Below are 105,150 nucleotides of genomic sequence, written 5' to 3'. Positions count from 1 at the left end.
CGTGCTCGGCCAACAGCTCCAGGGTGGTGGTGATGACCGGCACCGCGCCGTTGTACTCGCGCCAGCCGTCCCCGTCGGCATCGTCTCCTCGGATGACCCACCAGCCACCGCCCCAGGCGTCGCGGCCCAGGTCCGCCACCGCCTGCTGACGGTTGGCCAGGGCGAGGGGCCCGGCGTCGGTGACGACCAGGGCGACGGGCGGGTGGCCCGGCCGGGTGTGGCCGGGCCAGGTCCGGCGCCACCAGTGGACCGTCCCGGTCGGTCGGGTCCTCGGTGGCCAGCGCCGGGTCGATGCTCTTCACCTTCGTGCGGAACAGCTCGCGGTAGGCGGTGAACTTCGCGGCCACCCGCTCCGGCGACATGGTGGAGCGGTCGACCTCGACCATCAGCACCGGCGCGCGGTCGGGGTCGTCCTTGCCCGGTCTGGGCGGCGGCCTGCGCCAGGTGGCCGAGGAGGTGGGCGGTGAGGACCAGGTGCCGGCGCCGGAACGGCTCCACTTCGCCTGGGCGCTCGGTCTCCTGGTCCTGGACGAAGCGGAGCACCGGCGGGCCGGGACGGGTGCGGCCGTCGTCTGCTGCGCGGGGACGTCGGCGACAGTGGGGGCGGCCGCGGGACGCCACAGGGCTTCGACGGGCGAAGCGGCACCGATGGGTACGAGCGGGGCCATCCCACTGCCCTCAGGCGTCGAGAACATCCGCCCCAGGCCGGACGCCCGGATATAGCATCGTGATCATGGACTTCCTGACCGGCACCACCACCGACCAGGCACCGGCCAATCCGAATGCCACCGACGACATACTGGCCAGCCAGCCAATCGGCTACTGGAGCGGTCAGGCTCACGCCGTCGTTACCAGGCATCTGCGTGACGCCATGGCAGGGATCGACGTCACGCAGCCGCAGTACTGGGTGCTCAACAGCGTCAAGTACCAGCCTGCGGCGCCGAGCCGCGACGAGATAGCCGCCCAGCTGCTGCCCCTCGCGGATGGGCAACACGAGATCCCCCGCGTCGTCGCCCAGCTGCTCCACCGTGGCTGGCTACGGACCGACGCCACAGACCACCTGTACCTCACCGATGCAGGAGAAGCGGCCAGGACACGGCTGCGTGAACTGGTAACCGATCTTCGTGCCGTGGTCCACGACGGCATCAGCGACGACGACTACGCGGCCACGCTCAAGGTGCTGCGCAGGATGATCTCCAACATCGAGGCCGCCGGAAAGCCATAGGGCGTTGGGGAAAAGCATCCCCCGGCAACCAGGAGGTGGTGTTACGACAGCTCCGCGAGGAAGCCGACCAGCGCGCCGCCCTACCCCACCGATCGAACCCCAGCACGTCCAACACGGGCGCAGCCCGGCGTTCGCCTCCCGGCGGCCTCCCGCTTCTCTTCAGCCTCCCGTTCCAGCCGTTCCTTTCGGTCCTGGCGGCAGGACCAGCAGCGGCCGCTGCGGCGGCGGGTCCACTGGCCGTGGAGCCCGTACTCGTAGGTGCTCTCCTGCGTGGGGACCTGGCTGCAGTCGGTGCATGCCAGGGTCTGCATCAGCGCGCGGTGGGCCTGCTTGGCCTTCTTCTCCCGGCGGCCTGGCGGGTGTCGTAGGCAGCCCGGCTGTTCGGGTCCTCCAGCGCCAGCGCCTCGATGAGGGAGCACCGGGGTGGCCGGTGCTGCCGGTGCCCGGAAGTGGATGCCGACGTTGCCGTGGTCGCCACGGGTGACGCCCCATACGGTCAGGTCCTGGGGATCGGTGGCCAGGCCGGTCTCTTCCAGCAGTTCCTGGGCGGCGTGCCGGCGAAGGGCTGCCAGGTCGAGCGTCTTGCCCGCTGTGGGGGCTCCGCCGATCTGCCGGGCAGCGCCCGCTGTCGCGGGTGGGCGGTGGAGGCCGAGCTCCGCCCGACGATCAGGTCGCCGTCCTCGATGCCTTGCAGGACGGTGACGAACACGGACGCCGGCAGCCAGGCGCAGGTCCGGGCGCTGCGCAGCGCGCGGTAGTGGTAGGTGACGTGGGCCCACTGCAGCAGCAGCTCGGTGCTGCTGCAGTGGGCTCGACGGCGTTGCAGGCCGCTGCGGGGTCGTCGAACAGGGCTGGCTGGCGGGCCGGCGACTCCTCTCAGGGCCGACTCCAGGGCCTTCTGCACCGTCAGGAAGCCGACCCCGTACTTGCGCTGCAGGGCACGCTGAGACAGGCCGGCGCGCGAGTCACGGCGGATCGCCGCGTACAGATCGACCTTGGACTTCGGCAGCACCCGGACCCCCTCGTCGTGACGAGCACAGCCATGGTCCCGAAGCAAGCACCCGAGTGCTCTCAAAACTCGGCGACATCACTCTCCCGTGGCACGGGGTGCTCTCGCCGCCGAGCGACAGGTGCTCTCACTGCTCAGGCACGAGTTCTGTGGTTGGTGACCGTGGGTAACGAGATTCATAATACGGAGGCTTGATCAGTAGGGTGTCCCGGATTGAAGTTGCGCCGACGTGCGGACAAAGCGGACGAAGGCGCTCTGGCTGAGCCTCTTGGAAGGACTCCTGATGCATCCGAGCGTCGCCAGGCTGGCTGAGCTGATGCCACCACACGCCGGAGCCGGTGATGCGATCGATTGGGATGAGGCCCGCCGGAAGTGGGGGACTGACTTCCCCGCGGACTACCGCGACTTCGTCTCTGTCTACGGTGGTGGCTCGATCGACAACGGCTTCTTCGTAGGGCTGCCGCTCCTGGTTGCCCCGGGGGTCCGACGCCCACTGACGTTCGAGGAGTTGAACGAGGACGGATACGGCCTGCTGGATCTGGAGCCGGATGAGGACCCGGACCTGCGGGGACGGATCTCCTGGGCGATGGACTGCGGTGCCAACCATGCATTCTGGGACACCTCGGATCCGGACCCGGACAGCTGGACCGTCCTTGTGCTCGCACGCGAAGGCGACTGGGTGGCCCACGCGTGCGGGATGGTCGAGTTCCTCGTCGGCCTCATGACCGGAGAAATCACGAGCATGGGCGGATTCTCCCCCGAGCAGGCGCTCTTCTTGAACTGGCGGGAGGAGCGGCTCCTCAAGGAGGCGGGGATCGATCCCTGGCCTCACACCTGAGAGTCGAAGGCGGTGCTCAGTCGGCCAGCAGGACCCGCTTGCGCAGAAGGTCGAAGCCCGCACGACCGTACATTTGGCGTTTGATCATCTTGATGCGGTTGACGTGCCCTTCGACCGCGCCGGAGCTCCAGGGCAGCGTCAGGCCGGCGATCACGGCGTCACGTCCCCGGGTCTTGACGGCATGGCAGTTGGGGCAGAGCACCACCATGTTGACCGGATGGTCCAGGCCTCCGTCTTTCAGGCCGTCGACGTGGTCGACCTCGACGATGGGCTGCTCGTTGCGGCCAATCACATGGAAGCCGGGATGGCCGCATCCGGGATGCTCGCAGCGGCCCCCGGCGCGCTCCCGGAACACGGCCGAGCGCACCACCTCGGTCTTCAGCGCCGCACTGGTGGCGGGACGGGCGCTCTGTGCCGCCTCCTCCGCCTCGACGCGCTGCCGGTAGGTCGGCGGCGGTGCCGGTCGGCCCCACTCACCGAGGCGCTCCGCGGTCCGTGCCGCTGTGTCAGCCCGGTCCGGTTGGTCCGCAACCGGCGCGGTGTACCAGTCCGGTGCCGTGACACCGCTGATCCGCTCCAGGTCGAAGCCGTGCTCCGTCAGGCGGAACCGAGCCCGGTCGACTTCCTCGTCGGTGAACAACTCCCTGAACCAGGGCAGGCACACCGCAAATTCGACGCTGGAATCGAGCTTCTTCTTCTCCCACAGCTTGGCAAATCCGTCGGATGTGTCCTTGACCGAGGCCAGAAGCTGCTTCGCGGTGATCACCCCGCCGGAGATCACGATCATCTTCAGGAAGGCGGTCGGGTTTACCCCGCCTTCTGCAACGCTGGTACGCCGGCCCGGAGGTACGCCTCGAACCTCTTGCCGAGCTCGCCGTACCCATTGTCACGAACCATGGTGAATGCCTCCCCCCGGCCCGCGAACTCCGCGCGCCTCCGCCGATCCTAGGCCCCGACACCGAGGCGCCGGGGCCGGGGCCGGTCCCACGAGTTCCGCGATCAGATGGGCAGCGGCAAGTCGAAGCCGGGTCGCTCCGGGTCCAGATGGCCGCCGCAACCGCAGGCCGTGTCGTGGGTATGCGGAGCCGGGGCGGTGTCGAGGCGGGTCGACGGGTAGGTCGGCTCGGCGTCGTGCGGCTGCGGCCCGCTCGACTTCCTCCCCGCCCCCGAGTTGCCGGTCGAGGGCGGGGTACCGTCCCGCCGCCGAGCTCGCCTACACCGCCGGCACCGGCCAGGAACGCCACCGGCCGCGAGCGTTCGTGGAACGCCACCGGTCCCGGTGTCGGCGCCGAGGAGGCCGCGGCGCAGCTGGCGGCGTGCGCCCGGGTGTGGGATCAGGCGGGCCCGGACGGCGGGAGTCGGGCGTGGGAGCGGCGCTGACGGTCCTTCCCGTGGCTACTGGTGGTCCTGGTCGGCACGCCGGCCGCCGGGGTCCGCTCGGCGGCGGCGGACCTGCGCCTCGCCTCCGAGGAGAACCCGGCCACCGCCGAGATGCTGGCCGCCGTCCCGGCCGGCGCCGCCCGGCTGGCTGGCTGCCCGCCCGCCTCGGCGCGGGCAACACCCCGGAGCAGCTCGTTCTGCCGCCCGGACCGCTTCGCGACATCCAGCGCCGTCACCCCGGTCTGCGCGAGATCGCCGAGCGCCACCCCTCCGTCGGCGAGGTGCGTGGACTCGGCGTGTTCTGGGCGGTCGAGCTGGTCCGTGACCGTGGGACGCGCGAGATGCTGGTGCCCTACGCGGCGAGCGGAGCGCAGACCCGGCCGGTGGACGAGGTGGTCGCCGCCTGCAAGGAGCGCGGCATGTGGCCGGTCTACAACTTCAACCGCATCCACGTCGTGCCGCCGTGCACCATCACCGACGAGGAGGCCCGTCAGGGCCTGGAGATCCTGGACGAGGCGCTCAACGCCGCAGACCGGCACGTGAACGGACGGCCCCTGTCGACCGCCTGCCCCGCTACACCAGCTGAGAGGTACCCCATGAGAGCAGTCGTCGTACTCACGGTGACCGAGTGCCCTGACCCGGTTCCCGGCCCCGGCGAACTGGTGGTCCGGGTGGCGGCCGCAGGCGTCAACTACAAGGATGTGTACGAGCGCGAGGGCCGCAGCCCGCTGGCCGCCCCGCTGGTGCCCGGCAGCGAGGGAGCCGGGACGGTCCTCTCCGTCGGTCCGGGCGCCGACACTTTCGCACCCGGCGACCGCGTCGCCTGGTGGTCGGCGCCCGGCAGCTACGCCGAGCAGGCCGTCGTCCCGGTCCGGGCGGCGGTCCGGCTACCGGCGGACATCACGGAGCAGGCCGCAGCCGCCGTCCTGCCCCAGGGCCTGACCGCCCAGTACCTCACCACCTCCAGCTACCCGGTCATCGCCGGGGAGGCGGCGCTGGTGCCGACCGCCGCCGGAGGGCTGGGACAGCAGCTCGTCCGGGTGCTGCCCCGGCGCGGCGTCCACGTCGTCGGCACGGTCTCCACCGAGACCAAGGCCCGGATCGCCCGCGCTGCGGGCGCCCGGGACGTGCTGGTGCTGCCACCCGGCTCCGGGAACCGGCCGGCCGAGCTCGCCGCCCGGATTCGCGAACTCACCGGCGGCCGGGGCGTTGAGGTGGTGTTCGACGGCGTCGGCAAGGACACCTTCGAGCTGGGGCTGGCGTCCTTGCGCCGGCGCGGCACCTTCGTCCTGGTTGGGGCCGCCTCCGGCCCGGTCCCGCCGTTCGACCCCCAGCGGCTGGCGGCCGCCGGCTCGCTGTTCCTGACCCGGCCGACCCTGGTCGACCACGCCACCGCCCCCGAGGAGCTCGCCACCCGCGCCGCCGAGGTCTTCGCCTGGCTACGCGACGGCACCCTCACCGCCACCCACACCACCCACTACCCCCTCGCTCAGGCCGCCCAGGCCCAAACCGATCTCCAAGGCCGCCGGACCACCGGCAAACTCCTGCTCATCCCCTGAGCCCGCCGCTCCACCCGACTTTCGCGGGAGTGTCAGCTTCTTGGCTCATACAAGATGGGTGCAGATCTTCTGAGGGCGGCGTACGTTGCTGGCCTGCAGCAACGTACGCTGCTACGCCAGTGGAGCGGGTGGCGGGTCGGCTGGTCAGGCGACGTCGGCTGGGCTGGAGAGCAGATCGCCGGTTGCGGTACGCCGGTAGACGACCCGTCGGCCGACCCTCGTCCCGGCTATCAGGTCGGCCTCGCGCAGCACAGCAAGGTGGCCTCCGACGGTGCCGAGCGAGAGGCCGAGCTGGGCGGCGAGTTCGCTACTGGTCGCTGGGCGTTCGAGTTCGGTGAGGATCGCCGCCCGGCCGGTCCCGATCAGGCGGCCGAGGGCATGTTCGGGGCTCGGGTGTGCCGTCGTGGCGGAGCCGCGCGCCGGGTAGACCAGCGCGATCCGTCCGGGCGTCGCGTCGCAGAGCCAGGTGCCGCTCGACGCGCTGACCGGCACGAAGAGCATGCCCTCGTCGGCGACCACATGGTCGGGCCCGGGGCGGTTGCTGAAACGGATCGCGTCGGCGCCGACCCAGCCGCTGCCCCGGCTCATCTGCTCCAGGGCCCGGGGCCAGCCGTAGGCGGCGAGCAGGCCCGCCCGGTAGGTGACATCGCGTTCCAGCAGTGCCCGGCGGCGCGGCCAGTCCGGGAGCACGCAGTTCCTCCAGACGTACCGGAACAGGTCGGCCGTCCTGGCCGCCCAGCCGTGACCGGTCAGCCAGTTCAAGTCGTGCTGCTTCCAGCTGTGCGCGACGGCCGCCTCCAGCTCGGCGCGCGCCTCGGTGTCGGAGATCCGGGTGACCTCGGCCAGCTCGGTGGCTAGCACGGTCCGCATGCCGCCCGACGGCGCAATGACGACGAATCCGGGCAGCCACTTGGTCGAGCCGAGCAGCCTGACCAGGCCCTTGGCGAAGGGGTCTGCGTCCAACAGGGCGTCGAACGCACCAAGATGACGAGTGTGCCAGGGGTGCAGCCACGGGTCGGTGCAGGGTCTGCCCAGCAGGATCGTCGACGCCAGGGTCTCGGCGAGCGGCGAGAGCGCGAAGCGCGACCGCGACAGGGCCATCGAGCTGAGCCGCAGCAGTGTCATCTTTCGCCTCCTGGCGAAACGATACCGTCCGCTCCCCGGCCACCGGAGACTCTGGCCGGTGCTCACACCTCTCCTTCGACAGACGCACTTCCGCTGGTTCTTCGCCGGGCGGCTGGTGTCCCTGCTCGGCAGTTCGATGGCGCCGGTCGCGCTGGCCTTCGCCGTCCTGGATTCCGCCCCCGGCTCCGGCGATCTCGGGGTGATCCTCGCCGCCCGGATGCTGCCCCTGCTCGTGTTCCTCCTGCTGGGCGGGGCCACCGCCGACCGCCTCCCGCGCCGGACGGTGCTGGTGGCCGCCAACCTCGGCTCGGCACTCACCCAGGGTGGTGTTGCGGTACTGCTGCTGACGGACCGGTACTCGCTGCTTCCGGTGGCCGCGCTGGAACTCCTGAGCGGCGTGGTCGCCGCGTTCACCACCCCCGCCCTGCGGGGCGTCGTGCCCCAACTCGTCGACCGGACACTGCTCCAGCAGGCCAATGCAGCTCTTGGCTCGGCGAACAGCGCCACGAAGGTCCTCGGACCGAGCCTCTCCGGGGTACTGGTGGTGGCCGTCGGCGGCGGCACGGCGATCGCCTTCGACGCCCTGACGTACCTGCTCGCGGCCGGATGCCTCGCCCGGCTCCCCCTCATCTCAGCCGCGCCCAAGCGCCAGAGCAGCACCGTGCTCAGAGACATCCGTGACGGCTGGACGGAGTTCCGCCGCCTGCCGTGGGTATGGACGGTGACCGGCGCCTTCTGCCTCATGAACCTGGTGCAGACCGGCACCTGGCAGATCCTCGGGCCCACCCTCACCCGGCAGCTCAGCAGCGAGGCGGTCTGGGGGTTCGTGCTCAGCGCCCGTGGGGCAGGCCTGCTGCTGATGAGCGTGCTGATGTACCGGCTGGCGGTCCGGCACCTGCTGCGGCTGGGCCAGCTGGCGAGCGCGCTCGGTGCGCTGCCCCTGCTGGCGCTCGGCGCGCGCCTGCACGCCCCCTGGCTGACCGGTGCCGCGTTCGTCGCAGGGCTGGGTTCCGCCGTCTCCGGAATCAGCTGGGAGACCTCGCTGCAGGAACACGTCCCCGCTCACGCGCTCTCCCGCGTCTCGTCCTACGACGACCTGCTCTCCTACCTCGCGATACCGATCGGCCAGCTCAGCGTCGGCCCGCTCACCCAGACCTTCGGCGGCTTCCGGGTGACTGCGACCGCGGGCATCCTCTACGCCGCGGCGGCCTTGGCTCCGCTCGCCTCCACCGCCGTCCGCCGACTGCCGCACGCACGAGCCGAGGTCAGCTGAGGCCGGTCTCCAGGGCGTCCAGGGCCAGCCACCGGCCGCCCCGCACACGCCATCCAGGCAAGGCCAATATGTACATCGAACTTCAGGCGCAGATCTGAGGGTGCCTCGTTGGGGTGATTCGCGGGCTTCTGCGGTGGGACCGAAATGGTGGGCTTCTAGCGTCGTGGGCGTGGAGCCCGCCGTGGGTGCGGGTGCCGAGCCGGGGGTGGGTGGTGTGGTGCCGTCGTTGATCGAGGCGCTGGAGGCCAGGGAGGCTGAAGTGCGTGGCCGGGCCGATCGGCTGCGCGAGCAGATCGCCGGGCTTTCCGAGGAGTTGTCCCGGCTGGAGGTGCAGCTGTCGCGGCTGCGGGTCACGCGGGGGACCGTGGATGAAGTCCTGGCCGACGGGCCGTCCTCGTCGCCCGGTGGCCAGGTGGCCGGGGACGGGGACGGGGACGGGGACGGGGACGGCTCTGGCGGGGTGGCGGCGGCGTTGCTAGTGGCCGAGGCGGAGCTGGATGTGACGGCGATGTCGCCGGAGTACCAGGCGGTCATCGGCCTGTTCGCGACCACGGGGGCGGCGATGCGCTGCAAGGAGGTGCGCGCAGTTGGGGGTCGGGTCCGAGGCGCGTCATGTGGAAGGGATGCGTGCGAAGTTGAAGCGTCTGGTCGAGCGCGGGATCCTGGCCGAGACCGCGCCGGGGCTGTTCAAGGTGGACGGGCGGAGGCAGGGATGGTGAGCGCGGCGCACGACGCTCCTCGCCCACCGCGGCACCACTGATCGTGGCGCGGTTCACCAAAAGCCAGTGCCAGCCGTGTCCCGACCGTCCCCGGTGCACGAGCTCCAGCGGCGCGCGGAACGTGGGCTTCCCCCCGCGAGAGCTCCGTGACCTGCAAGTCCGTGTCCGCACTGAGCAGCAGACGCCGGAGTGGAAGGCCCGCTACGCGGTCCGCTCCGGCGTGGAGGGCACAATCAACGAGTTCGCCCACGGCCACGGCATGCGCCGCTGCCGCTACCGCGGACAGCCAAAAGCGCACGTACAGCACGTACTCACGGCCATCGCCGTGAACACCGAACGGCTCAGCGGCCGGCCAGCCACGCAGCGGGCCCCTTCGCCGAGACCGCCAACCGCCTTCCAGGCCCTTCTGGACCAGCAGGGAATCCCCCGGTCGAAGTCCTGGCGCACCCTAAGCAGTTGACCATATCGATCAAGATCACCGACAGCACGACGGCACCCGACGATTTCCAGGCAACCTCACAAGGACAGTCAAGAAGATCAACAATCACGCAACGTGAGCTTCCACAGAAATCGTGCCAGAGCCCGATCTCGATTTCATCGCTTCCGCGCGGCAGGACATGCCCTGCCTGGTCGCTGAGGTGAGGCGACTGCGCGCCCTGCTGCGAGGGGACAGTGACCGGCGGCATGCCGCTTGCGTGGCGCTCCGCGAGCTTGGGCGAAGCCCGGACTACCGTGACCGGGCGGATGCCGGTCGCGGCCTGGCGGCTTTCGCCGACATGCAGGAGGCCCTCGGGCCACTGCTGGAGCTCGTGCCCGACCCGGGCGGCACTTTCGTCACCCGGGTGACTGCGGAAGCCGTGCTTCGGCGAATGGACAGGATCGGGCTGACGGCAATCGCCTCCGCGATGGCAGTCGCCAACTCGAATCACAGCGATTGGATCCACGCCGCGACCGTCGACGTGTTCAGCATCTTCTCCGAAGACCGGGACAAAGCGATGCAGTTGTGCGCGGAGATGCTGCGGGACGCTGATGACCGCGTTGCCCTGGGGGCCCGTCAGCTGCACGACATCCTGGCCGAGATCGACCCCGTTCTTCGCCCCGCGTAGCTCCGCAGTCCAGGACAGGCTTCAGGAAGGCGCTCCAGAGCTGGGGTGAACCGGTGGCACTATGGACATGATGTTGCGGAACGCCTGGTCGGAGACGTCCGGCGTGGGCGGCATCACATCACTGAGTATCAGCACGTCGGAGCCGTCCTCTCCGCGCAGGTCCGGATGCAGGCCGTTGCTGAAGAAGGTGATGCCCTCGCGGTGGTGCTGCATCTCCAGGACGCTGCGAACGCCGTCGAATTCGACAATCACGCTCGTGCCTGCCGGAACCGTGTGCTCAGTTGCCCAGGGCTCGAAGCAGAGCCAGACGTCCTGCTCATCGGCTCGGATCGTCAAGCGTGAGATGGAGCCGGTGCCCGGGACGGGCACCTTCGGATCGTCACTCATCGTTCCTCCTGGAAACCAAGATCCTCATGGGCCTATTGGTCAGCGACGGTAGTGGACGCCCACTGGGCCGCGCGAGCTCACTCTGCCGGTGAAGGGGGCCGGCGTCTGGGCATGGCCCTGACCTTGGCGGCGTCCGCGTGTCGACGTACGGCCTTAGACCGACCGGCAGTAGGCGTCACTTGAGGCGGCGGGTGGTGGGGCGGGTGCCCCAGCGGTACAACGTGGTCGCGCGGCGGATGAGCATGCGGAGCGTGACGAGCGCTGCGGCGAGGTGGAGGCAGAAGTCCACCGCCTTGCCCCTCTTCTCGGTAGCCGTTCGCCCCGCCGGCGTCCGCAGTGATCAGTAGCCGGGTCGCACGGCGCAGAGTGGCCACCGCGAACGCGGCGGTGTCCCTGTCGCAGCATACCGACACCCAGCCGGTGTCCGCGGCCAGGTCGTAGATCCCGTACGGCACCGCCTTCTGCGCGTCCTTCTCGGGGAAGTCGTGCGCGCGCACCCGCACCGGCTCTCCGGCGCAGTGCCACTCGCGCCCGCCGACCGAGTAGTCGCCGAGGACCTCCTTCTTCTTGGTATCCACGCTGATCACCGGCTGTTCGGCCGCGATGAACTCCTTGACCTGCGAGTTGATGTAGCTGAACTGGGCATCGCGGTCCGGATGCCTGGCGCCCCCGGTCGTGCGCGAGGTGCCCTGCAGGGACAAGCCCTCGGCCTTCAGCAGCGCGGCCACCGTGTCCGGGCCGACCCGGTGGCCTTGACGGGTCAGCTCCGCGGCCAGGTTCCGGGTGGACTTCACGGTCCAGCGCAACGGCGACTGCGGATCCCCGCGCTGATCCGGCTCGACCAGTGCCAACAGCGCCGCTACCAGGCCCGGGTCACTGTCGCGAAGCGGCTTGCGCCCGCCCCCTGCCGCCCGGAACCGGTCGGCAGGCTCCAGCCCCGACGCCAGCTCCCGGGCGCCGCGCGCCACAGTAGGCTCCGCGACCCCGCCAGGCGAGCCACCCGGCGGACACCCCCGTAGCCGAGCACCCGGGCCGGTGCCCCCAGGGCCAGGCGCCGTTGCCGCTCATCCAGCTGCGGCAGCAGTTGGGCGAGCACCTTGCCGAGCACCGTCGCCGTCTCATCCGTCACGCCCTGATCATAGGGACCAACAGGCCACCCAGATAACAGAGTTATTAATCGTCAGCCCCCTGACACGAGGCCGACGCGGTGATCAACCATCTCCGCGCCGAATTCGGGGTCGAGCCCGTATGTCGGGAGCTGGACCTGTCGGTCTCCGCCTACTACGCCCGCCGCAGCCGTCCAGCCTAAGCCCGCTCAGTGCACGATCCGGATCTGCTGGAACACATTCACTACATACCCCGATCGGGCCCGAACCGCCTCGTAGCACGGCCACCAAGAGAGCTCGGGAGGTCTTCGATCACAAGTGGCCCAGGATTAAAGGCGGTGCTATTAGGCCCCATGACATCCTCGCCCACCAAATAGCGGAACAACCATTCGGCGAATCCCATCCTATAGTCATAGAACTCGCAGTCCGATCCAACGAATACGGTGATCCCAAATCCGTCAATCGCCTCATATGAATTCAAGAATACAAGCTCCCCGCGACTGCTACTAGCGATCGGAATTAGCCCCCCTGGGCAGCCAAAGCGCAACCGCTCAGCAAGGCTTTGATCGTCGAGCACGCCATGCCAGTCCTCGGCAGCATAAGTCGCAACCGTCTCATTAATCCACTTCTCGAGGCTCCACACGTCCGAATCGGGATGATCGAACGATGGGTAGCCATTAACACGAACTGGCGCATATGCCTCTACGAACCGCTTGTAGTCGTTCGGGAGATCACCCCCAGGGTGCTCTCAATGGAGCCCCACCTCACCCCTTGGCCGAAATTCTGAGGAGGCTCCCCCATCATCGCAAAGACGCTTTCCAAGTATTCCATCAATTTACCACATTTCTCACGGATTGAGATTCATCTTTGGACAACTTGGCGACCCGGAGACGGTGCCACCTGTCGGCGTCTGCGTGATTTCGCCACCTGGTGGCCGACCTGGTCGTAGGTAGCCGTGGTGATGTGGCCCTGCGGGTCCTGGGTGGACGTCCGCTCGCCGAAGGTGTCGTAGCCAGTGCTCACGATTGGTCGCATCGACAAGAGGGCGGTCTTTCGCACTGTCGTGTCGTAACTCTCGGCGCTCAACAGCGGCCCCGTCCTGACAGTCGGACGTCCGAGCGCGTCGTACGACTGAGTCGAGGTGAACGGTGACTTGTCCGCCACTCCAGTGGCGTTGCCGTTCGGGCTGATGCTCGCCACGGGCAGCCCCTGCTGGTCATAAGTCGTTGTGGTCACGGAGTCTGCGGGCTGGCTCGTCACCGTAGTCCGGATGACATCGCCTGCAGCGTCGTAGTTGTAGTCAGTCTGGGCGCTGGCAGTGCCACCCGTGCGGATGACGCTCAGGACGTCACCGGCGGCGTCGAATGAGGTGTTGGTGCTGGTCCGGTTCAGGCCGCCGGGGTCGAGGGTGGTTGAGACGGGGCGGCTGGCTGCATCGTAAGTGTTGGCAACGGTGGTCTGGCCGCCGCCGGTGACGCGCTGGGTCAGGTGGCCTGCGGGATCGTAGGTGTTGGTCTGGAGGACGAGGTTGCGGGTGGTGCCGTCAGGGTTGTGGAAGCCGTCGAGGTCAAGCTCGGCAGCGGTGTTGTCATCGTTGTAGTACGTGTGGGTGGTGCGGCCCATCGCGTCGGTGTCGGTAGCCAGGCGGCCGGCAGGGTCGTAGGCGCGCGAGTCGAGGACGACCCTCCGTGCGCTGACTGGATTGGTGGGGCTGCCGGTGTAGTTGGTCAGGACTGTTTCTAGCAGATGGCCGGTCGCGGAGTAGCTGTAGGCGTAGGTAGTGCCCGCCGGGTCGGTCATGGCGGTGATTGAACCGTTCCGGGTTCGGTAACCAAACCCGGAGCGGTTCACCCTTCATCAAGTCACCCCCACCGGACCCCGGACGCGATCACCCTCAAATCAACCCGGTGGATTCGGGCTGAGATCTCCGCCGAGCTGCACATTAGCCTGGCCACCACCAAGACCCATGTGGCACGGCTGCTCGCCAAGCTCGACGCGCGCGACCGGGTGCAGCTCGCCATTGCCGCCCATGAGGCGAAGATCGTCCCGCAGTCCGACTGAGGACCGGACAGGGACGTGTCGGGGATCGTCCTCACGGCGGCGCGGTAGCTCATGGCCGAGGACGTGGCGGGCGGGCCAGGCCGGTCTGGTAGGCGAGCACGACGAGTTGCGCGCGGTCGCGTGCGCCGAGCTTGGTCATGGCGTGGTTGACGTGCGTCTTGACGGTGAGCGGGCTGAGCGTCAGCTGGCGGGCGATCTCCGTGTTCGACATCCCGTCGGCTACCAGGGCGGTCACTTCGCGCTCCCGGTCGGTAAGCGAAGCGAGCAACGGTGACGCGCGCACCGGCTCGCTGTCGTGCAACCTGAGGAACCTCGTGATCAGGCCCCGGGTGGCGGACGGCGACAGCAGCGCGTCGCCGCGCGCCACCGTGCGGATCGCGTCGATCAGGACCTCTGGGCGCGCCCCCTTGCCAAGGAATCCGCTGGCACCCGACCGAAGCGCCTCGAAGACGTAGTCGTCGACCTCAAACGTGGTCAGGATCAGCACTCGCACCCCGGCGAGGCTGTCGTCGGCGGCGATCCGCCGGGTCGCGGCCAGCCCGTCGAGGCCCGGCATCCGGATGTCCATCAGGACGACGTCGGCGCGCGTCTCGCGGGCGACCCGGACGGCATCGTGACCGGTGGCCGCCTCGCCCACCACCGTCAGCAGCGGCGCGCGGTCGATCATGAGCCGCAGGCCCTCGCGGACGAGGTCCTGGTCGTCGGCGAGGACCACGCGGGTCGGCTCTGTCGTCGTGGACCCCGGCGAGGGGGGTGTGGTCCTGGTGCTCATGAGCCCTCGATCCGGGCCGCTCGCAGGGGAAGCTCGGCGAAGACACGGTAGCCGCCCTCGGGTCGCGGGCCCGCTGACAGCGCTCCGCCCAGGGCGGCCACCCGCTCTCGCATACCTACGATGCCGTGCCCTCCAGGCGAACGGTCTCCAGGCGTGTGCCCACCACTACGAGCGACCAGCTCTCCATCGTCCTCGACCGCCAGACTGAGTACCCCGGGCGTGTACGTGAGCCGCACCACGGCGGTGGCGCAGCCGGCGTGCTTGCGGGTGTTGGTCAGCGATTCCTGGATGACCCGGTAGGCGGTCAGTTCCACCGCCTCGGGCGCCGGCCTGGCCTGGCCGGTCACCTCCCGAGTGACCCGCAGGCCCGCGTCGGCGAACGAGCGGATCAGCTCTTCGAGCTGGTCAAGGCCGGGAACTGGCTCCGCTGGCTCGGTCGGCTCGGCCGCGCCGGGCTCGCGCAGCAGTCCGACGGTCAGGCGCAGCTCGTCCAGGGCTTCCGCACTTGCCCGCTGGATGTGGGCGAGCGACTCCCTGGCCAGGATGAGGTCCTCGTCGTCGAGCGTGCAGGCCAGCGCGCCGGCTTGCACGCTGATCAGGGCGACATGGTGCCCGACGGCGTCGTGCAGGTCCCGTGCGATCTTCAGCCGTTCTTCGGCGACCCGGCGATTCGCCTCCTCCTCCCTGGTCTGTTCGGCGCGCCTGGCGCGCTTCTCGACCTCGGCGACGTAGCCGCGGTGGCTGCGGGACGCGCTGCCGCTGGTCACCGCCAGGGCTGCCCACAGCAGGATCACGAAGCCGGTGATGCCGGGATGGGTGATGAGTGAGGCGCAGAGCAGCGCCGCCTTGACAGTGACGCCCACCGCGAGTGTCCGGCCAGGCCCGGCACCGAGCGCGACCGAGTACAGCACGTAGAAGACCGCCGGCAAGGTCAGCGGGTAGGCCATCCCGTCGGCCATGAGTACCACCGACCCGATGACGGCGACCGCCACCGTGCCGACGGGGAACCGTCGGAACGCCACCAGGGCCGAGTAGACCACTGCGGACACCAGCCAGCTCAGCGGCCGGTGGGAGCTCAGCGCGTGCCGGATGTCGGCGGGGATCGTCACCACCGCGAACAGCACCACCGTCGTTACCGCCGAAAGGAGTTGTAACTCCTGACGGCCAATCAGTCTGTTCCAGGCACTCCCCCACATAGCTGGACTGTAGGCAACGGCCGCCGCCGCGGGCAAGCGAACTACTGCCGACGCAGTAGGCGGAACCGTGAACTACGACCGATGGCGCGGTCGCGATCAGGGCAACCGCCGCGGCGAGCCGACGACCCGGCGATTCGCAGCCCCGACGATGAGGAGCCGAACCACAAGGAACGGAGGATCATGTCGGGTCTTGCACGCTGGTGCTACCAGCACCGCTCTGTTGTCATCAGTGCCTGGATATGTCTGCTCATCGCCCTGACGGTGATGTCGCAGGCGGTGAGGACGACGTACGACAACTCGCTCACGCTTGCGGGAACCGGGTCGGGCAGCGCCCAGGCACTGCTGCTGAAGTCGGCGCCGGCCCAGGCGGGCGACCGCGGTCAGATCGTCTGGCAGGTGAGCCACGGCAGCGCCACCGATCCAGCCATCGAGCAGCGGATGTCGGCGATGCTCAGACAGGTGTCGCAGCTGCCCGAGGTGGCCTCGGTCGCCGGCCCCTACGCGCCGGGCGGCCGGGTCCAGGTGAGCTCGGACGGGCGCACCGCTTTTGCCACCGTGAACTTCACCAAGGCGGCAGACGACCTGGACCACGCCGACATCAATCGGGTGATCACCGCGGCGACGGCCGCCCGCGAGCCGGGCCTCGCGGTCGAGCTCGGCGGCAAGGCGATCTCGACCGCCGAGCAGACGCCGGCGTCGAACGCGTCGCTGATCGGCATCGCCGCTGCCGCCGTCATCCTGCTCGTCGCATTCGGATCGCTGCTCGCGATGGTACTGCCGATCGTGACTGCGGTGGCCGGGGTGGCCGGCGGCATGCTGCTCATGGCCCCGCTCAGCCACCTGATGTCCGTGAACGGCATCGCGCAGATCCTCGGCGCGCTGATCGGCCTCGGCGTCGGCGTCGACTACGCCCTGTTCATCGTGACCCGGCACCGCCGCGGCCTGCAGTCCGGGCTGGACCCGGAGCAGTCCACCGTGCAGGCGCTCAACACCTCCGGCCGCGCGGTCCTGTTCGCCGGCGGCACGGTGTGCATCGCCCTGCTCGGCCTGCTCACCATCAACCTACGGTTCATCGACGGGCTGGCCGTACCGGCGGCGCTCACCGTGGTGTGCACCGTGGTCGCGGCCGTCACACTGCTGCCCGCACTGTTCGGGGTGTTCGGCTCGCGCGTGCTGAGCCGCAAGCAGCGCCGTCGGGTGCAGGCCAGCGAGCTGGGCCAGCAGAAGTACGACAACGGCTTGTGGGCGCGCTGGTCGCGCACCGTGCCGCGCTTCGCCGCCGTGTTCGTCGCCCTGGGGCTCGCGGTCACGGTCGTGGTGTCCGCTCCGGTGCTACACCTGCGGCTCGGCTTTGCCGACGCGTCCAACGACCCCACGTCAACCCACACTTATAAGTCCTATGCAATGCTCGCCGAGGGGTTCGGGCCGGGCTTCAACGGCCCGCTGGTCCTGGTCGCCCAGACGCAGTCCCCGGCCGACCGTGCCGCGCTCGGCCAGCTCAACCAGGCACTCGGCGCGGTGCCCGGGGTGGCCGCCGTACAGATCGCACCCGCGCAGACCGGGTCGGGTGCCGGGCCGGAGATCGAGGTGACCCAGGTCTTCCCGGCCACGGCGCCGCAGGCGCCGGCCACCTCCGCCCTGATCAACCAGCTGCGCAACACCGTCGTGCCGCACTACACCAACGGCACCACGCTGCAGGTCTACGTGGGTGGCCTGACGGCCACGTTCGACGACTTCGCCGCGACGACGAGCGACAAGCTGCCCTGGCTGCTCATCACCATCGTGGGTTCCAGCTTCCTGCTGCTCCTGCTCGCCTTCCGCAGTCTGCTCATCCCCGCGATCACGGCGGTGCTGAACCTGCTGGCGGCGGCGGCCTCGTTCGGGGTTCTCACCGCGTTCTTCCAGTGGGGCTGGGGAACCAGGGCGTTCGGTCTCGGCGCGCCCAGCCCGGTTGAGGGCTACCTGCCCGAACTGGTGCTGGCGGTTCTGTTCGGCCTGTCGATGGACTACCAGGTGTTCCTGGTCAGCAGGATGGCCGAGGAATGGTCGCGCACCCGTGACAACACCCGGTCGGTGCTCGCCGGGGTGACCGACACCGCGCGGGTGATCACCGCCGCGGCCGTGATCATGATTGCCGTGTTCACCGCATTCGTGTTCATGGGCCAGCGCAGCATCGCCGAGTTCGGAGTCGGGTTGGCCTCCGCCGTGGCACTGGACGCCTTCATCCTGCGGACGGTGCTCGTACCGGCCGTGATGTACCTGTGCGGCCGGGCGAACTGGTGGCTGCCCCGCTGGCTGGACCGCCGCCTGCCGCACCTGACCATCGAGCCCCCCGCGCAGGAGCAGTCCGCCCGCGCTCCCGAACCCGCCATCGTCTGATCCGATTCACCGAAGGAGTACCTCATGTCCGAAGACCTGAATCAGACCCCTCCGGCGGCACGTCAGTGGTCGCCGCGGTACGGCGTCGACGCGCCAGCCTTCCCGGCGGTGCTCGGCGCCGCAGGCGTGGCATGCTGCCTGGCCGCCGCCCGGCGACGGCCAGGCAGCATCGCGGTGGCGGCTGCCGGGGCGGTACTGCTGGCCAACGCCGGCGTGTACCTGCACACCACACTGCGCGGCAAGTTGCGGATCTGGGAACGAGAGCTGGATCGCGCCGGCCTGCAGGGCGACGAGCAGCTCCTGGACCTGGGCTGCGGCCGTGGCGCGGTGCTGATCGCGGCGGCCCGACGGCTGCCGAGGGGACGCGCCGTCGGCGCGGACCTGTGGACAAGGGATCAGAGCGGCAACAGTTCCGAAGTCACGCTCGCCAACGCCGCCGCGGCCGGGGTCGCCGACCGCGTGGAGGTACACACGGCCGACCTGACCGCACTACCCTTCCCGGACGGCTCGTTCGACATCGTGACGAGCGCGATGGCGATCCACAACATCCGATCGCTTGAGCGGCGTTACCGCGCGCTGGACGAGGCCGTGCGAGTCCTGCGCCCGGGAGGACAGCTGCTCATCGCCGACCCCTGGCCCATGGCCAGGAAGTATGCCGACCACCTCGGCCAGGGCACACTGCGCCCACTCGGCCCCGAGTACTGGTACGGCGGCCCGTGGCTCGGCGTCACGCTGCTGCATGCCGTCAAGGAGGGCTGACCAGCCGGCGCGGCGACCGTCGCGCCGGCCCGCCTGAAGGCACGACCAAGACGCCCTCTGCCGATCACGAACGGGCGGCCGAGTGCCGCTGTCGGATCTGCTTTCTGGGCATGCGCGAGTTCCGAGATCACTGGTTTCGGAGCGGAGGCTGACCAAGGATGATGACCGTGGCCGAGTGGGTGAAGCGTTGGGCTGAGGCTCTGGAGCCGGTGGCGGACCGTGTCACCGCGATGGGGGAGTTCCTGCGTGCGGAGGCTGCTGCCGGGCGGACGTACTGTCGCTGCTCGTAGGCGAGGGGACTGAGCTGGCCGTTGGCCGAGTGCCTGCGCCAGGTGTTGTACCTGTTCAGCCAGCGGAAGACGGCTGTGCGGCAGGTACGGGCGCCGGGCCAGCGGCGTGCGCCCTTGAGGAGCTCGCGTTTCAGTGAGGCGTGGAAGCTCTCGCAGGCGGCGTTGCCGGCGCTCGTTCCGACGGCTCCCATAGACTGGGTCACGCCCAACTCCGCGCACAGCTCAGCGAATTGGCTGCTCCCGTATTGCGCCCCGTGATCGGAGTGGAACACCGCTCCCTGCAGGGTGCCGCGGGTGGCGGCCGCCATCTTCAGGGCATCAGCGACCAGGGACGTGCGCATGTGGCCTGCGATCGACCAGCCGACGACGCGCCTGCTGAAGCAGTCCAGGACGGTTGCCAAGTAGAGGAACTGCCCGTCTCCGACCGGGAGATACGTGATGTCGCCCATGTACTTCAGGTTCGGTGCCGGCGCGCTGAAGTCGCGCCCGAACAGGTCCGGCACCGGCGCGGCCGACGGCTCGGGCACGGTGGTGCGGACCTTCCTGCGCAGGTGCGTGCCGACGATGCCGAACTTGCGCATCACCCGCGCGATCCGCTTCTCGTTCACGGCCGGGCCGTCCTCCCGCAGCTCAGCGGTGATGCGCGGGGCTCCGTAGGCACCGTCGGAGTCGGCGTGGACCCGCTGGATCCGCGCGGCCAGCACCGCGTCGGCCTCCTCCCGCACCGCCCAGGCCGCGGCGCCCGTGCGCCACTTGTAGAAGCTGGAACGCTGGACACCCAGCACCTGGCAGAGCCGCTTGACCTCGAAGGCCTCCCGGTGGTCCTCAACGAACTGGAAGCGGCTCATCACCAGTTCGCCTCCGAGGCGAAATACTTCGTCGCCTTCCGCAGGATGTCCCGCTCGACCGACAGTGTCTCCCGGTCCTTGCGCAGACCCGTGTTCTCCACGCGCAGGGCCGCATTCTCCGCCTCCAGGCGGGCGATGCGCTCCTCGGGCGTCGCCGACACCGCAGCCGCCCCAGAGCCGGCCGCAGCGGGGAGGACGCCGTCCGGCCCCGGCGCGGCTCCAGCGGCCCGCACCCACTGCCGCAGCGACACGGCATGCATCCCCAGATCCCGTGCGACCTGCGCATACGTCAACGACGGATCGGAGCAGTACAGCGCTACCGCGTCAGCCCGGAACTCCGCCGAGTAGTACTCGTGCACCATCGGTGCCATCTCTTCCTCTGAACCCACGAGATCCAGCGTCCGCGATGTCCACCAACCGGGGGGAATGCCCCTACTCGAAGCGCACGGTGAACCGCTTCTGCATCACGGACTTCTCGTCCGCGCGCACGACCCGGTCCAGCAGGGCCGAGACCCTAGCGCCGGCGGTCGAGCCCCTTTGATGGCGACGCGAGATCCTGGGTCCATGAACGAGGAGAACGCGGAGAAGCACGACACGGATCAGCCCGTTGCGCCGAAGCCCGCTTCTGACCACGGGTCGTCACAGATGCCCGGACACGGGCCTTGCCCCGGTCAGTCAGCCGCGTCGGCCTGGCCGCGCGCGAGGAGTGCGAGTCGGCCCGCCAGCTGGCGCAGCAGTCCGGCGGCGAGGGAGAGCGACTCGCGTTGCTGCGGCTGGTCCTCGCCGAGGCCGGGTCCGTAGTGGTAGGCGAGGACTGCCGCGGCGGTGGCCGCCGCGTCGCGGGCTGCGGCCAGGCTTTCGCTGTCCGGGTGCTCCTCGTCGGGGCCGGCCGCCCGGGTCAGGTCGTCGAGCAGCATCGCGGTGCGCACCGTCAGCAGCAGGCGCTGCGGGTCGGTCTCGGATCCGGGCGGCATCGCGGCGGTGACGACTTCCTCGCGCACCGGGCCGTAGGCCGTACGGAGCGCTTCCACGTCGGCGCCGGCTTCATAGGCGTCGATCTCGGCGCCGACCAGGTGGGCCTCGGCCGCGCCCAGCAGGGCGGTGGCCAGCATCACCGCCCGCACCTCATCGTCGGCCACCGCGTCGGGCTGCCAAGCGATGTCCAATGCGTTCAGTGCGGCGAGCAGCTGGTCGGCGTGCTCGCGGGCCTCCTCGGCCATCGAGCCCTTTCTTCCCCGGTGCTGGGCGCACCGCCTCACTCGGGCACCGTACGTTGCCGCCGAGGTCGGAGCCCCGTGGAGCCGGTACGCACCTGGCGCGCGGCCGCGCCGGCGGTGTGGAGGACGGGGTGAACGGCACTATGCAAACGGTCGGGTACCCGGCACCTGATCCGGTCTGGGCCGACGATCCGTCGCTGGGCAGCGGAGTCAAGGTGAGCGTCGCAGGAGTCCTGGAGCTGGGCCGCTCACTGTGCTGATCCCGGATCAGGTGTAGTTGCGCAGGGCCTCGCCGATGGTCAGCACACGGGCGCCGGAGGCGTCATGAAGTCCTGGCGGCGGTCGAACTTCTCGCACAGCATGACCAGCGTCGGCAGACACGGCCTGTTCCTGCGCACAGTCACCTCGCTGCCTTGGATTGGAAACCGGAGACGGGGGATGTCTGCTGATGCCGACCGGTCGAATCCAGCACCCCGGGTATGAACTGGCGGCTACGGTAGGCGCCTTAGCCGCTGCGCAGGCGGCAGGGAGGGAGTGCCCGCCATGGGGTTGTTGGACAACGCGCAGGCGAAGAAGGCCCAAAAGGAGACGAACGCACGGCTGGACGCCCTGATCGCGGAACAGCGGCGCACCAACGAGCTTCTCCTCCACCTCATCCACCTTCAGGGCCAGCGCCAGGCTGCACCTCAGGACGCCGCGCCGGCGCGCACAACATGGGACTCTCAGCAGCCGTAGTTCAGGGCGCGACGTGCCCTCATGTCTCCGGTGGTGGTTGACTCGCTGACCACGGCGGTCAGTTGTAGGTGCGCAGGGCCTCGCCGATGGTCAGCACACGGGCGCCGGAGGCGGCGACCTTGGCGGCGATGCCGGTGAGGTCGCTGACCTTGATCTGGCCGGTGCTCGTGAGCCTCGTGGCGTCGGGGACGACGTTGTGGAAGGTAAGGATCAACCAGGTCGCCTCCGCGACGGCCCGGTCGATGTCGCCGGTGCCGGCCGTAGTGAGCAGGGTGGGCGCGTAGCCGCCGCTGAACGTGCTGACGGCGGACACCGCGCGCAGCTGGTAGGGGTCGGCCGGCGGCCAGGTTTCTTTCGTCTTGCTGTGGGTGGTCCGCGCCCAGTCGTAGTAGTCATCGAAGACCTGGCCGGTCGGCTGGCCGTCGCTGGTGAGCCCGTACTGGCCGAGCGGGTAGGCGAAGCCGGACGCGCCCGGAAGCCGCTCGCGTGGCTCCATCCGACCATGGTCGTCAGGTCGGCGCGCAGCTGGGCGTCGCTCATGCCAGTGTCGGTGAGGGAGTGGTCGGCGTCCGTCCCGGCGTGCCCGCCGACGTCCCAGCCGCAAGCATCCTGGAGTGTGAAGCACGGACGGGACGTCACCGGCTGACGCGGCCTCACGTCAGCGGATGCACGGGACAATGTCAGCGTTCCGACCGGACGACGCCGCCCTACCCGCAGCGCTTCCCCCCAACAGCCACTGACCGTAAAACCGCACCCCGCTGACACCAACACCGCACATCACAGCTCCAGAAACGCATCATGGGAGGCCGCGCCGGCGTCGGTAGAGACGTGCGGTGACCCAACGTGTCTCTCAGCCGCCCCTGCTGGCCCAAGATCAGCTCTGCGGTCTGCGGGATTCACTTCGCGGGCGGAGTGGGGTCGGCCGCGTCGGAACGTACCCGGGCGACGCCGTCGACCGCGCCCCCGCGTACCTGCCAGCCGCCCGTGCGCAGTTCGAGGCGGAGCGGGCGGCTGCGGGAGTCCAGGGTGAGGTCGACGGTTCCGATGGTGCTGCCGTCCGGACTGTATGTCTTGGACACGTACCGCTGGCCCGCCGGACCGGGCGCGCAGCTGAAGCACTCCTCGCCGAGCGGGAGGTGGCGTGTGTGTCGTGGAGCGAGTACCGGCCGTTGGGCATGCCCAGAGGCCTACGCAACCTTTTGCGCGGCACTCGGCATTAGGGATACGGGCAGCGCAATCCGGCGGTGCCCGCGACAGGGAGGGAGGGGGCCCTGATGGTGCGGATTGTGGCGAGTTCACGCGACGCCGACTTCACCGAGTATGCGGCGTCCCGGGCCGGGTGGCTGCGCAAGGTCGCGTATCTACTCTGCGGCGACGGGCATCGGGCGGACGACCTGGTGCAGGAGAGCATCACCAAGCTCTATGTGAACTGGTCCCGGGCGGGGCGGGTGGAGAACCGGGACGGCTATGCCCGGATGGTGCTGGTCAACACGTTCCTGGCGGAGCAGCGGACCTCCTGGTGGCGGCGGACGCGTACAGGGGGCACGGCGCCGGATCAGGCGTCGGCGGGGACGGACGTGGACGTCTCGCTCGACCTACGGCAGGCCTTGGCCGCGTTGCCGCCACGGCAACGGGCGGCGGTGGTGCTGCGTTACTACTGCGACCTCTCGGTCGAGCAGACCGCCGACCTCATGGGGTGCTCTGCCGGAAATGTGAAGAGTCAGAGCTCGCGGGGGCTGGACGCACTGCGGCGTTCGTTCGTGCAGCAATCGGTTGAGGGGAGCAGGGCATGAACGAGGAGACGAAACTGGCCGCGGAGCTCTCGGTGTTGGCCGAGGAGTCCGCCTCGTCGAGCGGTGTGGACGTCCATGAGGCGCTGCGGCGCGGCCGGGGCCGGCTGCTGCGGCGTCGGGTGGCGCTGCTGACCGCGGCGACGGCGGTGGTGGCCTCCTCGGTCGCACTGGCCGCGGTGCTGCCTGGCAGCGGCAAGGCAGCGGGACCTGCCGCGCAGCCGACCGTGACGGTGTCCCCGTCGCCGAGCGGGGTGAGTACGTGGAACCCGATCCCGCCTCCGGCCGGGCCCGCCGCCGCGCCGTCCGACAGCAGGACGCCCGCCCCGTTGACCGGCATGGATCCGCTGATCTCTGACGGCCGGTTCGGCTGGCTGCCGGACTCGATCAAAACGATCAGCTACTCGCTCGAGTCCAACGGCGGGTGGGCGAACGCGCAGGGCGATCCGGGGAAGCTCGGGAGTCCCTCCTTCCATCTCAAGGTCTACCCGGTGGGGGTGACGCCCGAGCTGCCGAACCTCCCGGACGGAAAGCCCAACCTCCCGGGCTTCACGCCGGGGAACCACGCGATCCGCGTCGATGCCCCACCGGTCAACGGGCGGGAGGCGTACTGGATCACCGCGAGCGACCCCAACATGGCGAAGGCCATGAACCTCCTGCGCTGGAAGACTGCGGAAGGCCGGTGGGCGGAGCTCGACTCCGGCTATCTCTCCGGTGAGGACAGTCAGCGGCTGCCGCTGCAGGTGGCGGCCGGCGTGACCACGGGCCACTGGCAGGTGCCGCTACCGCTGCGGATCAGCGACCTGCCGACGAGCTTCACGGTGAACTCGGTGTCGCTGGAGCAGTCGCGCGACGGCAACGACTTCAGGCTGGACCTGAGCATCGGGGCAGCGGCCGACGAGTTCATCGGTGTCACGGTCGGGCCGGACGTCCCGGAAGCCGAGCAGAGCGGGCCGAGCGGAGGGCCGATCAGGCAGCAGCCGACGGCGTGCAAGTCCGAGCACGGTGTGAAGGTGTGCATCAAGGTCTGGCGGAACCCGGAGCACGCTCTCGACCCGGTCGGCGGCGCGCAGGGCCTGCTGAACAGGATCACTCTCCTCGGCACGGACCAGACCAAGTGGAGTACTGCCGTGCTCGGCTGACGGCCAGTCACAGACGCGTACTCCCGGTGCACACGGGGGCAACGGGCGTACGCCTGTGCTTACCGGATCAGTAGTGGTACTGCTCCGACTGTACGGGCACTCCCGTGGAGATGGCTGAGGAGACGTACCGGCTGCTGGAGACACCGGGCGGCTTGGCCGCGCCGCCGGGTGATACGAGCGCCGCTTGGACTGCTGGGTGTCCTGGGAGGGGTGGGCCGCCCGGTGTACGGCGTCACGCCGGCTGACCGCAGCCACGGAGGCCAGCCAGGAGTACTGGCCAGTGCTGCGGGCCGACCGGTTCCGCCGCATCCGCGAGCACGATCCCGAGTTCGCCGAGCAGTTGGAGCAGACGCTCGGCGACAAGCAGTAGCGCCGAAGGGAGAAGTCTGGGAAACGTTTCGAAACTCTTCCCGGACTTGCCTTACGTCCCTGAATCCTTAACTCGCATGCTGACATGCACAGATGCCACCTGGACCCCAGATAGACGCGGGCGGCGGTGAACTCGGCGCGCAGCCGCTCGACGGTGGCGGCCTCAGTGTGGGCGGTGGTGGTCACCCTGTGCAGGGTGGCGTCCCGGGCCGGCCGGGCGTAATCCGCCTCCCCCGTACAGGTTAAGAGTCGGATCTGGCCTGGTCAGGCGGCCGTGCGCAGGCTGGTGTCGCAGGAACGGCAGGCCCACGGGCGCCATCGCTGCGGCCAGCGCTCGCCGGGGGCGGTGGGCTGCCAGTGGGTGGGGAGCATCCGTGCGGTGGCGGTGCCGCGGAGGGTGGTGTCGGCCGGGTCGCCGGGAGTGTCCGGGTCGGAGGCGGCGGCGTGGGCCAGGTGCACGCCGGCGGGCTCGGGGTCCTCGCCGGACACCTGGTAGAGGCGGGCGTCGGCGGGCTCGGTGAGCTCCAGCAGGATCACCATCGGCATGGTCACCACCGTGGACCCGGCCGGCCTGGCCCGCACCCCGAGGGCGGGCCGGGTGCGGGCGGCGGCGGGACCGGCTGGGGCCAGTGGGTCAGCGGTCGACGGGCCAGCTGGGGGCGGCGGCGCCCTGGTGCTGGCGCAGGACCGCGTCCAGGGCCAGGTCGGTGTCGGGGAAGCGCTTCGGCCGGGAGTGGGTGTCGATCAGACACCTGGCGGCGGCGCCGCGCTGGTAGAGCACCGCGATCGGGCCGCCGAGGCCCCAACGGCCCGTCGGGCCGGGGCGCGGTCCAACCGACGGGCTCGCCGTCCAGGCGCAGTTGGAGGACGCCTTCGGCGTCGGGAGCGAGCCAGCGGTCCTGCGCCTCGCCGCCGAGGAGAACCCGGCCACCGCCGAGATGGTCGCCGCCGTCCCGGCCGGCGCCGCCCGGATCGAGGACCTGGTCCAGCGCGGCCCGGCCGCACCGATCTGGCACCCGCTCAGCACCCGGGGTGGGCGGGCGTGCGGTTGGACGGAGCTGTAGATGGGAGGGCCGGGGCGGTCTCCCCTCCCCTCTCCCCGGCCGGTGGCGCAACGAAGCGGCGCTACCGGCCGGCGCAACGCGCCCGCTGCAACACGGCCCGGCCGCCGTTCGGGAGAGGCGAAGGCCAAGGCCAGGGGTGCAAGAGACTGCCACTGTGGCTGTGAAACGATCAAGGCATGTTGGGTACACCGCTGACCGAGGACCAGCTGGACGACTGCTGCTCGCAGCTGCCATGCGATTTCTGTGACGAGCTCACGGACCACGAGGACACGATCGACGTCGAGATCGTCCGAAGCGGCGCGCGGACGCTCTACCTCAGCTACTGCTCCGAGGAGCACCTCAGGGAGCACCTGTCCCAGCCGCTGCCGGCGCCGGAGCCACTTCCGGAGCGGTGGCCCGAGTCGGTCGAGCAAGCGGAGGGCGGGCTCGGCTGTGTGTATGCGACGATGGCGCTCGCCGGTGCATGTCTGCTGCTGGCCGTGCTGTCGGCGATCGGGGTACCGCTCTGGGGATAGGGGCGGATCGGTCATCGGAGCCGCAGGAGTCCGGCCCGCGTCCGCATCATCCGCACCCGCGCGGTGCAGGCTCCACGGACTCACCCGGCCAGCAATCATCCGACCGGGATCGTTTCCATATGCGGACACTCTCGTTGCGCTGCCGGGCACGCGTACACGCGTCCCTCTCGTACGCGGCAGGAATCGGGTGGCGTGGTGGCGGGTATCGGACGTCGGCAGGTACTGGCATGGGCAGGCGCGGGGGCGATGGCGTCCGGCCGTCCGGGCATCGCCAGCCGGTGCTGGTGACGTTGCTCTCCGCCCAGTCCAGGACGTCGAACTCGGCCCGGGCGATGGCCGCCGCAGCAGCCCCGGGGCTGTGGCCGGCAGCCACCAGGAGCTGGGTCAGCAGGGTGTAGCCGGCGCCGCGCATCCGGGTCCTCCTTCGCGAAGTCGGGCGGGGCGGCCCGGCACGCGGGCCACCCCGTGGGGGTGGTGCTACTGGTCGGCGTGGCAGTGGTGGTCGGCCTCGACGTAGTCGCCGTCGGCGAAGTCGGTCTCCAGGGACCAGCCGCAGGTGGCGCACTCGGCGCGGCCCTCCCACGCGATCTCGGCTTCGCCTTGGTCGCAGTCGTGGTCGGCGTCCACGATGGTGCCGTCCTCGAACAGCGCGTCGCCGCCGTCGCCGCCGTCGCCGCCGTCGCGGCAGGTGTGGCAGACGTACTGCGCGTACCAGGACACCTTCGGCCGCCGGGAGGTGGTCACTCGTCTCCTTCCGGGGAACGGGCCGTCCCGGCCTGGGCGGGCCGGGACGGCAGGCGTCGGGCTGGGGCGGATCAGCCAGTGACGGTCTCGGCGCGGGGGTGGAGCGCGTCCAGGAGCGCGGTCTGCTGGCCGGTCAGCTTCCCGTCGGTGCGGGCCCCCGCCTGCTTGCGCAGCCAGGTGCCGGGCCGGAACGCCGGGTCCGCGTCGCCGCCGGTGCGGTTGGCCGGGCCGTCCAGGGTTCCGCCGGCGGCAAGGTAGGCGAGCAGGCGTCGGTACGACCTGTTCCAGGTCGGCTCCAGACGCCACAGCTCGTCCAGACCGTCGAGCTTCGCCACCTGGTCGGGGTCAAGGTTGTCGGCCTTGCGCTGGCGGCGCATCCACGCGCCGACCGCGTAGTCGTCCAGCTTCGCGGTCGCCGGGATCGCCAGGAGATCAGCTCCGCGTGCTCCGCCTTGTCGGTGGGGTCGAGATGACCGTGCTCGATGTGGAACCTGGCGGCGACGGCGTGCATCCGCTACCACTCAACCGCACGCGGGTTGAACGCGCGCAGCTTCACGGTCTGGAGGATCCGCGCCGCGTGGTGCTTCGCGTTGATCCGCAGCCACTCGATCGGCGACTCGACCGAGGCCGGCTGCTGCTCGCCTTCCCCGGCCTCGCTGCTCTCGCTCTCGGGGGCCGCCGTGGTCGCGGTGGTGTGCGCGGTGCCCTGGGACCGCTTGCCGCGCAGCTCGGTGATCCGGCCGACCCGGGCGTCGTGCGCGGCCAGGGCGCGCAGGACCCGCCAGATCGTGCGGAACGAGCTGGCCTCGATCTCGGCGTCGGCCTCAGCCTTCACCGCCTCGCCGGCGTCGTGAACCTCGGCCGGGTCGGCGGCCGCCGTGTCGTCGCCGATCTCCGGCGTCGGCAGGTAGACCGGGATGATGACCCAGGACACCTTGCCCTGCCGGTAGGACTGGCGCAACGCCCGGCCCACCGCCTGGACGATGTCGATGACGCTCGACTTCGGGTCCGCGAAGCACACCGAATCCACAGTTCTGACGTCGATTCCTTCGGACAGGAGCCGAGCGTTGCAGAGGATGCCGCACTCCTCGCCGTCCTCGCCGGTGTGGGCCTTGAACTCGGCGAACGCGGCGCGGCGGTCCTTGAGCCGGTCGGTGCCGGCCACCGCCTTCGCCCAGATCCGCTCCGGACGATCCGCGTCGGGCAGCAGCTCGGCGGCCTGAGGCAGGGTGCTCGCGAACTCCCGCGCCGCCGACACCCGGGAGTGGAAGGTGATCACCTGTCGCAGGCCGAGGTCGGCGACCGCGCGCAGCACCGCGATCTGCAGGGCCAGGCGCAGCAGTTCCTCATTGGAGCGCTGCGAGCGCAGGTCCGCGATCGCGGGCAGGTTGAGCAGCTCGCGCAGGTCCTCGTCCGTCACCACCGGCACCAGGACGCGGTGGTCCGCAAGGTAGCCGTGTTCGATCCCTTGTCCGAGCAACCAGGTGAAAACGGTTTCGCCGTAGATTCGAGTGTCCGTCATGGAGCAGAGGGCGGGCAGCGCCTGGCCGTCGGCGTCGGCAGGTCGGCCAGGCCGTCCTTCGCCCGCCGGTCATCGGCGATCCGCGGGGTCGCGGTGAAGTACAGCCGGCGCTTCGCCGGGACCTTGGCGTCGTCGTGGATCGCGGCCCACGCCTTCCCTTCGGCACCTGCCGTACGGTGGGCCTCGTCGATGATCACGACGTCCCACGGGGCCAGGCTCCAGCCCTGGTGGGCCTCGACGATCCGCTCCAGCGAGGCGTAGGTGGCGTACACGGTCACCGGCTGGTGGTCGGGGGCGCCGTTGACCAGATCGGTCAGCACGGCCGGGGCGGTCGTCACGGCCGCGTCGATCCGCCCGCCCGCCTCCGCGCTCTCCAGCGCCTCATCCCGAGAACACGCCGCCACCGTCAGGCCCCGGCGCCCGCCCTTCAGCGACCAGGCTTCGGCGGTCTGCTCCAGCAGCTCGATCGTCGGCACCAGCACCAGCACCCGGCCCCGAGCTGCCAGGCGCCGAGCGCAGCCGGCCGCGATGAGGGTCTTGCCGGAGCCGGTCGCCGCGACGACGGTGGCGCGGCCGCCATCCTTCACCTCGCGCACCGCGGCCGCAACGGCGTCCTTCTGGAACCAGTGCAGCGGCAGCGGGTTCACCGTGGCGGTGCCGGACGGCTGCGCCGGGAGCGGCGGTACGGTCTGGGCACGCAGAGCGGTCGGCACGTCCTGCCCGGCGGCTACGGCTGTTGTGGTCTCCACGTGGCGGTTCTCCTTCAGGTATCGGACAGTGCCGGAGACCTGCTGTGCGGGATGGCCGGCGCCGGGGCGGAAATGGGCGCCCGCTGTGGGACGCCCACTCGTCCGGCTACTCGGGGGTGTTGGCGTCGCTGGCCGGCAGGTCGTGAACCTCGGTTTCGTCCGTCCAGTTGTAGACCCACTGCTTGCGGACCGTGACCCGGCTGGCCCACGGAAACAGGCCCTCGGCCATGCCGATGACTCGGCCCGCGATGGTGTCGAGTGCCGCATGGATCTTGGCACCGTGGATGTTCTTCTTCAGGCCTTGCGGCACCTCGAACTCGAAGCTGACGCGAAGAGCACGGGGTGTGCCAGTGGGCTCCGCCATGGGTGATCCCCTTTCAGGTCGTCGTTTTCCTCAGAGTAGCCAACTCTCGCTGAAATATCCCCAACTTCACGAACGTTGCTCTGTCCGCTACTCGGGCACCCAGCCGCGGACTTCCAGGTAGGCGATGTCGGCGTCCTCGACCGCGCGGCCGGTCTCCACCGGCCGGTGGCGCACCCTCCGGCCAGCAGCAGCGTCAGGAGTTGGGCGGTGACCTGGACGTCGGGCATTGCCCGGTGCCGGTCCGGGGGCTTGGGGATGCCGTAGTGGCTGAGCAGGTTGTCCAGCCGGTAGGAGCCGAGTCCGGGCAGGATCGCCTTAGCCAGGCGGATCGTGTCGAGCAGCGGTGTGCTGGCCAGGACGGGGCAGTGCGCTGTCTGGCGGGCGATCAGACCGGCTTCGGTGGAGGCGTGGTGGGCCACCAGCCGGTACGGCGGCCGGGTGAGGTGGGCGTCGAGTCGGGCCATCACCTCGGCGGCAGGGGGTACGGTGGCGAGCGCGGCGGCGGTGAGGCCGGTCTGTGCGGTGTCCATCGTGGTGACGGGGACGTCGGCGGGCGGGCGCATCAACGACTCGAACCGGCCTTCCTCCAGCAGCCGGCCGCCGTCGGGGCCCAGGGCCAGGGCCGCGACCTCGATCGGCTCGGCGGGGCGCCCGGCGGGGGTGAGACCCTCGAAGTCGATCACGATGAGGGTCAGGGCGAAGCGCGGGTCCTTCGTCAGCTCTTCCACGCGGCGGTCTCCTGCCGGATCGTCAGCGTCCACGGCTGGAGTGCCTGTTCGGTGTCGCGTGCGGTATACGGGACGGCCAGCAGGATGTCCATCGTATCGCGGGCTCGGGGAAGATCGCCGTCCGCGTTGCCGGCGCCGGCCCGGTGCAGGTGCGCCGCGGTGAGGCGGTGGCTGCCGACACTGCTGGGGATGCAGAGCTGGGCTAGGCCGGTGGAGAACGCACGTGGCTCGAGCAGGGCAGGCGCCACAACGCGCTGTAGTGGTCGGGGAGTTCGTCTGTGCCGTGTCGACGGCTCCAGACCGGGGTGCCGTCGACCGCGTGGTAATGGTCGTTGCCGGTGTGCAGGGCGTGGGTCAGCAGCACGGTGCACCCCTGGCGCGTCAGGGCGGCCTCGATGACTGGGACAAGAGCGCGGTCGGCGTCCAGGGCGCCGTCTTCGAAGCCGAGGCACTCCACCTTGATGCCGGTACCTCCCTAAGGGCTGTCCCGCTACTCCCGGCGGCCGATACGTGTCGGTGCGGCCTGAGACACTCTGGTCCGTGCTGATCAAGGGATACGACTACGGGACGCCGGTCGCGGGTGAGCGGCTGCTTGAGCGCGCCGGGCTCTGGTCCAATCACCTGCTGGCCGTGTGCCGGTTCACCTCGGGTGAGACCCGGCCAGCACCCGAGTGGTTCGGCGATGACGGCGCCGACACGGACGCCCTGGCCGAAGTCCTCCTGGACGACCAGGCCTGGCCGGCGTTCCGCATCCCGTTCCGAGGCGGTCACAGCGCCGTCGTCGTCTACCGGAACCTCATCGGTGACTTCGGGATCGACTACCTGCTGACCCAAGCGAACTGGCCTCGGACAGAGGATCTGTCCAGCTTCGACGGCGACTGGTACGGCCCGGGCCTCTCCTGGCGCGACATCGTGAACATCGCCGAGACGCCGGACCTAACCGCACCCGGCGTGCACGACACCGCGGCCCGCCTCCTGCTCCTGCTGCCGCTGCTCGCCGACGACGAGCTGCCGCCGCAAGCGCCAGCCCGGGTCGACGCCGCCCTCACGGCCATCGGAGCGCCCGAGGACTCTGCCCAGGACACGGCGGACCATCTCCTTCGGAGCAGACGGCCTGCAGCCAGGCGTCGTGGCGGCGCAGACTCCCCTCTGAGCGGCGGCAGCCACCGGCATACTGAGCCGGACTCGGATGAATCGGCGGTGTTGTGGGCACTCAACCTCACTCGATCCCAGAACGATGCCCTCGCCGACGCCCTGGGAAGTACGCTTCTGCCGGTGCCAGCGTCGTGAGTGCCGCGAGCCGGCTCCCGGGGCAGTGATCACGACTGGGATGATCTCGCCATGGCTGGTGTGATCACGGCGTCGGAGCCGTCCTGGATAGCCCCGTTCACCGGGATGAGCCCGCGTGACTTCCGGAAACTGCTGACGGTGCTGCGCCGGGAGGGCGCCGACACAGTACGTCCGGGCCGGCCCCTATGGGATTGTCCAGAGGTATATGAACATGCGTGGATGGAACGGGAGCGGGACGATGAAATGATCTACCGCGCACTCGAATACCAGCTGACCTGCAGCAAGTGCGGTCATGACGTGACGGGCTCGCGGGGCCAGCAGATCGTGTACGAGAAGTTCGGCTGGTTCGACGAATGGCAGTGTGAGAACTGCGGTCTGGTCAGTGACGACTACGGCGACGGGCCCGGGCCAGAGGACGTCAGGCAAGGACTGCTGGCGACGTTCGGAGGATTCCGGGCCCGGCTCGTGGAAGGCCGGGACGGGACCGTCGCGGCGGCCCGCCACCTGCGGGAGATCCTCGACTACAGCCCGGCCGAGGCGATCGGCAGGCTGAAGGCGGCGGAGGCCGGGGAACCCCTCGGAACCGCCGTCGAAGTCGAGGGCCTCGTGCAGGCACTTCGCCGGGACGGATACGCCTACGAGACGGTCGCCGCCGGATCGGAGGACTGAGTAACCGGATCCGCCGCGCGGCGGGGAGCACACCGCTCCCCGCCGCGCGGCGCATGTGCTTGTGGCGCTCCGGTCACACGCACCAGCCGTCCCGTGGTGACGGTCTGTCACGGCATGGAAAAGGTGCCCCGTGAACTGCGATGATCCGGCTTGTCGACTTGGATCTTGAGCAGGTGGGGGCACCTTTCACGTGCACGACAACGAGTGGAGCCGGGGCTTGGCCATGTCGGCAGACGGGCGAGGCCAGGTCGGACATGTCGGCAGGGTGCACCTGCGGCTGTTGGCGGAGCCGGACTGGACCCCCGTCGAACGCGTTGCCCACCACGCCCGGGTTCGACATAATTCGGCAGCCTGGAGTGGCGAATCCGGGGTCTGACCTGGGCGGACATGCTTGTAACCGCCTGGAGGGCGTTTCTCTAGGCGGTCACGTTTCTGCTGGTCAGCGGGTTGCGGGCTGAAGCGCGACGACCTGCTTGGGGACGGGGATCTGCAGCTTCGCGAGCAGGTCTCGCTGGGGCTTCGTCAGGGCGGTGACCTGCTGGAAGGTTCCGGCAGGGCCGGCGAAGGTGCCCAGGTGGAGGCGGTCGAGCTCGCGTCGGATGTGCGGCCAGGTGTCGCCGGTGGTGGTCTCGGTGATCCGGATCAACAGGAGTGCGAGCCAGCACAGGATGACGTGGGCTCGGATGCGTTCTTCGAGGCGGTGGTAGACGGGCCGCAGGTCGATGATCTGCTTCATGTCGCGCCAGCCGCGCTCGACTTCCAGCAGCTGCTTGTAGCCGAGCGCGATGTCCTCGGCGGTCAGGTGGGGGTCCGAGCAGCGCAGGAGGTACTTCCCGTCGAGGTTCTCCTCGGCCTTGGTCTTCGCCTGGTCGATGCGGAGCTTGCCGGCCGGGGTGGCACGCAGGTAGCGGTTCAGGCCGGGCTTGTCGGCGATCCTCCCGCGCAGTTCACCCCGCTTGAAGTCGCTGAGCTTGTCGGTGCCGGCGATCAAGTCGCCTAGTTGGGCGACGAGTTGTTCACGCATGTGCCGGTCACGCTCGGCCGCTTCGGGGTTGTGGCAGATCACGAACCGGTCGGTGTCGGATATCCGCACTTCCTTGACGCGCATGTTCTCGCCGACGTCCTGGTAGCGGCCCTGCCGGGACAGCGCGGCCTGCACCTCGGGGCTCCCGGAACGGAGCTTCTCGCCGATGATGTAGGCGTGGTCGCCCTTGCGCAGGTAGCGGCGGTTCTCGGCCGAGGAGAAGCCGCGGTCGGCCACCCACACGATCTTGGAGAGGGTCCAGTCCCGCATCTCGTCCTTGACCTGCCGGATCAGTGCCTGGTCGGAGGCGTTGCCCGGCCAGCACCAGCAGCGCACGGGGATGCCGTCCCTGGTGACGGCCATGCCGATCACGATCTGCGGCAGGTCGTCGCGGGAGTCCTTCGACTTGCCGTAGGTGCGGAACCCGACCGGCTTCGCGTCGTCGTCTGCCTGGCCGTCGCCCTCCAGCCTGCGGCCGGTGTTGTCGCGGGCGACCGGTTCGTCAGGCTCCTCGAGCTCGAAGTAGGTGCTGGTGGTGTCGAAGAACAGCAGGTCCACCTCCAGGTTCAGCAGGTTCGCGACCTCGTCGAACACCTGCTTCTCCAGGTCGTCCTTCACCTCGTGCAGCCAGTCCATCGCCCGGTAGCAGGCCTGTTCGCCGGCCTCAGCCAGGCCGTCGATGTGCACGTCGTTCGTGACCCACTCCGCCGCCGCGAGCTTGGAGGACGGGGCCAGCGCGCGGTTGGCGACCAGGGCGAACAGCACCCGCTCGGTCGCGGTCATGTCCCGGCGCCGGCCCCGCTTGGGCTGCCCGACCCGGGCCACAATCTGGTCGATCCTCAGTCGGCGCCACAGGTGGTCGAGCACGTAGGCGCCGCCGAACGGCACCGAGGAGATGAACTCCAGGTCCGACGCGGCAGTCGCGGCCAGGGCGTCCCCCGGTTCCAGCAGCCTCGATAGAGACGCGACCAGGCGCTTGACCGCGTCGCGGTCCAGGTCGTCCTCGCGGCCGAAGGTGAACAGCACCTTCGGCACCGCCCGCCCCTTCGCCGGATCCCACTCGTTGTGGGCGAGGTGCAGGTACCGGACCGTCCCGGACTTGTTCTCTCGCTTCGTCGTCTTCACGTACACGACTCCAGACGATAGGTCGAAGCCACAGGCCAGCGCAGGCGAATCATAAAAATCGCGTCTCTAGGCACTCTTGGGCTTCAGGGCCCACCGCAGCCCGATGACCTGCGTGTTCAACCCGGCAGGACCTCTAGAAACCACGAATTACGTCGAACCCGGGTACTATGACGACCTGCGCGGCGTGACCTGGCTCCACGCCGAACCTCGCTTCGACAACCCGGTGTGGATCGCCTTCTCCGTCCGGACACCCCCGGACACCGACCCCGACCCCGCTGGCCGGCTCACCCACCACTTCACCGCGCTGCGGCTGGCGGATCGCTACATGGCCCACGCTGCCGTGGAGCTTCGCGGTCAGGAGACGCTTCTGCGGACTCTGCGTACAACCGCCGGCCCACAGCAGCTCCGCGACCACCTCAGCCAGCAAGCCGACACCCGCGCCTCCGCCAACCCCAACTCCTGGCAAAGCGCCATGTACCGGTCGCTCGCCGACAGCGATCGATTCTGCGAACAGGCCATCTGAACGATCGGGAAGCCAGCCAGCCGGAGGACGTGGAAACGGACCCCGCCGCGGCCGCCGCCCGAGCATAGCGACGGCCTGCGGGCCGCGCCGCCGACGCTGCCAGGGACAGCTGCTCACCGCGCCATGGACCCGGCCTGCGCACCCTCGAGGAGCACCGGGCTCAGACCGCGAAGGCCGCCGCCCGGGGTCGTGCCGCGCACCCGGCGACACCAGATGGCCGACGGGAACATCTGCGTGGGTGCTCGGGGCCGGCGGGGTGATGTACGCCGCGCCGCAGGTGGTCTGGCACTGCGTCACGGTGCACGGGTACTCTCCCGATCCACCACCTGCGAGTCGCGGAAGAGGGCGTAAAGGGCCAAGTACGGCGGCTCGCCGGTTCGCTGTGGCACGGGAAGTCTGACTCTGTTCATGAACGTCAGCAGATGTTCAGCAGTTTCGACAGCAGCATGTCCTGGAGTTGTTCGAATCAGTGCGGGCTGCGGGTGCAGCCGAAGTCAGCAGCGGCGAGCCGATGGCACGCAGTCGCCAGTCAGAGTGCACTCTGCCGGCGCCCCGTGAGTCCGGCCAGTACTGGACTCGGTCGCGCCCTAGTACTGCAACGGTGCTTGCCGTGACGGTTGTCGGGTTCGCTCGTTGGGCTGTTCATGGGTGGGGACATATCCGAGGTCGATGCTCGCCGCTGGTCGGATGGGCTTGCCGGGTTGCATGAGCGGTTTGCGCACCGGTTCGCGCGGAGCGAGTCGCGGGAGTCGGCGTTGGCCTACATGCGAGGCCTGTTGGCTCCGCTGGAGCGCAAGAACGGCTGGACGGTGGCAGAGGAGGCCGGGCATGGCGGCCCGGATCGGATCCAACGGCTGCTGAACCGTATCGACTGGGACCCGGACGCGGTGCTCGACGACGTGCGTGAGTACGTGGTCGAGCACCTGGCCGACCCGGGCGGTGTGCTGATCGTGGACGACACCGGGTTCCTGAAGAAGGGCGTGCGGTCCGCCGGGGTCCAAAGGCAGTACTCCGGCACCGCGGGCCGCACCGAGAACTGCCAGGTCGGAGTGTTCCTCGCGTACTCGAGCGGGCGGGGCCGGACCCTGATCGACCGGGCGCTCTACCTACCGAAGTCCTGGACCGACGACCGCGAGCGCTGCCGAACCGCCGGGATCGACGACGGCGTCGAGTTCGCCACCGAAGTTCAGCTTGCGAGGGCGATGGTCCGCCGGGCGATCGACGACCGGATCCCGTTCCGCTGGGTGACCGCGGACGCGGGATACGGTTACAGCAAGGGCTGGCGCTACGAGCTCGAGCAGGCCGACGTGTTCCACGTCGTGGCCACCACCCGGCACGACACCGTCGTCACCCGGCAGGCCATGGACCACCGCCTCCACGACCTGGTCGCCGATCTACCCCGGCAGAAGTGGAAGCGCCGGTCCTGCGGCGAGGGCGCCCATGGTCTGCGGATCTACGACTGGGCCCGCGTCGAGGTCCGACCGTGGCACCGGCCCGACCGCAGGCACTGGGTTCTGGCCCGCCGGAGCGCCGCCGACCCGACGAAGGTCGCCTACTACATCGCCTACGCGCCCGCCGACGCCACGCTCAACGAGTTGATCGCCGTCGCCGGCGCCCGCTGGGCGGTCGAGGAGTGCTTCCAGAGTGCGAAGGGTCAGTGCGGTCTGGACGACTACCAGGTCCGCCGTCATTCGGGCTGGTACCGGCACATCACTCTCGCCATGGCCGCCCATGCCTACCTCACCCTCGTGCGGGGCCAGCACCTTGAAAAGGGGCCGGACCTGCTCGAACGTCAGACCTGATCCCGCTGACCGTCCCCGAGATCCGCCGACTGATCACCGGCCTCACGCGGCCTGTCCGCCGAAGCATCGACCACGTCCTGCACTGGTCCCGATGGCGCCGCAGACGCCAGCACCAGGCCCGGACCAGCCACTACAAGCGACGAGGCCACAGCCCAAGAGCTGAAGCCTCGTCAGGACAAGCACCGTTGCAGTACTAGTACTGCAACGGTGCTTGCCGTGACGGTTGTCGGGTTCGCTCGTTGGGCTGTTCATGGGTGGGGACATATCCGAGGTCGATGCTCGCCGCTGGTCGGATGGGCTTGCCGGGTTGCATGAGCGGTTTGCGCACCGGTTCGCGCGGAGCGAGTCGCGGGAGTCGGCGTTGGCCTACATGCGAGGCCTGTTGGCTCCGCTGGAGCGCAAGAACGGCTGGACGGTGGCAGAGGAGGCCGGGCATGGCGGCCCGGATCGGATCCAACGGCTGCTGAACCGTATCGACTGGGACCCGGACGCGGTGCTCGACGACGTGCGTGAGTACGTGGTCGAGCACCTGGCCGACCCGGGCGGTGTGCTGATCGTGGACGACACCGGGTTCCTGAAGAAGGGCGTGCGGTCCGCCGGGGTCCAAAGGCAGTACTCCGGCACCGCGGGCCGCACCGAGAACTGCCAGGTCGGAGTGTTCCTCGCGTACTCGAGCGGGCGGGGCCGGACCTTGATCGACCGGGCGCTCTACCTACCGAAGTCCTGGACCGACGACCGCGAGCGCTGCCGAACCGCCGGGATCGACGACGGCGTCGAGTTCGCCACCGAAGTTCAGCTTGCGAGGGCGATGGTCCGCCGGGCGATCGACGACCGGATCCCGTTCCGCTGGGTGACCGCGGACGCGGGATACGGTTACAGCAAGGGCTGGCGCTACGAGCTCGAGCAGGCCGACGTGTTCCACGTCGTGGCCACCACCCGGCACGACACCGTCGTCACCCGGCAGGCCATGGACCACCGCCTCCACGACCTGGTCGCCGATCTACCCCGGCAGAAGTGGAAGCGCCGGTCCTGCGGCGAGGGCGCCCATGGTCTGCGGATCTACGACTGGGCCCGCGTCGAGGTCCGACCGTGGCACCGGCCCGACCGCAGGCACTGGGTTCTGGCCCGCCGGAGCGCCGCCGACCCGACGAAGGTCGCCTACTACATCGCCTACGCGCCCGCCGACGCCACGCTCAACGAGTTGATCGCCGTCGCCGGCGCCCGCTGGGCGGTCGAGGAGTGCTTCCAGAGTGCGAAGGGTCAGTGCGGTCTGGACGACTACCAGGTCCGCCGTCATTCGGGCTGGTACCGGCACATCACTCTCGCCATGGCCGCCCATGCCTACCTCACCGTCATGCGGGCCCAGCACCTTGAAAAGGGGCCGGACCTGCTCGAACGTCAGACCTGATCCCGCTGACCGTCCCCGAGATCCGCCGACTGATCACCGGCCTCACGCGGCCTGTCCGCCGAAGCATCGACCACGTCCTGCACTGGTCCCGATGGCGCCGCAGACGCCAGCACCAGGCCCGGACCAGCCACTACAAGCGACGAGGCCACAGCCCAAGAGCTGAAGCCTCGTCAGGACAAGCACCGTTGCAGTACTAGAGCCTGTTCCAGGTTCGGATCATGTTGGGGGTCGGAGGCTGCGGAGCCAGATCACGGCGCCGCGTAGGTGGAGTCCGGCGAGGTAGCTGGTGGGGGTCTTGTCGTAGCGAGTGGCCAGGCCCCGCCACTCCTTGATCTTGTTGATGCAGCGTTCGACGGTGTTGCGGTCTTTGTACAGGTCCGGATCGTGGCCGACCGGGCGGCCTCCGCGTGAGCCCTTCTTCTTGCGGTGGGCGGCCTGGTCGACCTCCTCCGGGATGACACTGCGGATGCGGCGTCTGCGCAGGTAGGCGCGGTTCGCGCGGGAGGAGTACGCCTTGTCGCCGGCGACCGCGTCGGGCCGGGTGCGCGGTCGGCCGACCGGTCCGCGCACCCTGACGCCCTCCAGCACCTGGATGAAGCGGGGACTGTCGGCGGCCTGTCCCGGGGTGACGACGAAGGACAAGGGCCGGCACCGGCGTTCGGCCGCGAGGTGGGTCTTGGTGGTCAGTCCGCCGCGGGAACGGCCCAGTTCGGCCGCGCGGAGCCGGGCCTTGCGCCGCCGCCTCACCCGTCGGCGTTCCTCGCGCGCCGCCTGCTCCTCGCCCTCGGCCGCCGGGGCTATCGGGGCGCTTTGCCCCTTTTGAGGAGCCCCTTTTCCTCGGCGACGGCCTTCTCCAGCTCGTCCAGCAGCTCGGGATCGACGGCCATCCCGGCCGCGTGGTGGTGAGCGCGCGAGACGGTGGAGTCCACGCTGACCAGGCTCAGATCGACCTGCCCGCGGGCCGCGGCCTCGGCGATCATGCCGTCCATCAACGTCCGGAAGGTCCCGGCCACCGCCCAACGCTGGAACGCGCCGTAGACGGTCGACCAGGAACCGTACTCCTCGGGTATGTCACGCCAGGGACACCCGGCCCTGAACCGCCACATCGCACCGTTGAACTGCCGTCGCAGGTCAGGGACCGGACCACGCTCGCCCACCGGCAAGAACGGCTCGACCAACTCCCACTCGGCATCCGAGACATCACCACGCGCCACCCTCGACAACTACCAGCCCCAGGCCATCCCGCACCGGAGAACCGAGAAACCGGTGATCCGAACCTGAAACAGGCCCAAGGAGTCACGCCGCGGGGGCCGGTAGCTACCTGCTGGTCCGCCGCGTCGAGGTGCCGCTCGTCTTGTCGAGCGGCACCTGCCACCCGACTACTTACCGCCCACTTCCCGCACGGCGAAGGCGATGAAGGCCACGCACGCACCCAACGACCTGGTGTCGACCACACGGCCTGCGGGAGACTGCCCCCAGCCGCCGAAACTCACGAAGAACGCCTCGCGCTCCACTCCGGACGTCGGGTTGGTCACCATGCCCCAGTCGTCGCCCCTGCTGTGGTAGGCGCCCGAGACGCGCACGTCGATCCCGGTGGCGACGGCTGCCGGGATGATGTCGTCGCGCAGGGCGGCGAAAAGCTTCGGGGGCACGGTGTAGCCCATCCCGTCCGCCGAGTGCGGGACCACTAGGACGCCGGGCTGGGGTCCGTCCAGGCGCTCCCGCTCCAGCCCGTCCTGGAAGATCCCGTCGACGAAGACGACGGTCGCGTCCGGGCGCAGCTTTCCGAGGATCTGCGGAAAGGTTCGGCTGAAGTACCCGTCGGGGCGGTTCTGCTCGCCGTCCGAGAACACAAGGGCGACCGGGGTCGCCGCGTTGTCGATGCGGGCCGCCGCGTACAGGGCGATGACGGCGCCGAGGCGGTCGTCGATGGCCTTCGCCGACAGCAGGTGATCGCTGACGCCGATCTGCTGGGTGTAGACGGCGCGATCACCGAGCCGGATGTCGCCCGCGTACGCGCAGCTCAGCCCGCCGGACGAGGTCTGCAACGGTGCGGAGCCCAGAGCGCGCACCTCGCCGTCCCGGATTCCCAGGAAGCTCACACGGAGGGGCTCGGCGTCACCGTCGTGTGCGGCGACGTCGAAGCGGTGGCAGGCGGACAGGGTGACCACCGAGTCGTGCACACCCGTCACGCTGAACGACGCCTCGTCCAGGTGCGCTGAGAGGACGAACCCAGCCGCCGGGAGATCTCCGACGACGATGTTCCCTGCCTCGATGACCGGAGCCGGCAGGCCGAGCCGCGCACAGGTCCGCGCGACGGTGTCCAGGAGCACACTCGGGGCGAACTGCTGTGGCACATCGTGCTTCAGGAACTCCAGCAGGGTCTCCAGCATGCCGGCCTCGGTCGTGCTCTCCACCTCGGTCATGCGTTCCATGTGGCGGGATCCTGTTCTGGTTTGTTGTCCGGTCCGACGAGGCACTCGGCGAGGAAGGCGAGGCGATCGGTGATCCACGGGATGAGCTGGTCATGCGGGATCACTCCGTGCCCTGCCCCGCTCTGTTCGCGTAGCAGGACGGGTGCCCGGTCCGGCGTGCCCGTGGTCGCTTCCTGCAGGGCCGCGCACAGCTTGCGGGCGTGAGCGGGGGGCACGCGTCGATCTGCCGTCCCGGCCATCAGCAGGAACGCCGGATAGCGAACTCCGGGGCTGACCTGGTGATAGGGCGAGTAGGAGTGGAGTGCCGTGAAGTCGAGCTGTCGCGTGGGATCGCCGTATTCCGTCTCCCAGGCGCGGCCGTCACCCAGGTCCCGGTAGCGCAGCATGTCCGTCACCGGGTGGACCGGGACGCAGGCACGGAACAGGTCGGGTCGGCGTACGGCTGCCGCCGCAGCCAGCAGCCCGCCGTTGGAGGCCCCGAACAGCGCGAGCTGGTCCCGGGTGGTGCGCCTCGAGGCGATCAGGTGCTCGGCGGCGGCGATGACGTCCTCGACGGAGCGGGGCTTGTTGGTGCCGCGCCCGGCAGCGTGCCAGGACGCACCGTTCTCGCCGCCGCCCCGGACGTGGGCGATGGCGTGGGCTCCCCCGGCGAGCAGCCAGGCGGTCGTCTCCGGCCTGAACGTCCGCTCGGCGGAGATGCCGAAGCCACCGTAGACACTGAGGATGGTGGGCAGCGGTCCCTTCGGACTCTCGCTGGTCCTGATGACGCTGACGCAGATCTCGGTGCCATCGGCTGAGATGCAGGTGGTCCGTTCGGCGACGACGAGGCTCGCCAGTCCCGTCATGTCGGAGCTGAACCACACGTGGCGGGTGAGTCCGGTCGGGTCGGCGGCGTCGATCTCCAGGATCGTGGGGGGCTGGGCCGGTTCGGCGTAGGCCACCCACAGGCGTCCGCCCCCGGCCTCGGCCGCGCCGGTCATGGCGGAGACCGAGCCGTTGCCCGGCAGCGGGACGATCCGCTCGGCGCCGGATCGCGTGCACACAAGGCTGACTTCGGCGGCTCCGTTGCGCGAACGGCAGACGGCTACCACGCCGTCCAGCGGGACGAAGCTGCGTACGGTCGCCGTGTCGTCCCCCGGGCACAGCTCGCGCCAGGCCGCGGGGGCGGGATCGGCGGGATCGAGGGCACAGATCCGGCCTCGGGCGGACCCGAGCTGGGTGAGGACGAACGCCTCGTTGCCCGGACCGAAGCGCACCGCGCTGGCCACCTGGCCCGGCGGCACCAGGACACGGAAGGCCGCGGCCGGCTGCCCGTCCGCACCGAGCGGCGCGATCAGCAGGGCGTTGCGGACGTCGGCTCCGTAGCGGACCGCGAGCAGCAGCCGCGTCCCGTCCGGGGAGATGGCGGGCACGGCGAAGACCGGCCGGTCAGCGCTCTCCGGTCGCCAGACGGCAGCATGACGACCCGTCTGGAAGTCCAGGAAGTGCAGGCCCTGCGCCTGGTCGTCCGCGCCCGCCCGCGGGTAGTAGAGCCCGGTCGGCGGCTGGTCGGCGCGGCCGCCCCAGGCGATCGAGGGGGCGCGCAGGTCGTCGGCGACGACCGCGACGACCTGCCGCGTGCGGACGTCCAGGATGCGCAGACTCCCGTGGTCCTGCCCCTCGTCGCAGACCTGGAACGCCAGGAGTGAGCCGTCCGGCGAGGGGATCCAGCCCGTCAGGCGGGCCGTCCGGTTGACGCCCCAGTCGGCAGGGTCGACGAGGCTCGTCACCGCGCCGGCGTCCTGCACGTACAGCAGCTCCGGGCCTGTGCCGGTCTCCCGGGCGGTGTAGAAGAGCCGTTCACCGCGCACGGTGGGCACGCTGCGGTGACCCAGGTCGTACAGCCGAGTGAGCACGGACTCGAACTCCGCGCGGCCGCGCGCCTTGTCAAGCCAGTCGCGTGAGAGGCCCTGCTGGGCCGCGAGCCAGGACTGCGTGGCGGCGCTGTCCTCCTCCAGCGGACGGTAGGCGTCGGGCACCTCGGTTCCGTGCCAGGTGTCGACCTGGTCCGTGCGCGGCGCCGAAGGGTACGGCGGCGGGTTGTGCGGCGGCGTGGTCAAGAGATCTCCAGGGAGCCGTGCGCCTTAGCGCTGCGTTCGAAGACCCGGATCAGCACTGCGGCTATCACCAAGTAGCCTGCAGCCAGCAGGAGTTGACCCGCCAGCAGCAGACCGCCACCGGCCTGGCCGTCGAGGCTACGGCGGGCCGCCTCGATGCTCAGCGTCATCGGCATCAGCGTGGCCAGCGCCTGCAGGGGCGCGGGGAACTCGCTCACCGGGACGTTGGCACCGCTGAGCAGCAGGCAGAGCGAGAGCACCAGACCGGCCACGAAGTTGACGTCACGCGCCCGCAGGCCGACGGCTCCGATCAGCAGTCCGAACGCGGTGGCCGAGGCGCAGGCGCAGAGCAACGCGGCGATCAGCAGCGGAAGGCGGCCCGGCTCGATCTCCGACCCGGCGACCAGCCAGCCGACCAGCAGCGTGGTCACGCCGGTGCACAGCCCGATGCAGAAGGCAGGCACCGCCCGGCTGGCGAAGAGCAGCAGCCGGTTCACCGGTGAGGCCAGGACCACCACCAGGGTGTTGTTGCGCCGTTCGACGGCCACCGAGACGGCCATGGTGAACAGCCCGCCTACCGAACAGCTGTAGAGCGAGTTGCCCACCACGTAGAACGCCGCGCTGCGGGTCCCCGCGTAGTGGCCGAGCTGGAGGTAGAAGAGCAGCTCGACCACCGGCTGGACGAGCACCATCGGGATGAACACGGCGGGGGTCAGGACCCGGAAGCCGCCGCGGTAGGCCAGCCATCCGCTGACGAGGAAGAAGCGCAGACGATTCATGCCAGGGCCAGCTTTGCTTTCCCGCGGGCCCGGTTCACCAGCGCGTTGAGAAGGACGACCGCCAGGGCGACGTAGCACACGGACAGGGCCGCGCACATGAGCAGCGGCCCGGACACCGAGCCACCGCCGAGCGCCGCGGCCCGGATGGCCCGGATCCCCCACATGGGCGCCAGCACGTACGACAGCGGTCGCAGCACCTGCGGCAGCGCGGACACCGGGACCAGCACGCCGCTGAGCAGGGCGATCGGGAACTCGACCGCATTGGAGAGCGCGGTGGCCGCTGGGTAGAGCACGAAGGCCGCGGAGACCAGCAGGCCGAGCAGCCCCAGGGTCAGGACGGTGACCAGCACGGAGACCGCGAAGAGGGCGGGGTTGCTGATGCTCATCGGCACTCCGAAGAACAGGACACCCCAACCGAAGGTCGCCAGCAGGGAATAGAGGCCCATGCAGGCCGATGCGACGGTGACCGGCAGCAGCACCAGGATCAGCGGTGTCGGGGAGGCGACCAGCCCCTCCAGCGTGCCCATCCAGCGGTGCCGGGTGATCGCGGCCCCGGAGCCGAACAGGGTGGCCGCCCACATGCCCAGCAGGCCGGCGCCCAGCGCGACGGAGACCGGCGCCTGCCTGCCCGGCACGTCGTGGAACATCAGCAGCGCGATGGTCGCGAAGACGACGGGCTGGACGACGGCCGTCAGCAGGTAGAGCCGGCCGGACGACAACTCCTTGAGGTGCAGCCACCAGGCCCGCACGACGAACCGGGTGGCCGCCCTGGGCCCGATCACGGCGCACCGACTTCGGGTGTCCGGGACACCAGGCGCACATAGGCGTCCTCCAGCGTCGCCCCGCTCACCGCGATGCGTCCCACGGCCAGACCGGCGAGCTGTTCGAGCGCCGCGGCGGTGACGTCGCGGTCCTTCTCCGCCTGGATGTAGACGGTCTGGCTGCCCTGCTGCTCGACGAGGGTGACCACGTCCACCCCGGGCAGGGCCCGGATCGCGGTGAGGTGGGTCTCCTCGGCGCCGTAGACCTCGATCGCCGTGGTCGTGCGCCCGTCCATGACCGAACTCAGGTCCTGGGCGGTGCCCTCGTAGATCTTCCGGCCGTGGTTGATCACCGCGATGCGGTCGCAGAGCGCTTCGGCTTCCTGCATGTAGTGCGTCGTCAGCAGGACGGTGCGGCCGCCGTCGGTGAGGCCCCGCACCAGCTGGCGCAGGTCGCGGCCGGCGACCGGGTCCAGCCCGTTGCTGGGCTCGTCCATGATGACGAGCTTCGGGGCGTGCAGGAGTCCGCGGGCGATGTGCAGCCGCTGGCGCATGCCCCGGGAGAAGGACTCGACCCGGTCGCCGGCGCGGTCGGTGAGGCGCACCAGCTCCAGCAACTCGGGGATGCGCCGGCGCTGGAGGCGATGGTCGAGGCCGTAGAGGTCGGCGAAGTAGCGCAGGTTGTCCTGGGCCGACAGGCGCTCGTAGAGTCCGCGGTCTCCGCCGAGGATGACGCCGATCTCACGGCTGACCCGTTGCCGGTCCGCCACCACGTCCAGGCCGGAGATCCGGACGCTGCCGGACGTCGGGAGCAGGACCGTCATGAGGATCTTGATCGTGGTGGTCTTGCCCGCGCCGTTGGGTCCGAGCAGTCCGAAGAGCTCTCCGCGCTCGACCGACAGCGACAGGCCGTCGACCGCTCGCCGGGGCTTGCCCCGTCCGGCGCGGAACTCCCGTACCAGGTCGGCGATCTCAACGACGGACATGGGCGCCGTCCTCCGGGAGCAGGACGTTCGATTCCAGCAGTCGGGTGTAGTAGGCATCGATGTCCGGCTCGCCCACCCCGAGGAGTGCGCCCGCCAGAGCAACGGCCTCGGCCCGCGGACGGCCGTGTGCCACTCCCCACAGGAGGGCGCCCTGCGGGCTGACCCGGACGGCCCGGCTGTCGGAGCGGTTCAACATCACCGGACCGGTGGTCAGGGTCGGCGCCACCTGCGGATTGCGGCGCGCCAGCGCCGGGTCGGCGTCTAGCACGATGTCGTAGCGGTGGCCGGTCATCGCCTGCACCAGGAAGTCCTGGGCCAGCCAGAACGTCAGGTCGACGCCGGTGGCCGGGTCGTGCAGGGCTGCCCGCACTTGCTCCCCGAGCTCGGTCCCGATCGTGCGGTCCCAGCGGGTCCAGACCCACTTGGGCCCGAGGTAGGCGTCCCCGCGGGAGGCGAGCAGGGCCTCGGTGGCGGAGAGCAGCGCCTTGCGTGCGCTGAACTGGGCGGAGGAGAGGTCGCCGACCTGGACGGCGCCGTAGCCGTCCTCGACCGCGTTCGCGCTCAGTACGGCCAGGCGCGCGATGACGAGCTTGGCGATGTCGGGTTCTGCCGCGTGGACTCGGGCGAGCAGCCGGGCCAGCGTCCCGTCGTCGGCGACGATCTCGCCGAGCGCGAACCGGATCAGCTGGTCGAGCGTGTGGTACTGCGCGAACCGGAGTTGGGAGGTGTCCGCCGCGGTGACCGAGAAGCGATCGCAGCGGGCCACCAGATCGGCGAGCTGCGCCGGGTCCACGAACTCGACGTCGACCCTGAGTTCACCGACGAATATCTGCTCCGTGGGCACCGGGTCGGCCGTGACCACGAACAGGTCGACATCGGAGGCCGGCGTACCGAGCCCGGCCAACGGAGCGCCACCCAGGAACGCGGGGGCATCCGGCCAGCGGCTCAGGACCTCGGCAGCGGCGGACCGGGCCTTGGCCAGCTGCGCGGGGTCCCGCGGGGGAAAATGCGTCGGCATACTATCGCTTTCGTTCTCTCACGAATGCAGGCAGATGGGCAGTGCGGGGCAGCTCAGAGCTGCCCCGCACTGCGCGAACCGGCGAGCTGTCACTTCTCACCGCCCGGCGGACCGGGGACGGCTCGAAGGATCAGCAGGCGGATTCTCAGATCTCGTTCGCGCCGGAACCCGACTCGAGAACGATCAGCTCGTCACCCATGGTAATCACCTCGCTTTCCTCTCTTGGAATATCGGCCGACCGGTAGTCGGCCGAAGCCTGTGGCGGGGTGGGCGGGGAAAGCCTCAGCGGCCTGGGGCCCGCTCGTCTTCCCGCTGCGCCAGCGCTTCCCTGACCAGTTCGACCTGGCGGTGCGTCGGCAGTTCGGCGTTAACCCGGAGAACTCCGGGGAACCGGTCGAGAAGTTCGTCGTACGCCCGCGCCGTGCGCTTGAGTACGGATTCCTCCTCGCGGAGGTTCGATGATTTTCCGCGAGCCCGGATCCGTGCTGCGGCGATCTCCGGTGGAACATCAAGATAGATCATGAACGTCGGGGAGTCCATGACCTTCTCGAATGCCTTGATGAGCGCCAGCTCCGACTCGCCGGCGCCGAAGGACCGGCCGGTGGCCGCCCAGTCCAGGACGAACCGCTGGAGAATGACGTAGTCGTAGACCTCCAGCGCGGGCCGGACGTGGTCCATCGCGAAGCCGAACCGCTCAAAGCTCAGCGCGAGCCCGACGCGGTCGCCCGAGAAGTCCATGGCTGCGGAATCCGCCCGCCTGGACAGCAGTTCCGTCCACCGCCAGACCCGGGAGGGACCCATTTCCAGCTCTTCGGCCCTGACCCCGCGAGAGGTGAGGTCTCCGAGGATCGCATGGGCCAGCGTGGTCTTACCGGCGCCATCGATACCTGATACAGAAATTAGCTGACCCACTGGCCCTCTTGATGTAAATGAATCAGCTCAGAAAGCTGCCGATAGGTCAATGGAGAGCATTCGCCCCCCTCTGACTTCGTCATCGTAGCAGAGCATATATCATTACCAATACGGACATCACGGACTTATGTCACTATGTTGCTGAAGACAGATCAACAGCACGCATATCAGTGAATACACCCCATCATTCTTTACAGGGCTGGTCGGCGTGCTGCATAGTTCTCCGAGGGTTCCCCGATCGCTCCAGCTTGCGCCGGAATTGTCCTTTTGGGCACATATTCGGGGAACTGTCGCCATTGCTACGACGGCGCCGCACCGGCCGTCCATTGTTTCTGCGCCCCCGTGCGTCCAGCGACATCTGCGGCGCTCGACCCCAAGCGGACCTGCCGGCTCTGCCCCACCGAGCCGATTCACCGTCCGTGGAATCCGAAGGAACCATGGAACTATCGCTGCAGCTCGACCACCAGGACCGGATTCTCGAAATCGGGGCCGCCCCCGGGAGCGGCCCGGACGGTCCGACGGATCCGGCCGAGTCCGCCGCCGCGGCCTTTCTCGCCGCACTAGGCGTGGGCCTCGGTTCGGAGGGCGGGGCGAACACCCCCAGGCGCATGGCCAATGCCTTCAGGGAGCTACTGAGCGCTCGGCCCTTCGAGCCGACGACATTCCCGCACGACGGCACCAGCCCGCAGTTGGTCGTTGTCCGGGACATCACGTTCCATTCACTGTGCCAGCACCATGTGCTGCCTTTCCAAGGCGTCGCCCATGTCGGCTACCTGCCGGGCAGTCGAATCCTGGGCCTCTCCAAGCTGGCCCGCGTCGTGGAGCTCTATTCCCGCCGGCTCCAGGTCCAGGAACAACTCACCGAGCAGATCGCGGACTGGCTGCAGGAACACGCGGACCCGGCCGGGGTGGGCGTCGTGATCGAGGCCGAGCACCTGTGCATGACCTTGCGCGGTGTCGGCGCCCAGGGCACCCGGACGACGACCTCGGTGCTGCGGGGCCTGATCGGGACGGACGAGCGGTGGCGTCAGGAGTTCCAGCAGCGAACGGCACCGGCCAGCCGGTGACAGTCCGTGCCTCGCACGGTATTTCAGCGCAATACGGCGCGCGGGGAGCCCGCTCCACCGCCGTCGACCCCATGAAAGGCAGACGTAGTGTCAGTTCCTGACCTCCAGCGCTACTACAGCGACTGGCCCATTCTCTTCGCGCACGACATCAAGCTCGTCGGTGTGATCAACACCTCGCCCGACAGCTACTTCGGCACCTCCTACGCACCTGACGTGGAGACCGCGCTGGCGACCGCGCGCAAGCACATCCAGGAGGGCGCCCACTACATCGAGGTGGGCGGTCTCTCGGGCGGCTCCTCCGCACGACGGGTCAGCGAGCAGGAGGAGATGGACCGCAGCCTTCCGGTCGTCGAGGCCCTGATGGCCGAGTTCCCGCAGGTGACCCTGACGATCGACACCTTCCGGTCGGCCATCGCCGACGCGGCCCTGACCGCGGGGGCCCAGGCGATCAACGACGTGACCGCCATGACGTTCGACCCCGCGATGGTGGAGGTCGCCAAGCGCCATGACGCGCAGGTGTTCCTGATGCACCTGGAGGGCCCCGGAGGCCACGCGGGACGCAAGCTGAACCGGCCCTTCTTCAACGACGTGGTCGAGGAGATCAAGCAGTTCTTCGTCGAGCGGCTGGACGACCTCACCGCGCAGGGCATGGACAAGAACAACATCGTCATCGACGTCGGCCTCGGCGCGGGCAAGCGGCCGGCCCACGACTACCAGCTGCTCGCCCGGCTCAGCGAGTTCAGCGAGCTCGGCGTCGAGCAGATGAGCGCCTGCTCGCGCAAGCAGTTCGTCGAGGCCGTCAGCGCGGTCCCGCCGAGCGAGCGGCTCGGCGGCAGCATCGTCGGCTCGCTCTGGTCGGTCCTCGCGGGCTGCCGCTACCTGCGGGTCCATGAGGTGCGCCCCTACGCCCAGATGCTCGATGTCTGGAACGGCATCATGTCCCGGTCCGTCCAGAACTGACGGCTGGGCGAACGCAGATGTGCACAGTCGCGGTCACCGGTGCCGCAGGTTACCTGGGCGGCGCCGTGGCCCGCGCCTTCGCACAGCAGCGGGGCCCGGAGTCGGTCCGCTGCCTCGTACGGACGCAGGAACAGGCGCTGCCCCTGCGGGCGGCAGGCTTCCAGGTCCAGCAGGGGGACGTGACCGATCCGCTCGTGGCGGACCGGCTGCTCAGCGGCTGCAGCGCCGTGGTGCACGCCGCCGCTCGGCTAGGCGCCGCCCCGAGGGAGGAGGCGTTCGCGGTGAACGTCGATGCCACCGAACGCCTCGCCCGGTCCGCGCTACGCGCCGGACTGAGCCGCTTCGTCCTGATCAGCAGCATCGAGGCGTACGGCGCCTTCGCGGGCAGGGTCCTGCACGAGGACGAGCCCTTCCGGCCCGTCGACCACGTCTACGCCGAGTCGAAGGCGCTCGGCGAACAGGCCGTGCGGGAGGTCTACCGGCAGGCCGGGAGCAACGCCTTCACCCTGCTGCGGCCCGGCATGGTGTACGGGCCCGACTCCGAGTACTGGACGCACCGTTATCTCCGCAAGGCGCAGAACGGCCGGATCCCGGTGCTGGGCGGCGGCGGCCGGGTGTTCCCGGTCTTCGAGCCGGACCTCGTCACCGCGGTCCTGCGCGCCACCGAGCGGGACCAGGCCGCCGGAGAGGCCTTCAACCTCGTCCACGACGAGGGCCTGACCTGGTGGGACTGGGCCGAGGCACACCACAGGCTGGCCGGCCGAGGCACACCGCGCCGGCGCTGGGTCCCTGCAGTAAAGGCCGGATCGAAGCTGCGGGAACTGACCGGCCGGGCAGGCAAGGGACGCAAGCTGGAGGTAGAGCTGCGCTCCGGCACGCTGCCGAACGACAAGGCACGCCGATGCCTTGAGTGGTCCCCCCAACCATTCGCGGATGCCATGGCATCGTGCGATCCGCTTCCGACATCACGAGGTTGACGATGAAGATCTCCGACATCGTCCCGGACTTGCGCGTGCCTTGGCTCTCGCTTCCTGAGGGCTCGGCGGAACGCCGCTTCAGCAACGGCACCGTCTCGCTGCGGTCCGACGCGACCGGCCTGCCCTCCACCAGGACGCTGCTCGACGACACGCTGCGGGTATCCGTCACCACGAGCGCCGACCTGACGGCCGACCAGTTCCTGGAGAGCGCGGTCGGCGAACTCGCCGAGGCGATCCCGCTGGGCGGGCCGCTCTCCGCGACGCTGAGCCTGGTGCTGGTGCTGGCGCTCTGGGACGAGGAGTTCCGCGCGTCCGGGCTGTTCGCCGGGAACATCTACCTGGCCTCCGAGCGCGCGGTGCCGGCCCTCGCGGATGCGGCGGGGCTGGACTGCCCCGACCTGCACTCCCCGCAGACGCTGGACCGGCTGCTCGGCGAGCTCTTCCAGGCCGAGTTGATCTACCGCTTCCCCGTCGCGGTGAAGTTCCGCGGCGTCTTCGGCAAGGAGCGCCAGTTCCGCCTCAACTGCTGGGGGCGCAGGCTTGTGGCCCAGCTCGAGTGCCACCCCGCGACCGTGAACCTGGCCGCGTCGGTCAGGGCTGGGATCAGGGCGCATCTCGACCAGCACCGGGCCGCCTACCAGGAGCACATGGCACTTCTCGCGGAGCTGGCCGCACACCCGGCCGGTACCGCGTGGAACTCGGCCGAAAGACTGCCGGTCGGCATCCTCTTCTGAGGCTGGACGACGAAGGAAGACCGTCACGATGAACCCGAACATCCACATGGTGTGGCATCCCGCCGGCTCGGCGCCCGAGCCGGCCTGCTCCGCGGCACCCCACGCCACGGAGCAGGCCGCCGTGTGGCAGGTGCTGGGCGTGCAGGTGAGCCTGCAGACCGGCCGACCTGGCGACCGTTCGGCCGGGTCCGGCCTCCCGGGCCGGCTTGTGGTCCACCGTCAGGAGGCGGGCCTCGGCGTCGACATCGTGGCGCCCAGCTGGGACGAAGCGCGCGCAGCCGCTCTTCCCGTCCTGCTGGGACTGGTCGCGCTGACCTGCGGCATGACCTATCTGCGGTGCGGCGTGGCGCTCGCCCCCGGGCGACCGGACGAAGGGGTGCTGGTGCTCGGGGCGGAGCACACCGTGCGGTCCCCGGGCCCGTGCCAGGCCGTCGAAGGGCCGCACGTCCTGGTGGACACGGCCTGCCGGCCGCCCCGCGCCCACGTCATCGACGAGCAGACGCTGGGCGCCAGCCGGGCCGGGACGCTGCGGCCGGTCGCCCTGCGCGGGATCGTGGTGGCCACCAGCGACGACGAACCGCGTTACCTCGCCCCCAAAGCAGCCCGCTCCCACTTGCGCGCGCACGCCGGACTGCAGGGGCTCCTGCTGGCCGACTCCATGACGGGAAGCGGCGGTTCGCACCTCCTGTCGGACGTCGAGCAGGCCACCGACCGGCACGCCCAAGAGCTGGCGGCCGCGCTGGCGGCCACCTTGGTCCCGTCCACCGCACTGCGCGCCTGGGCGGCCGACCCGACGGCCACGGACCTGCCCGGGGCGCTCCCCCAGGCGCCCGCGGCCTACTCGGACGCCCACCTCGCGACGCTGCGCGAGATGCAGCAGCTCGCCTGCGGTGTCTACGGGCGCCTGGAGCCCGAACGCGCCCTCGCCTGGGCGCTGGAGGAGCTGGGCGAACTCGCCCAGGCGATCCGTCGCAAGGAGCACGACGCGCGGATCACCGAGGAGCTCGGCCAGCTGTTCAGCTGGGTGCTCTGCCTGGCCAACATCTGCGAGGTCGACCTCGCGGACGCGGCAGACCGGTCCCTGCAGCATGAGGCGCTGCGCCAGTCCACCCAGTACGGAGCGTTGCGCCCGTACCTGTCGGCCCCTAGCTTCCGGAGCCCGTCGTGATCAGACTCGCAGTTCCCAAGGGACGGCTCTGGGGGGACAGCACCCGTCTGCTCCAACGCCTCGGCATGCCAATCGACGCGCGCGACCGGCGCTACGCCTTCCAGCACCCCACCCTCGAACTCGAAGCGGTGGCACTGAAGATCCCCGACATACCGGCCGCCGTCGCGGACGGCCTGGTCGACTACGCCGTCGCCTCGGACGAGTGGCTGGCTGAACACGACGGACGCTACGACGCCCTGACCCCGCTGTGCTGGTACCACGTGCGGATCTGCGTCCTGGCCCCGGAACTCCAGGCCGACTCCTTCGCGGACCGCGCCGCGCGGTCCGTCGCCGCGCCCCGGCGCGCGCTGACGGTCGCGACGCCGTATCCAGCCACCGCGGCACGGCTGTTGAACGCGCCCGAAGCCTTCCGGATCCGACACGTCGTCGGAGCCGTCGAGGCCTACCCAGGCCGGATGACCGACCTCGCCGTCGACTGTGTCGAGAGCGGGGACACCGCCCGCGCCAACAACCTCGCGGAGGTCGGCGAACTGCTGCGCTGCGACGTACGCCTGGTCGCCGGCCCGTCGGCGGACACCGCGCACCGCGCCGCCGTGCACCTGCGCACCGTAGTGACGGCCGAGGCCGTCGACGGCAGCTGCACGTTCGGTGGCGCGCTGCTCCCGGCCGGCCGGCCGTGATGACGGACCTGGCCGGCCGAGTGGCGGTCGCGCAGGCTGCGACCGCGGCTGCCGTCGCCGCGGCCTTCCCCTATCTCGGTCTCGGCCCGGCGATCAAGCAGCGGCTGGACGAGGAGGCCACCGAGGCCCTGGAACGGACGCTGTCACTCGCCGAGGGCCTCGGGTCGCTGGGACTGGCCAGCTGCGAGGGCCCACGGGACGGCGCCCGGGCAATCACCGTCGAGCGCAGCGCGTCGGCGGACGTGCAGGTCTACTGCGACCCGATCGACGGAACGCTCAACGCCGCCCGCGGCGGCCCCCGTTCCTTCAGCGTCCTGGCGCTGAGCAGCCGAGCCGGCCGCCAGGGCCTCGCCCTCGACGACTCCCAGGCCATCTTCGCCCTGGGCAGCCACCAGGACGACGTCTCCACCGCGTTCGACAGCGGCGCCCGGTGGTCCGACGTCGTAACGGAGCACCTGCGCCGGCCCGAGCGGCTCACCGCCACGCTCAACCGGAGCGACAACCTGCGCCTGCTGCTCGAACTCGGCGGCTGGGGCCTGGACCGCTTCACCGTCGGCAGCCGGGCCGGGCACCGGCCCAGCCTGCGCGGATCCGGCACCCTGGCGGTCGGCGACGCCACCGTAACGCTGCCCTTCGAATGCGACCTGGAGTTCGGGCGGCTCGGTCTCGCGGAGGCGCAGATCCAGTCCGCGCTGTACCCCAATTGGAGCGGGCTCGTCGTCTCGCGCGACAGCATCCGCGCGTCGGCGGACGGGCTGCGCGGCTACCTCGACCGCTACCTGGCCGCCCGCTCCTGGGGGGACGTCCGTCGGCTGCGCTCCCTCTTCACCGTCCAGGAGCTCGCCGGCTTCCACGAACGCGGCCTCACGCTGTACGAGGTCACCGACACGCTCGCAGCCGAGGACTTCGGACCGGGCCGCGACGCGGTCGTGTCGATCGCCGCCCTGACGTCACCCCACGACACCGCCTTGGGCACCTCCGCGGCGGTGCTGAACGATCCGCTCTGGCACGCCGAGTCGGGCCGCCTCGCGGTGGACGTCCTCACCTGCGCCGGGGGACGGGTGACCCGACGACGCCACGAGGTCGCCGTCGAGGACAACCCGGTACTGTCCGCCCGCGTGCGGGCCTGGTACCAGAGCTTGCACTGGTCCGACGCCCCGGCGGACGACGCGACAGGCCAGTTCCTCGCAGCCCTGGCCGAAGGCCGGACCCCACCCGCCCCATCAACCCGAGGGTGACACCTGTGATCGACACGACAGACCGGTGGCAGCACCTGGTGCTCACCGAGACCTTCGCCGCCGAGGGCTGCTGCTTCGCGGACATGGACGGCGACGGAGTGGACGAGCTGGTCGCCGGCGCCCACTGGTGGAAGGTGGACGGCTCCGACGGCGTGCCCTTCCGTACCGTCCCCGACGCCTGGCTCCCGCCGTGGGGCGGCGGCCCCGACCGGCACGACCCGCACGCCCACCTGCGCGAAGGCGGCGGCCCCGCGCAGTACAAGGCGGCCACCTACGACTGGGCACTGACCGGCACCCCGGGCCGGCCCACCCCGGTCCTCTCCGTCGGCATGCACCGGGACCCGGTCCGCTGGTACGAGCCCGGGGCCGCCCCCGGCCAGTGGAGCGATCACGAGGTCGTGCGCGGCGGCATCTACGAGTCGGCGGTGTACGCCGAGCTGGACGACACGGGGACATACGGCCTGGTCACGGTTCCGGACCGTCCCCAGGTGGCGTGGTACGAGCCCGGCCCGGACCCTCGTCAACCGTGGACCGAGCACCTGATCGGCGAGCTCGGCGGGAACTGGCACGGACTCGGCGTAGGGGCCCTGGAGCAGGACGGACCGCCGCACGTCCTCACCCCGACCGGTTTCTACCGCAGCGGCGAGGACATCCGGCAGCCGTGGCACTGGTCCGCGTTCACCCAGATCGACAGCGCCGGGAACGGACAGGATGGGCTCGGCGACGTCTGCCTGATCCACGCGCACGCGGTCGGGGGCGGCACCCCGAGTCTGTTCGGCGCGAGCCCGCACGACCGCGGTCTGTGGCGCTGGGACCTGGTGGCGGCCACCGCCACCGGGCGCACCTACCGGCGCTACGACCTGGAAACCTCGACGTCGCAGCTGCACGCGCTGCGGGTCCTGCCCGCCCTGCCCGGCGAGGACGTGGACGCCTGGGTCATCACCGGCAAGCGGTGGCAGGCACACGGAGCCCACCACGACACCGACCCGGCCGGCGACCCGGTCCTGTTCCGGGTCGGCGTGTACGCGGACCCGGACGTGCCGTCCCGGGTCGAACTGATCGGCCGCGGCAGCGGCGTCGGGCTGCAGTTCGCCGCCCGACGCCTGCCGGACGGACGGATGCAGATCGCCACGGCCAACAAGTTGGGAGTCCACATGTACACGGAGCGAGAGGACACATCATCATGACCCGCCATGCACGGACGGTGAACGAGCTGCTGGAGCCGCTGCGCGCGGACCAGGCGCTGTGCGCGTTCAACGTGGAGAACTTCGACACCCTGAAGCCCGCCATGCGCGCCGCCGCCGACCTGGAGTGCCCACTCATCGTGGCCTACACGGTCCCCGCGGCCCAGTACCTCGGCTACGGCCTGGCCGCCGAGCTCGTCGAGTCGCTCGCCGCGCACTACGGCGTCCGCTACGCGCTGCACCTCGACCACTGCGAGTACGCCGACGAGATCCGGCAGGCCGTGCCGGCCGGCTTCACCTCGGCCAACTACCTGGACGAGGGAGCGATCGAGCCCGGCTCCTACCTCCCGATCGCGCAGGCCCTGCGGGCCGAGTTCAAGGACCGGGCCTCGCTGGAGTTCGTCCTGGGCACCCTGGGGCACATCGACCACGGGCCCGACGACGACCACGCGCACCACCACGGCGAAGCCTCCCGCGCGGTGTCGCTCGAGGAGGTCGCGGACTTCGCGGCCGCCTGCGAACCCGACATCATCGGCTTCGAGTGCGGTTCGCTGCACGGCATGCGCGAGCGCAGCCAGGGACTCGACCTGGAACTGGTCGCCGGCGTGGCCCAGTCCACCGGTCTCCCGATCGTCCTGCACGGCTCCTCCGGTGTCCGCGGTGACGACCTGCTGGCCGGTCTCGACGCGGGAATCCGCAAGGTCAACATCGAGACCGCCATCCGTGCCGTCTACATGGACACGGTCCGGGCGACGGCCTCGGGCTCCGGGGACGGCGCCCGCAAGCCGCGCTACCTGACCAAGGCGACGGACGCCGCGCTGCACGCGACCTACACCGACTTCCTCACCTCGTACACCCTGCGGAAGGGCTGAGTGACCATGGCACTGCTGAGTTCGGCCCCGGTCCAGTCCGGCCAGGAGATGCCGTCGTTCCGGCTTCCCGACTTCGACGGACGGCTGTTCGCCAACGCGGACGTGGCGGGGACCGCCGGGACCCTGATCGTGTTCATGTGCAACCACTGCCCCTACGTGCAGCACATCGCGGAGGGCCTGAGCACGATGGCCACCGATCTCCTGGAGATCGGCGTGACCACGGTCGGGATCAACAGCAACGACCCGGCCCGCGTCCCGGAGGACGACGCGGAGCACATGCGGGAGGAGGCGCGGATGCGGGCCTACACGTTCCCGTACCTCGTCGATGCCGACCAGGCGGCTGCCCACGCCTTCGGAGCCGTCTGCACTCCGGACTTCTACCTCTTCGACAGCTCCCGTCGGCTCTTCTACCGGGGCCAGATGGACGGCAGCCGGCCCGGCAAGCCGGAGCCGGTGACCGGCCGTGACATGAGGGAGGCGGTGGCCCTGCTGCTCGCCGGCGAGCCGGCCCCGGCGGTCCAGCGGGCGTCCCTCGGATGCAGCATCAAGTGGCGCCGCGACGACGACGCCAGCGCCTGAGAGCCATCCGGCCGGTGGGCTGCCGGAGAACACCCCGGCAGCCCACCGGCCGCATCACTGCCCCCTGCCCCCTGCGCCCCTCCTCAGCCGCGTCCGCCGGAGTGCCGCCCCGCCGCCTCAACAGCCAGCCTCCGTACGGTCGCCGGCAGCAGCGTGTGCTCCTCGGCGAGCACCCGCGCCGCCAGCGACTCGACCGTGTCCCCCGCCAGCACCGGCACCTCGCTCTGCGCGATGACCTCACCCGCGTCGTACTCGGCCGTCACGAAGTGCACCGAGGGCCCCGACACTGCATCCCCGGCAGCCAGCACCGCCTGGTGGACGGCGGCGCCGTACATCCCCGGACCACCGTGGCGCGGCAGCAACGCGGGATGGACGTTGACGATGCGGTTCTCGTAGGCGGCCAGCACATCCGGCCCGACCTTCCTCATGTAACCCGCCGTCACCACCAGGTCGATCCCGTGCTCGACGAGAGCCCCGTGCATGGCCGCGTCCAGCTCACCCGGCCCGGGATGGGTCACCGCGGACAGATGAAGGCTCGGAACACCGTGCGCCTGCGCGTAGAGCAGCGCCCGCGCGGCACTGTTGTTGCTCATGATCAACGCGATCTCGAACCCCGAACCGGCGACGAGCGAAGCCTCGTGAAGCGCTTGGAGGTTGGAGCCGGTGTGGGACGCGAGCACAGCCACCTTGAACTTGGTCATGTCCATAGCTTCCCAGATCAGCCGCCCCCTGACGCTCCCGGGTGGCTTCGTCGCCGGCGAACTCCCCCCACGGCTGGACAGCCAGGGAGCCGCCGATCAATAACTTGGCCGCCGAAACCTGGCTGACCTGCAATGTCAAGGGTCTGGCAACTGAAGTTATTGATCGACGACTCCCAGGGGTACGGTGTTGTCTGAAGCTTCCCCGTAGACCTGGACACCTGGAGCCTGGGACGTGAGGTCCCAGAGGGAGTAGAGCCAGGTGAGCAACAAGCAGGGCAAGCGGTACTCGGACGAGTTCAAGCGGGATGCCGTGACGTTGGCCCGTTCCTCCAGCAAGACGGTCACGGAGGTGGCCCGGGACCTCGGAGTGAGTCCTGAGGGTCTGCGGAGCTGGGTCAAGAAGGACCAGGCTGGCCGTGGCGAGGGCAGCGGGGGCGAGCTGACCAGCGCCGAACGCGAGGAACTTCGCCGCCTGCGCCGGCAGAATCTCGAACAGCAGAAGACTATCGAGGTCCTGAAAAAAGCGACGGCCTTCTTCGCGCGGGAGAGCGACCGGTGAGCGAGGTCTACCGGTTCATCGCGGCGGAGAAGGCCACCTACCCGGTCACCTTTCTGTGCCGCGTCCTGGGCGTTCCCCGTTCCTCCTTCTACGCCTGGGCCGACGGGCAGCAGGCCCGGCGCGAGCGGGCACGGGCTGATGACGCGCTCACGCACGAGATCACCGTGGTGCATCTCGCGTCCAGGGGCGCCTACGGCGTGCCCCGCGTGCACGCCGAACTGCGGCGGCTGGGCCATGCGGTGAACCACAAGCGGGTGGAGCGCCTGATGCGCGAACGCGGCATCGCCGGGGTCACCCGCCGCCGACGCCGCTCGCTGACCCGCCCGGACCGGCAGGCCCGCCCCGCGCCGGACCTGATCGGCCGTGACTTCACCGCCACCCGGCCCGGAACCCGCCTGGTCGGTGACATCACGTACCTGTCCACCGGAGAGGGCTGGCTCTACCTCGCCTGCTGGCTAGACCTGGCCACCCGCGAGGTCGTCGGCTACGCGATGGCCGACCATCACCGCGCCGACCTGGTCGTCGACGCCCTGCACATGGCCCACGGGCGAGGCCGACTGGAACCGGGCTGCATTGCGCACAGCGACCGCGGCAGCGAAGGTGGATTCAATCGGTCGTCGCAACACCGGCTTCCTGGAGTGATAGTAGGTGCTGGTTGAGGGCTTCGGCGGGGGTCTTCCATCCGAGGGTTTTGCGGGGTCTGTTGTTGAGGGTTGTGGCGACGGCCTGGAGTTCGGCGAGGTCCCAGCGCGACAGGTCCGTGCCCTTGGGGAAGTACTGCCGCAGGAGACCGTTCGTATTCTCGTTGGTGCCACGCTGCCACGGGCTGTGCGGGTCGGCGAAGTAGACCTGGAGCCCGGCGTCGATGGTCAGTTGGGCGTGCTGGGCCAGTTCCGTGCCGCGGTCCCAGGTCAGCGATCTGCGCAACTGCTCGGGCAGGGTGGTGATTGTGGCGGTGATCGCGTCCTTGACGGCCTCGGCGCCGCGGCCGGCCAGCGCGGGCCCGTTCTTTACCCGCGGCCCCAGGCCGAAGCCGTCCATCGGAGGCAGGTGCAACAGCATCGTGAAGCGCGTGGTGCGCTCCACCAGCGTGCCGATCGCGGACCTGCTCGTCCCGATGATCAGATCGCCCTCCCAGTGCCCAGGGACAGCGCGGTCCTCCACCTCGGCGGGCCGCTCACTGATCAGGACGTCGGCGGTCACATGGCCGTGGATGCCGCGCCGTGCCCGCTCCCGCGGAACCCGCAACGACCGTCCGGTGCGCAGACACGCCACCAGCTCGCGCTTGAGCGCTCCGCGCCCTTGGATGTAAAGAGCCTGGTAGATCGCCTCGGGAGAGATGCGCATGGACTCATCCTCGGGGAAGTCCACCTCGAGACGCCGCGATATCTGCTCCGGGCTCCACGAGGTCGCCCAGCGCCGGTCCTGCCGGCGGGGCTTGTTGCGTCCCTTCCACAGCGGCACCTCGGGTCCGTCCAAGGCCAGACCGTCTGCAGCCTGGACGGCCCCGGCCAGCCGGTCCTGGACGTACTCGCGCAAAGGCTCGCTGGCCAACAGTTTCGCGGCCTTCGGCCGCCGGGCACGCCGCTCGGCGTGCCACTGCGCCACCGAGGCCCGGTACTGAAGGTCGTAGGTCCGGGTGGAGGCGTTGCGTCGCAGTTCCCGCGAGATCGTCGACGGCGAACGGCCCAGGCGGCCTGCGATCTGGCGCACGCCGAAGTCTTGGGCTCGCAGCAGAGCGATCTCCTCGCGCTCCGCGAACGACAGGTAGCGGCCCGACACGGTCGGGGACCGGCGCGGAGGGGCCGCCTGGCTGGGGGCCGAGAGGTACTTGTGGACCGTCTTCCGATCCAGCCCGGTCTCCCCCCTCCCTGACAGTCTCGACCGAGACGCCCGGTATGTCGGGTTAGTCTGGATGGCGAGGCAGAGGAGATTCCCCCAGCATGGCCAGCACCACTGATCCCGACCCGGCACCGAAGCCGAAGCGGCGGACGTTCTCGCCGGAGTACAAGGTGCGGATCGTCGCCGAGTACGACGCCGCCCCCACTGGCGAGAAGGGCGCGATCCTGCGCCGCGAGCGGCTCTACCACTCCCACATCATCGAGTGGCGCCAGGCCCGCGACGCCGGCGGGATGGCAACGCTGACCGATCGGCGGACCTCACCGGCGCGCCCGAAGAAGGCCGCCGAGCAGGCCGAGCTGGAGCGCCTGCGCAAGAAGGTCACCCGCCTGGAGAAGGACGTCGCCCAACGCGACGCCGCCCTGGCCGTGCTGGGAAAAGCACACGCGCTCTTGGAGATGCTCTCCGAGAGCGCGGACTGAACCGCGCCGTCGAGCCGGTCCTGGACGAGGCCTTCACCGGCCTGGAACCCGAGCTGAGCACCACGACGGCCTGCCGGCTCATCGGCCGCTCCCGCGCCACCCACTACCGGAAAATGAACCCGCGCCCGCCCGTCGAGCGGGGGCCCCGCCCCTCCCCGCCGTCGGCGTTGAACCCTGCTGAACGGGCAGCGGTGCTTGCGCTGTTGAACCGCCCCGAGTACGTGGACCTGCCGCCGGCCCAGGTCTGGGCACGGGAACTGGACGCCGGCACCTACTGGTGTTCCGAGCGCACGATGTACCGCATCCTCAAGACCGCCGGACAGTCCGGCGAGCGCCGACGTCAAGCAACCCACCCAGCCAAGACCGTCCCGCAGCTTCTGGCCACCGCCCCTGCCAGGTCCTGACCTGGGACATCACCAAGCTCCGCAGCCCCAACAAGGGCCAGTGGTACCACCTTTACGCGATCATCGACATCTACAGCCGCTACATCTGCGGCTGGACCGTCGAGGCCGCCGAGGACTCCCGCCGCGCCGAGGAACTCATCCGCGAGACCATCGAACGCAACGGCATCGTGCCCGAGACCGTGCACGCCGACCGGGGCACCTCGATGACCTCCAAGGCCGTCGCCCAGCTCCTGACCGACCTCGGCGTGACCCGAAGCCACTCCCGGCCCAAGGTGTCGAACGACAACCCTTACAGCGAGAGCCAGTTCAAGACCATCAAGTACTCCGGAGACTTCCCCAAGGCCGCGTAGTTAAGCCGATACTCCCGCTGTCAAGTCCGGTGCGAGTTTCAGGACTTCCGCATGATGACCAACGGGACCTGCGATAGAGCAGGAAGCCGACCAAGGTCTTCCACTCTCGCGAGGTCCCGTTGTTCCACCAGTGTGCCACCACCACTTTCACCCGGAGCGTCACAGTCGCAGCTGGCGACCTGGCCCCTGGACATCTCGGCGAACTGACGCGCCATGCCCCCTTCGAACTTGTCGACGCCGTCATAGCGGAGACGAACACCGCAGCGCGGCGCCGCAGGCACCTGCCCTCCCGCGTCGGGATGTACTTCCTGCTCGCCCTGGCGCTCTTCCCCGGGCTCGGCTATCTGCAGGTCTGGGGGAAGCTGTGCTCCGGGTTGTCCGCCCTGCACCCGTATCAGCCCTCGGAGAAGGCACTACGTGATCTGCGTCGCCGTCTCGGTGCGGCCCCGGTCAAGAAGCTGTTCGAGGCCCTGGCCGGCCCCCTCGCCCGACCCTCTACGCCTGGAACCCGCTACCGGCGTTGGCGGACCGTCGCGTTCGACGGCTGCAGCTCAAACCGGGCAGCCGACCGCCCCCGCATCCTGGAGCGTCTGCGCAAGACCCGCCACCGCTGGGGCGAGGCGGGATACCCCACTTTGCAGCTCATGACCCTGGTGGAGACCGGAACACGCGGACTGCTCGGTGCAGTGTTCGGGTCCACCGACACCGGCGAACGCGCCTACGCCACCCGTCTACTGCCCCTGCTGTCCCCGTCGATGCTCTTGCTGCTCGACCGGGGGTTCGACAGCGCCGACTTCTTCACTGACATCGCCGCCACCGGCGCCCAGCTGCTGGCCCGCCTGCGCTCGGAACGCCGGCCGGCGGTCCTAGCCGTTCTCCCGGACGGCTCCTACCTCACCCGCCTGGGCACCCTCCAGGTTCGCATCATCGAAGCGGACATCACCGTCACCACCAGCGACGGACAGTGCCTCGCCGAGTCCTACCGGCTGGCTACCACCCTGCTGGACCACCGCACCGACCCCGCGGACGCGATGATCCGTCTCTACCATGAGCGTTGGGAGATCGAATCCGCCTACTACGCCTTGCGCCACACCCTGATGACCGGCTGCGTCCTGCGCTCCCAGGACCTGTTCGGGTTGGAGCAGGAGCTCTGGGCCCTGCTGACCACATATCAACTCCTTCGTCGGGCGATGGTCGAGGCCATCGAGTCGGTCCCCGGCGTGGATCCGGACCGGGCCAGCTTCACCATGGCGCTCGAAACCGCTCGCGCTCAGGTCGTCTTAGCCAACGGCGTACTGGACGACCACCCGACCGCCATCAGCAACGCCGTGCTCGGCGCACTTCTCCCGCCACGTCGGCCCCGCATCAGCGCCCGCAAGGTGAAGTCGCCGATGTCCCGCTATCCGGGCAAGAACACCGATCCACGCCCCGCGACCAGCAAGAAGATCACCGAACTGACGATCGCGATCACTCGACCCCTACCGCCCAGCCCCCCAGCGCCACCACGCGTCGGACACAAGGAGCTCGTCCTACGACTGCTGCGAAGCGACCAGGAACGGCGCTGGGGCTCACGCGAGATCGCCGAGCGAACAGGCCAAACCAACATAAGAAGCCTATGGACCGAGCTCAACCAGTGGACCCGGGACGGGATGCTGCGCAAGGTCAAACGTGACACCTACGTGCTCGCAGCCGAGTGGAGAATCAGCCCGAACCTGCCGACCCAGAGCAGTTGACAGCGGGAGTACCGGCTTAACTACGCGGCCTTGGAGACTTCCCCGAGTACTTCAACTCCCTTGCCCACGCCCGCGAATGGTGCGAAGGCTTCTTCGCCTACTACAACCACGAGCACCGGCACAGCGGCATCGGCCTGCACACCCCCGCATCCGTGCACTTCGGCACCGCGGAGCTGGTCCGCGAGCAGCGGGCCGTCACCCTCGCCGAGGCCTACGCGCGCCACCCAGAACGCTTCGCCCGACGCCCGAAGCCACCCGAGATACCAACGAACGTCTGGATCAACGAACCGAAGCCGGAGACAGAACCCGCTCAACAGTCCATATAGCGACAGACCGTCTCATTTGACTTGACAGCTTCCGCCCTGGCGATCTCCGACAGGCTCATCGCCCCGGATTCCAAGAGACCGCGGAAGCGCCGAAGATCCAACCAGCGATGCGGATCCAAGACCACTGCCAGCCCCTTCCGCCAGCCTACACCGACCTACCAGCATGGTGCCGAGCAACAGGGCTCACCGCATCAACAACTGTCCCTTTTCACCCGTACGAGAGTGGGGATGTTCATGGCTCTGGCGAGATTTTCGTAGCTGGAGATCATCCAGGGTCATTAGCAGGTCGGGTCGCGTACCGGCGGCGTAGGCGGGCGAGCAGGACGACCCGATGTCGGAGCAGTGGGACGCCCGCGCGGCCTCCCATCATGCGTTTCTGGAGCTTCACGTCGGTGATCCGACCCTCGTTGACCCCGGAGTTGTGTGGGGTGGTGATGCCTTGGGCAACGGCGTGCTGGTCTTCGCGTAGGGCTGCGGCGATGCCGGTGAGGGGCGCCAGCCCGCTACTGGCAAGTCGCTCGAGCCAGTCCGGCAGTGGTGTGGCATCGCGGGTGTCGAGCATGGCGGCGAACTCGCGGACCAGGCCGTGGGTGAGCCGGAGTTCCGGGCAGTGTTCGAGCAGTCGATGCAGACGTTCGGCGGTCTGGAGGCCGTGCCGGTCGGGACCGGTGATGATCCAGCGCGCGGCTTCGCGTGGGGAAGGCGGTCGTTCGCGGGGCTCGTCCAGGGGCAGGCCGCGCCTGAGGGGTGCGAGGGCCATCTTCACGCGCTGGTAGTGGCCCAGGTAGCCCTTGCCCACGAGTTCCTGATGAAGGATCACCGCGTTGCGCTCGCCCTCGTCCCAGCGTTGCTGCAGGTAGTCAAGGTAGGGGTCAAGAGTGGACGGGCGCCGGGGAGCCCGCCGAATGATCTCCTGCCAGGTACGGGCCCGGACGTACTTGCGCACCGTGCGGCGGTCCAGACCGAGCTCACGGGCCACGGAGCTGTGGGAGCGACCGGTGCCGGCGAGTGCCTGCACGGCTTCGAACAGCCGCCGCGCGTGTTGCACGGCCGGACCGTCCACCTCCCCAGCACCGACCTCCCCCGTTCCAGTGGGCTCCGGCCCGGCGGAATCAGGCGCGGGCAGCGCGGCGGTCAGGCAGCCGCGGTGAGCGGCGGCGATGTCCTGGACGCGCCGGGACAGGCCCTGCCAGAGATGGAAACGGTCGCTGACCTGGACCGCGTCGGGGGCGCCGGCGGCGATTCCCTGCCGGTAGGTTAGCGATCCGTCCCGGCAGGCGACCTCGACACCGGGATGCTCGCGCAGCCACCGGCTCAGCTGTTCGGCGTCCCTGCCCTCCCAGAGCGTCAGCGGGAGCCGTGTCGTTGCGTCGACCAGGAGGGTGCCGTAGGTGTCGCCGTAGAGCGCGAAGTCGTCCACCCCCAGCACCCGAGGCGTGACCAGCGGTGGCAGCGGCACCCGCATCAGCTGGGAGAGCACGGCGGACCGCGAGAGTGCGATGCCCAGGATGCTCAGCATCCGGGCCCCGCCCCGGCCGGCCAGCACCACGCCGACCGCCTCGACCAGCTCCTGCAGCAGCGGGGTCCGCCGCTGGTAGCGCATCGTCAGCCCCGGCACCTGCTCGGCGAAGGTCACCTTCGAGCAGGCCGGGTTCTGGCAGTACAGACGCCGCACGCCCAAGTCGATCCGAACCGGCCTACCGCCGACCGTCGTGTCGGCCAGGTGTCGCACGTACCGGCTGTGAACCCACTCGCTCACCGCCCCGCATCCCGTACACGGCACCGGGTTCCGGGACCGGGTACGGGCCTGGACCAGCACGACGGGACCAGAAGTATCGACCGAGACCACCGACACCCCGGCCAAGTGCGGCAACAACGCCGCAAGTTCAACGGAACACCATCACAGGCTGCCCGCCGCCAAGACGAAACGATCTCCGGCTACGAAAATCTTGCCAGAGCCATGTTCATGTGTACGCCGACAGCCCGTGCCCTGAAGATCGCCAACATCAACAGCTTCAGCGTTCAGCTGGCAACCTGGGCTCGCCGAGGCCTGCTCGACAGACCCGCACGCGGCCGGTATGCACTCCCGAGCAACTGCCTCACGCCAGCCACTTGACCTGCGAGGACAAGCCTTAACTACGTGGCCTTGTACCGAACCCGGAACGGTCCAGTCACGGCCGAGCCGGGTTGGTGTTGTAGTTCCCGCCGATCGAGATGGCGAGGACGGCTCCGTGTGCGGGGTAGGCGGCGGTGGCCAGCTGGGCGTGGTTGTACTGCTGCCAGTCGACATAGTACGAGGTCTTGACCGACGGGTACTTGAGCGCCACGTCGTGCGCGGCCGTTCCGTCGTCGAGGGTCGGCAGGTAGGGGGCCTGCGCCACCTGGACCGTTCCAGCCGGTCGCCCAGGCGACGTCGACCTGGCGGGCGGTACGAAATCGGAGCTTATCGGCACGGCGTACCGCACACTGGCCACATTCGGCCGCGCGGCCGCGATCGCGGCCTGCGACGGGCCTGCGCCATCGGGCGGTTGGTGTGCGTAGGCCAACGCCCCGACCAACCCGCCCTGCTTCCCCAAGTAGTACGGTGCCTCCTCCGTATGCCATCCCGCGATGGCCAGGGCCGTATCGACCTGCCCGAGGCGCTGCAGGAAGTCGCCGTCGAAGGCCTCGTACACCGTAGTGGTCCTGGAGCACGTCACAGGGGTCCACGTCTGACGAGTGATCGCGAAGCCAAGGTCGACCCAGCCAGTTCTGCAGACGTCCGCCACCGTAATACCCAAGTAGGTCGCCCAGGGCAACGCAGCACGCAACTGGTCGAGCTGACGGTCCAACTGGGCGGTCACCGCCCGGTCCGCTGCCCGAGCAGGGGCCGATCGTGCTGCTTTCGCGACGTCCGGTTGCGGCTCGGGCCGCAGGCTCAGGTAGGTCCAGGCGGCCACCCCAACGACCCCCGCGAGCGCCACCCACGCGACCACTGCGCAACCACGTGGCACACCTCCACGTCCAGACATCGAGCCCGCCCCCGGAGTCTCCAGCCGCATCCGACCTACATGAGGTCAGATGCTAATCCCTGCCGTTCAGTTGCCCTGCAGCGCCTCATCGCCAGGCAGCGAATACGGACTCCGATCCGGTACCCCGAAACGCCGAAGTCAGTACACGCTGGACCTATCCGGCTGGTCTCCCTGTCCATCGGTTCGTGCGCGGGGCCCGGGTGCGGGCCCGGGGGTACCAGGAAACGCGTGTGCAGCGGGAGGCCGGTGGGGCCTCCCGCTGCACACGCGCGTTCTGGGGCTTACTCGATGACGAGCTCGACCGGGATGTTGCCCCGGGTCGCCTTGGAGTACGGGCAGACCTGGTGGGCCTGCTCGACCAGGGCGCGGGCGGTGGCGGGCTCCAGGGAGTCCGGCAGCTCGACGCGCAGGATCACGGAGAGGCCGAAGCTGGTCTCGTCCTTGGCCAGGCTCACCTCGGCGGTGACAGCGACCTCCGAGGTGTCCACCTTCGCCTGGCGGCCGACCAGGCCGAGGGCGCTGGCGAAGCAGGCCGCGTAGCCGCCCGCGAAGAGCTGCTCGGGGTTGGTGCCCTGACCGTTGCCGCCCAGGGCCGGGGGCATCGCCAGCTGCAGGTCCAGCTGGCCGTCGTTGCTCACGGTGCGGCCCTGGCGGCCGTTGGTGGCGGTGGCTACGGCGGTGTACAGCGCGCTCATGAGATCCGTCCTTGCTGTCCGGTGAAGTTCTCGACGTCACCATGACAGCACACAATTCAATTGTGCACAACTAAATGGTGCCTGAGTTACCCTGGGCTCATGAGCGAGGACCTGCCGAGCACTGACCCGACCATCGGGCCGACCATCGGGCCGACCGCCGGGCCGACCGCGGAGTGGCTGCACCTGGACAACCAGATCTGCTTCGCGCTCCACGCCGCCTCGCGCGCCTTCAACGCCCTCTACCGGGACGCACTGCAGGAGATGGGGCTGACCTACCCCCAGTACCTGGTGATGCTGGTGCTCTGGGAGGACGGCGAACTCCCGGTAAAGCGGATCGGCGAACGCCTCCGGCTGGACTCCGGCACGCTCTCCCCGCTGCTCAAGCGCCTGGAGGCGGCCGGGCTGGTCCGCCGCGAGCGCAGCGCCGCCGACGAGCGCTCGGTGACCGTCCAGCTCACCCCGGAGGGCGTCGCCCTGCGGGCCCAGGCCCTCCGGCTCCCCGGGCGGGTCAGCGCCGCCACCGGCCTGGACCTCGCCGAGATCGCCGAGCTGCGCCAGCGCCTGGAGCAGCTCACCCGGGCCGTGGACGGCTCCGCCCTGGGTGGTTCCGTCCTGGAGGGGCCGGGGGCGGCCTGCGGCTGAGCCAGGCCGTGCTCGCCGCGTCCCGTTCAGCCGGTCCTACGTTGTTGGTGGGTTGGACGGGCCGTCGTATGGTCCAGAGATCCAGAGACGCCGGGTATGGCTTTCAGGCGGCACTCGTCGACGTACTGGGGCACCCACTGCCACGGCAGGACATCGGCATGCCGGGTGAACGTCCGAACCGTCCACTCCTGGTCGCAGACGTACCCCGGTGACAAGCCGGTTTCGGCGGCGCGGTCGGCGACCCGGACGGCGTTCAGGGCGGAGTCGAGGTGGGGTCGGTGCTGGCATTGTGGACGTAGTGCTCGGCCGTGGTGCGCGGAAATGCAGGTGGCCTGCTGGCACCGCGTCCGTAAGATCCCCCGCATGTCCTGGATACGCCGCCGTCCGCGCGCCACCGAGCCCCCCCCCCCCCCCCCCGAGGGCCGACTGCCCGATCTCGACTTCCTCGCCCTGGTCCGCGACGCCCTGGAGGAGGTCGCCCCCGGCTGTACGGCGGGCGCCGAGCTCAAGGGCAACTCACTGCGCAGCCCGCAGGGGTGGGCCGTCGCTGTCGGTCCGGCGGGGCACGGGGACGACCGGCACTACGACCTGATCGCCTTCCCGGACGTGAGCATCCAGCCCGAGGTGCCCTGCTTCGTGGACTGCGTCGTGGTGATCGGCAACCCGCGCGGCGCGGCCGGCCTGTGGGCTCGTTCGGCCGGCGCCTGCATGCTCGAACTGCTCGACGGGCGCGAGCGGTTCGCCGAGAGGTGGGGTCCCGAGGAGGAGCACGGCGTGCCGGGGTGGCGGTCCATCACCTCGGGTGTACTGGCCTACGGGCTCTCCGACCAGGAGAATTTCCGCTTCCAGGAGGCGCTGCTGGAGGCGGACGTGCTCCACGAGATCGCCGACACCTTCACCGCCGACCTGGAGTCGCCCTGGTTCAACGGCGTCCGGGTCTTCTACGGCGGCGCCCCCGGCTCCGTGGAGGCCGAGGTCCAGGTCAACGGCGAGCGGCACGAGGCCGCCTCCGCCGCGCTGGCCGCGCTCGGTCTGCCCGAGCCGACGGTCTTCACCGTCGCCCGGTCCTTCACCCTGGTGCTGCCCGTCGGCTCCGGCCAGGAACGCCACGGCCACGCGGCCGCCGGGTGCGGGTGCGACTGCGGCAACGCCTTGGACCCGGCGCACCCCGGCTTCGCTCACCCCCTCCCCCACCTCGTCGCCGAACTCTCCCCGGCCGAGCGGGCGGCACGGGTCACCTCCGACACCGGCGCGGTGATGGTCGCCCGGGGTATCGGCAACTTCCTCAAGGTCCGGCTGCCGATTCACCTCGACGACGGCCGCACCGTCGTCCACCTGGCCTGGGTGTACCTGCCCGCCGAGGTGATCGAGGACTACACCCGCCGCGTGCACGACGGCACCCTGGCCGGCCATCGCTTCGAGGGCCTGTTCTGCAACGCCATCGAGCCGTGGGGCGAGGAACTGCTCCAGGCCCGCGTCCTGCTCGGCGGGCAGCGGATCGAGGCGGACGGCTCGATCCGGCTCAGCGAGGTCCTCGACTCCCAGCACCCGCTGCTGGCCCGGATCCTGCGCGAGAGCTGGCCTGCCGCATTCGTGCTCGGCAACCCCGGCCCCGGCCCTGGGCCCGGCCCTGGGCCGTCCCGCTCCTGACCACGCGCTAGGTGCCGCCTGCCGAGACGATGGCGTACCAGCTCCTCGGCCCCGGCGGACGGCAGGCGGCGGCGCCGGCCGTGTACGGCGGCTGGGCCCGCTCCTGCGGACTGCGGATCGTGCGGGCGCCCGACGGTGGGCGCTGATCCGGCAAGGTCCGAAGGAGCGTGCCCGGTGCCCCCGGTGGGTCAGACGGTGTCCTGGGCGGGCAGTGCCGCCACCATCGGGTGGTCCTTCTTGATCAGGCCGACCTTCGCGCTGCCGCCGGGGGAGCCGAGGCCGGCGAAGAACTCGGCGTTCGCCGTGTTGAACGGCCTCCACGGCTGCGGGGTGTCGTCCTCGAAGTAGATCGCCTCGACCGGGCAGACCGGCTCACAGGCACCGCAGTCGACGCACTCGTCGGGGTGGACGTAGAGCATCCGCTCCCCCTCGTAGATGCAGTCGACGGGGCATTCGTCCAGGCAAGCTCTGTCCTTGACGTCCACACAGGGCAGGGCGATCACAAACGTCATCGGGCTGCCTTCCTCTCCGGTTCGGTGCTGTTTCCTGCTCTGACGCAGCCGACCGTAGGGCCTCAAGTAAACTTGAGGTCAAGAGGAGGTGGTACATGACGACCCGTCATGCCGAAGGTGCCAATGCCACCCCAGACGACTGGCTGAGCATCGGCGAGGTCAGCGCGCGGACCGGGGTGGCGGTGTCCGCCCTGCGGTTCTACGAGGAACTCGGCCTGATCGCGTCCGGACGCGACGAGCGCAACCAGCGCCGCTACCCCCGGCACATGCTGCGCCGGGTCGCCCTGATCTCGGTGGCGAAACGGATCGGCATCCCGCTGCAGGACCTCCAGGAGGCGTTCGCCGACGTACCGCTGGACCGGCCGCCGAGCCACCACGAGTGGCAACGCGCCTCACGCGGCTGGAAGCGCCGCCTGGAGGAGCGCCGGCAGACCATCGAACGGCTCGAGGCCGAACTCACGGGGTGCATCGGCTGCGGCTGCCTCTCGATGAAGGCCTGCGCCCTGCTGAACCCCGGCGACACACTCGCCGAGGACGGCACCGGACCCCGGCGCCTGTAGCGGGCCGCGGGTCCAGGCCCTCGCCCTCCGGGTCCTGCCGGACCAGTGCACGGCTCCCCCGCCCTCTGAGGGCCGGAGTCCCCCAGCCGCGCGAACACGGCCCGGGGGCGACGGGGCCTTCTGCTGCGGATGGGCCGCGCCGCCCTGTGGCACGATTGCGCGGACCGTAGTCAGCCAAGTGCAGAGATGGTGGTCCCGTGACCGAGAACGACGTGTCGGGCATGAAGTCGGCCGACGAACGCTCCGAAGCAGCTCAGAAATCCGAAGAGGCCACGACCGTCGGAACTCTGACGATCCGGTACATCGGCGACACCCCGGTGATCACACTCAACAACGGCACAGCCGTTCCTGACGAGATCGTCGTTGTGGACACGCAGGGGAATCCCGTCGCCCGCTACACAAGCAGTGCACTGCCCGCTGACCCCGCCACCCGCACCCAAGTCCAGCCCGAGCCCCGCAACGCGGTCGCCAGCGCGTCGTCCGCCAGCGGTGGCGCCACAGCCGTCGCCACGGCCGTCGCCTCCCCGGGCGGCGGCACCCGCTGACCTCGGCGACTTCGTGCCCGGCCGAGTCGCGTCGGGTGCCAAGTACCCGTGCCCAGTCGCAACAGGCGCGGACGTAGCGGACGGTGCCGTGGCGGCCCGCACCGACCTGGACCTCGGCGAGGGGGGAGCGGCTCCGCGAGCCAGTGCACCGGCGTCGCCAGGCCCGGCGGTCTCCGGGCGCAGCCGTCCGGTGGTGGGGTCGGTGATCCGGCGGGCCTGGCAGGTGGCGAGGCGGGGTGAGGTGGTGGCCTGGTGGCCATCGGGCAGCTCGACCAGGATCGCCTACGGTCGGTGCGGTGGGCCGCTGCAACCGATCAGTGCGGCACCGAGGGTTGGTTGGCAGGAGGTCGCGCTACCAGCACAGCCCCTCCCCACGGTCGCCGGCCGGGACGCCTGGCTTCCACGCTGGCCACACCGAGGCGGACAGCCTGCGTGCCCTTCTACACACACGCTCCGACTGCGAGCTGAGAGTCACAGCCGTCAACGTCGATGCCAACTGACCGAGAACGCCGCCCTGCGCGAGCAGTCCGCCAGCCGGTCCGCCGCCATCGTTCCGATCACCTGCACCACCCGTGCCCGTCTTCGGTAAGCGTGCCGTTCAGATCCGGGGGGGTCGGCACCATCGCCGGGCGCGAGGTCGCCATGCACTTGTGTGCGCCTCAAAGATCCTTCAGGAGGCGGTCAAGTGCCGACCGGCCTGCGGCCCCCCACTCCGGCTTGCCGCCGAGCAGACCCCGGTCCCCGTTCTGGCCCATCAACATCAGGAACAGGCTCTTCACCACGGCCAGCCCACGGGCCCGTCGCACCGCCGCCTCATCCGCCTGCGCGTAGCTGCCGAAGAACCGCGCGGCGCCACCCGCGGGGAGCAGCAGCCAGGCGGCCGTGAGGTCCCATGCCGGGTCGCCCGCGAAGAGTGCGCCGAAGTCGACAATGCCCGCCAAGGTCCCGTCCGCGACGACGACGTTCGCGGGATGCAGGTCACCGTGCACCCACACTCGCGGGCCCGCCCAGTCGGGAGCCGCGACCGCGTCGTCCCACACGGCCCTGAGGTCCTTCGCGGGGACGGGGCCGAGGTCCACGGCCTGCAGGAAGTGCTCGAAGCCCTCCGTACAGTCCCTGGGGTGAGCGCCGAAGTCCGAGGCTTTGGGTGCGTCGGCGGGGGCCTCGACGTGGAGTGCCTTGAGGAAGGCCGCCAGGGTGTCGGCCGCGTGGCCGGTACGGGTGATGGAGCCGTGATCCAGCGGTGTGCCCTCGACCCAGGTCATGACGGTCCAGATTTTGGGGAACCGCTCGGACGGTGCGCCGTCCCGCACCGGGGTCGGGATCGGAAGTGGTAGGCGCGGGGCCAGCACCGGCAGCCAGCGGCGCTCCTTGAGCTGAGTCTCGGGAGAGTTGTCCATTCGCTGCATCCGGACGGTCAACTCGTCCCCGAGCCGCCACATCTGGTTGCCCCAGCCGCCCGCCACCTCACGGATCGGCAACTCGGCCAAGTCGGGGTGCTGTTCCCGCAGCAGGGCGCGGACCAGACCTTCGCTGATCTCGATCTCGGATTCGATCATGAGGAGTCACGGTAGTTCAGCTGGGCGGAGCGGACCTGCCTTTTGGGAGATCCAGTGCACCGGTCCCGATCCGTGTCGTCCGGGTCAGCTGCACGGCAGACGGCCCCCGGAGTCGGCAGACAGACCATCTACCGCTGCTGGCCCAGCAAAGCGGCCGTCATCCTCGAAGCCCGTAACAAGGGCGGGCAAGAACGCCTCGACCCGGACAACACCACCTCGGGACACGAGTGCCCGGTGGACGTGGGGTTCGATAGCCTCCGGGTGAGGAGAAGGGGGCAGCAGATGCAGCCAGAGACGACGGCTGAGCAGGACGACAGATGGTGGGCACCGGGGCTGATCAGCACCGCACTGCTGCCGGTGTGGTGCGTCGGTTTCATGATCGTGAATGCCATCGCCACACTTGCCAAGTTCGGTGACACCGGCTGCGACGACGGCTCCGGGGGCTGCATGGGGCCGGGCCACGGAACCAAAGTCCTGGTGTTCGCCATAGTGGGCACGGCCGCGCTGATCTCCCTCGCCACCTGGCTGATGCCTCGCCGGAAGCAACTCCGGGCGCTGCGCTGGCTGTTGACGTGGACGAGCCTCCTGCTCGGCCTGGGAATCCAGTTCATCGCCGCGAGTTCACCCTCGCACTGAGCCCCCCTCGGCACCGGGTGCACAACCCAGAAGCAGATGGACCGTCACGCAGCACAAGAACGCCGCCGAGCCCGCGAAGCGTAGTGCACCTCGGCGGTTCGACCAGGCGGCGGCCCGGCCGCCCCGAGATCGTCAGGGCGGCGGTCGGCCGCCGGCGGGGTCAGAGTGCCAGGCCGTCCGTCGTGGACCCGGCCGGTCGTTGGTTTCGGCGGCTCGGCAGGGCCCGCCACAGGCGGCCGCAGGCGACCGCTCCGGCCACCAGGAGGACGTACACGAGGGGCGTCCATGCTCCCCCGATGTGGGTGGCCTGGCCCTGGTGGAAGTCGAAGGTGAGCGAGCTCTGCAGCCAGGAGACGCCGCTCCAGGTGAAAGTGCCCTCGGCGTGTGCTTGGGCGGCGGTGATGGCCTGTTGGTAGGCGTTCGCCGCCTCGCTCAGGAAGAAGTTGAGCACCAGCGGTGTGGTGAACAGGAAGAGTGCGGCGGCGATCCAGGAGTGCCGCGGCCCCTCGCCGAGTTCGGCGTCCAGGTACTGCCCGGCAAGTTCCCGGGCACTGCCGATCCGGCGTACCGCCTCGGCGGCGCCGACTTCCGCGGCGGCGGTCAGCAGGTTGGCGCGGACCTCGCGTCGGTGGGCGACGCGGGTCCGGGTGGGCAGGTCGTACAGGCGCTGGTCGAGCGACCAGACGAGCCGTTCGACGCGCAGCCGGTCGAGCCAGGTGACGGTGTGCGGCATCTCAGGAACCCTTCGGTGGCATGGCGGGCACGGGGCGGGACAGGACGGCGTCGACACCGGCGACGTGCCGGGCCCAGCCGACGGCACCGGCCGCCAGGGCCTCGTGCCCGGCGGCGGTCAGCCGGTAGTACTTGCGCGCCGGGCCGCTGGAGGAGGCGACCAGCCGGGAGGCCAGCCGCTCCTCACGTTCGAGCCGGGCCAGGGCTGGATACACCGTGCCCTCCAGGACGTCGGTGAATCCGGCGCCCTGCAGGCGCTGGACCACCTCGTACCCGTACGACTCCTGTTCGGCCAGCAGGTGCAGCAGGAGGAGCGACAGGACGCCTTTGAGCAGTTGCGGGTCATGGCTGGAGGTCACAAGTACCAGACTGTCTCTGGTACTCGGCGATGTCAAGTAGCGACGAACGGCGGTCCTCCCCTACGGCCGAGGAGAGGATGAAGCCGAGCCCGTCTGCGGGGCTCCAGCGGCACCGCCGTCTACGGCTCGGTGGGCCAGCTGCAGCCCTCGGCGCGGGTGGCGGCTCCGAATCGCCAGGCCTCGATGTCGCGGTAGCGGATCAGCCCAGGACCGCGGCCAATGTTGCTGCCGACCAGGTGGAGACGGTCGGTCCGCCACAGCCGGCCCACGAACCCGCCGAGCCCGGCAGCGGCCTGCGGCACGCCGACGAGATCGCTTCGGCTCGACCGGGCCAGGGTCAGATGCGGGTGCAGCGGGCGGTCCCTGAACTCGATCCCGCAGGATCTGACCAGGGCCCGGATGTCGGCGGCGAGCAGGTGCAGCCCCTCCAGGTCCCCGTCGATCCCGCTCCACAGCAGCCGCTCGTCGAAGTGACCGCCGCCGCGCAGCCCCAGTTGCAGGGCCGGGTAGGACGCCGCCCGAGCAGCCAGTGCCGACCGCAGCAGGGGCACTGCCGTGGACGGCAGTTCACCGAGGAAGGCCAGGGTGATGTGCCAGTCCTCGATCCGGTTCCACCGCAGCTGCGGGTGCGCGGCGTAGGCGGGCTGCAAGGCCTGGTCCAGTTCGTCCTTCGCGTCGTCGGGCGGGGCCAGCGCCACGAAGACGCGGAGGGTCGAACGCTCGAGATGATGGTCCACAAGGGACTTTTAGCACCCCGGCCCGTGCTCCCGGTACCCCGGGCCGGGGGCGCACCGTTGGTCAAGGCAGGGGCCGGCCGGCCCAGCGCAGCAGTACGAGCGTGGCGCACGCACTGAGGGCGCACCAGGTCGACACGAAGGCCAACCGGTACAGCACGTAGCAGACGGCCGCGCCCACGCCGACGAGGACGCCCAGCAGCCTCAGCACCCGGTCGCCACCGAGCAGGAAAGCACCGACCGTGGCGAGGAGGTAACCGGCCACCAGGACGCCGGCGCTCTGCGGCGCGCCGACCCCGTACCTGAGCACGTGGCCGTGGACCTCGGCGGTGACCGGGCTGGTCGCCACCACCACCGCGAGGAGCACCGCGATGGTGACGCCCGTCAGCGCGAGCGCCGCGCGCCACCGCTGGGCGGTGCTGCCGAAGGCTGGTGGCCCCGCACTGCACCACACGCCCACCGACACCAACGCCGGCAGCAGCGGCAGGGCGACCACGGCCCAGGCCGTCCGTGCCCACCGCACCGTATCGGGGTGGTCCGCGCCCGACCAGACCACAGCCTCGATCAGCTGGTGCACACCCAGCAGCAACGGGAGCGCGGCCAGCGGTACGTCCCGCGCCCGCCGCACCCGTGCCAGGCACCACACCCCGAGCCCGGAGACGACCGTCCCCGCCACGAGATCGGCCTCGGCACTCCAGCACACCCCGGCCTCCCGCTGTGGATTCGTGGCAACCGCACCGGGCGCACCGGGCGGGCCCTCTCCCCCGATCGTCGTGGCAGCCGCTCGCTGCTGCGGCTGCCACGCCGACACGGCCACCGGGATCCTCCCCACGGCCGTAACGCCAGAGGCGGTGGGCGGTGGGCGGTGGGCTGGAGTTCAGGTGCGCGGGGCCGCCTGCGCGTTCCAGTCGATGTGGTGGTCGAACTGCCAGGCCGTCTTCTCCGGGTTGATCAGCTTCATGGCCGCCGGCATCACGAGGTCGCGCAGTGCGCGGCCGACCGGGCCCGCGGTCTTGTTGCTGTTCGTGCGGGCGCCGAGTTTGATGATGCGTTCGACGCGGGGGCGGCGCAGTTGCTCGTACGTCGAGAAGGCCTGGTCGTAGGGCAGGTCCCGGAGGCAGCGCGCCAGTTCGACGGCGCTTTCGACCGCGATGGAGGCACCCTGCCCGGAGCTGGACGAGGCGGCGTGGGCCGCGTCGCCGATCAGGGCCATTCGGCTGCGGGTCCAGGTCGGGACTCTCGGCATGTTCTCCATCGGGCCGGTGATGAGGAGTTGGTCGGGGTCGGTCCGGCTGATCATGTCGAGGGCGGGGGTGCGGTCGTCGGTGAAGGCGGCCTTGAGGGTACGCATCCACTCGTTCGCGCCGACCGCTGCGGCTTCGGCGCCTGTCATCGGGAGGACGTGGGGCAGGTTCACGAACCACACCGCCGAGGCGTCGTCGAAGACCTGGTAGCCGAAGAAGGCGCGCTTGCCGAAGCACAGGTACATGACGCCGTTGGTGGAGGGAAGTCCGGATCGGTGCAGCCGGGCTCCGAAGCAGACCAGCCCGGCGTAGTTCGGCTGTGGCGCGGCGGGGTCGATGAGGGGGCGGACCGTGGAGCGGATGCCGTCGGCGCCGATCAGGATGTCGGCGTCGGCCTGCGTCCCGTCCGCGAAGTGCGCGGTGACACCGGAGTCGGTGTCCGTCACGTCGGTCAACCGCTTGCCGTGGTGGATCGGCACCGACCGGCGCTCCGCCTCGTCGTAGATCGCGCGGTAGAGATTGGCGCGCCAGACGAACTGCATCGACGGGAGGCGGGAGGGCGGGGCGAACTGTGCGAGGTGCTTGCCCGTCCAGCTCCGGAGGCCCATCGCGGTGACCGGTGTGCCGACGGCACGGACGAGGTCGCCCGCGCCGATCGCGTCGAGGGCGTTCTGGCCGTTCGGGGCGATGGTCATGCCGCCGCCGGCCCCGTCGGCCGTGGAGTCGTACGCCTCGTAGACGGCGGCCTCGATGCCTGCCTGGCGGAGGGCCATCGCGGCGACGGGCCCCGCGACACCGCCGCCGATGACAAGCGCTGTGCGGGCTCTGCTCGTACGGGTCATGACTGGTACCCCCTGGTCGGGTCGTCGATCGTCGGCATGCCGCCGGTCCGGTGGGCGCGGAGCAGATCCTGGACGTATGCCCGGGAGCACATCGCCGACAGGACCGCGATGCCACCGCGGTGGATGCGGATCTCGCTGTTGGTCGCAGAGCCGGACAGCCGGATACGGCGGCCGGTCCCCTTGCCGTCGGCGGATGAGGACCAGGAGTCCTTGATCTTGCCGCGGGCGGTCCACCTCAGGCTCCGGCTGTCGATGGCGGTGCTGTCGTCGACGAGCAGCTTGACCATGGCCCGGTCCGTGTCGATGTGAATCGCGATGTCATCGGGGAGGCCGGGGAACGGAGGTCGAGGACAGCGGCCCCATGGCGGGCCCTGACCGCGAAGCGGCCGGCCTCGGTCCACCTCCCCAGGTGCTTGACGAGGTCGTGGTCGCAGTGGATGCGCTCGGTGATGGGCATCTCGGTGGTTCCTCTCTGGGCGGTGTTGCACCGACGATTTGATAGTTGCACTGCAACTAGTCTCACGTCAACTAGTCCTGCTGGGGCTAAACTGAAGTCCATGACGTCCTCCGCTCCGCGCAGCTCCCCCCTCGCCCTGACCGTCCTGGCCCTGCTGCACTACAAGCCGCTGCACCCGTACGGCATCCAGCGCCTGGTCAAGGACTGGGGCAAGGAGCAGGTCGTCAACGTCCGCCAGCGCGCGAGCCTCTACCGCACGATCGAGCGCCTCGACGGCGACGGGCTGATCGCGGTACGCGAGACGGAGCGCGACCAGCAGTACCCCGAGCGGACCGTCTACGAAGTCACCGACGCGGGGCGTGAGACCGCCCGCGCCTGGCTGGAGGAGATGCTCTCCACCCCGAAACACGAGTTCCCGGAGTTCCCGGCCGCCCTGTCGAATCTGCTGCTGCTCACGCCGGAGGAGATTGCGAACGCACTGGAGCGCAGGGCCGACGCACTCGCGCAGCAGCTCGACGCACTGGAAGCGGCCTTGGCCGCAGAGGCGGGCCAGGGGCTGCCGCGCATCACCCGCCTGGAGAGCGAGTACCTGCGAGCCGTGACGGCCGCGGAGCTGGAGTGGGTGCGGGCAGTGGTCGAAGACCTGCGGGCCGGCGGGCTCGCCTGGTCGAAGGACCACCTCGACGCCCTCGCGGCGGAGCTGGCGCAGCAGTGAGCCCGCCCCGGAGTTCCGGGGCAGCCTGAAGCACCGCGCTCTCGCGCAGTGAATCCTCAGCAGCCCGGCCGGGGCCGGTTGGTGGCCGGGACGGGCCCAGCGCTGTTCACGTCCCGGGGGTCCGGCAGACTGTCCCGGCTGGTCGGTCGAGGGAGAGCAGATGGGCAACGGAAGCAGCGGTGGACGGGGTTCCGCGAAGCCTCGCCGCAAGGTCGCGCCTGCCGCGTCCCGACCTCAGGTCACGCCCAGGGCAGCACGGAGCGCAGGACGAGCATCCGGGATGTCACCTCGCCTGGTCACACGCCTGAGCGTGACGACCGCGATCGTCACCCCCTGCGCCCTGGTGGGCCTGGCGTTCCTCGCCGGCAACCCGGACTACGGCGTGCTCGGCATGATCCTGGGAACCGTGGTGCTGATCGCCGGCCTGGCAGTGGTGGCGGCGCTGCGGCCCACCTGGTGGCTGATCGGCCCGGCCCTGGTGCTGGAGATAGGCCTGCTGGTGGCGTCCGGCCCGGCGATCCGGGCCGAGGTGCTGGCGCTGCGGGGAGAGCGCACTGCGGTCGTGGTGACCACCGCGCACAGCTCCAAGGACAAGACCGGACGGGTGTCCTGGACATGCGACCTGCGCCGCGCGGACGGCCGACCGCTGCCGCACCCGACCCTGGCGGGCTACGCGGGCTGCTCCGGCCCCTACGACGTCGGCCGGACCGAGGACATGCTGGTCGACCCGGACGGCTGGATACCACCCCGCTCCTCCCGCATCGACCGCGCAGGCCTCAACGAGGGGCTCGCCCTGCTGGGCGCAGCAGGCGCGCTCTTCGCCGGCCTGGCCATCACCGCCGGGCGGCTGCACCTGCGCGCCACCGGCCGCTGACCTGACGCCGGGCCCCCGACTGCGGCAGAGCACCACCTGCACCGAGACGAGAGGACGTGGCAGGCGACCTCAGCCCCGGTGTCGCCACCGGATCTGTGGTCACCGACGGCCTGCGCGTCCGGGATGACCTGACCTCCGCCCTCCTGACCTGCCAGATCTGCCGAAACTGGCACCCGATCGAGAACTTTCCCTTCGATCAGCAGGCCAAAGTCTGAACAGATCGGAAATTGCAAGGTGCGAGCTCGATTTTGGTGTAGAATCTGAAACACCGAGGGCGGTCCGAGGGACTGGCGTCACCATGACGCCAGCGGGCCACCCGCCATAGGGGGATCACCATGACGTACCACCTCGAAGCAGCACGGGCGACGATCGACAACCGCCTGCGTGAAGCCGAGAACTACCGCCTCGCGCGCGCCCTCCGGCGCAAGAACCGCACCACGCGCCCCACCCGGCGCGCCCGCCAGGCCTGACCGCGCGGAGAACAGCAGGGGCAGCGCACCACCGCGGCAGCTTCAGCTGTCGTGCCCGAGACCGCGGTCGGGTGCGCTCATGTCCCCCGTCCGGGGCGTGCCGTCGGCGAGCCCGTAGCGCAGGTAGACGGTGCCGTTGGGGCTGGCTACCGGCGGTTCCAGCAGGGTGACGTTCGTCGGCACCGTGCCACCGTCGAACACCTTCTTCCCGACGCCGAGCACGATCGGGTGCACCCAGAGGTCGAGACGGTCGAAGAGCTTCTCGCGCAGGAGCGTCTGGACCAGGTTCAGGCTCCCGACGACCTTCACATGCTCATGCCGGTCACGGATCTCGCGCACGGCCCCGGCCAGATCCGGGCCGAGCTGGGTGGACCCGGCCCACGGGAGGTCGGGCCTGCCGCGCGAGGCCACGTACTTCGGGACGCTGTTGAAGAGCGTGGCGATCTTGTTGTCCTCGCCGCCCTTCTGGTGCGGCCAGTAGGCGGAGAAGATGTCGTACGTCCGCCGGCCGAGCAGGAGAGCGTCCGTGTCCTCGTACGCGGCGCCGATCTGCCCCCCGGTGGTCTCCTCCAGCAGAGGTGCCTGCCAGCCCCCGAACGGGAACCCCTCCGGGTCCTCGTCGGGGCCGCCGGGCGACTGCCCGACCAGATCCAGGGTCGCGAACATCTCGATGTGGATGAGGCCCATGCCTTAACTCCCGATTCCTCGAAGAGCACCTGCCGGCCGATCTTGAGGCGCACAGCACAGTGCCCTGCCATCGCTACTGGGCCGGGACGCCGCACCGGCACTACCGCTCACGATAATTCACGGACCACGTCCAAACCGGGCAACCGACCCACGCCTCGTCGACGAGTACCGCCGGGACGACTCGAAGGACTGCTAGCTTGAACAGATGATCACCGGCGCGCACACGATCATCTACGCGAGCGACCCCGAGGCGGCACGCGCCTTCCTCCGCGACGTACTCGGGTTCCCGCACGTCGACGCCGGGGCAGGCTGGCTCGTCTTCAAGGCCCCACCGGCCGAACTGGCTGTGCACCCGGCCGACCCGCACGCCACCGGCGGCTCCGATCTGTTCCTGATGTGTGACGACCTCGCCGCCACGGTCGCCGACCTGAAGGCCAAGGGCGTCGAGTTCACCACCGACGTCACCGAACAACGCTGGGGCCTCGTCACCACCCTCGCTGTGCCGGGCGCGGGCACCCTCGGGCTGTACCAGCCGAAGCACGACACCGCGTACGACCTCTGACGCAGCCTCATCCGCCGCCGGGCAGGTGTCCACCGCCAGGCATCAGCGCTCGGGCCATCAGTGCTTGGGGCCGCCGGCCTGGTCCGGGCCCTGGCTCTGCGGCAACTTCTGCGCGGTGTTCTCGTCGAGGACCGCCCGGCCTCCCAGCGGCTGGCTCAGGTCGGCCGACACCTGCTGGAGTTTGGCCAGCGCCGCCCGCCTGCCCGGTCGACTGAGGCTCCGTCACCACCACCTTGGCCAGCACCGTGCCCGGCTTCGACTCGTTCAGGTTCAGCCCGCACTTCTCGCAGATCCCGCCGTAGAACGTCACCGTCAGCCGCAGCCCGTCGATCCGGTACGACACCCCGGGGAGCTTCCCGCCCGGATCCGGCTCCCCGACCGCGATCCCCCGCGTGGGCTCCGGGGCGGAGACGCTCACGGACGCCCCGGCCGACACCGCCGCAGCGGAGCCCGGCCCCGTCGAGTCCACCGACCCACAGTCGGGCGGTTCAACTATTGTCGACAGCCGAGGCCTCCGCGTATCGGCTTTTTTGCTGCCCAACTTCAACCCACAGGAGGGAAGTTGAAGGGAATGAGGCAGTGCTGGTGAACTGGCCAGCTGACGGTTACTCAACTGTTGGAATGTGCAGGAATGTCCATATCTGCCCGCCGGCGCTCAAACGCGCTCAGGGCATGTGGTCCCAAAGGGGTCCCCAAATGGTCCCCAAGACCAAGGTCGCCGCCAGTAACCGAAATCTGGCGGGCCTTCAGCAAAGCCCCCGGCGGACCGGTTTGACTCCGCGCGAACGCCAGTGACCAGCCCGAACTTCCCTGGCCGATCAAGGTCGACTACCCACCGACTACGCCACGTGATCTTCCGGACGGTGTGTCGCGTTGAGCGTGTCCTCCCCAGCTGGGTCTGACCTGCCTCGCGCACCGCCCCGCACGCTCTGCCGACACCCCCGACGTGGCGACGACCTTGGACTCAAGGCTCACCGAGTTCGAGAAGGAGAAGCTGATGGGACGGCGTGCGCAGCATGGTCGGGTGTACCGGCGGTGTGGTTGTTCGGACGGGGACAGGAGGCAGTTGGGTCCGTGGTGTCCGCGGCTGGCCGGGGATGTCCGGCATGGGACGTGGACGTATGCGGTCGACGTCGCGAGGGATGAGGGCCGGCGGCGGGTCCGGCGGCGTGGCGGTTTCGCGAGCCGTGCGGAGGCGTTGCGGGAGATGAAGGCGGTGTTGGACGGTGAGCTGCGCGGGGTGTACGAGAACCGGCGCGCCACGGTCGGCAGTTACTTGCGTGAGTGGCTGGTGACCAGGCGGGTGCACCTGTCGCCGAATACCTGTGCCGGCTACGCGGCGTTCGTCGAGCGTGATCTGATCCCGGCGTTCGGCCGTCTGCGGCTGCTCGATCTGCGGCCCAAGCACATCGACGAGTGGATCGCCGCCCAACTGGAGGCCGGACGGGGCCGGGTCACCGTCTACAAGGCCGCGTCCACCCTGCGCAACGCGCTGAATGCCGCCGTCCGCTCGTGGCGGCTGCGTTACAACCCGGCCTGGCCGTCGATACCCCACTCCAGCGGACGTGACCCGATTGAGCTGGGGGGTCACGGAGGTCTGGGGCTTCCGTGAGATCCTTCGCCTATGAGCACACCGCCCGATGGCTTGCCTGTCTACCGAGTCTTGACCGGCCTGGACGATGCCGCGTTCTGCCACCGTGTGAGCGAGGCGTTGGGCCTTGGCTACGAGCTGCACGAAGGACCCGTCGTCACGTTCAACGGGGAGAACGTCATCGTCGCTCAGGCGCTGGTCTGGCCGACCCGGTCATAGGGGACTTCGAGAGCCGCGGTGATCACGGTCGGCCCATGACGTGGGAAGGACCGCACGGGTTGGGCAAGTTGTGACGTTTGCCTGGGCCCGTACGGCCTGTTTCCATCCTGCCCTGTCCGTGGTCTCCCGCGCACACTTCGGCGAGTTGCTCAAGGAACTCTCCCCGCATTGGGAGGCCGCCCGCGAGTCGGCGCTGCACCAGCGACGCAGCGGGGACCGGCGCAGCGGGAGCCGGACCGAAGCAGCGGCTGGTCTTCGTCGCCCGGCTGCTGGTCACACGGATGCCCTGCGGCTTGGTCTGCCCCACGCGGCGCTCACCGAGTTGTACGGTGGACCGCTCCACCGGTCGCCGCAACGCGGGCCAGGTCTCGGGTGTCGCTGAACCACCTGCTACGCCGTGTGCGCCCGCTCCGACGCAGCGGCCGCACACCCCTCTTCGACACCATGCTGGCCATGCAGGACGATGTTCCGGTCACGCCGCCAGTCCGCTCGGCGCGGGTGCACGGCAACGGCAACGGCAACGGCACGGCCAAGTTCGACCTGTGGCTCGGCCTCACCCCCGGCCCCGGCGAGAGCCTCTGCCTGGAGCTGGAGTACGCCTCCTCGCTCCTCCCCCAGGACCAGGCGGTCGCCTTCATGAGCAGGCTCCGTGGCGTTGTGGAGCGGGCGCTCACCGAGAGCCGGTCGCCGCTCGGCCGCTTCCTCAGCCCGGTCTGATCGTCGCGGCACGGCGTCGGGCGGCCGCGTACCGGCCGCCTCAGAGCCGGGCAGCCTCGCCATCGGGGTCAGTCGCGAGACGAGCGTGCAGGTGGGAGTCGTGCCGCGTACCGGTGGCGTCGACGTAGAAGTCCCTCATTGTTCCTTCGATGCCGAAGCCGGCCCTGGTGGCGACCCTGCACGAGCCGAGGTTGAGTACAGCGTGGTCCAGCGTGAGGCGATGCAGACCGAGTCCCCCCTCCTCCACCGAGGAGAACCCCCAGCGAGCAGCAGCGTTCAAAGCCCTGGCGGCCGCTCCCTTCCCCCGGGCGCCCGGCCGAAGCCAGTAGGTCACGACCGCCTGGTCCGGAAGGCGGTTGACCTCCCTGATACTCAGCGCCCCGAGCATCCTGCCGTGCAGGGCATCGGCGATCGCGAACACCGCGCTACCCGTGTCCCAGCTGGAGAGACGGGGCAGTAGCCAGGCACGGGCACGATCTTGGTGCGGCGCTTCAGCCACGGCGCTCCCCACCGCCCAACGCAGGATGTCGACGTCCTGCAGGGCCTCGGCCACCGCAGGCTCGTCATCTTCCCTCAACGGCCGCAGCACCAGGTCATCCATGCTGATAGTTCGCCGTGCGATGGCACTCGTCGATACGCTCACCACCTTGTTCTACACGATGAGCGCCTCGTAGCTCACTCCTGCGCCACCGTCAGATCCGCCTGCCGACTCCCCGTCCGGGCAGGCCAGGACAACAAACAGTGCTCGTGACCGCGCGTATGGTTGCTCGTCCCTGCACGGGGCCGGTAGAGCCGACGCTGGTGTGGTGCGGTTCTTGGCGCTCTCGTAGTCCAGCCACCGGTTCCACAGGGCTTTGCCCGCGTTCAGGATGTCCTCGGCGCGGCGGGCGAAGTCCTCGGTGGGCTTGTACCGCCCAGGGCTCCACGTGGCTCACGTACGACGGAGCCCAGCCGTGAGTGATCCGAGTCCATCATTCTGTCACGGCCGTGGTCGCCAGTTCCCTTCCTTTGCCGGCCCGGGTCGATCCCCGAGCCCCGAGCCCCGAGAAGGAGGACTTCGGCGATGCGCCTGCTCTACTTGTTCCATGTCTCCAACTCCAGTCGGCTGACCGCCGATTCCGGCTTCACCTTCGCCGACCTGCTGGCCCCGGCTCTGGCTGACGCCGGGGTGGAGGTGACGATGGCTGCCCCGATCCCGGCGGGTGGCGAGCGCGTGCGCTTCGCGCCCACCATCTCGCCATCCACCAAGTACCGGGCCCGCTTCGATCCCGATATGGACGCCCTGGTCGCGTTGATCCGCGACCGACGGCCGGAGGTGGTGGTGGCCAACCAGATCGAGGCCGCCCGGCGATCCGGGCCGCTCTTCTGGAAGCCGGGGTGGACGCGCGGATCGTGGGTCACTGCCACTACTTGCCGTTCTCCTTCACGGGCACCGGTTAGATGGAACTCGACCCGGCGATGGACGACGGCGGGCTCGGCCGCAGCGTGCTGCTGGCCTTCGCCGCCGGCCTCGCGGCCTGCGACCGCGTCCTGGTCCACTCCTCCACCGCCGCCTCGTTGACCACGGCCGCCGCCACCCGCACCAGTGTGGAGCTCGGCGAGAAGCTGCACGTCGTCCCCGCCCCAGGGACGTACGCCTGGTGCGCGACCCTGCCGGCAGCACCCCCGCAGGGCCGGGCCACCGGCATCTACAACCACCGCCTGTACGCCCACTACGGCACTGTCCGCTTCACCCACATCACGGGCAGCGCCAGCGAACTGCGGGTCCGATCCCAACTGGCCGATCTTGGCCAAGCCCCACCCGCCTTGCCCCGGCCGCCCGCTGAGAGGCCTGGCCCACCTTGCCTGCCAGAGCGGCGACTTCCCCACCGCGCTCACCATCGCCCAGCAACTCGGCAGGGATGGCCGCCACCACAGCATCCTCGGCGACCACGGAGCCAGCCTGGGAATCGACGTCGAGGTCGTTCACCGGAAGTCCGGCGTCCCCGGATTTCACGTGGTGAAAAGGCGGTGGGTGGTCGAACGAAGCCTCGGGTGGATCATGCTGAGACGGCGCCTCGCCCGCGACTACGAGACCCTCCCGGCCAGCTCCGAGGCCATGATCCACATTGCCTCAATCGACAACCTCACCAAGCGCATAACGGACGAGACCACACCAACCTGGCGAGGCACCTACTAGGACATAAAGGGTAATCCGCCCACATCAAACGCCCTCTGAGACGAGCCACTAGGCGCCAGGGGGACGACCCCGCCCGCGTACGGACGGGGCCGTCCCCCTGGTACCTGCCGGTGGACGTTCAGCGGTCGATCACCCGGTGCACGGTACGACGTACCAGGCCGGGGTCCAGTCCCTGTCGTAATCCCCGACGTACGAGAGGGCCATGAGGAAGGCGCGGTGGTTCGCATCCTGGAACACGGCCCAGGTGTTGGGGGTCTGATTGTTGACGTAGGACCCGATTCCGTTCCAGTTGGACAGGTCGTAGGTGGCACAGTGGTGCAGGTCGAACCGGGTCCCGGTGTAGTAGGGCCCGGTGTACATGCAGAGGTCCGTGTACGGGCAGTCGGCGCCCCCGTTGCCCGCTGCGGCATGGCCGGGCAGCCAGCCTTCGGGTCCGTACACTGCCGACGAGCTGGCCGAGGCTGCACCCGCCGAGCCCACGACGAGCGCGATGACTGCGGCTGCCGTGGCGGCTGCCTTGCGAAGTACCTTGACTCTCCCTCTGGTTGGTGGTCGTGCTTGCCGTGGTTGTCGTGACACCCGGTCGGGTGTCAGCAGTGGTCCGGCCTGGTCCAGCCGTGGTCGTACCGGCCCCGGAGGGCCTCGACGAACCGGGTGATGCGGGGGCCGTCGAAGGTGTCCAGCCTCTCCAGGCGCCCCCAGGCCGTCAGGGCGATGCCGTGGTCGAGACCGGGGTAGGGCGCGAGCACCACGTCCGCGGAGTACCTCTTCGCCACGTCCGCGAGTTCGGCGACGGTCAGCGGCGGTGTGCCCGGCGCATACTGGATGGCGATGTGGCCGTGTTCCAGGGCGTGGACGGTGAGGCCGTCCGGCACGGCGGCGTCGTACACGCCCATGGCCGGGACGAAGGCGAAGTGTGGCCCGGAGGTGGGCGGTGTGGAGTTGTAGCGGACCGCCCCGGCCGCGTCCCGGGAGATGTGCGGACTGGCGAGGACGGGTACCGAACTCCCGGGCAGGCAGGGGGAGTCACGGCTGACCGCCGTCGAGCCGGTGACTCCGCCCGCGAGTGTCCGCCACCGGTCGGCCACCACCGGTACCAGGATCGCGCCCAGCACCGCCAGCATCGCCGCCCGCCAGAGCCAGCGCTCGTATCGTGGGTTCACCGCAGTCTGCCTTCCCGTCGTAGTCGGCGTTCTCGCCACGCCAGCACGGGCGGAAGGCCGTACTGCGTGCCGATGAGGAGCAGCACCGCGACGGACTCCCAGAACCCCACGGTGTTCACCGCGTGTCCGGCCGCGTCGTGAAGGACCCAGGTCAGCATGCCAATCATGTTCGGCAGGGTGAGGTTGAAGAACATCCAGACCATCGCGAGCAGGCCCGCCGCGTATCCGAGGCCGAACCAGCGTGCGACCGCCCGGTCGCGGTCTCCGCAGGCCGCCAGTTCCCGGTCTTCGGCCTCGGAGAGCCGGAGCAGCCGCTGCTTCGTCGTCAGCCAGGTCGCGCGGTAGAGGTTGTGGCAGCCCAGCGCATTGGCGATGACGGCGTATCCGTCGCTGCGGAAGAACAGCGCGGCCCACTGAAAGCCGATCGACACCACCTGCGAGAAGGCGAGGGCGCCGAGGAACCGGTTGACGACCGAGGGTAGCTCCAGCAGGTCCTGGCGGTACATCAGCCGCAGCACCAGCGCGACGGCGAGAACCGTCACGTCGAACGCCATCCCGGCCAGGAACGGGCCGTAGCGCCGGCGGCGCGGGACGGTGACGATCTGCGTCAGATCCGTCTCGAAGACCAGGAGGAAGCCCCGGTGGCTGACCCGGAAGGTCGCCGGGACCCCGACCGCGCGACCGGCCAACCAGTGCCAGGCCTCGTGGCACGCCCCGATCGCCAGGCCCACCGGCAGGTAGACCAGCGTGGAGAGCACCGGCTCCGGCAGGAACCAGACGTCCTCCCAGGACGGCCGGAGATCGGCCCGTAGGAGAAGAGTCCCCAGGACGAAGAACGCGGCGGCGGTGTACAGCGCCCACGCTGTCCGGCCGAACAGTCGTCGGGCCGTCCGGGGACTCACCCCCTCGATCCACCGGATCTCCCGCCCCTGCTTCGCCGTGGACGTGGCGTCACCGGTGGCCGCCGGATCCAGCAGGCCGCAGTCGATCAGCCCGGCGAGGAAATCCTCGCCGTCGACCGGCTCGCCCGCGGCCTCGGCGGCGCGCTCGGAGGCCTCTGCCAGCGATCCGCCGCCCTGGAGCGTGGTGACGAACACCGCGCCGGGCTCGGGAACGCAGACATACAGCCCCAGGTCCGGACGGCCCAGCACGTAGTCGTCGCCGTCCCGGCCCACAGTCATGGGTGAACACCGGTCTCGCAGGTCGTCGGTGTCGACGTCAGGCACTGTCCCATCCCTTCCCGTCCGTGTGCTTCGGCCGACAGACTGTCGGGGCTCTTCCGGTACGACGACGCCGTACCGGAAGAGCCCCGACAGAACTCAGCTACCGCAGACGCCGTTCGGGCACCACCAGGTGAGCCGCGTGCCCTCGATCTTCTTGATGGAGATCTTCATATCTGTCACCTCCTCTCGTCGTTCAGATTTCCGACGACCCGCCGTCCTCAGGCCGACTGGACGGCGCCCCCGCCGGGGCTGTTCGGCAGGCCCCGCGGACCGGGTCGGGCCCAGGGTCGGGCCTCGACCTTGCGGTCAGCTCTGCGGAACCTGCGGTCTGTGGTGACCGGGCATCGCCACCGGGCCGGATTCCGGCGGGACGATTCCCAATCAGGGTGCGCTGTTGAGGGGTTCCGGCACCGCAGCCACCCCCGTGGGCAACGGCTTCCGGCACCCGCGCTCGACATCTGACGTATCGTCAGGATCGGCTCGCCGCAGACGACAAGCCCGCAGCCCCACCGGTCGGCACGTGGGTTCAGTACATGAGATACAGATCCGCCCCGTGGCAGCACCACTGGTCGGCCCGACCGTCCGCGGCGGACTTCGTCCAACCGGCGATCTGGCAGGCGTCCTCCGAGGTATAGCTGCGGTAGTAGTGACCGCCGCCGTCGTGCCCCATCGGCCCGAGTCCGGCCGGTGCCGGTGTCGGTACCGGGGCGGCGAACGCCAGCGAGGCGGCCATGCCCACCAGGCAGAACACAATTCTTGCGCCGACCGTGCTCACTGATCGTCTCCGTTCGGGCAGCCCCGGAGAGCAGGCCCGGGGGCCTGGAGGCGGGACGGTGCGGACGGATCTCGGGCGCCGGCCACCGGGCCCCACGGTGTATCCGTGGAGCACGGTGTCGCCTCTGATTCGTGCCCCGCCGCTCTGCTCCGGCGGGATGCCCCGACTCTGCGGGCGGCAACCGCTAGACCGGCTATCTATTCGCTATTCGCCTCGGTCCCGACCACCTAGACTCGCGTCTCGCAGGACGGGCGAACGGGAGAATCGTGCAGTTCGGGATACTTGGTCCGGTTTTGTTGTCCGTGGATGGTCGGCCTCTTGCGGCGGCGCTCGCGCCGCGCCACCGCGGCGTGCTGGGCTACCTGCTGCTCAACGCCGGGCGGGTGGTCTCCGCCGACCGGCTGATCGGGGCGATCTGGGGCGGTACGCCGCCCGAGACGGCCCGGACGCAGATCCAGGTCGCGGTCTCCGCGATCCGTCGGACGCTACGGGCCGCCGGTGCGGCCGAGCTGCTGGCCACCCGATCGGCCGGCTACGTCCTGACGCCCGAGCCCGGCAGTCTGGACCTGGACGATTTCGCCGCCCGGGCCGCGACCCGGGACGACCCGGCGGAGCTGCGAGCCGCCCTGGGCCTGTGGCGGGGCCCGCTGCTGGCGGATGTCACGGCCGCCTATCTGGACGCCGCCCGTCAGCGCTGGGAGGAGCGGCGGCTGGTCGCCTTCGAGTGCGTGGTCGACCTGGAACTGGCTGTCGGCCGGCACGCCGAGCTGGTCGACGAACTGCGCGCCTGGACCACGGAGCATCCGGTCCGGGAGCGGCTCCACGGCCGACTGATGCTCGCCCTGTACCGCGACGGCCGGCAGCCCGAGGCGCTCGCCGTCGGCCGGGAGTACCGCCAACTGCTGGCGGAGCAGCAGGGGTTGGACCCAGGACGGGAGTTCGAGGAGGTCGAGCGGTCGATCCTGCGGGCCGATCCCGGCATCCGGTACGCCTTCGCCGCGCCGGGCGCCGGCACCGTACCCGCCCAACTGCCCGCCGCTCCAGCCGACTTCACCGGCCGGGCCGACCAGGTGGACCTGCTCGACGGGCTGCTGCCCGACTATGGCGGCCGCGGCGCACCCGCCGTGGTGATCTCCACGATCGCCGGAGTCGGCGGGGTCGGCAAGACCGCACTTGCCGTGCACTGGGCGCACCGCGTCCGCGACCGGTTCCCCGACGGACAGCTCTACATCGACCTGCACGGCTACTCCGGCGTCCCGAGGGTGCGGCCGATCGACGCACTCTCCCGGTTCCTGATCGCCCTGGGCGTCCCGGCCGACCAGATCCCGGCAGATGTCGACGCCGCCGGGGACAGGTACCGCAGCCTGCTGGCCGACCGGCGGATCCTGGTCGTGCTGGACAACGCCGGCAGCGCCGAACAGGTCCGCCCGCTGCTGCCCGGCGGTACCAGCAGCCTGGCAGTGATCACCAGCCGGGACCGGATGGCCGGCCTGGTCGCCCTCGACGGTGCCCGCCGCCTCACCCTGGAGGCCCTCACCCCCGCGGAGTCGCTCGCCCTGCTCGGCCGGATCGTCGGCGAATCCCGGACCGCCGCCGAACCACAGGCCGCCGCCGAGCTCGCCAAGCTCTGCGGGCACCTGCCCCTCGCCCTGCGGATCACCGCCGCGCTGCTGGCCGAGCTGCGTGACCGCAGCATCGCCGACCACGCGGCGGCCCTGCGGAAAGGCGGCCGGCTGGCCGAGCTGGCGATCGAGCACGACGGCGCGGCCTCCGTCCGGGCGGCCTTCGACCAGTCCTTCGCCGCACTCGCGCCCGACGCCGCCCGGCTCTTCCCGCTCCTCGGGCTCGTCCCCGGGGCGGACTTCACCGTCGACGCGGCGGCAGCCCTCGGCGCACTGACACCACAGCAGTGCGAGCGGCTCCTGGACCGGCTCGCCGCCGCCCACCTGGTCGAGGAGCGCGGCGGCGGCCGGTACGGCCTGCACGACCTGCTCCGCGACTACACGATCGACCGGTCGCAGAGCGATTTCAGCGCCGCAGAGCGCGACGGAGCGCTCCAGCGACTTCTCGACTGGTACCTGCGCACCGCCGACGCGGCGGCCCGGCAGCGGCTCTTCCCCAGCACGCTGCGCCTGCCGATCCCCCACCCCGCCCCCGACGCCGCCCCCGAGTCCCCGCCGACCGGGTTCGACGACGACACCCTGGCGGGGGCCTGGCTGGACGCCGAGCGCGCCAACCTGGTCGCCGCGATCCGGCACACCTCGGAGCACGGCCCCCACGCTGCGGCGTGGCTGCTCAGCGACACCCTGAGGGACTACTTCCGGCTCGGCCGGCACGTAACGGACTGGCTGGTCGCCGCCGAGTCCGGGGTGGCCGCCGCGACCCGGTATGCCGGGCTGTTGGAGCGGGCGGCCTGTGAACACAACCTCGCCATGGCCTTCGACCACGGCCACGACAACGAGTCGGCCGTGCTCCGGTACGGCGCCGCGCTGGACCTGGCGAGGAGAGCCGACTGGCCACGAGGGGTCGCCGCCGTCAACAACAGCCTCGCCGCGAACGCCATGACATCGGGACGGCTCGACGAATCCGCCGCGCACCTCACCGAGGCCCTCGCCGGATACCGCCGGGTCGGTGCCCGCGACGGGGAGGCACTGGGCCTGGGCACCCTCGCCGGGGTGCTCCGCAAGACCGGGCCCCTGGAGCGCGCCCTGCACTACGAGACCAAGTCCCTGGCCCTGTTCGAGGAGCAGGGCCACCACGGCAGGACGACACTCGCCCACCACGGCATCGCGAAGACCTGTCGGCTCCTCGGATCGTTCGACCAGGCACTTGAACACCTGGCCGTGGCAATGGACTTGGCCAAGCGGCGCGGCGACCTGGAAGAGCAGCAGGACGTCTTGCTGACGATGGCGGCCGTCCACTTGGAACTGGGCCGCTACGACGAGGCTGAGGAGAAGGCCGCGGCAGGCCTGGCCCTCGCGACCGCCTGCCAGGACGAGGTGAGCACCCCCGAGGCGCTCAACATCCTCGGCGCCGTCGCCCTGGCGCTCGGACACCCGCAGAAGGCGAACGACCACCACGAACGCGCCCTCCAACTGGCCCGCACCATCGACTACCCGTGCAACGTGGTGGACTCGCTGCGGGGACTCGCCGCCGCCCGTTCGGCCCTGGGCCGGCACACCGCCGCCCTCGACCTCGCCCAGGAGGCCGTGACCGTGGCGGCAGCCGCCCAGGAGCGGGTCCGCGAAGGAGCGGCCCGCACGACACTGGCATCCGCCTGCCTGGCCGCAGGCGATCGGGAACTCGCGATCAGCCACGCCGACGAGTCACTCACCCAACACCGGACGAACGGCCACCGCCCCGGTGAGGCACGGGCCCTAGCCGTACGCGCCGCAGCATCGACCGGCCCCGACACGGAACACCACCGTGCCCGGGCAGGCGAACTGTTCAGCGCACTCGGGATGCCACAGCCGGGAGAGTGCTAGTACTGCAACGGTGCTTATCCTGACGAGGCTTCAGCTCTTGGGCTGTGGCCTCGTCGCTTGTAGTGGCTGGTCCGGGCCTGGTGCTGGCGTCTGCGGCGCCATCGGGACCAGTGCAGGACGTGGTCGATGCTTCGGCGGACAGACCGCGTGAGGCCGGTGATCAACCGGCGGATCTCGGGGACGGTCAGCGGGATCAGGTCTGACGTTCGAGCAGGTCCGGCCCCTTTTCAAGGTGCTGGCCCCGCACGAGGGTGAGGTAGGCATGGGCGGCCATGGCGAGAGTGATGTGCCGGTACCAGCCCGAATGACGGCGGACCTGGTAGTCGTCCAGACCGCACTGACCCTTCGCACTCTGGAAGCACTCCTCGACCGCCCAGCGGGCGCCGGCGACGGCGATCAACTCGTTGAGCGTGGCGTCGGCGGGCGCGTAGGCGATGTAGTAGGCGACCTTCGTCGGGTCGGCGGCGCTCCGGCGGGCCAGAACCCAGTGCCTGCGGTCGGGCCGGTGCCACGGTCGGACCTCGACGCGGGCCCAGTCGTAGATCCGCAGACCATGGGCGCCCTCGCCGCAGGACCGGCGCTTCCACTTCTGCCGGGGTAGATCGGCGACCAGGTCGTGGAGGCGGTGGTCCATGGCCTGCCGGGTGACGACGGTGTCGTGCCGGGTGGTGGCCACGACGTGGAACACGTCGGCCTGCTCGAGCTCGTAGCGCCAGCCCTTGCTGTAACCGTATCCCGCGTCCGCGGTCACCCAGCGGAACGGGATCCGGTCGTCGATCGCCCGGCGGACCATCGCCCTCGCAAGCTGAACTTCGGTGGCGAACTCGACGCCGTCGTCGATCCCGGCGGTTCGGCAGCGCTCGCGGTCGTCGGTCCAGGACTTCGGTAGGTAGAGCGCCCGGTCGATCAAGGTCCGGCCCCGCCCGCTCGAGTACGCGAGGAACAGGCCGCTGCAACTCAATCTGCAGGCCCTGGCTCCGCCGTCCGTGACGGAAGGTCAGCCCCGCCGCCTGCTCGACGAACGTGGCCCGAGGGCAGACTTGTTCACGGCAGCGGAACCGGCGGACCCGTAACTCGACCACCACCCGACGCCCGCCCGCCGCACTGTCGTCCAACCGCCGCACGTAGCTGCTGTGCACCCGGGTCGAGACGGTTCCGCACGACGGACAGCCCGCCTCGTCGCCGGTCGTGGCGGCGTGGACGGTCACGCGGTCGGCGTGGATGGTCGGGGTGTTGACCGCAACGTCGGTGGTCCGGTGGAGCCAGAGGTCTTGGAGGAGATCGTCAGCCACGATCGTTCATGATCGCGGTTCCGGTGACGCTCCGTGGCTCTGGCACGGAAAGTGATCCAGAACCCGATTTCAGCCGTTGCCGACACGGCGGGCACGGCTGCCTCGGTCATGGCCGATGCCAGGATCAGGAGGGCCATGCCCAGGGCTCCGCCGGCGACGGTGGCGGGGGCGGACGGCCACGGTCGAGCCGTTCGGATGGGAACGGACATGCTCTCTCTTCTCGTTGGGCGCCGAGCGGAAAGCCGGGAGTACGGCGTGGCTGCGGCACATTGCGGATCGGCTGCCACGACGGGTGACGGGACGCCACCTCGAGCCTCGCGACGTTTCCCCCCACCGATGTCCCAGGACACCGCCAGGACAGCCACCTCTGGCGACCGGGACACGCCGCGGCTGACGATGGTGCGAGCCCGGAACACCCGGGCCCGGGCGGGCCGCATACGGCGGCCCGGTCGTAGTCGACAGGAGTCGAACATGACGAGTGCAACGCTTCAGGACGACGGGATCGCCGAGCTTCTCAGCCTGGACTTCGAGACCCTGATGGTCTCGGCCGTGGGGAACGACCGCGGGAATCTCGCCCCGATGATGAACACCGAGGATCTTCACTGCGGCGCGACGACCGAGACGTCGGACATGTGCTGCATCAGCGCCCGTACGCACACCGGCTGCTGACCTTCGCCCTACCGCAGGGTCGCGGGGGCCCTTTGGTGCGTCCGCGCCGGGGCCGCCGCGGCTCCCTGCTGCCGGAGAGCTCGTAGTGAGGTCGCGCGAGGGTCGCGGGCCGGGGATGTGAAGGTCAGTGGATCACAGTGGAACGGATCGAGTCCCGAGTCGATGCTGTGGCTCGGGCCCTGGAGGACCCCGAAACGGTGGTCCGGACAACAATGCGCGGGGCGCCCTCGGTAGCCATGGAGCACGGACTCCACCGCGACAAATGGATGCCGCTCTCCCTCGGCAACGGGAGCCCGGGCATCGCCCTCCTCTTCGCGGAGCTCGGCCACCTGGACAGCGCCTGGCACGGACCGATGCATCGGTACCTCCGGCGCGCGCTCCGGGATCTGACTCCTGACCGGCCGCAGGGCCTGCATGACGGCCTGACAGCTGTGGCCTTCTCGATCCGCTGCGCTCCCGATGCCTGTCGTTCCGAGTACGCCGGCGTCGTACCGCGCTTGGACGACTTCATCGAGAAGTACGTGCGTGAGGTCATCGCCGCCGAGCGCTCGCAGCCCTCGCCCTCGGGGCGGGGCGGCGGCGGTGCGCGGGGCGTCGGGACCACCTTCCGCGCAAGTGACGTGATCTCCGGGGTGGCCGGGATAGCCCGGTACCTCCTTCTTCCCGGTGTCGACCGCAAGGCCACGCTCCATCTCTGCCTGGAGCACCTGGTGGGTCTCAGCGCGCCGGTACGGGACGGGGGTTCCGACCTTCCCGGCTGGTGGATGCGGCACGCGCCGGATCTCCGACCCGGCGGTGGGGGACACCTCAACTTCGGCATGGCTCACGGGGTGGCCGGACTGCTGTCCGTACTCTCGCTGGCCTGGCGGCAGGGAGCCAGAGTGGCGGGCCAGGGGGAGGCCATCGGGCGCATGGCCGATTGGCTTCTCGTACAGAGCCGCAAGGACTCGGCGGGGCCGCTCTGGCCTGCTAGCCAAACACGCGCCGAGTACCTTTCACGGGATGTGGAACCGTCACATCCGCGGCCGTCGTGGTGCTACGGGCCTCCTGGCATCGCCCGGGCCCTGCAGATCGCCGGCGAGTCGATGGGCGAGCCGCGCTGGGTCGAAGCGGCGGCCCTAGCACTGCGTGCCTCATTCGAACGGCTCCGGCAGAAGCGGAGTCTGCCGGAGGTGGGGCTCTGCCACGGATCCGCAGGGCTGCTGCATACAGCCGCAGTCATGAACCGCTCCCTCACGGACCTGCGGATCGAGGCCGAGGTCGAAGCGCTGACGCAGGAGGTGCTGGCAGCCGCAGACGAGCGTTCGGCGTTCGGCTACCGGGTCAGGCAGCTCGGCGTGGAGCGGGACCTGGACTTCCCCGGGTTCCTCCAAGGCGCTGCAGGTATCGCACTGGCGTTGCACGCCCGCACATCTCACGCCCTCCCGAGGAGCGGATGGGACCGGGCTCTCCTTCTCGCATGACACGGCTCCTCGCAGCCCGCCCCTTCGTGATAACGGAAGAAAGTGGCATATGTCCTGGAAAGCCCGCACGAGGAAGACGGCAGGACGGCCGCCCTCCGTGGCTGCTGGACCGGCAGACGACGCGATGGCCGATGCCTACTGGGATCTGAGCGGTTCCGGCCGGGGAACGCTGGATCTCAAGGGCTTGTGCCGGACGCTTCCACCGGCGGTGCGCTTCCTCGTCTCGCTGAGCTGGGAAGCGGGCCGGGCACTGCTCATCCTCGTTCTCGTGCTGGACGTCGCTGCGGCGGCCCTCGCCGCCTGCGCCTTGCTGTCGCTGACCGACGTGTTGGCCGACCTCCTCGCCGTGGTCCGTAACGACGTCACACTGACGCAGGGACTGCCGACCGTCCTCCGGTACGCCGGATTGCTCGCTGCCGGGCGTGCCGGCCAGACCGGAGCCAATTGGTTCCAGGCGGTGCTCAAACCAGCGGTGAAGAGGGTCGCCGAGGACCGCTTGTACCAGGTGACGGTCCACACGGATCTCAGTGCCTTCGACGATCCCTCATTCCACGACTCCATGTCCCGGGCTCGCAATCAGGGCGTGAACCATGTCGGCATGGCCATGGACCGCCTGCTCGAGATCTTCAGAGCGGCCATGGCGGTGCTGGCCGTCGCGGGAGTGCTGTCCATCCTGCATCCGGTCCTGCTGCCGCTGCTCGCCCTGTCGGCCCTGCCCACCGCCTGGGCGACCCTGCGATCCGGGCGGGTGATGCACCAGAGCCTCAACCGCTTCAGCGCCCTGCACCGTCGGATGTTCGCTCTTGCCCGTCTGCTGGCCGACCGCGACGCGGCGGCCGAAGTACGCGCCTGTACGGCGCACGCCTTGCTGCTCGGGGAACGGCAACGGCTGTCGGACCTCGTCCGCGCGGAAGAGACCAGGGTGAACAGGGCCGGGGTGCGGGCCACTGCGCTGGGGCAGGCGCTGTCCGCCGGGGCGATGGGGCTGAGTTACGCGGCTCTAGGTGTCCTGTTCTGCACGGGGGTGACGCCCGCGGCCGCTGTCGGCGGGGCAGCGGTCGCCATCCGGAACGGGCAGGGTGCGCTGGGGCGGATCGCGGAAGCGGCTGGCCGCCTGTTCGAGCAAGGGCTCTACGTTCATGATTATGCCGACTTCATCCGTGACGCGATCGAGCGTCGTCGGCCGAAGCACCTCCGGCAGGCTCCGGCGGACTTCTCGAAGATCTCCCTCAACAGCGTGACATTCACCTACCCCGGGCAGTCGGTGCCGGCCGTCTCTGACGTCTCACTCACCATCGAACGTGGCCAAGTGGTCGCGCTCGTCGGGGAGAACGGTTCGGGGAAGACGACGCTGGCCAAGCTCATCGCGGGGCTCTACCTTCCCCAGCGCGGGTCCGTGGCCTGGGGCGACGCCGACCTGTCGACGCTCGATGAACTGAGCATCTACCGGCAGGTGTCATTCGTCATGCAAGCCCCGACGCAGTGGCCCTTCACGGCGGGCGAGAACATCACGATTGGCAGGACCGACCGTGAGGATCCGTCGCACGTCGCGCGCGATGCGGCAGCCGTGCTGTCCGCCGCCGCAGAGGTCGTCTCCCGGCTACCCAAGGGCTACGAGACGCTTCTCAGCAGGGAGTTCCGCAGGGGCGTGGACCTGTCCGGGGGTGAATGGCAACGGTTCGCGGTGGCGCGTGGCTTCTACCGGGACGCCCCTCTGCTGATCTGCGACGAACCCAGCGCCGCCATGGACGCCCAGGCGGAGCGACACGTCTTCGAGACCCTCCACGATCTGAGCGCCGGCCGTACCACCGTCTTGATCACGCACCGCCTGTCCGGGGTACGCCGAGCTGACCGGATCTTCCTCGTCCACCAGGGTCGGGTCGTGGAAGCCGGGACACACGACGAACTGATCGCTGCGGGCGGCCGCTACCACGACCTGTACGAGCTTCAGGCCAAGGCCTTCGCCGCAGGCGAACCATCCATCGAAACCGCGAAGGAGCACTCCTGATGCCGGAGAAGACGTACGTGGCGGCCGACTGGGCAATGGTCCGCGTGGCACTGCTGCCCTCCGCACGGGCCGAGGCGACCCGCATTTCCCTCGCCGATGACCCCGCAGCCCGAGAACGCCAAATGACCGACTACCTGCGGGAGGTCGCTGACGACCCGTGGCTGCGAGAAGCGATCGAAGTGTCGAGTCCACCTCTCGCTGGCGTCCTCGAGCGGGTCCGGGCCGGAACTGCCCTTCCTTTGAAGCGTCTTGAGCGGGCCGTCCACTCGGTAACGGGATACGTCCTGCGCTCCTCGACGAGGCCCACGCCGTTCGGCCTGCTGGCAGGGGTCGCCCGCTGCGAATTCGGAGACCGGACGGAGGCGACCGTGGGAACGGCGCACACCAAGGCGGTGTCGGCGGACCGTGCGTGGGTGTGGGCGTACACAGAGGAGCACATCGGCGTTCCCGAGGTGTACCGGAACATGCGCGTGCAGTTCAACAACCTCTGCTTCCGGCGGGGTGACCGCGTCGTTCTCCCTTGGGTCGCGAGCGGTTCGCGGACGGAGTTCGAGAAGAACCACGGGCGCCGCCGCGAGGTCACCCTCCGCGTGACCCCATTGATCGACCAGGTCGTCTCCCTGGCGAACGCCCCACTGGGCTTCGCCGACCTGACCGCGGAGGTCATCCGTCGTTTTCCGCGGTTGACGCAGGCCCAGAGCGAGGGCTTCCTGCTCACTCTGGTCCGACAGGACTTCCTGGTCTGCGACTTCAGGCCCACTCAGAACACTGTCGACGCGGGCCGGTCGCCGCTGTCCGGCCGGCTCGGCGGACTGGACCGGATCCTGTCCGACTACGCGGCGAAGCCGATCGGAGAGGGCGAAGCGGAGTGGCGGTCGGCGAAGGCCGCCGTGCAGAACATCAGCCCGTCCCAAGAGCCCGCCATCGCGGTCCATCTGAACGTCGATGCCCGCATCACGCTGCCGGCATCGGTCCGGGAGGAGGCCGAGGCAGCAGCAGGACTCCTTCGCGGACTGGCCACACCCTCCGCCGGTCCTGAGCACCTCCGCGAGTACCACCACGCGTTCCTCGACCGGTACGGCACCGATCGGACCGTCCCCCTCATGACGCTCCTCGATCCGCACGCCGGTCTTGACGCGCCCGCCGGGTACCGGTCCCCTCCCTCCTCCAGGCACCTGAGCGATCCGCTTCTCGAATCGTCACCCACCGGGGCGGCCAATCTCGACAGCTCCCGCGAGTTGCACCTCGGAGCATTGATGCAGGCGGCCCTGCGCGATGGCCGCAGAGAAGTCGTGCTCACCGATGACGACGTCGAACGACTCGCCTATCCGGACACCCCTAGCCCCACGGATTCTCTGGACCTCTGCTTCGAAGTGATCGCCCGGAGTGATTCCGCGCTGGATTCCGGTGACTACTTCCTCGCGCTGTCGCCCTTCTCCGGGTCGAACCGGGCCGGCTCGATGATGGGTCGGTTCGCCCGACAACTGGACGCCGAAGCCGACCTGCGGGCACTCGCCACGCAGTCCGGGGCGGAAGGCGCCATCCACGCCCAGGTCTTCTTCCAACCCAGCGAACCGCGTTCCCTCAACGTGAGTTCGGTACCGCGCCTCCTCGAGCACGTCATACCGGTCGGAGTCATCCCGGCAGGCGAGGACGGCGGCGTGATCGACCCACGGGATCTGGCCGTCGGAGCGACGCCGGAACGGCTGGTCCTGGTCCGGTCGAGCGACGGCACAGAAGTGGTCCCGGTCATACCTCATGTGCTGCACCTCTCCGGGCGAGCGCCGAACGTAGTGAGGTTCCTCGCTGAGATCGGAGCGAGCGGACAGCAGCAGTTCCGTTCCTGGGACTGGGGACGACGGCTGAAGACACTTGCCTACCTGCCCCGGATCCGACGTGGCAGGACCATCCTCTCGCCGGCCCGCTGGCGTCCCCCGGCAGACCTCCTGGAGGCCTCGGTGTCGTGGCACGAATGGTGCGCGCGGCTCACGAGCTGGCGGGAGGAGTGCCGGGTGCCCGAAAGGATCCAGATCGCGGTGGGTGATCGTCGCCTCGCTCTCGATCTGAGCGCGGACCTGCACCGCAGGCTCCTCCGACGGGAACTGGACCGAAGTCCTCAGGCGATCGTCTTCGAATCCCTGACCGAGCTCCACGGTTCCATGGGCTGGCTCGGCGGCCACGCCTGTGAAGTGACCCTCCCGCTGTGGGGAAGCGCCAGGCAGCGAACCGCGTCACTGCCGGTCGACGACCCTACGGTGCGCAGGACCGAGCCGCCTTTGCACGTACCCGGCGGGAACTGGCTGTACGCGAAGCTCTACGCCCTCGAAGAGGTTCACGACTCGCTGCTGGCCGGCCACCTCCGGAACCTTCTGGAAGACGTGGGGGACGTGGTCGACCAGTGGTTCTTCATCCGCTACCGCGACCCGGAACCCCACATCCGCCTCCGCCTGCACGGAGCTTCCCGTGACCTCAACAGCACGGTGTTGCCCACGCTGGGGCGCTGGGCCGAAGCAGCGCACCGGTCGCGATTGATCAGAGGTATGACACTCGACACCTACGTGCCCGAGGAGGCCCGCTACGGCGGTGCCAAGGCACTGCGCCTCGCTGAGGAACTGTTCGCCGCGGACAGCCGGTGCACGGTGGCCCAATTGCGGCTGAGCAGCCTGACGGCCCTTCCCCGGGAGGTGCTCGCCGCGATGAACCTCGCGAGCATCCTGCGCTCCTGGGGGAAGGACGGAGGGGACGGGGACTGGGAGGAACGGGCCCTCCAGTCCTTGCCGGCCAGGGCGGTCAGACGGCTTTCGCGAGAGGAACACGACCTTCTCCCCGCGATCTGTGCCCCGGAACGGCTGCTCCCCGACGCGGGGTCGCCGCAAGGGCGTGAGCTGCTGACGAGCTGGCACGCCAGAGAGGCCGCCGCGGCGGCGTACGGCCGGCACGTCCTGCGGTCCGAGAACACCCGTCCGGGCACCGGTCGGGAACTCGCCAGCACGCTGCACATGCATGCCAACAGGCTGATCGGCGTCGACCGGGGAGCGGAGGACAGGTCCTCCTTCCTGCTCCGCTCGGCCATCCATTCCGCCAGAAAGCGCCGGGGCAGCGAGTGATCGCGACGGACAGACGGCCTTGCCCGGCCTCTCCGCCCGGCTCCTCCACTCGCGGACGTCCCGGCTACCGGTGGGGCCCGCACCACGGACACCGGAGCACAGCTCCGGGCGCATGAAACATCACGAAGAACGAAGAAGGAGTACACCCATGTCAGTGCAGGTAATCCGGCTACCGCAGTTCGCCATCATGGCCCTCGCCAAGGACGAGGTGCCGCGCGTCATGACGGACTCCGCGATCGAGCGCGCCTGGATCCCGGCGTACCAGGCAGTGCCGACGTATGCGAAGGCCGACCAGGCCGCGTAAGTACCGCTCACCCGTGCGGCCTTGTCACGGCCGCCGACCCCGGCCGTCCGACGGCCGTCTGAGCAGCCGTACGGCGGTGGAGTGCTTGTCACGGTGGCGCACACCGCACTCCACCGCCGGACCCGGGCCGGACACCGGCCCACACCGCACCGTAGGAACGGAACAGAAAGGCAACCAGCGTGGCCATGGTCTCCCACCGCACGGCGGAGGACGTACTGACGCGGGACGGTCTCTTCGGGGACTCCACCGCCATCGGAGCGAGGAATCTCGCGAGGTACCGCCTCGGGCTCTCGCTCCTCGGCGCCCGCGACCCCCGGCACGCCGACGTCCTGCACATGCTCTCGCTGGAGCCGGACGACCGGATCGTCCCGGCTCTGTCCGACCCCGTGCTGCGCAACGCCTTCGAGGACGACGTGGCCTGCCTGGAGAGCGGGGTGTTCGCCGCGAGCGCCCTCGGCAGCCATCTGGCGCAGGGAGCCTGGCCGCTGCCCTCAGACGGCTCCGGCCCCTGCGAGAGCCTCATGCTGACCCGCGACCGTCCCTGGCCCCGGACCGGGGCGGGCTGGGTGTGGACCGGGCTCCGGGAACCGACCTCCCGGCCGGCCCTGGCCGAACGGCTCCGCGAGCTGTGCCGAAACAGCTTCGAACCGGGCGGCCCGAGCGAGCCCTTCGACGCGACCCAGGAGATGGTCGAGGCGCTGCGACAGGGCGGCGACCTGCTCACCTCGCTCCTCCCGCAGATCGGCCCGAGCGTGCTGCGGCACATCTCGCTGATCGGCTTCAGCGACGGAGAGTCGTCCGACGGCCCGCTGCAGTCACTGTCGGGCGGCGACCCCCTGCCGTCCGCGATCCTGATGTCCCCCGGCCGGCTCCGCGACCCCTGGACGACGGCCGAGACGCTGCTGCACGAGGGAGCGCACCTGAAGCTGTTCGACGTGCTGCGCTCGTGCGCGCTGGTGGAGGACGGCACGGCCGAGGTGCCCATTCCCTGGCGGCAGTCCTCCTGGACTTTCATCAGGGTACTGGCGGCGCTGCACTTCTACGCGCACATGATGGTCTTCCAGGCCGCGGCCCGCGAGGCCGCTCCCGACCTCGTCGCCCGGTACGGCCCCCCACCCGCCGACGATGTCATCGACGAGCCGACCCCGGGGAGCCGGGCCGCCGAACTCGGCAGCCACGGCACCGTCCTGGAGCGACTAGTCTACCTCGCGGAGCAGGCCCTCTGTGCCGACCACGGGCATGTGACTCCGGAGGGCCGCCGCTTCGTCCACTGGCTGCTCGATGCCGTCGAGCACTGCGAACCCCGGGCGCGCTCTCTGATCCAGATGCCCCGACCGGTCACCGTGGGCCAGTCCGGTGAATCGTCGTCCACCGAGGGCAGCTTCGTGCGCACCGAACCCGTGCTGGTCCGGGAGCTGCCTGCCCTGCGGCAGCTTCTGGTGCTGATGCCGGACCGGGCTCGCTTCCACTGGCTCGACGCCCACACATGGACCGTCTATGCCCTGTGCGAGCGGGTACCGCTGGCCTCGCTCGTCGAGGGGTACCGCCGCACAGTGCGCGGACCACTGGGTGAGGACTGCGCCCGCAGGACCACCCTCGAGTGCCTGGACCTGCTGCTCGCGGCGGGACTGGTGACCCGGGTGGACGGCCCCGGGGCGCTCGGGGACACGCCGTGACGGCCCTGCCCTGAGCGCGGACAGCGGCGCTGGGGATCATCCGGGAGGCTCTGTCCCACCGGCCCCCCGGTCCCGGTCCTGACCGTGGTCGACGGACGCCTGCCGACGCGCGCGGGAGAGCACTTCGTGCGCGCCGGACAGGCCGAGCCGGTGGCCGGTCTCCTCCAGGACGGCGGCGGCCTGGGTGGCGAGCCCGGCCGCCTCGTCCGGCCGTCCCCCGGCCAGGCGGACCCGGCCGAGGACGGTCAGCGCCTGACCCTCGATGATGCGGTAGCCCTCGCCGCGTGCATTGGCCAGTGCGGACCGTCCGTGGGCGTCGGCCTCCGCGAGGCGGCCGTCCAGGAGGCACGATTCGGCCCGGCCGATCAGGATCGCCGCCTCCGTGTGCCTGGCCCCGGCCAGTTCGGCGAGGGCCTGCGCCCGGTCGAATGCCTCCTCGGCTTCGGCCAGTTCCCCGCGGCGGGTGTGGACGGAGGCCACGGTCTGGAGGGCCGCTGCGGTCAGCCGGCTCTCGTCGATCTCCTCGGCCAAGGAGGCGGCTGCCGTCGCGAGGTCCAGGGCCACCTCGTGCTCGTTCCGGTCCCGGTGCCATTCGGCCAGGGCCCGCAGTGTCTCCGCCTCGCTGCCCCGGTTGCCGATCTCCCGGTGGATCGCCAGGGCGTCCGTGAGCCGGTCGAGTGCCTCGTCGGAGCGTCCCAGGAGGCTGAGGATCTGTCCCAGGTTCCCCTTGGAGACGCCCTCGGCACCGCGCGAGTCGATCCGCCGGCTCAACTCGACCGTTGTGCGGATGTGTCGTTCCGCCGCCCGGAGGTCGCCGAGCTCCTGGCGGAGCAGGCCCATGTTGCCCTCCGCGCTCAGCCGGAGCATGGTCCACTGCGGATCGGCCGGCAGGAACGCCAATGCCTCCTCGTAGCGCTTCACGGCGTCCCGCAGGTCACCGGTCAAGATGTCGACCAGGCCCAGGTTGATGAGCGCCCGGGCCTTCCCCTCCCGCCACCCGGCGGACTCCGAGACCTCCAGCACCGCGCGGTAGTGCTGGGCCGCGCTCCCGTAGTTACCGAGACTGCGGTGGGCGTCGCCGAGGCTCAGCCGCGCGGCCGCGGCACCGATCACCTCACCGGCCGCCTGGGCCGACTCGATCGCCGCCTCCGACACCGAGATCCAGTCCGGGGCGGTGCGGACCAACCAGAAGTAGCCTCGCAGGCCGTCGCACAGCTCCCAGGCGGCGGGACGCAGGCCCAACTCCGCGGCGCGTTGCGCGGCGAGGACGAGATTGGTGCGCTCCTGCCGGAACCACTCCTGGGCGGCGGTCTGGTCGTGCATCGCGACCGCGTCGCCGACGGCGTGTTCGGTGGTGAACACCCGCACCTTCTCCGGGTAGAGCAACCGAGCCCCGGCCTGCACACCCGCCAGGTAATAGTCGTAGAGCCGCTGCAGTACGGCCGTCCGTTCGTCGTTGCTCTCCTCCGCCGCCATGCACTCCTCGGCGTGGAGCCGGAGCAGGTCGTGGAAGTGGAACACGTCGTAGTCCAGCTGGCCGACCAGATGCGCGGCGACCAGTCGCTTCAACAACTGCGACGCCCGGGCGCGCCCGACGCCGAGAAGGGCGGACGCGCCACCCGTGGTGGTCGTGGGCCCGGGTACGAGACTGAGCCGCCGGAAGAGCCTCCGCTCGTCGGGTGACAGGGACTCGTAGGACACGGAGAAGACCACCCGCAGATCGCTGTCCTCGTCCTCCGGCACACTGAGCGCGCCCAGCCGCCGGTCCTCGGCCCGGAGCCGTGCAACGTAGGCGGCCACCGGGTGGTCCCCACCGGCTTCGAGCACATTGACGGCTGCGATCCTCAGCGCGAGGGGTAGGAGCCCGCACAGCCCGGCCAGCTCCGCGGTGGCCTCGGGCTCGGCCTGGACGAGCGCCGCCCCCAGGAGCCGTTCCAGCAGTTCCCCGGCCTCCACCGGGGACAGGGCGTCCACCCTGAGGTGGCGGGCGTTGTCCCGTACGACCAGCCCCGCCAGTACGTCCCTGCTGGTCACCACGACGTACGAGCCAGGCGTCCCGGGGAGCAGCGATCGCACCTGCGCCACGCTCCGCGCGTTGTCGAGCACGATGAGGATGCGCTTGCCGGCCACCAGGGTGCGGA

General features: G+C 70.0%; 105 protein-coding genes and 10 pseudogenes (1 of these 115 only partly in view). 62 read left to right on the top strand and 53 right to left on the bottom strand.

Going from position 1 to position 105,150, the window contains the following annotated elements:
* Positions 1 to 330: 330 nt before the first annotated feature.
* The gene (locus ACR68M_RS35410; RefSeq protein ID WP_441248273.1) at positions 331 to 723 is read left to right on the top strand and encodes a hypothetical protein; all 393 of its coding nucleotides are present in this window, start codon (positions 331 to 333) and stop codon (positions 721 to 723) included.
* Positions 724 to 733: 10 nt separating this feature from the next.
* Positions 734 to 1,225 (top strand): MarR family winged helix-turn-helix transcriptional regulator, encoded by a 492-nt coding sequence (locus ACR68M_RS35405; RefSeq protein ID WP_441248270.1) that lies wholly within the window; start codon positions 734 to 736, stop codon positions 1,223 to 1,225.
* 496 nt (positions 1,226 to 1,721) lie between these two features.
* On the opposite strand, the gene ACR68M_RS35400 is transcribed toward ACR68M_RS35405, so the two are convergent.
* Positions 1,722 to 2,237: a hypothetical protein gene (locus ACR68M_RS35400; RefSeq protein WP_441248269.1), complete on the bottom strand. Its 516-nt coding sequence runs from the start codon at positions 2,235 to 2,237 to the stop codon at positions 1,722 to 1,724.
* Positions 2,238 to 2,517: 280 nt separating this feature from the next.
* On the opposite strand from ACR68M_RS35400, the gene ACR68M_RS35395 reads away from it, so the two are divergent.
* Positions 2,518 to 3,072, top strand: coding sequence for an SMI1/KNR4 family protein (locus ACR68M_RS35395; RefSeq protein WP_441248268.1), 555 nt, complete (start codon positions 2,518 to 2,520; stop codon positions 3,070 to 3,072).
* A gap of 229 nt (positions 3,073 to 3,301) precedes the next feature.
* On the opposite strand, the pseudogene ACR68M_RS35390 reads toward ACR68M_RS35395, so the two are convergent.
* Positions 3,302 to 3,859 (bottom strand): annotated as a pseudogene (locus tag ACR68M_RS35390) (hypothetical protein); the annotation flags it as partial.
* 547 nt (positions 3,860 to 4,406) lie between these two features.
* A complete protein-coding gene (locus ACR68M_RS35385) occupies positions 4,407 to 4,718 on the bottom strand; it encodes a hypothetical protein (RefSeq protein ID WP_441248267.1) in 312 nt (103 codons plus the stop codon).
* A gap of 15 nt (positions 4,719 to 4,733) precedes the next feature.
* On the opposite strand from ACR68M_RS35385, the gene ACR68M_RS35380 reads away from it, so the two are divergent.
* Entirely contained in the window at positions 4,734 to 6,011 is a 1,278-nt protein-coding gene (locus ACR68M_RS35380; protein WP_441248266.1) for a zinc-binding dehydrogenase, read from the top strand.
* Positions 6,012 to 6,155: 144 nt separating this feature from the next.
* On the opposite strand, the gene ACR68M_RS35375 is transcribed toward ACR68M_RS35380, so the two are convergent.
* Complete coding sequence (locus ACR68M_RS35375; RefSeq protein WP_441248265.1) at positions 6,156 to 7,136, bottom strand: helix-turn-helix domain-containing protein; 981 nt, start codon at positions 7,134 to 7,136, stop codon at positions 6,156 to 6,158.
* A gap of 58 nt (positions 7,137 to 7,194) precedes the next feature.
* Here ACR68M_RS35375 and ACR68M_RS35370 point away from each other — a divergent pair, with 58 nt between their 5' ends.
* The 4 genes from ACR68M_RS35370 to ACR68M_RS35355 all read left to right on the top strand — a co-directional run bounded on the left by ACR68M_RS35370 (position 7,195) and on the right by ACR68M_RS35355 (position 10,234).
* Positions 7,195 to 8,409 carry an MFS transporter gene (locus ACR68M_RS35370; RefSeq protein ID WP_441248264.1) on the top strand — a complete coding sequence of 405 codons (1,215 nt, stop codon included), beginning with the start codon at positions 7,195 to 7,197 and terminating at the stop codon, positions 8,407 to 8,409.
* Between the two features lie 169 nt (positions 8,410 to 8,578).
* Positions 8,579 to 9,169 carry a hypothetical protein gene (locus tag ACR68M_RS35365; RefSeq protein ID WP_441248263.1) on the top strand — a complete coding sequence of 197 codons (591 nt, stop codon included), beginning with the start codon at positions 8,579 to 8,581 and terminating at the stop codon, positions 9,167 to 9,169.
* A gap of 2 nt (positions 9,170 to 9,171) precedes the next feature.
* Positions 9,172 to 9,588, top strand: a complete 417-nt coding sequence (locus ACR68M_RS35360) for a transposase (protein WP_441248262.1) — start codon at positions 9,172 to 9,174, stop codon at positions 9,586 to 9,588.
* A 112-nt stretch (positions 9,589 to 9,700) separates the two neighbouring features.
* Positions 9,701 to 10,234, top strand: a complete 534-nt coding sequence (locus ACR68M_RS35355) for a hypothetical protein (protein WP_441248261.1) — start codon at positions 9,701 to 9,703, stop codon at positions 10,232 to 10,234.
* A 21-nt stretch (positions 10,235 to 10,255) separates the two neighbouring features.
* Here the strand turns inward: ACR68M_RS35355 and ACR68M_RS35350 are convergent, their stop codons facing one another.
* The 4 genes and pseudogenes from ACR68M_RS35350 to ACR68M_RS35335 form a co-directional block, all read right to left on the bottom strand.
* On the bottom strand, positions 10,256 to 10,621 hold the full coding sequence (locus tag ACR68M_RS35350; protein ID WP_441248260.1) for a hypothetical protein: 366 nt from the start codon (positions 10,619 to 10,621) through the stop codon (positions 10,256 to 10,258).
* Between the two features lie 175 nt (positions 10,622 to 10,796).
* Positions 10,797 to 10,940, bottom strand: a pseudogene (locus tag ACR68M_RS35345) (IS5/IS1182 family transposase); the annotation flags it as partial.
* A pseudogene (locus tag ACR68M_RS35340) lies at positions 10,927 to 11,750 on the bottom strand (ISAzo13 family transposase); the annotation flags it as partial. The pseudogenes ACR68M_RS35345 and ACR68M_RS35340, both read right to left, overlap by 14 nt.
* A gap of 838 nt (positions 11,751 to 12,588) precedes the next feature.
* Positions 12,589 to 13,527 (bottom strand): hypothetical protein, encoded by a 939-nt coding sequence (locus tag ACR68M_RS35335; RefSeq protein WP_441248259.1) that lies wholly within the window; start codon positions 13,525 to 13,527, stop codon positions 12,589 to 12,591.
* 168 nt (positions 13,528 to 13,695) lie between these two features.
* Here ACR68M_RS35335 and ACR68M_RS35330 point away from each other — a divergent pair, with 168 nt between their 5' ends.
* The gene (locus ACR68M_RS35330; protein ID WP_441248258.1) at positions 13,696 to 13,788 is read left to right on the top strand and encodes a hypothetical protein; all 93 of its coding nucleotides are present in this window, start codon (positions 13,696 to 13,698) and stop codon (positions 13,786 to 13,788) included.
* Positions 13,789 to 13,837: 49 nt separating this feature from the next.
* On the opposite strand, the gene ACR68M_RS35325 is transcribed toward ACR68M_RS35330, so the two are convergent.
* A complete protein-coding gene (locus ACR68M_RS35325) occupies positions 13,838 to 14,560 on the bottom strand; it encodes a response regulator (protein WP_441248257.1) in 723 nt (240 codons plus the stop codon).
* Positions 14,557 to 15,756: a sensor histidine kinase gene (locus tag ACR68M_RS35320; RefSeq protein WP_441248256.1), complete on the bottom strand. Its 1,200-nt coding sequence runs from the start codon at positions 15,754 to 15,756 to the stop codon at positions 14,557 to 14,559. The genes ACR68M_RS35325 and ACR68M_RS35320 overlap by 4 nt, the downstream gene beginning before the upstream one ends.
* Positions 15,757 to 15,936: 180 nt before the next feature.
* Here ACR68M_RS35320 and ACR68M_RS35315 point away from each other — a divergent pair, with 180 nt between their 5' ends.
* A complete protein-coding gene (locus ACR68M_RS35315; protein ID WP_441248255.1) occupies positions 15,937 to 18,135 on the top strand; it encodes an MMPL family transporter in 2,199 nt (732 codons plus the stop codon).
* A gap of 24 nt (positions 18,136 to 18,159) precedes the next feature.
* Positions 18,160 to 18,894: a class I SAM-dependent methyltransferase gene (locus tag ACR68M_RS35310; protein WP_441248254.1), complete on the top strand. Its 735-nt coding sequence runs from the start codon at positions 18,160 to 18,162 to the stop codon at positions 18,892 to 18,894.
* Positions 18,895 to 19,147: 253 nt separating this feature from the next.
* Here the strand turns inward: ACR68M_RS35310 and ACR68M_RS35305 are convergent.
* Both ACR68M_RS35305 and ACR68M_RS35300 read right to left on the bottom strand, forming a co-directional pair.
* Positions 19,148 to 20,394 (bottom strand): annotated as a pseudogene (locus ACR68M_RS35305) (IS3 family transposase); the annotation flags it as partial.
* 309 nt (positions 20,395 to 20,703) lie between these two features.
* Entirely contained in the window at positions 20,704 to 21,252 is a 549-nt protein-coding gene (locus ACR68M_RS35300; RefSeq protein WP_441248253.1) for a hypothetical protein, read from the bottom strand.
* A gap of 540 nt (positions 21,253 to 21,792) precedes the next feature.
* Here ACR68M_RS35300 and ACR68M_RS35295 point away from each other — a divergent pair.
* Complete coding sequence (locus ACR68M_RS35295; protein ID WP_441248252.1) at positions 21,793 to 21,984, top strand: hypothetical protein; 192 nt, start codon at positions 21,793 to 21,795, stop codon at positions 21,982 to 21,984.
* 58 nt (positions 21,985 to 22,042) lie between these two features.
* Here ACR68M_RS35295 and ACR68M_RS35290 read toward each other — a convergent pair whose 3' ends face one another.
* Both ACR68M_RS35290 and ACR68M_RS35285 read right to left on the bottom strand, forming a co-directional pair.
* Positions 22,043 to 22,480, bottom strand: a complete 438-nt coding sequence (locus ACR68M_RS35290; protein WP_441248251.1) for a hypothetical protein — start codon at positions 22,478 to 22,480, stop codon at positions 22,043 to 22,045.
* A gap of 400 nt (positions 22,481 to 22,880) precedes the next feature.
* Entirely contained in the window at positions 22,881 to 23,063 is a 183-nt protein-coding gene (locus ACR68M_RS35285; RefSeq protein WP_441248250.1) for a hypothetical protein, read from the bottom strand.
* A 195-nt stretch (positions 23,064 to 23,258) separates the two neighbouring features.
* On the opposite strand from ACR68M_RS35285, the gene ACR68M_RS35280 reads away from it, so the two are divergent.
* The 3 genes from ACR68M_RS35280 (at position 23,259) to ACR68M_RS35270 (ending at position 25,286) form a co-directional block, all read left to right on the top strand.
* On the top strand, positions 23,259 to 23,777 hold the full coding sequence (locus ACR68M_RS35280; RefSeq protein WP_441248249.1) for a SigE family RNA polymerase sigma factor: 519 nt from the start codon (positions 23,259 to 23,261) through the stop codon (positions 23,775 to 23,777).
* A complete protein-coding gene (locus tag ACR68M_RS35275) occupies positions 23,774 to 24,916 on the top strand; it encodes a hypothetical protein (protein ID WP_441248248.1) in 1,143 nt (380 codons plus the stop codon). Before ACR68M_RS35280 ends, ACR68M_RS35275 begins: the two co-directional genes overlap by 4 nt.
* A 196-nt stretch (positions 24,917 to 25,112) precedes the next feature.
* A complete protein-coding gene (locus tag ACR68M_RS35270) occupies positions 25,113 to 25,286 on the top strand; it encodes a hypothetical protein (protein WP_441248247.1) in 174 nt (57 codons plus the stop codon).
* Positions 25,287 to 25,549: 263 nt separating this feature from the next.
* Here the strand turns inward: ACR68M_RS35270 and ACR68M_RS35265 are convergent, their stop codons facing one another.
* Both ACR68M_RS35265 and ACR68M_RS35260 read right to left on the bottom strand, forming a co-directional pair.
* Positions 25,550 to 25,831 (bottom strand): hypothetical protein, encoded by a 282-nt coding sequence (locus tag ACR68M_RS35265; RefSeq protein ID WP_441248246.1) that lies wholly within the window; start codon positions 25,829 to 25,831, stop codon positions 25,550 to 25,552.
* Positions 25,832 to 25,919: 88 nt separating this feature from the next.
* Entirely contained in the window at positions 25,920 to 26,066 is a 147-nt protein-coding gene (locus ACR68M_RS35260) for a hypothetical protein (RefSeq protein ID WP_441248245.1), read from the bottom strand.
* Positions 26,067 to 26,145: 79 nt separating this feature from the next.
* On the opposite strand from ACR68M_RS35260, the gene ACR68M_RS35255 reads away from it, so the two are divergent.
* On the top strand, positions 26,146 to 26,349 hold the full coding sequence (locus ACR68M_RS35255; RefSeq protein WP_441248244.1) for a hypothetical protein: 204 nt from the start codon (positions 26,146 to 26,148) through the stop codon (positions 26,347 to 26,349).
* A 176-nt stretch (positions 26,350 to 26,525) separates the two neighbouring features.
* Positions 26,526 to 26,864, top strand: a complete 339-nt coding sequence (locus tag ACR68M_RS35250; protein WP_441248243.1) for a hypothetical protein — start codon at positions 26,526 to 26,528, stop codon at positions 26,862 to 26,864.
* A gap of 477 nt (positions 26,865 to 27,341) precedes the next feature.
* Here the strand turns inward: ACR68M_RS35250 and ACR68M_RS35245 are convergent, their stop codons facing one another.
* The 7 genes from ACR68M_RS35245 to ACR68M_RS35215 form a co-directional block, all read right to left on the bottom strand.
* On the bottom strand, positions 27,342 to 27,608 hold the full coding sequence (locus ACR68M_RS35245; protein ID WP_441248242.1) for a hypothetical protein: 267 nt from the start codon (positions 27,606 to 27,608) through the stop codon (positions 27,342 to 27,344).
* Positions 27,609 to 27,679: 71 nt separating this feature from the next.
* Positions 27,680 to 27,985 (bottom strand): helicase associated domain-containing protein, encoded by a 306-nt coding sequence (locus ACR68M_RS35240; RefSeq protein WP_441248241.1) that lies wholly within the window; start codon positions 27,983 to 27,985, stop codon positions 27,680 to 27,682.
* Between the two features lie 137 nt (positions 27,986 to 28,122).
* Positions 28,123 to 29,130 (bottom strand): helicase-related protein, encoded by a 1,008-nt coding sequence (locus ACR68M_RS35235; protein WP_441248240.1) that lies wholly within the window; start codon positions 29,128 to 29,130, stop codon positions 28,123 to 28,125.
* Positions 29,127 to 29,879 (bottom strand): DEAD/DEAH box helicase family protein, encoded by a 753-nt coding sequence (locus ACR68M_RS35230; protein WP_441248239.1) that lies wholly within the window; start codon positions 29,877 to 29,879, stop codon positions 29,127 to 29,129. The genes ACR68M_RS35235 and ACR68M_RS35230 overlap by 4 nt, the downstream gene beginning before the upstream one ends.
* Before the next feature lie 106 nt (positions 29,880 to 29,985).
* On the bottom strand, positions 29,986 to 30,189 hold the full coding sequence (locus tag ACR68M_RS35225) for a hypothetical protein (RefSeq protein WP_441248238.1): 204 nt from the start codon (positions 30,187 to 30,189) through the stop codon (positions 29,986 to 29,988).
* The gene (locus tag ACR68M_RS35220; RefSeq protein WP_441248237.1) at positions 30,174 to 30,971 is read right to left on the bottom strand and encodes a 3'-5' exonuclease; all 798 of its coding nucleotides are present in this window, start codon (positions 30,969 to 30,971) and stop codon (positions 30,174 to 30,176) included. The genes ACR68M_RS35225 and ACR68M_RS35220 overlap by 16 nt, the downstream gene beginning before the upstream one ends.
* A 202-nt stretch (positions 30,972 to 31,173) precedes the next feature.
* Positions 31,174 to 31,428, bottom strand: coding sequence for a hypothetical protein (locus ACR68M_RS35215; protein ID WP_441248236.1), 255 nt, complete (start codon positions 31,426 to 31,428; stop codon positions 31,174 to 31,176).
* A gap of 83 nt (positions 31,429 to 31,511) precedes the next feature.
* Here ACR68M_RS35215 and ACR68M_RS35210 point away from each other — a divergent pair, with 83 nt between their 5' ends.
* Together ACR68M_RS35210 and ACR68M_RS35205 are read left to right on the top strand one after the other, a co-directional pair.
* Entirely contained in the window at positions 31,512 to 32,261 is a 750-nt protein-coding gene (locus ACR68M_RS35210; RefSeq protein WP_441248235.1) for a hypothetical protein, read from the top strand.
* A gap of 51 nt (positions 32,262 to 32,312) precedes the next feature.
* A pseudogene (locus tag ACR68M_RS35205) lies at positions 32,313 to 32,459 on the top strand (IS5/IS1182 family transposase); the annotation flags it as partial.
* Positions 32,460 to 33,369: 910 nt separating this feature from the next.
* Here the strand turns inward: ACR68M_RS35205 and ACR68M_RS35200 are convergent.
* Positions 33,370 to 35,085 (bottom strand): IS1634 family transposase, encoded by a 1,716-nt coding sequence (locus ACR68M_RS35200; RefSeq protein WP_441245129.1) that lies wholly within the window; start codon positions 35,083 to 35,085, stop codon positions 33,370 to 33,372.
* A 97-nt stretch (positions 35,086 to 35,182) separates the two neighbouring features.
* On the opposite strand from ACR68M_RS35200, the gene ACR68M_RS35195 reads away from it, so the two are divergent.
* From ACR68M_RS35195 to ACR68M_RS35185, 3 genes are all read left to right on the top strand, one after another.
* Complete coding sequence (locus ACR68M_RS35195) at positions 35,183 to 35,602, top strand: hypothetical protein (RefSeq protein WP_441248234.1); 420 nt, start codon at positions 35,183 to 35,185, stop codon at positions 35,600 to 35,602.
* 644 nt (positions 35,603 to 36,246) lie between these two features.
* Positions 36,247 to 37,404, top strand: a complete 1,158-nt coding sequence (locus tag ACR68M_RS35190; RefSeq protein WP_441248233.1) for an IS701 family transposase — start codon at positions 36,247 to 36,249, stop codon at positions 37,402 to 37,404.
* A gap of 250 nt (positions 37,405 to 37,654) precedes the next feature.
* On the top strand, positions 37,655 to 38,812 hold the full coding sequence (locus tag ACR68M_RS35185; protein ID WP_441248232.1) for an IS701 family transposase: 1,158 nt from the start codon (positions 37,655 to 37,657) through the stop codon (positions 38,810 to 38,812).
* A 216-nt stretch (positions 38,813 to 39,028) separates the two neighbouring features.
* Here the strand turns inward: ACR68M_RS35185 and ACR68M_RS35180 are convergent.
* From ACR68M_RS35180 to ACR68M_RS35145, 8 genes and pseudogenes are all read right to left on the bottom strand, one after another.
* Positions 39,029 to 40,026, bottom strand: a pseudogene (locus tag ACR68M_RS35180) (IS5 family transposase).
* Positions 40,027 to 40,191: 165 nt separating this feature from the next.
* On the bottom strand, positions 40,192 to 41,247 hold the full coding sequence (locus ACR68M_RS35175; protein WP_441248231.1) for a hypothetical protein: 1,056 nt from the start codon (positions 41,245 to 41,247) through the stop codon (positions 40,192 to 40,194).
* Entirely contained in the window at positions 41,235 to 43,346 is a 2,112-nt protein-coding gene (locus ACR68M_RS35170; RefSeq protein ID WP_441248230.1) for a prolyl oligopeptidase family serine peptidase, read from the bottom strand. Before ACR68M_RS35170 ends, ACR68M_RS35175 begins: the two co-directional genes overlap by 13 nt.
* Complete coding sequence (locus ACR68M_RS35165) at positions 43,343 to 44,122, bottom strand: ABC transporter permease (RefSeq protein WP_441248229.1); 780 nt, start codon at positions 44,120 to 44,122, stop codon at positions 43,343 to 43,345. Before ACR68M_RS35165 ends, ACR68M_RS35170 begins: the two co-directional genes overlap by 4 nt.
* Complete coding sequence (locus ACR68M_RS35160; RefSeq protein ID WP_441248228.1) at positions 44,119 to 44,904, bottom strand: ABC transporter permease; 786 nt, start codon at positions 44,902 to 44,904, stop codon at positions 44,119 to 44,121. Before ACR68M_RS35160 ends, ACR68M_RS35165 begins: the two co-directional genes overlap by 4 nt.
* Positions 44,901 to 45,869, bottom strand: a complete 969-nt coding sequence (locus ACR68M_RS35155) for an ABC transporter ATP-binding protein (protein WP_441248227.1) — start codon at positions 45,867 to 45,869, stop codon at positions 44,901 to 44,903. The genes ACR68M_RS35160 and ACR68M_RS35155 overlap by 4 nt, the downstream gene beginning before the upstream one ends.
* Positions 45,856 to 46,887, bottom strand: a complete 1,032-nt coding sequence (locus ACR68M_RS35150; protein ID WP_441248226.1) for a nucleotidyltransferase domain-containing protein — start codon at positions 46,885 to 46,887, stop codon at positions 45,856 to 45,858. The genes ACR68M_RS35155 and ACR68M_RS35150 overlap by 14 nt, the downstream gene beginning before the upstream one ends.
* Before the next feature lie 282 nt (positions 46,888 to 47,169).
* Positions 47,170 to 47,799 (bottom strand): dTMP kinase, encoded by a 630-nt coding sequence (locus tag ACR68M_RS35145; RefSeq protein ID WP_441248225.1) that lies wholly within the window; start codon positions 47,797 to 47,799, stop codon positions 47,170 to 47,172.
* A gap of 437 nt (positions 47,800 to 48,236) precedes the next feature.
* On the opposite strand from ACR68M_RS35145, the gene folE reads away from it, so the two are divergent.
* From folE to ACR68M_RS35095, 10 genes are all read left to right on the top strand, one after another.
* A complete protein-coding gene (gene folE, locus ACR68M_RS35140) occupies positions 48,237 to 48,866 on the top strand; it encodes a GTP cyclohydrolase I (RefSeq protein ID WP_441248224.1) in 630 nt (209 codons plus the stop codon).
* A gap of 87 nt (positions 48,867 to 48,953) precedes the next feature.
* The gene (gene folP, locus ACR68M_RS35135) at positions 48,954 to 49,826 is read left to right on the top strand and encodes a dihydropteroate synthase (protein ID WP_441248223.1); all 873 of its coding nucleotides are present in this window, start codon (positions 48,954 to 48,956) and stop codon (positions 49,824 to 49,826) included.
* Positions 49,827 to 49,843: 17 nt separating this feature from the next.
* Complete coding sequence (locus ACR68M_RS35130; RefSeq protein ID WP_441248222.1) at positions 49,844 to 50,803, top strand: NAD-dependent epimerase/dehydratase family protein; 960 nt, start codon at positions 49,844 to 49,846, stop codon at positions 50,801 to 50,803.
* Between the two features lie 2 nt (positions 50,804 to 50,805).
* Positions 50,806 to 51,537, top strand: a complete 732-nt coding sequence (locus ACR68M_RS35125) for a hypothetical protein (RefSeq protein WP_441248221.1) — start codon at positions 50,806 to 50,808, stop codon at positions 51,535 to 51,537.
* A gap of 28 nt (positions 51,538 to 51,565) precedes the next feature.
* Complete coding sequence (locus ACR68M_RS35120; RefSeq protein WP_441248220.1) at positions 51,566 to 52,705, top strand: MazG nucleotide pyrophosphohydrolase domain-containing protein; 1,140 nt, start codon at positions 51,566 to 51,568, stop codon at positions 52,703 to 52,705.
* A complete protein-coding gene (hisG, locus tag ACR68M_RS35115) occupies positions 52,702 to 53,385 on the top strand; it encodes an ATP phosphoribosyltransferase (protein ID WP_441248219.1) in 684 nt (227 codons plus the stop codon). Before ACR68M_RS35120 ends, hisG begins: the two co-directional genes overlap by 4 nt.
* Positions 53,385 to 54,623, top strand: coding sequence for a hypothetical protein (locus tag ACR68M_RS35110; protein WP_441248218.1), 1,239 nt, complete (start codon positions 53,385 to 53,387; stop codon positions 54,621 to 54,623). The genes hisG and ACR68M_RS35110 overlap by 1 nt, the downstream gene beginning before the upstream one ends.
* A gap of 5 nt (positions 54,624 to 54,628) precedes the next feature.
* A complete protein-coding gene (locus ACR68M_RS35105; RefSeq protein WP_441248217.1) occupies positions 54,629 to 55,810 on the top strand; it encodes a hypothetical protein in 1,182 nt (393 codons plus the stop codon).
* A complete protein-coding gene (locus ACR68M_RS35100) occupies positions 55,807 to 56,679 on the top strand; it encodes a class II fructose-bisphosphate aldolase (protein WP_441248216.1) in 873 nt (290 codons plus the stop codon). Before ACR68M_RS35105 ends, ACR68M_RS35100 begins: the two co-directional genes overlap by 4 nt.
* 6 nt (positions 56,680 to 56,685) lie before the next feature.
* Complete coding sequence (locus ACR68M_RS35095; protein WP_441248215.1) at positions 56,686 to 57,258, top strand: thioredoxin family protein; 573 nt, start codon at positions 56,686 to 56,688, stop codon at positions 57,256 to 57,258.
* 83 nt (positions 57,259 to 57,341) lie between these two features.
* Here the strand turns inward: ACR68M_RS35095 and purN are convergent, their stop codons facing one another.
* A complete protein-coding gene (gene purN, locus ACR68M_RS35090) occupies positions 57,342 to 57,959 on the bottom strand; it encodes a phosphoribosylglycinamide formyltransferase (protein ID WP_441248214.1) in 618 nt (205 codons plus the stop codon).
* Between the two features lie 259 nt (positions 57,960 to 58,218).
* On the opposite strand from purN, the gene ACR68M_RS35085 reads away from it, so the two are divergent.
* Entirely contained in the window at positions 58,219 to 58,518 is a 300-nt protein-coding gene (locus ACR68M_RS35085) for a transposase (protein ID WP_441248213.1), read from the top strand.
* Positions 58,515 to 59,177: an IS3 family transposase gene (locus tag ACR68M_RS35080; RefSeq protein ID WP_441248212.1), complete on the top strand. Its 663-nt coding sequence runs from the start codon at positions 58,515 to 58,517 to the stop codon at positions 59,175 to 59,177. Before ACR68M_RS35085 ends, ACR68M_RS35080 begins: the two co-directional genes overlap by 4 nt.
* On the opposite strand, the gene ACR68M_RS35075 is transcribed toward ACR68M_RS35080, so the two are convergent.
* Positions 59,125 to 60,435 (bottom strand): IS30 family transposase, encoded by a 1,311-nt coding sequence (locus ACR68M_RS35075; RefSeq protein ID WP_441251794.1) that lies wholly within the window; start codon positions 60,433 to 60,435, stop codon positions 59,125 to 59,127. The two genes, ACR68M_RS35080 and ACR68M_RS35075, sit on opposite strands and share 53 nt — an antisense overlap.
* Positions 60,436 to 60,461: 26 nt before the next feature.
* Here ACR68M_RS35075 and ACR68M_RS35070 point away from each other — a divergent pair, with 26 nt between their 5' ends.
* The 4 genes and pseudogenes from ACR68M_RS35070 to ACR68M_RS35055 form a co-directional block, all read left to right on the top strand.
* Complete coding sequence (locus ACR68M_RS35070) at positions 60,462 to 60,839, top strand: transposase (RefSeq protein ID WP_441248211.1); 378 nt, start codon at positions 60,462 to 60,464, stop codon at positions 60,837 to 60,839.
* A gap of 277 nt (positions 60,840 to 61,116) precedes the next feature.
* Positions 61,117 to 61,593, top strand: coding sequence for a transposase (locus ACR68M_RS35065; RefSeq protein ID WP_441248210.1), 477 nt, complete (start codon positions 61,117 to 61,119; stop codon positions 61,591 to 61,593).
* Positions 61,594 to 61,712: 119 nt separating this feature from the next.
* Positions 61,713 to 63,326 carry an IS4 family transposase gene (locus ACR68M_RS35060; RefSeq protein WP_441248209.1) on the top strand — a complete coding sequence of 538 codons (1,614 nt, stop codon included), beginning with the start codon at positions 61,713 to 61,715 and terminating at the stop codon, positions 63,324 to 63,326.
* 92 nt (positions 63,327 to 63,418) lie between these two features.
* Positions 63,419 to 63,652: pseudogene (locus tag ACR68M_RS35055) on the top strand (IS3-like element IS1141 family transposase); the annotation flags it as partial.
* Positions 63,653 to 63,917: 265 nt separating this feature from the next.
* Here the strand turns inward: ACR68M_RS35055 and ACR68M_RS35050 are convergent.
* From ACR68M_RS35050 to ACR68M_RS35040, 3 genes are all read right to left on the bottom strand, one after another.
* A complete protein-coding gene (locus ACR68M_RS35050) occupies positions 63,918 to 65,411 on the bottom strand; it encodes an ISL3 family transposase (RefSeq protein ID WP_441247770.1) in 1,494 nt (497 codons plus the stop codon).
* A 412-nt stretch (positions 65,412 to 65,823) separates the two neighbouring features.
* Positions 65,824 to 66,033 (bottom strand): hypothetical protein, encoded by a 210-nt coding sequence (locus ACR68M_RS35045; RefSeq protein ID WP_441248208.1) that lies wholly within the window; start codon positions 66,031 to 66,033, stop codon positions 65,824 to 65,826.
* 911 nt (positions 66,034 to 66,944) lie between these two features.
* Positions 66,945 to 67,358 (bottom strand): organic hydroperoxide resistance protein, encoded by a 414-nt coding sequence (locus tag ACR68M_RS35040; protein WP_441248207.1) that lies wholly within the window; start codon positions 67,356 to 67,358, stop codon positions 66,945 to 66,947.
* A gap of 99 nt (positions 67,359 to 67,457) precedes the next feature.
* Here ACR68M_RS35040 and ACR68M_RS35035 point away from each other — a divergent pair, with 99 nt between their 5' ends.
* The 3 genes from ACR68M_RS35035 (at position 67,458) to ACR68M_RS35025 (ending at position 69,796) form a co-directional block, all read left to right on the top strand.
* Entirely contained in the window at positions 67,458 to 68,000 is a 543-nt protein-coding gene (locus tag ACR68M_RS35035) for a MarR family winged helix-turn-helix transcriptional regulator (protein WP_441248206.1), read from the top strand.
* Between the two features lie 363 nt (positions 68,001 to 68,363).
* Positions 68,364 to 69,650 (top strand): DUF6348 family protein, encoded by a 1,287-nt coding sequence (locus ACR68M_RS35030; RefSeq protein ID WP_441248205.1) that lies wholly within the window; start codon positions 68,364 to 68,366, stop codon positions 69,648 to 69,650.
* 11 nt (positions 69,651 to 69,661) lie between these two features.
* Positions 69,662 to 69,796, top strand: coding sequence for a hypothetical protein (locus ACR68M_RS35025; RefSeq protein WP_441248204.1), 135 nt, complete (start codon positions 69,662 to 69,664; stop codon positions 69,794 to 69,796).
* A 42-nt stretch (positions 69,797 to 69,838) separates the two neighbouring features.
* On the opposite strand, the gene fdxA is transcribed toward ACR68M_RS35025, so the two are convergent.
* Complete coding sequence (gene fdxA, locus ACR68M_RS35020) at positions 69,839 to 70,162, bottom strand: ferredoxin (protein ID WP_441248203.1); 324 nt, start codon at positions 70,160 to 70,162, stop codon at positions 69,839 to 69,841.
* Positions 70,163 to 70,257: 95 nt separating this feature from the next.
* Between fdxA and soxR the strand changes: the two genes are divergently transcribed.
* Together soxR and ACR68M_RS35010 are read left to right on the top strand one after the other, a co-directional pair.
* Positions 70,258 to 70,722: a redox-sensitive transcriptional activator SoxR gene (gene soxR / locus ACR68M_RS35015; RefSeq protein ID WP_441248202.1), complete on the top strand. Its 465-nt coding sequence runs from the start codon at positions 70,258 to 70,260 to the stop codon at positions 70,720 to 70,722.
* Between the two features lie 197 nt (positions 70,723 to 70,919).
* On the top strand, positions 70,920 to 71,267 hold the full coding sequence (locus tag ACR68M_RS35010; protein WP_441248201.1) for a hypothetical protein: 348 nt from the start codon (positions 70,920 to 70,922) through the stop codon (positions 71,265 to 71,267).
* 659 nt (positions 71,268 to 71,926) lie between these two features.
* Here the strand turns inward: ACR68M_RS35010 and ACR68M_RS35005 are convergent.
* Positions 71,927 to 72,826: an aminoglycoside phosphotransferase family protein gene (locus ACR68M_RS35005; protein WP_441248200.1), complete on the bottom strand. Its 900-nt coding sequence runs from the start codon at positions 72,824 to 72,826 to the stop codon at positions 71,927 to 71,929.
* 81 nt (positions 72,827 to 72,907) lie between these two features.
* On the opposite strand from ACR68M_RS35005, the pseudogene ACR68M_RS35000 reads away from it, so the two are divergent.
* Both ACR68M_RS35000 and ACR68M_RS34995 read left to right on the top strand, forming a co-directional pair.
* A pseudogene (locus tag ACR68M_RS35000) lies at positions 72,908 to 72,997 on the top strand (TetR family transcriptional regulator); the annotation flags it as partial.
* 111 nt (positions 72,998 to 73,108) lie between these two features.
* Complete coding sequence (locus ACR68M_RS34995; RefSeq protein ID WP_441251813.1) at positions 73,109 to 73,462, top strand: hypothetical protein; 354 nt, start codon at positions 73,109 to 73,111, stop codon at positions 73,460 to 73,462.
* Positions 73,463 to 73,622: 160 nt separating this feature from the next.
* Here ACR68M_RS34995 and ACR68M_RS34990 read toward each other — a convergent pair whose 3' ends face one another.
* The 6 genes from ACR68M_RS34990 to ACR68M_RS34965 form a co-directional block, all read right to left on the bottom strand.
* Entirely contained in the window at positions 73,623 to 74,195 is a 573-nt protein-coding gene (locus tag ACR68M_RS34990) for a hypothetical protein (protein ID WP_441248199.1), read from the bottom strand.
* A 1-nt stretch (position 74,196) separates the two neighbouring features.
* Positions 74,197 to 74,553 (bottom strand): PadR family transcriptional regulator, encoded by a 357-nt coding sequence (locus ACR68M_RS34985; protein WP_441248198.1) that lies wholly within the window; start codon positions 74,551 to 74,553, stop codon positions 74,197 to 74,199.
* A 119-nt stretch (positions 74,554 to 74,672) separates the two neighbouring features.
* Positions 74,673 to 75,290: an RNA 2',3'-cyclic phosphodiesterase gene (thpR, locus tag ACR68M_RS34980; RefSeq protein WP_441248197.1), complete on the bottom strand. Its 618-nt coding sequence runs from the start codon at positions 75,288 to 75,290 to the stop codon at positions 74,673 to 74,675.
* 61 nt (positions 75,291 to 75,351) lie between these two features.
* Entirely contained in the window at positions 75,352 to 75,990 is a 639-nt protein-coding gene (locus ACR68M_RS34975; RefSeq protein ID WP_441248196.1) for a DUF6629 family protein, read from the bottom strand.
* Between the two features lie 174 nt (positions 75,991 to 76,164).
* The gene (locus ACR68M_RS34970; RefSeq protein WP_441248195.1) at positions 76,165 to 77,373 is read right to left on the bottom strand and encodes an FAD-dependent oxidoreductase; all 1,209 of its coding nucleotides are present in this window, start codon (positions 77,371 to 77,373) and stop codon (positions 76,165 to 76,167) included.
* Entirely contained in the window at positions 77,370 to 77,660 is a 291-nt protein-coding gene (locus tag ACR68M_RS34965; protein WP_441248194.1) for a hypothetical protein, read from the bottom strand. The genes ACR68M_RS34970 and ACR68M_RS34965 overlap by 4 nt, the downstream gene beginning before the upstream one ends.
* Positions 77,661 to 77,930: 270 nt before the next feature.
* Between ACR68M_RS34965 and ACR68M_RS34960 the strand changes: the two genes are divergently transcribed.
* The 4 genes from ACR68M_RS34960 (at position 77,931) to ACR68M_RS34945 (ending at position 79,889) form a co-directional block, all read left to right on the top strand.
* Complete coding sequence (locus ACR68M_RS34960) at positions 77,931 to 78,545, top strand: PadR family transcriptional regulator (RefSeq protein WP_441248193.1); 615 nt, start codon at positions 77,931 to 77,933, stop codon at positions 78,543 to 78,545.
* Between the two features lie 310 nt (positions 78,546 to 78,855).
* Positions 78,856 to 79,419 carry a hypothetical protein gene (locus ACR68M_RS34955; protein WP_441248192.1) on the top strand — a complete coding sequence of 188 codons (564 nt, stop codon included), beginning with the start codon at positions 78,856 to 78,858 and terminating at the stop codon, positions 79,417 to 79,419.
* A gap of 56 nt (positions 79,420 to 79,475) precedes the next feature.
* Positions 79,476 to 79,634 carry a hypothetical protein gene (locus tag ACR68M_RS34950; protein ID WP_441248191.1) on the top strand — a complete coding sequence of 53 codons (159 nt, stop codon included), beginning with the start codon at positions 79,476 to 79,478 and terminating at the stop codon, positions 79,632 to 79,634.
* A gap of 120 nt (positions 79,635 to 79,754) precedes the next feature.
* Positions 79,755 to 79,889: a hypothetical protein gene (locus ACR68M_RS34945; protein WP_441248190.1), complete on the top strand. Its 135-nt coding sequence runs from the start codon at positions 79,755 to 79,757 to the stop codon at positions 79,887 to 79,889.
* Positions 79,890 to 79,931: 42 nt separating this feature from the next.
* Here the strand turns inward: ACR68M_RS34945 and ACR68M_RS34940 are convergent, their stop codons facing one another.
* Complete coding sequence (locus tag ACR68M_RS34940) at positions 79,932 to 80,576, bottom strand: dihydrofolate reductase family protein (RefSeq protein WP_441248189.1); 645 nt, start codon at positions 80,574 to 80,576, stop codon at positions 79,932 to 79,934.
* A 205-nt stretch (positions 80,577 to 80,781) separates the two neighbouring features.
* Here ACR68M_RS34940 and ACR68M_RS34935 point away from each other — a divergent pair, with 205 nt between their 5' ends.
* From ACR68M_RS34935 to ACR68M_RS34920, 4 genes are all read left to right on the top strand, one after another.
* A complete protein-coding gene (locus tag ACR68M_RS34935; RefSeq protein WP_441248188.1) occupies positions 80,782 to 81,138 on the top strand; it encodes a VOC family protein in 357 nt (118 codons plus the stop codon).
* Between the two features lie 946 nt (positions 81,139 to 82,084).
* Entirely contained in the window at positions 82,085 to 82,750 is a 666-nt protein-coding gene (locus ACR68M_RS34930) for a hypothetical protein (RefSeq protein WP_441248187.1), read from the top strand.
* A gap of 12 nt (positions 82,751 to 82,762) precedes the next feature.
* Positions 82,763 to 82,948 carry a DUF1737 domain-containing protein gene (locus tag ACR68M_RS34925; RefSeq protein ID WP_441248186.1) on the top strand — a complete coding sequence of 62 codons (186 nt, stop codon included), beginning with the start codon at positions 82,763 to 82,765 and terminating at the stop codon, positions 82,946 to 82,948.
* A 399-nt stretch (positions 82,949 to 83,347) separates the two neighbouring features.
* Positions 83,348 to 83,665, top strand: a complete 318-nt coding sequence (locus tag ACR68M_RS34920; RefSeq protein ID WP_441248185.1) for a hypothetical protein — start codon at positions 83,348 to 83,350, stop codon at positions 83,663 to 83,665.
* 40 nt (positions 83,666 to 83,705) lie between these two features.
* On the opposite strand, the gene ACR68M_RS34915 is transcribed toward ACR68M_RS34920, so the two are convergent.
* Positions 83,706 to 84,266 (bottom strand): GNAT family N-acetyltransferase, encoded by a 561-nt coding sequence (locus ACR68M_RS34915; protein ID WP_441248184.1) that lies wholly within the window; start codon positions 84,264 to 84,266, stop codon positions 83,706 to 83,708.
* A 462-nt stretch (positions 84,267 to 84,728) separates the two neighbouring features.
* On the opposite strand from ACR68M_RS34915, the gene ACR68M_RS34910 reads away from it, so the two are divergent.
* On the top strand, positions 84,729 to 85,226 hold the full coding sequence (locus ACR68M_RS34910) for a hypothetical protein (RefSeq protein ID WP_441248183.1): 498 nt from the start codon (positions 84,729 to 84,731) through the stop codon (positions 85,224 to 85,226).
* 366 nt (positions 85,227 to 85,592) lie between these two features.
* A pseudogene (locus tag ACR68M_RS34905) lies at positions 85,593 to 85,844 on the top strand (transposase); the annotation flags it as partial.
* Positions 85,845 to 85,973: 129 nt separating this feature from the next.
* On the opposite strand, the gene ACR68M_RS34900 reads toward ACR68M_RS34905, so the two are convergent.
* The 4 genes from ACR68M_RS34900 to ACR68M_RS34885 all read right to left on the bottom strand — a co-directional run bounded on the left by ACR68M_RS34900 (position 85,974) and on the right by ACR68M_RS34885 (position 89,005).
* Entirely contained in the window at positions 85,974 to 86,285 is a 312-nt protein-coding gene (locus ACR68M_RS34900) for a peptidase inhibitor family I36 protein (protein WP_441248182.1), read from the bottom strand.
* A gap of 149 nt (positions 86,286 to 86,434) precedes the next feature.
* Positions 86,435 to 87,007 carry a DUF3105 domain-containing protein gene (locus ACR68M_RS34895; RefSeq protein WP_441248181.1) on the bottom strand — a complete coding sequence of 191 codons (573 nt, stop codon included), beginning with the start codon at positions 87,005 to 87,007 and terminating at the stop codon, positions 86,435 to 86,437.
* Positions 87,004 to 88,188, bottom strand: coding sequence for a hypothetical protein (locus tag ACR68M_RS34890; protein WP_441248180.1), 1,185 nt, complete (start codon positions 88,186 to 88,188; stop codon positions 87,004 to 87,006). The genes ACR68M_RS34895 and ACR68M_RS34890 overlap by 4 nt, the downstream gene beginning before the upstream one ends.
* Positions 88,189 to 88,756: 568 nt before the next feature.
* On the bottom strand, positions 88,757 to 89,005 hold the full coding sequence (locus tag ACR68M_RS34885; protein WP_441248179.1) for a hypothetical protein: 249 nt from the start codon (positions 89,003 to 89,005) through the stop codon (positions 88,757 to 88,759).
* Positions 89,006 to 89,307: 302 nt separating this feature from the next.
* Here ACR68M_RS34885 and ACR68M_RS34880 point away from each other — a divergent pair, with 302 nt between their 5' ends.
* Complete coding sequence (locus tag ACR68M_RS34880) at positions 89,308 to 92,490, top strand: BTAD domain-containing putative transcriptional regulator (protein ID WP_441248178.1); 3,183 nt, start codon at positions 89,308 to 89,310, stop codon at positions 92,488 to 92,490.
* A 193-nt stretch (positions 92,491 to 92,683) separates the two neighbouring features.
* Here the strand turns inward: ACR68M_RS34880 and ACR68M_RS34875 are convergent.
* Positions 92,684 to 93,439: pseudogene (locus ACR68M_RS34875) on the bottom strand (IS701 family transposase); the annotation flags it as partial.
* A gap of 814 nt (positions 93,440 to 94,253) precedes the next feature.
* Here ACR68M_RS34875 and ACR68M_RS34870 point away from each other — a divergent pair.
* The 6 genes from ACR68M_RS34870 to ACR68M_RS34845 all read left to right on the top strand — a co-directional run bounded on the left by ACR68M_RS34870 (position 94,254) and on the right by ACR68M_RS34845 (position 103,009).
* Entirely contained in the window at positions 94,254 to 94,451 is a 198-nt protein-coding gene (locus ACR68M_RS34870; protein WP_441248177.1) for a hypothetical protein, read from the top strand.
* 236 nt (positions 94,452 to 94,687) lie between these two features.
* Positions 94,688 to 95,914, top strand: coding sequence for a lanthionine synthetase C family protein (locus tag ACR68M_RS34865; protein ID WP_441248176.1), 1,227 nt, complete (start codon positions 94,688 to 94,690; stop codon positions 95,912 to 95,914).
* A gap of 124 nt (positions 95,915 to 96,038) precedes the next feature.
* A complete protein-coding gene (locus ACR68M_RS34860) occupies positions 96,039 to 97,922 on the top strand; it encodes an ABC transporter ATP-binding protein (protein ID WP_441248175.1) in 1,884 nt (627 codons plus the stop codon).
* Positions 97,922 to 101,029, top strand: coding sequence for a lantibiotic dehydratase (locus tag ACR68M_RS34855; protein ID WP_441248174.1), 3,108 nt, complete (start codon positions 97,922 to 97,924; stop codon positions 101,027 to 101,029). Before ACR68M_RS34860 ends, ACR68M_RS34855 begins: the two co-directional genes overlap by 1 nt.
* 148 nt (positions 101,030 to 101,177) lie before the next feature.
* A complete protein-coding gene (locus ACR68M_RS34850) occupies positions 101,178 to 101,333 on the top strand; it encodes a hypothetical protein (RefSeq protein WP_441248173.1) in 156 nt (51 codons plus the stop codon).
* A gap of 185 nt (positions 101,334 to 101,518) precedes the next feature.
* On the top strand, positions 101,519 to 103,009 hold the full coding sequence (locus ACR68M_RS34845) for an aKG-HExxH-type peptide beta-hydroxylase (RefSeq protein ID WP_441251793.1): 1,491 nt from the start codon (positions 101,519 to 101,521) through the stop codon (positions 103,007 to 103,009).
* 36 nt (positions 103,010 to 103,045) lie between these two features.
* Here ACR68M_RS34845 and ACR68M_RS34840 read toward each other — a convergent pair whose 3' ends face one another.
* A protein-coding gene (locus ACR68M_RS34840) for an AfsR/SARP family transcriptional regulator (RefSeq protein ID WP_441248172.1) crosses the window boundary here: on the bottom strand, positions 103,046 to 105,150 show its 3' portion. Its footprint extends 1,141 nt past the window's final position; only the last 2,105 of its 3,246 coding nucleotides appear in the window; its start codon lies beyond the right edge, outside the window; its stop codon occupies positions 103,046 to 103,048.

It is taken from the genome of Kitasatospora sp. McL0602, assembly GCF_052076145.1.
Lineage (GTDB): Bacteria > Actinomycetota > Actinomycetes > Streptomycetales > Streptomycetaceae > Kitasatospora.
This window is presented reverse-complemented; position numbering and strand designations above follow the sequence as displayed.

Bases quoted from the DNA above. Each gene is read 5' to 3' on its own strand.
- ACR68M_RS35405 (WP_441248270.1), top strand. From the start codon at position 734: ATGGACTTCCTGACCGGCACCACCACCGACCAGGCACCGGCCAATCCG.
- ACR68M_RS35395 (WP_441248268.1), top strand. From the start codon at position 2,518: ATGCATCCGAGCGTCGCCAGGCTGGCTGAGCTGATGCCACCACACGCC.
- ACR68M_RS35375 (WP_441248265.1), bottom strand. From the start codon at position 7,136: ATGACACTGCTGCGGCTCAGCTCGATGGCCCTGTCGCGGTCGCGCTTC.
- ACR68M_RS35350 (WP_441248260.1), bottom strand. From the start codon at position 10,621: ATGAGTGACGATCCGAAGGTGCCCGTCCCGGGCACCGGCTCCATCTCA.
- ACR68M_RS35335 (WP_441248259.1), bottom strand. From the start codon at position 13,527: ATGACCGACCCGGCGGGCACTACCTACGCCTACAGCTACTCCGCGACC.
- ACR68M_RS35325 (WP_441248257.1), bottom strand. From the start codon at position 14,560: ATGAGCACCAGGACCACACCCCCCTCGCCGGGGTCCACGACGACAGAG.
- ACR68M_RS35320 (WP_441248256.1), bottom strand. From the start codon at position 15,756: ATGTGGGGGAGTGCCTGGAACAGACTGATTGGCCGTCAGGAGTTACAA.
- ACR68M_RS35315 (WP_441248255.1), top strand. From the start codon at position 15,937: ATGTCGGGTCTTGCACGCTGGTGCTACCAGCACCGCTCTGTTGTCATC.
- ACR68M_RS35310 (WP_441248254.1), top strand. From the start codon at position 18,160: ATGTCCGAAGACCTGAATCAGACCCCTCCGGCGGCACGTCAGTGGTCG.
- ACR68M_RS35300 (WP_441248253.1), bottom strand. From the start codon at position 21,252: ATGGCCGAGGAGGCCCGCGAGCACGCCGACCAGCTGCTCGCCGCACTG.
- ACR68M_RS35295 (WP_441248252.1), top strand. From the start codon at position 21,793: ATGGGGTTGTTGGACAACGCGCAGGCGAAGAAGGCCCAAAAGGAGACG.
- ACR68M_RS35290 (WP_441248251.1), bottom strand. From the start codon at position 22,480: ATGGAGCCACGCGAGCGGCTTCCGGGCGCGTCCGGCTTCGCCTACCCG.
- ACR68M_RS35280 (WP_441248249.1), top strand. From the start codon at position 23,259: ATGGTGCGGATTGTGGCGAGTTCACGCGACGCCGACTTCACCGAGTAT.
- ACR68M_RS35275 (WP_441248248.1), top strand. From the start codon at position 23,774: ATGAACGAGGAGACGAAACTGGCCGCGGAGCTCTCGGTGTTGGCCGAG.
- ACR68M_RS35265 (WP_441248246.1), bottom strand. From the start codon at position 25,831: ATGCCGATGGTGATCCTGCTGGAGCTCACCGAGCCCGCCGACGCCCGC.
- ACR68M_RS35250 (WP_441248243.1), top strand. From the start codon at position 26,526: ATGTTGGGTACACCGCTGACCGAGGACCAGCTGGACGACTGCTGCTCG.
- ACR68M_RS35240 (WP_441248241.1), bottom strand. From the start codon at position 27,985: ATGCGCCGCCAGCGCAAGGCCGACAACCTTGACCCCGACCAGGTGGCG.
- ACR68M_RS35235 (WP_441248240.1), bottom strand. From the start codon at position 29,130: ATGACGGACACTCGAATCTACGGCGAAACCGTTTTCACCTGGTTGCTC.
- ACR68M_RS35195 (WP_441248234.1), top strand. From the start codon at position 35,183: ATGACCTGCGTGTTCAACCCGGCAGGACCTCTAGAAACCACGAATTAC.
- ACR68M_RS35190 (WP_441248233.1), top strand. From the start codon at position 36,247: ATGGGTGGGGACATATCCGAGGTCGATGCTCGCCGCTGGTCGGATGGG.
- ACR68M_RS35185 (WP_441248232.1), top strand. From the start codon at position 37,655: ATGGGTGGGGACATATCCGAGGTCGATGCTCGCCGCTGGTCGGATGGG.
- ACR68M_RS35175 (WP_441248231.1), bottom strand. From the start codon at position 41,247: ATGGAACGCATGACCGAGGTGGAGAGCACGACCGAGGCCGGCATGCTG.
- ACR68M_RS35165 (WP_441248229.1), bottom strand. From the start codon at position 44,122: ATGAATCGTCTGCGCTTCTTCCTCGTCAGCGGATGGCTGGCCTACCGC.
- ACR68M_RS35155 (WP_441248227.1), bottom strand. From the start codon at position 45,869: ATGTCCGTCGTTGAGATCGCCGACCTGGTACGGGAGTTCCGCGCCGGA.
- ACR68M_RS35150 (WP_441248226.1), bottom strand. From the start codon at position 46,887: ATGCCGACGCATTTTCCCCCGCGGGACCCCGCGCAGCTGGCCAAGGCC.
- folE (WP_441248224.1), top strand. From the start codon at position 48,237: ATGGAACTATCGCTGCAGCTCGACCACCAGGACCGGATTCTCGAAATC.
- ACR68M_RS35130 (WP_441248222.1), top strand. From the start codon at position 49,844: ATGTGCACAGTCGCGGTCACCGGTGCCGCAGGTTACCTGGGCGGCGCC.
- ACR68M_RS35125 (WP_441248221.1), top strand. From the start codon at position 50,806: ATGAAGATCTCCGACATCGTCCCGGACTTGCGCGTGCCTTGGCTCTCG.
- ACR68M_RS35120 (WP_441248220.1), top strand. From the start codon at position 51,566: ATGAACCCGAACATCCACATGGTGTGGCATCCCGCCGGCTCGGCGCCC.
- ACR68M_RS35110 (WP_441248218.1), top strand. From the start codon at position 53,385: ATGACGGACCTGGCCGGCCGAGTGGCGGTCGCGCAGGCTGCGACCGCG.
- ACR68M_RS35100 (WP_441248216.1), top strand. From the start codon at position 55,807: ATGACCCGCCATGCACGGACGGTGAACGAGCTGCTGGAGCCGCTGCGC.
- ACR68M_RS35095 (WP_441248215.1), top strand. From the start codon at position 56,686: ATGGCACTGCTGAGTTCGGCCCCGGTCCAGTCCGGCCAGGAGATGCCG.
- purN (WP_441248214.1), bottom strand. From the start codon at position 57,959: ATGACCAAGTTCAAGGTGGCTGTGCTCGCGTCCCACACCGGCTCCAAC.
- ACR68M_RS35070 (WP_441248211.1), top strand. From the start codon at position 60,462: ATGGCCAGCACCACTGATCCCGACCCGGCACCGAAGCCGAAGCGGCGG.
- ACR68M_RS35040 (WP_441248207.1), bottom strand. From the start codon at position 67,358: ATGAGCGCGCTGTACACCGCCGTAGCCACCGCCACCAACGGCCGCCAG.
- ACR68M_RS35035 (WP_441248206.1), top strand. From the start codon at position 67,458: ATGAGCGAGGACCTGCCGAGCACTGACCCGACCATCGGGCCGACCATC.
- ACR68M_RS35030 (WP_441248205.1), top strand. From the start codon at position 68,364: ATGTCCTGGATACGCCGCCGTCCGCGCGCCACCGAGCCCCCCCCCCCC.
- fdxA (WP_441248203.1), bottom strand. From the start codon at position 70,162: ATGACGTTTGTGATCGCCCTGCCCTGTGTGGACGTCAAGGACAGAGCT.
- soxR (WP_441248202.1), top strand. From the start codon at position 70,258: ATGACGACCCGTCATGCCGAAGGTGCCAATGCCACCCCAGACGACTGG.
- ACR68M_RS35005 (WP_441248200.1), bottom strand. From the start codon at position 72,826: ATGATCGAATCCGAGATCGAGATCAGCGAAGGTCTGGTCCGCGCCCTG.
- ACR68M_RS34995 (WP_441251813.1), top strand. From the start codon at position 73,109: ATGCAGCCAGAGACGACGGCTGAGCAGGACGACAGATGGTGGGCACCG.
- ACR68M_RS34990 (WP_441248199.1), bottom strand. From the start codon at position 74,195: ATGCCGCACACCGTCACCTGGCTCGACCGGCTGCGCGTCGAACGGCTC.
- ACR68M_RS34970 (WP_441248195.1), bottom strand. From the start codon at position 77,373: ATGACCCGTACGAGCAGAGCCCGCACAGCGCTTGTCATCGGCGGCGGT.
- ACR68M_RS34965 (WP_441248194.1), bottom strand. From the start codon at position 77,660: ATGGTCAAGCTGCTCGTCGACGACAGCACCGCCATCGACAGCCGGAGC.
- ACR68M_RS34960 (WP_441248193.1), top strand. From the start codon at position 77,931: ATGACGTCCTCCGCTCCGCGCAGCTCCCCCCTCGCCCTGACCGTCCTG.
- ACR68M_RS34945 (WP_441248190.1), top strand. From the start codon at position 79,755: ATGACGTACCACCTCGAAGCAGCACGGGCGACGATCGACAACCGCCTG.
- ACR68M_RS34940 (WP_441248189.1), bottom strand. From the start codon at position 80,576: ATGGGCCTCATCCACATCGAGATGTTCGCGACCCTGGATCTGGTCGGG.
- ACR68M_RS34935 (WP_441248188.1), top strand. From the start codon at position 80,782: ATGATCACCGGCGCGCACACGATCATCTACGCGAGCGACCCCGAGGCG.
- ACR68M_RS34925 (WP_441248186.1), top strand. From the start codon at position 82,763: ATGAGCACACCGCCCGATGGCTTGCCTGTCTACCGAGTCTTGACCGGC.
- ACR68M_RS34915 (WP_441248184.1), bottom strand. From the start codon at position 84,266: ATGGATGACCTGGTGCTGCGGCCGTTGAGGGAAGATGACGAGCCTGCG.
- ACR68M_RS34910 (WP_441248183.1), top strand. From the start codon at position 84,729: ATGCGCCTGCTCTACTTGTTCCATGTCTCCAACTCCAGTCGGCTGACC.
- ACR68M_RS34890 (WP_441248180.1), bottom strand. From the start codon at position 88,188: ATGACTGTGGGCCGGGACGGCGACGACTACGTGCTGGGCCGTCCGGAC.
- ACR68M_RS34870 (WP_441248177.1), top strand. From the start codon at position 94,254: ATGACGAGTGCAACGCTTCAGGACGACGGGATCGCCGAGCTTCTCAGC.
- ACR68M_RS34865 (WP_441248176.1), top strand. From the start codon at position 94,688: ATGGAGCACGGACTCCACCGCGACAAATGGATGCCGCTCTCCCTCGGC.
- ACR68M_RS34860 (WP_441248175.1), top strand. From the start codon at position 96,039: ATGGCCGATGCCTACTGGGATCTGAGCGGTTCCGGCCGGGGAACGCTG.
- ACR68M_RS34855 (WP_441248174.1), top strand. From the start codon at position 97,922: ATGCCGGAGAAGACGTACGTGGCGGCCGACTGGGCAATGGTCCGCGTG.
- ACR68M_RS34850 (WP_441248173.1), top strand. From the start codon at position 101,178: ATGTCAGTGCAGGTAATCCGGCTACCGCAGTTCGCCATCATGGCCCTC.
- ACR68M_RS34845 (WP_441251793.1), top strand. From the start codon at position 101,519: ATGGTCTCCCACCGCACGGCGGAGGACGTACTGACGCGGGACGGTCTC.